The sequence below is a fragment of the Bradyrhizobium sp. i1.15.2 genome (assembly GCF_040548425.1).
Lineage (GTDB): Bacteria > Pseudomonadota > Alphaproteobacteria > Rhizobiales > Xanthobacteraceae > Bradyrhizobium > Bradyrhizobium canariense.
In genome coordinates, this window is record NZ_JBEPRQ010000013.1 from 56295 (window position 1) to 167973 (window position 111679).

The window sequence follows — 111679 nt, forward strand, 5'->3', positions numbered from 1 at the left end:
GATGGCTGGGTTAATTTTGGAGCAGGTCGATGTGCTGGTAGCAACAGCAAAGTCGAATAGCCGAGGCGAAGTTGGCCGCCTTTCGATCGGCTTTTGCACCTCCATTTCAGCAGGCAATCTGCGAGCAACACTTAGCGAATTCAAGAACCGGCATCCTCGGGTCGAACTCGCGACGGTCGAGCGGTCGCGAACGCATCTCGAGACGGCGCTGCGAAATGGCACAGCGGACGTTCTCATCGTGGCTGGGGGCGCGCGACTGCCGGACAATAGCGTTCACCCACTTTGGAGTGAGCGTATCCTGGTTTCTTTGCCGGACAATCACGCATTGGCAACAGAAACTGTAGTCCATTGGACCGATCTCCGAAATGAGACCGTCGTGCTGAGCCAGCACGATCCCGGACGCGAGCTAGAGGATCTCTTGATATCAAAGCTTGTTTCTCCTGCGGATCGACCGAAGATCGAACGCCACGACGTCAGCCGCGGTATCATCAAGAGTCTCGTCAGCATGAAGCTCGGGATCAGCCTGGTCCTGGAATCAGATGTTGGCGCGAGCCTAGCTGGTTTGGTCTATCGCGAGTTACGAGATGGGACGGGGCCGACCCGGGTTGACTTTTCGGCACATTGGCGAGCCGATAACGACAATCCAGCCTTAGATATTTTTCTCAACCTCCTCGCTGAACGTTACCCTTTGCTGTCCTCCGGCGAGTGAACCGCGCGTCGAAATTTTGCAAAGCCGCGATCCGTAGCCATGAACCGCGCCAGCATCGGTGCGATAAGCTTACCCGGTTCGCTGATGGGTTGACCGGATTCGCTTGCAACGGCTTTCGCATAGGCGAGCAGATCCCGATGTACAGAAGCCGGCAACTCAACGCTGACCCTAACGGGCTTGTCGTCAGGTAGCGCTCCAATCTTAAGCTTAGCCATAGGTGCCTTTACTCTCTGTATCGCTCGAGAACGAGATCGCGATTGACAAGGACGCGGATCGGAAAGCCCGGGCGGATGGTCAACGTTGGTTGAATATTGAGGCTGCGCCGAACCACCTGCTGTCCAGTTTGGTTTAGCGAGTCCGAGGCACCATGCCGCAGCGCCTGGATGATGGCGCTGTCGTTGCTATTGGTGTCGGACCCCGCACCTAGCTCTGTCCCTACAGCCAAGAACGTCGACAGCGCAGCCGCCTTGAACAACTCACCCCAGTGATTGTCGACCTGGTCTTCGAGGCCTGCATAGCCGGCGCTGTCGGCACCGGGCTGCCGCTCCAGAACGATCGAGCGGCCGTTCGGCATGATAAGCCGGGTCCAGACCAGCAGCACTCGCGACTGGCCGAACGCTACCTGGCTGTCATAACTGCCGATCAGCTTCGCTCCTTGGGGCACGAGCAAAGAGCGGCCGGTCGGAGTGTCGTATAAATTTTCTGTCACCTGCGCCGTGACTTGCCCGGGAAGGTCTGACCTGATCCCCGTGATCAGCGCTCCTGGAATCACCGTCCCGGCCTGCACAATGTATGGTGAAGCGGGCTTGGCGACGCGGTCAGGGCTTACCGTGCGGCGATCCACAGAACCGTTCACAAAGGCAAGTTTTCGGTCCTGCGCGTTTTGCGCAGATCCATCCTCGCTGGTGCTCGTTGCATTCGGCGGCACGAAGCGCTCGCCTCCAGCAGGCGCAGCCGCGGGACGGACTTCTCTCCCATTGGTCGAAGCGAACAGATGGCTGATGCGGGCCGCCTCGCTCTCTTGATCCCGGCGTTGCTGTTCCGGATCTCCGCCAGTCGTCGGCAACTGGCCTTGAGCGGCCAGGATCGGTCGACCGAGGTCGCCTGGGAGCGGCGGACCAAGCTGCGGCACGGTTTGGCGTGAAACCCCTGTGTAGTCCTTCGGCAGCGCCTCAATACCATCAGCAAGATTGTGATGATCGGTGCTATAGAGCTCGTCGGCCGTCTGGTTGCGTGGACGATTGCTTTGCAATGACCACAATACGGCTCCGCCGATAACCAGCAGGGCAACCGCACTCCCTCCTGCCAGTACCTTGCGAGACAATCGGGTGACCCGCGGAGGTTCGGCTCGCAGGCGGAAGCTCCTGGAATGCTCCTCCGGTGTTTGCGGCGGAATGACCCCGTCAGGACTGTTTTCGTTCTGCGCGTTCATGACGACGGCCTCCCGTCGGTCCTGACAATTCTGACCTTCTGCTGGTGCTCACCGCCCAGCCGCAGTTCTGCGGCTGCAAACAGCCGGTCCACAATCAGCAAATTGCCGTAAGCGCGATAATTGACGAGCTCGGTCTTGCCGTCGGGGCCGATGACGAACAGCGGTGGCATTTCACCCTGGACGATCCCTTGCGGGAATTCGATATAGACCTTTCGGCCGTCGTCATAGGCCGCGAGCGGCCGCCACGGTGGACTGTCGCCCTCGATCGCGTAACGAAAGACACGCTGCGCCGGGTCTGGAATGACCGGTCTGAGGGCGACTAAGTGCGATCGTTCGCGAACGGTTTCCGGATAGTACCAAGCAACGGACGGCATGTACGGCCGTTCCCGGGAGCGGAGCTCGATCAGGTAAGTACGCCGGTCGGTATTGACGACAAGATTGGTTTCGATCGACGCCCGGGTCGGCTTGACCAGGATGTGGACGCGACGCGTATCCCCGCTCCCGCTCTCGGTATCTCCGACGACCCAGCGCACGGTATCTCCGGCCGCGATCGGCCCGGATCCCGTCAGTTGCTCTCCCTCTTCCAGCGCAATGTCCGTGATCTGTCCCGGAGAGGCGTAGACCTGGTAGAGCGCCCCGGGGCTGAAGGCGTAAATCTGCGCCGCATTAAAGTATCCTTTTTTGCGCGGCTCGACTCGCGCGGCGCTGTTCGCGCTCTCAACCCGGGTTACGGGTTCAGCGTCTTCCTTCGCTCCCGACTTGCCGCCGAGAACCGGCTTCCAGAGCGGTGGAACGTGAAGCGGCTTAGCTCGGTCATCGAGTGCCGCTGGAAGCGCTGGCAACGGCGGGACCTCGGCGTCATAGCTGATTTCCGGCGGAATGTAGGTCGCGCATCCAGCGAGAGCTGATGTGCTAAGCAGCAGAGCCGGTAAAAGGGCTCGCCTCAAAGCGGCGAGTTTGCACCTGCTCGAGCTGAACCTGCGGTCTTGGATCCGACCTTTTGAACACATATCACGCGTCGTCTTGATCACTGACCCAACTCCTTCGACCAGTTGATGGCGCGGACGTAGACGCCAAGGGGATTCTTACGCAGGCGTTCGGCATCGCGCGGCGTCTCGATTGCCACCGTCAGAATCGCGGTCCAGCGCTCGGTCGCACTCAGCGAGCCGTTCTCGTAGATGCGTTGGGTCCAGGCGACCCGGAAGCTCTCTGAAGACGCACGGATCACGCTCGATACATCGACGGAGATCTGCGCCTTACCCAGCTTGGCAAAGGGGTCATTGTTGCGCGCAAAGTCGTTGAGCGCAGCTGCTCCGCGATCAGTCGTAAAGTCATACGCTCTAAGCCAGTTCTGGCGCAGAACGATGCCGTCAGCCGGCAAGCCTCTGACGTCCTCGATAAAGCGCGCCAGGTGATAGGCGATCTGAGCATCTGTAGGCTGATAATCGATGTTGGCTGGCGCAACCCGCTGGGCCTGACCCAGGCGATCGACCTCGACCACCCATGGCGTTATCGATCCTTGCGTCGACTGCCAGACGAGTCCCGCAGCGAGACCGGCAGAGAGCATGAGGCAACCAAAGGCCATCAAGCGCCAATTCTTGGCCTGCACGCGCGCAGATCCAATGCGCTCGTCCCAGACTTGCGCTGCTTTTTGGTAGGGCGTGACAGGTTCTGGCTTGCGCCCGTAGTGAACGGAAGGTCGTCTGAACATGGATAGTTGCCCGTGAGATCGAGTGATTGGTTTTCAGTGGTGCCCTGTGCGATTCAGAGCCGGCGAACTGGCGGGTTGGCTGCGTGTCAGCGCTCTCCTTCCGAGAGATCGACAGAAGAGCCGCTGCCGCCATGATCGCCAGAGCGAACAGCATGACCGGCCGCCGACGCACCGTGCCGAATGGTCTGGGCTCGCTTCATGCGCCGCGCCCAATCGGGCTGCCCCTCTGTGGACGTGCTCGCAGCCGGCTCGCTCGCTTGCCCGCTGCCGGCGAATGCAGCCGCGGCTCGACGTAACGGGCTCATCGCAACCGACCCACCCGCCTCCGCGACACCAGCAAGACCGCCGCTTCGATACGCCGCGGATGTGCCACTCACGATGGCAGCCCCACCGCGTCCCGCACCTGCGAGCGCACCACCTGCGAGACCAGCGCCACCGGCGGCAAGGCCGGCACCGGCCGCAACGACGCCGCCGGCAGCAAGACCCGTCCCAATTGCGGCGCCGGCGCCGAGCTGCGGTCCGCCCGATACCAGGCCGTTTGCGATTCCGGGACCGAAGATACCGAGACCCAGCAAGGACAGGGCCGCCAGCACCAGCGTCATCGCATCTTCGATTGTGGGCTGCGCGCCGCCAAAACCGGCCGTGAACTGTGAGAACAGGGTTGAGCCAATGCCGACGATGACGGCCAGGACCAAGACCTTGATCCCGGAGGATATGACGTTGCCCAGAACCCGCTCCGCCGCGAAGGCCGTCTTGCCAAACAAGCCAAAGGGAATGAGCACGAAGCCGGCCAACGTCGTGAGCTTGAACTCGATCAGCGTGACGAAGAGCTGAATCGCCAGAATGAAGAAGGCGAGCAGCACCACGATCCAGGCGAACAGGAGAACGACGATCTGGACGAAATTCTCGAAGAAGCTGATGTAGCCCATCAGGTTCGAGATCGAATCGAGCATCGGTCTCCCGGCATCGAGGCCAACTTGGGCGATCTTTCCCGGCCGCAGGAAGTCTGACGCTGAAATACTTGATCCAGATGCCTTCAGGCCGAGACCGGCAAAGCTCTCGAAGACGATCCGTGCCAGGTTATTCCAATTGCCGATCAGATACGCGAAGACTCCTACGAACAGCGTTTTCTTGACGAGACGCGCGATGATGTCCTCGTCTGTGCCCCAACTCCAGAATAACGCGGCAAGCGTGATGTCGATGGCGGCCAGCGTAGTTGCGAGATACCCGACCTCACCACCCAAAAGCCCGAAGCCGTTGTCGATGTAGCGGGTGAATGTCTCAAGGAACTGGTCGATAGTGCCGGTGCCTGTCATGGCTTATCTTCTCCGGGCACGCCGGCGGCCGGATATCCTTGCGGCATCCGGCTCTGATCTTTTGGCACGGCTGTCACGCCGGCTTGTGCAGCGGCAGCACCGTCCCGCTTGCCGAAAAAATGACGGCGGTTTTCGGCCCAGACCTTCTGGCAATGCTGATAGTCCGCTGCATCTTGCGAAGAGACGGTGCGGCAGCGCACAAGCTCGGACCGGTCAACGTCTCTGGTCTGCTCTGCCGTTGGTGACGCAGAGGTTTCTTCCCCGCCACGGAGGTGAATCGCGCAGCCTGCGACGACCAGCACTCCGACTGAGATGAGTAGCGACAGCGCTTTGAATGGGCCTGTATCGGTCATCAGTGGAACATCCGCACGTCCTGGGATTGATAGCCCTGCCCCGGCGTCAGAAACCGCCGGAGCTGTTCTCGCCCCTGGTCCTGGGCGGCCGCGCGCTGCGCCGCTTCAAGGCTCTGCGCCCGACCCTGTGCCGCGACAGCGGCGGTGAGATCGGCAAGCTGCTGCGCCTGAAGTGCGAGGATCTGGTTGCCGGCCTGGGTGGCCTGCAGGGCGCCGCTGGCACCCTGGCTCGATGTTACGAGCGCCGATGTCTGGATGCGGTTGGTATCGAGGTTGCCCACGACACCGGCCTGAACTCGGAGGGAGTCCTGCAACGCGGCGACTGAGTTTTGCCAGCGCGATTGAGCGTTGTTGATCAGCAACTGGCTGGACTGGCTGCCGCTCGCCGGCGCATAGCTGGTCGAGAAGGCGCGATCGATCTGCTGGACGTCGTAGGCGATCCGCTGGGCCTGGGCCAGCAATTGCTGGGTTCGCTGGATCGAAGATTGCAGTTGCTGGAGCGAGGAATACGGCAGGCTTGCCAGATTCCTGGCCTGATTGATCAGCATCTGCGCTTCGTTCTGCAACGAAGTAATCTGGTTGCTGATCTGCTGCAGCTCGCGCGCGGCGGTCAGCACGTTCTGGACGTAGTTGTTGGGATCGAAGACGATCCACTGCGCTCGTGCGGCCGCCGTCACCCAAAACGTCACGGCGATCGTGCCAGCGGCGGCAAATAGACCAAGGCTCCTCATTGCGACTTCTCCAGGTTGACGAGACTGGGAATCAGGTCCGTGACCCAGGCGACGCCGCGATGCAGCAACCAGGCCGGCACGAAGCCGTCAGGTCCATGTTCGGCGAGGAGCTGAGCAATCGCAGCTTGGTCTGTCTTGGAAGACGCTGCGGTGAAGGCGAGCGCAACTTCACCAAGTCCAAGTTCGAACATCCGATTGCCGCGACGGGACTGGCAGTAATAGTCACGCTTGGGCGTTGCCCGGCTCAGAAGCTCGATCTGACGGTCATTGAGACCGAAGCGGCGATAGATGGCCGTAATCTGAGGTTCGATGGCCCGCTCGTTCGGCAGCAACAAGCGTGTTGGGCAGCTCTCGATAATCGCCGGGGCGATCGCCGAACCATCGATGTCCGAAAGCGATTGGGTAGCGAAGATGACGGACGCATTCTTTTTGCGAAGCGTCTTCAGCCACTCGCGAAGCTGGCCAGCAAAATCATCATCGTCGAGGGCGAGCCAGCCTTCATCGATGATGAGAAGCGTGGGACGCCCGTCGAGACGGTCTCCGATGCGATGAAACAGGTAGGCCAGCACGGCCGGGGCCGCGCTCGTCCCGATCAACCCTTCGGTCTCGAACGCCTGGACGGATGATTCCCCAAGGCGCTCGAACTCGGCATCAAGCAGGCGCCCGGACGAACCGCCGAGGCAATAGGGTTGCAAGGCGCGTTTCAGGGCGTTCGATTGCAGAAGGACTGACAGGCCCGTCAGGGTGCGTTCCTGCATCGGCGCGGAAGCGAGAGACGTCAGTGCCGACCACAGATGGTCCTTGACCTCCGGGGTGATCTCAACCTTTTCCCGTGCCAGGATTGCACCGACCCATTCCGTGGCCCATCCACGCTCCGAGGGGTCGTCGATCCAGGCCAGCGGCTGCAACGCGACAGGTCGGTCGCCTCCGTCAGACAAGGCACCGCCGAGATCATGCCAGTCGCCGCCCATGGCGAGCGCGGCCGCGCGGATCGAACCACCGAAGTCGAACGCAAACACTTGGGAGTTCGGGTAACGGCGGAACTGCATTGCCATCAGCGCCAGCAGGACCGACTTGCCAGCACCTGTTGGTCCGACCACCAGGGTATGGCCGACGTCACCGACGTGAAGCGAAAACCGGAATGGGGTTGATCCCTCGGTCTTGCCGAACAGGAGCGGCGGACCGCCAAAATGCAGATCGCGCGCCTCGCCCGCCCACACCGCCGACATCGAAATCATGTGGGCGAGGTTGAGGGTCGAGACCGGCGGCTGCCGCACATTGGCATAGACATGCCCGGGCAGACTGCCGAGCCAGGCTTCCACGGCGTTCACTGTCTCGATCATGCAGGTGAAATCGCGGCCCTGAACGGCCTTCTCAACGAGGCGGAGCTTTTCGTCGGCCGCGCCGGGATCGACGTCCCACACCGTAATGGTCGCGGTGACAAAGGCCTGTCCGATCTGGTCCGAGCCCAGTTCCTGCAGGGCGGCGTCGGCGTCGAGCGCCTTGTTGTGAGCGTCGGTATCGAGCAGCGTCGATGCCTCGTTGGTCATGACCTCCTTGAGGATGGCGCCAACCGACTTGCGCTTGGCGAACCACTGGCGACGGATCTTGGTCAAAAGCTTCGTGGCATCGGTCTTGTCGAGCATGATCGCGCGCGTCGACCACCGGTACGAGAATGGCAGGCGATTGAGGTCATCCAGAATTCCAGGCGTCGTCGCGCCCGGGAAGCCGACGATGGTCAGAACCCGCAGATTGGCTGAGCCCAGCATCGGCTCGAGCCCGCCGGTTAGCGGCTGGTCGGCCAACAACGCATCGATGTACATGGGAATTTCGGGCACGCGAACGCGATGCCGCTTGGTCGAAATCGTCGAGTGCAGATAGGTCAGCGTGGCCTGATCATCGAGCCATGCGCATTCTGGCATGAACCCTTCGAGAAGCCCGAGCACGCGGCTGGTTTGATCTACAAAGCCGCGAAGTACCTCGCGAACATCGGCTCCAACGGTCCGATCGCGCCCTTCATAGAGCAGTCGTTCTGCCTTGGCTGCCCCCTCCTCCGGTGGAAGATAGAGGAAGGTCAGGAAGTAGCTGGACTCGTAGTGGGCGCCGGCCTCCTCGAACTGAGCCCTGCGCTCGGCGTCAACCAATGCAGATGCGACGTCCGGAAACGTGCTCGGAGGATAGCTACCGGCAAAATGGCGCTGCGCCTCAACGAACACGGCCCAGCCAGATCCCAGGCGGCGCAGGGCGTTGTTCAGACGACCGGCCACGCCAACAAGTTCGGCTGGCACCGCACTGTCGAGGTCGGGTCCGCGGAACTTCGCTGTCCGCTGGAACGAGCCGTCCTTGTTGAGGATGATCCCCTCGTCGACGAGGGCTGCCCAGGGCAGGAAATCGCCAAGACGCGCATTGGAATGGCGATATTCGGCAAGGTTCATCATGACCGATAACTCAGAGGTTGAGATGGCCGGGAATGCGCAGATGTCGGCGCACCACGTCGACGAAGGCGGGATCGCGCTTGGCGGCCCAGACGGCGGCCATGTGGCCGATGAACCAGAGGACCAGACCCGCGATCCACAGTCGCAGTCCGAGCCCAAGCGCGGCCGCAAGCGTGCCGTTGACAATCGCGACCGATCGCGGCGCACCGCCCATCAGGATGGGCTCGGTAAGCGCGCGGTGGACGGGCACGACAAAACCTGCGACCGGCTCATCCATCAGATCACCACGCCCCCGCCGAAGGAGAAGAACGACAGGAAGAAGCTCGAAGCCGCGAACGCGATCGACAGACCAAACACGATCTGGATCAGCCTGCGGAAACCACCCGAGGAATCTCCGAACGCGAGCGTGAGGCCGGTGACGACGATGATGATGACGGCGGTGATCTTGGCGACCGGCCCCTCGACCGACTGCAGGATCTGATTGAGCGGTTGCTCCCACGGCATGTTCGAGCCGGCGGCCCATGCCGGCGGTCCTGCCAAGAGCACCGCGCCGAAAGCCGCCAACGATGCCCCACGAAAAAAGCGAAATTGCAGACGCATGTCAGTCTCCTGCTGATGAAAGGCTGTAGTCACCGGCGGCTCCAAGCCCCGAGACGATGGCGAGCTCGGAGAGACGACGGTCGGCGCCGCGCCCCGCAAGGACGGCGACGAGGTTGATGGTCTCGGCGATCAGGGCACGCGGAACCGTAATGACGGCCTCCTGGATGAGCTGCTCAAGCCGCCGCAAGGCACCGAGCGCGGTGCCCGCGTGAATCGTGCCGATGCCGCCAGGATGACCGGTGCCCCAAGCTTTGAGCAGATCGAGTGCCTCCGCACCGCGGACCTCGCCAACCGGGATACGATCAGGACGCAGTCGCAGCGAGGACCGAACGAGATCCGATAGCGTCGCCACGCCATCTTTGGTCCGCAATGCTACAAGGTTTGGCGCCTTGCACTGAAGTTCGCGCGTGTCTTCGATCAGAACGACCCGATCGGAGCTCTTTGCCACCTCGGCCAGGAGCGCATTCGTCAACGTTGTCTTGCCGGTCGATGTCCCACCGGCGACAAGGATATTCTTACGAGCGGCGACCGCACCCTTCAGGATTGTGGCCTGCTTCGAGGACATGATCTCTCTGGCGACGTAGTCGTCGAGCGTAAAGACGGCGACAGCGGGCTTGCGGATCGCGAACGCCGGAGCTGCCACGACGGGAGGCAAGAGACCTTCGAAGCGCTCCCCGGTTCCGGGCAATTCGGCCGAGACCCGAGGCGCGCCGGCATGCACCTCGGCGCCGACGTGATGCGCCACCAGGCGAACAATGCGCTCGCCATCTGCTGCGGACAAAGTTTCGCCTGTATCGATCAAGCCGCTCGACAACCGATCGATCCACAACCGCCCATCCGGGTTGAGCATCACCTCGATGATCGTTTCATCCTCGAGGTAGCTGGCAATCGCCGCGCCAAGCGCGCTACGCAGCATTCGCGCACCGCGCGAATTCGCTTCCGATTGGATGGAATGGATTGCCACCGACGTCCCCACCGAATGAGGACCTCCACAGCGGGCCCTCAGGTGGGGATGATTAGAAAAGGCACCAATGGGCTTGGCGCAACGAGCGCTTTCGGTGATCGTAGACTGGCGTAGAAAAAGAAAGACCGAGAACCGATGTTTGAGGCTTACTCAATCGCATCGGGTCGCTTGCGAGTTGCTGCTCACCACTCGGCCTCATCATACGCGCTCATAGTATGACCGTGGCGCCGGCGCTATTCATTCAATCACTGCAACATCCGCCTGCGGTGTGATCGGGCCAAAGCGCTATACGCGATTGCGTATATTGATGTTCCATACGCGAGTTCGTATATTTTCTCTATATACGCATCCACGTATATTGACATTTTATACGCGTTCGCGTATCAAGCTCCAATGGATACGATCGCTCGCACCCCTCAGCAGCTTGGCGCCGCCATTAAGCGGCACCGCCGGCAAAAAAAACTCACCCAGAGCGGCCTAGGCGACAAGATGCACGCGCGCCAAGCGACAGTCTCGAAGCTGGAGGCCGGCGAACCAGCGACGCAACTGCGCATCCTCATGGATGCGCTGGCCGCGCTCGACCTGGAACTGGTCCTCCGACCACGCACGAAGGTGTCGGCCAAAGCCATCGAGGATCTGTTCTGATGGGACGCCGTCCTATCCGAGCGCCTCTCAACGTCTACCTGAACGCTCGTCTGGTCGGGCGGCTGCGGCGGGAGAGCAGCGGCGCCATCGATTTCCAATACGACGAAGCCTGGCTGGGATGGGAGAACGCCATCCCGGTCTCGGTATCGATACCTCTACGCGAAGACCGCTATATCGGTGACCCCGTCATTGCAGTCTTCGATAACCTGCTTCCCGATAGCGACGACATCCGCCGGCGTGTCGCCGAACGCGCGCATGCCGGCGGAGCCGATGCTTACAGCCTGCTTTCCGCGATCGGCCGCGACTGTGTCGGCGCCCTGCAATTCCTTCCGGATGGAACGGCACCCGGAGCGGCGGGCGCGATTGACGCTCGCGTCGCGAGCGACCAGGACATCGCGGCGATCCTTGCCAATCTAGCCAACAATCCGCTCGGCATCGGTCCCGATCAGGAGTTTCGTATCTCTCTGGCTGGAGCCCAGGAAAAAACCGCGCTTCTCTACTGGAAGGACAAGTGGCATGTGCCGCACGGTACGACCGCCACCACGCACATCATCAAACCGCAGATCGGCAGGTTACCGAACGGCGTCGACCTGACCCACAGCGTTGAAAACGAGCATCTCTGCCTGAAGCTCGTCGCCGCGCTCGACTTGCCCGTCGCCAAGTCGCGCATCGTTGATTTCGCGGGCCGGCGCGTGCTCGCCATCGAGCGATTCGACCGCACATGGGCGCACGACGGACGGCTTCTGCGCCTGCCACAGGAAGATTGCTGTCAGGCGCTTTCCGTCCCGCCCGGGCGCAAATACGAATCGGACGGCGGCCCGGGCATCCGAAATATCTCTGATCTCCTCAAAGGCAGCGATACACCGACGACCGACCAGGCGACCTTCTTCAAGGCACAAATCGTTTTCTGGCTTCTGGCGGCTACTGACGGCCACGCCAAGAATTTCAGCATCCACCTCTCGCCCGGCGGACGATTCGTCCTCGCCCCGCTGTACGACATCATCTCAACGCAACCGAGCCTCGATGCCAAGCAGATCACGCAAAACCAGATGAAGCTCGCCATGGCGATCGGCAATAGTCGCCACTACGTAGTACACACGATTCTCGGCCGACATTTCGTGCAAACTGCAAAGACTTGCGGCCTGCCCGACAGCGTGGTTCGCGGTATCATCGAAGAGCTCGCGGATACGGCTGGCACGAAGATCGACGCAACGATTGCGAAGCTGCCGAAGGATTTCCCGCAGGCGATGGCAGAATCCATCGCGACCGGCGCGAAGCGACGCCTCGACAGCCTCATCACGACGGAGAGTGGCGCTTAGGTCGCGCGGGTCACCACTCCACCTCGCCGTCCGATTGCTCGCAGAAAATGCTTGCTTCGACCACGTCGAAAGCACTGACCGGCATGGTGGAAGGGACTGACTTCATCCAGCAAGCGAAGGATTGGATCCAAGGTAGCCCGAACCAAACCAACGCCGCGATCTGCAGCGCTACGTTGAGACTGAACGCGACTTGATAAGCCAAGATCGACCTATGACCATCGTTCGTGGACCATTGCTCCAGGATCAGTCCGGTCGCATATTGTGCCAGAAATGCCCAACCAAAGTGCAAGACGTTCAAAACGCCATTGGCACGGCCGGCAAGCTCCGACGGAAAGTAATCAGCTATCACGGCAAAGCTGACCACAGTTGCCGTTCCGATGATTGCGACAACCGACCAGGGCAAGATGGACGGCAGAGGTACTCGCAGGATCAAGGCTAGCTCGGCTGCGATAAATAGCACGGCCACCATCGCGAATATCGTCTCAGCCGTGAGACCTGTTCGTTTGACGTGATGGATCGTCATGCCGAACAACCAGGCACCCCCGCTGAGTACGATCGACATGATGAACAGCTGTCTGACGAGGCCTGCGCGATCGAGGCCCTCCACGTCTGCAAGCCACGGTGATGCCCACAATCCCTGCAGCGACCAAGCTGAACCAACGCAAGTCGCCGACAACGGGGCTATCCGCCAGAAGCGCCTGTCGCTGAAAACGGATCCCAGGGTGGCGGAGGCTGGCGCTTTCGATGGGATAACGCGTTGCTCCGGAACTACGACATAGATGAGGATCGCTGTGGCACCGGTCGCAGCCGCCAGGACCTCAAAGAGCTGCCGCCAGCCCATCCAAGCGAGCAGGTGTTCGACGGGAACTGTGGCGGTCACCGCTCCTAGTGATCCCAGCATGATCATGTAGCCGTTGAGCAAGGCAACTCGCTCCCTGGGGAACCAAAGGATGATGGACTTAAGTCCTGCCGTCAGCGCCCCCGCGACGCCAAGCCCGATCATCGCACGCGCGATCAAAAACGACAGGAAGCCGGTCGATACGGCGAACAGTCCGGCGCCCAGTGCTGCGAACCAGAGCAGCGCGCTCTGGACCCGACGCGGACCAAAGCGGTCCAACAATATACCGACCGGGATCTGAGCCGCCGCAAAGACCAGGAAATAGACTGACGTAAGCAGTCCGAGGTTGGCTGACCCAAGCCCGGCATCCGAGCTGAGATCACTCACGATCAAAGCGTTGATCGTCCGAAACAGATACGAAAGATAGTAGCCAGCAGCAAACGGTAGAAATACGCGCACGGTGAGACGCCACGTCCTTGTAACTTGCATGCCGGCCTTCTTGCTCATCAACTCATTCGAGCCGATAGCGCGTTCGGCTTTTTAAAGGCTCGGCTAAATTGCTGCGGTCGTAGGCTGGCGTAGAAAAAGAAGGGTTCGCGCGATGGCGCATAGAGAGCGATCAGTCAGGTCCGCCGGCGGGCTCCTGACGGACGATATCTTCCGGTATCTCACGCAGAAAGCTCTGCCCCTTTTGCAAACGACGCCCGAGCGCCTCGACAAATCCTTCAAACCGCTCCCGGCCTTTTGCCTGCGCAGCCGCCTGCGCGCCGTTCGGTAGCGGTGGCGTAACCGTCAGCCAGAAACGGACGAAGAGAGCCAGCGTCTCGGCCGTTAAACCGACGTCTCGCTCCAGTCTCTGCAGCTGACGCGACAGTCGATCCAGGCGACGGGTAAACGCCGCCTCCCGCCTGTCCGATCCATCCGGCGACAGAAACGAAGCAACGGCCGCCTCCACGATCGCAGACCGGGAGAGCTTCTGGCGATCGGCCAGATCCGAGATCTGCTTCAGAAGCTCTGGCGGGAAATACACGTTCATCCGGTCGCGCATATTGCCTCAGAGCTCCATGCCGTCATTCGGGTCCATGGCGGCTTGACGGGCGACGCCGCGCATTTGCTGACGGAGAAGCCGGGACTGGCGAACCGCGTCCTCGTCGTCGTCAAGAACGACGGCAAATTCCTCGGCTGGCGTCGGTTCGGCCGTCTCCTTGGCGATCGCGACGTGATCGGGGAGTTCGGGCTCGCGACGAAGGCCGCTATTCGCCGAATCTTCCTCCGCTCGCCCCCTTTCGGTTGGAAGCGACGCCGGCTTGGGCGCTCCCAATGCAGACCATCCGTCCGTTCGCGGTGACCGGCCGGATGCGGCTGAATCGGGCGGCGGCAAGACCCGCTCGGTAAACCGCCGATCTTCATAGTAGCGAGCCTTCCGAGCTCGAATCGGCGGCGTACCCGCCACCATGACGATCTCGTCCGACGGCGGAAGCTGCATGACCTCGCCTGGGGTCAAGAGCGGCCTTGCAGTCTCCTGACGGGAGACCATGAGATGCCCCAGCCAGGGATTCAATCGGTGCCCGGCATAGTTCTTCATCGCCCGCATTTCGGTCGCCGTACCGAGCGCATCGGACACGCGCTTCGCGGTCCGCTCGTCATTGGTCGCGAAGCTGACCCGGACGTGGCAGTTATCGAGGATGGCGTTGTTGGGCCCGTAGGCCTTCTCGATCTGATTGAGCGATTGCGCGATCAGGAAACTCTTGATGCCGTACCCCGCCATGAAAGCGAGGGCGGACTCGAAGAAATCGAGCCGCCCAAGCGCCGGGAACTCATCTAACATCATCAGGACACGATGCCGGCGGTCGCGGGCGTGCAAGTCCTCGGTCAGGCGTCGGCCGATCTGATTCAGCACTAGGCGGATCAATGGTTTGGTTCGTGAGATATCCGAGGGAGGCACCACCAGGTACAGCGTGGTAGGGCGGTTATCTGCGATCAGATCGGCGATCCGCCAGTCGCACCGGCAGGTCACCTGGGCCACCACGGGATCGCGGTACAGCCCGAGGAACGACATCGCGGTGGACAGCACGCCTGAACGTTCGTTCTCGGACTTGTTGAGGAGTTCGCGGGCGGTCGAGGCGACCACGGGATGAGCACCCTGCTCCCCAAGATGCGCGGTGGTCATCATCGCCTTCAGCGTCGCTTCGATCGGCTGCTTCGGGTCGGACAGGAAGGCGGCGACACCGGCCAGGGTCTTGTCGGCCTCGGCATAGAGGACATGGAGTATGGCTCCGACCAGGAGCGAATGGCTGGTCTTTTCCCAATGGTTCCGCTTATCGAGGGAGCCTTCGGGGTCGACCAGGACGTCGGCGACGTTCTGGACGTCGCGAACCTCCCATTCTCCGCGCCGGACCTCGAGCAGCGGATTATAGGCTGAGGACTTCGGGTTGGTCGGGTCGAACAGGAGGACGCGGCCATGCCGCGCGCGGAAGCCGGCGGTCAGCTGCCAGTTCTCACCCTTGATGTCGTGGACGATGGCCGAACCCGGCCAGGCCAGCAGCGAGGGAACGACCAGCCCGACACCTTTGCCCGACCGCGTGGGCGCAAAGCACAATACGTGCTCGGGTCCGTCATGGCGGAGGTAGTCGCGGTCAAGCTTACCGAGCACCACGCCATCTGGACCAAGGAGCCCTGCCGCTCGAACCTCTTCCGCATCAGCCCAGCGCGCCGAGCCATAGGTCTCGACATTCTTGGCTTCGCGCGCCCGCCAGACCGACATGCCAATCGCCATGGCGATCGAAATGAATGTCCCCGACGCCGCGATGAAGGCGCCCTCAACAAAGACGTGCGACGCATAGGCGTCGTAGACGAACCACCACCAGAAGAAGACCGGCGGGTAATAGATCTTGAAGCCCGCCAGTTCGAACCAGGGCCGCCCGAGTTCGGGCTGCCAGGCGAGCCGCCAAGCCGTCCACTCGGTTGCTCCCCAGATGGCGAGCAAAACGATCAGGCCGACAACGATCACCTGACCCCAGAGAATCTTGGTTCCGGACATCGACCAACCTTCCATACTGGTGAGATAGCTAGAGCCCGAGGTCGCGCTTGCGGCCAAAGCCCCATTCGATTCCGCCGCCGTCTTTCACGACGCCGGTGACGTGCTGGCCGAGCCTCTTCTCGAGCTCGCGCGACCAGGGCACGAGCTGGAAGCCCAGCCCGTTATCGATCATGGCGAAGCGCCCCGAGGAGAGCGTCAGACGACGGCGATACGTACCTGCCACATGTTCCTCGGAGGCTGCCTTCACGTGAGGCAGCCTCGTGTCGGCCGAGACTTTTGCGGCCACCTCGTCCAGTTCACGTCGGCGCAAGGTGTCCAGAAGGCCGCGCTGGAAGATGATGCGTTGGCCCTGCCGCCGCGCCAGACCTTCCTGAACCAGATGCTCGCAACGGGCTTCCATGGCGTCGCGGGTCTCACCGCCAAATCCGCCCATGGCAAGCGGCATGGGGTCGCGTTCGACGAGCCTGTGGTCGAGCCAGGTCGCGCCTTTTGCGGTGATCTGTCCCCTGAGATCGAGATCGGAACGGGTCGCGAGGACTAAGGTGGGGTGCACGTCACCGGCTTGACCGAAGCGTCGCACTTCGACGATTCCGCCGATCGGCGGTGCATGTTCGAAGGCCTCGATCCCACGCAAGCGGACGTGGTGCGCGCGTCCGTCAGTCCCGTCGATCAGGGCGTAAGCCTCGCGGGTGAGTTCGTCATGCAATCCCCGATCGACAAGTCGTCCGACGATCCCGGACGTCGGCTGTCCGCTTTCGATGACAAAGTCGGCAATGCCGCGCGCTTCGCCGCGCTCGGTAAAGGCGCGGTGCATGGTCTTGATGGTGTCGCCCCGCATGCCGAGGTCGCGCAAGCTGCGCTCGGCCTCGAGCCCGACCATCCATTCCCCAGGTAGCTCGGATGCGGCAAGGCCCATCTTCTCCAGGTGTTGAAGGCGGCCGACCATCAGGCGCCGGATCTCGGGGTCGGATTTGCCGGGATTCTCCGGGCGAAGATCGATGTAGCCGGTCTCATCCGCCGCCAACCGGATCTCCCGATCGAGCCGGGTCCATCGCTCCACCGTTACTTCGCTCTCTAGCGAACTTCGGATCTCGTGCTCCGGTTTTGGGCCCAGTTCGATGGCGACCAGTTGCTCGGCGCGTGAGCGCAGGCCCTGGCCGATGTAGTCGCGGGAGATCACGAGATCCGCCCCCTCCTGATCTACTCCCCGAACGAGCAGATGGACGTGAGGGTTGTCGGTATTCCAATGATCGACCGCCACCCAATCAAGCCGCGTGCCGAGATCGGTCTCCATCTGTTTGACGAGATCGCGGGTGAAGGCCCTTAGGTCGGTCATGTCGCCGGCATCCTCTGGCGAGACGATGAACCTGAAATGGTGCCGGTCGTCCTTGCACCGCTCGGCAAAGGCCGCGCTCTCGGCACGGTCGCAGCCCTCATCGAACATCTCGGCTCTCTCGCCGCTTCGAGTCACGCCGTCGCGCTTCAGGTATGACAGGTGAGCGGTCAGTGGGGCTGAGCGGAAGGCTCGCCCTTTGTGCCGAACCACGCGCGCCTTCACTACGACGCGCCGCGCCGGGCTGAACAACCGGTTGCGACTAAAGGCGAGCCGGCCGCGGCCAAACGTCGAGCGCCCATGGGCCGCAAAACGCCTGCCACCCGCGGCCTGACTCGACGTGTGTCCTGCTTTCTTCGCCGCGCGTAGCACCTGGTTGATGAAGCTCTTGGGCTTCTGCGCGCGGGTGCTACGGATTCGCCCGGGCCGAATACGCAGGTCGCTGTCGCCCACGCTCACGGCAAGACCTCCCAACGATCAAAAGCGCACACGGTGCCGAAAACGCCTTTGATTGCATTCGTCAAAATGCAACGCGCGGCACGCGCCCCGACCGACCGGCACGCCCGAACCCAAGCCATGTCAATGGCTTGCCGTTCGACCGGTGAGCCCCTTTTATCTCGCCTTCCTAATCGCGCGGGCAAAGTCAACTCATTCCTACGCTTTTCTTCGACTCTTCGAACTTCAGCCATCACCGACTCCTTGCATCAACAACGCGCAAGCGTCACCACAACCGCGCTTGCGATCGGCATTCACCAGGCGGGGTCCATGCGTTCCTTCGCGTTCAGCACTTCGGCCGTCGCATGCTCTTCATCAGGTTCGTAAACAGGGCTGTCCAAGCAGTCCGGCGCTCTCGTCGCCGAAGGGCGGCAGCAGGCAAGAGATAGCGGACATTCCCCGTTTCGCGGCCCCGCCAGGGGACGCTCACCGCGCGCGCGGATCTCTAATTTCGCTCCTCCTCAACATGCCGGGCGCAAACCCAGTGCTAATCCGTCGTCACCTGCACCGCAGCTATCGTGCCGGTTTTAACCGCAGGCGCTGCGTAACTTTGGCGCCGAACCCGACGTGGAAGTCGGTCTCGCTGACCCACATCCGGTGCAGAATGCTCGCTAGCTTGCGCGCGACCGCGGTGATCGCGCACAGCATGCTCGAGCGTTTGGCGATCCGCAGGCCCCAAGCGCGCAGTGCTGACCATTTCCTGACCCGCAGCAGCAGGCTTGCGGCCGCCTCGCAAAGCGCTTCGCGCACGGCGACATCGCCTTGTTTGCTAATCCGCCCCTCGTAATCGATCGACGTGCCGGACTGGTGCCGTTTCGGCGCCAAGCCAAAATGAGCGCCTACCGTTCGTGATCGCGCAAAGCGATGAGGGTCATCAACGCCGACCTTGAATGACAGGGCCGCAACAGGGCCGACGCCTGGAACCGTCATCAGACGCCGGCAGACAGCATCATGCTGAACCACCTGCAGCAGCACACGATGCAGGCGATCGTACCCCTCAAGAATGGCGCGGCGCACATCCAACATCGCTTCGATGGTCATTACGAAGATCGGATCGCTGCGCTCGATCAGCTCGCGCACGCGAGCTTCGTAAGCACTGCGGGCGATGGCTTCAACGAGCAACCCATAGGCCCGCAGCGCACCACGAATGTGGTTTTCGAGGTCGATCAGTTTGCGCTTGAGCAACTTCCGGCTGGTCAGCAGCGTGCGCATTTTCTGCATGTCGATGTTCTTGACATGGACGGCGCGGTACCAACCCAACCGCATCATCTGCGCGATGCCACGCGCATCATTCCGGTCGGTCTTGTTCCGCATTGTCGACAGGGACACGCGCATGTGGCGCGCTTCGACAACAATGATCGGGAGCCCCGCTGGCTGTAGTTCGCGATACAGCCAGATGCCAAGCGATGATGCCTCGACCCCCACTCTCTCGAGGCGATCCGCGTAGCCCTCTACTGCGGAGCGGATCGCCGCTGGCTCGGTGCTCACCTTGAGCTCACGGACGGTGAGACCCTCGCCATCGACGATGCAAAGACTGGTTTCTTCAAGACCGACATCCAACCCAACGTAAAGCTTCATCGGAGCTCTCCTGTGTTGCAACGAACGCCTAAGTCGTTGCACCAGGCTCCGGATTCGGCCACACGGCGGCTATCGTCGTGCACCGGTTTCTCGAAGCCCGATTTGAAGAGCCGTCCTGCTGTCGTGTTTGCCCACCGCTCTCCCCATTCCGCCCATTCTTCTCCAGAGCACGCCAACGCATGCGAGCTTGCGCGTTCCATTATTGCGCGCCTCCCGCATCAGATCTCGCGACAAACAACCCTGTTGCTTGTGGCACAATGGCCGAGACGTCGTGGACGGAGGCAATCGTCGGAGCCCGTTTCAGTGGACGCCTGGCAGCGCTCATTGGGCTTTCAGGCCGCACAACGAAGAGCGCTCCCGCGGATGACCGCAGACGAGCGACTGCGCTGGAAGTAGTAAGGTCGCTGCCGATGACTGGCGCGAGCTTCCGCAAATAGGCTTCGGTCTCTACTGGCAATGGGCGGCCGGCGAGACGCTCATCGTAACGAGCAGGCCCCGCGTTGTAGGCTGCAAACAAGCCCGGCGCACCGTAACGGTCGCGCAGTTCGCGCAGGTACGCCGTACCTGCAAGTATGTTGTCACGAGGATCATAGGGATCGTTGCCGAGTTCGTACCGCAGACGCAGCTCCGCCCAGGTTTCCGGCATGATCTGCATCAACCCCATGGCGCCCCTGGGTGACTTGGCGCGCACCTCTCCGGCGCTTTCGACGTCTATGACTGCCAGTATCCAGCGCACCGGGATGCCGAAACGACGCGAGGCGGCCTCAACGAAATCCGCAAATGAATTGCCAGTTCGATAACTCGCTGTAGGGTCTGCCGGTCGCGTCTCGGCGAGAGCAGCAGCGTTAGTCTCGGTCAGTGCCACGAACAGCAGTACGGCAGCGCACAGGCTCATCTCGGACAAATGCAAGCGTGCCGGCGCGCTCGCGCCCGTCCCGCGAAAAGCAGCTTCGCGCCGGCCTTTCGGTCGCCCTGGACCGCCGCTGCGCGCGTCGGCTTTGCAAGCTTTGGTCGGGACGGAGGAATGGTCCCGCAATCGATCGAACAGAGGAATGGCGGGGCAGAAACGCACAATACGCACCATCATTCCTCCCACGTCCACAACGGGAGCGCACGGCCCATGACGGCCGACGACGGCATGAATCCAAAGTATCGGCCGTCCAGCGAGTCGCTTGACTGCCAGTTCATAAGAAAGAGCTCGCCGTCGCCGACCACGCGGCAGCCCTGCCATTTCGGCAACGGCCGCCCGCGAGCGTCGCGATCCCGCGCCTCGCCCATTACAATGTCATCGACCGAAATAGTGAGACCGCTTCTGCAGACCGTCTGCCCCGACAGCGCCAAGACCCGCTTGAGCATGGGGACGCCGACCGGCAGATAGCCGTTCAGGTCTAGAAAGGTCGCAAGTGGTTCCGGCGGCTGAATGGCGACCAGCTCTGTGACATGAAAGAGTTTTGCCGATCGCAAGCGATAGAGACCGATAGGTACGCTCGTCGATGCATTCCAGATGTAGAGCGGAAGCGGCTCCAGAAAGATTGTCGTGACAAGGGCGGCAGCAACCACGAACGTCTTTATCAGCATGATGAAACGGCACGTCATCGCATCACCTTTTGACGATTAAACCAGGCCTGATGGCGCGCTTTCGTATACGGACGCGGATTTTCGTTCACGGACAGACGGTTATGAACGTGATGCCAATGATCAGGAGCGACATCGGCGGGATCGATGCCGAGCGCTTCGACCGCATCGACCATCTGCAGCACTCGTTCGACCTTCGGCCAACCGGAGAGCCGCAGCAAAATCTCTCCGCCCGGCTTCACATACGGCACGGTCGAGCAGCGCTGTCCTGGCGCGACCGCGCGCAAGATGTCAATCCGCGAGATGATCGTGCCAAAGTCGCTGGAGGTCCAACGGACGAAGGCAAAGATGCTGCCAGGCGCGAATGACAATACACGCCGGTGACCATCAAGCTTCCGTACATTGACGACGCGACCGAACCGAATGCGGTTTTCGATGCGCTTCTCGAGCCACAACACTTCCACTTCCGTGAGATCGCTCATGCGGCGGCTCCCTGACGCTGGAGCTGGTACCCGTGGGCTTGAGGCTCGATGGAGAGTGTGCGTGGCCTGCAAAGGCAGGCTGAACTGTCGGACTGCCGTTGCCGAGCGCCGCCAACGTGGCTTTCGGCCTGCTCCGTTAGAAGAAATGCGAAGGATTTCTGGTTAGTGAAGTTAGACCAGCGGGAAGGCGCGGAAAAACAAGCTCTTAAGCTCGATTTCGGTTCCCGATAGCACCAGGATCGCGTCCCCGATAGCAGGAGGGTTGCGGTCCTCGATATCACGAGCTGATTCACAGGTTGTCCTCCGAATTTGGAATGAGACCGCGGCGGCGCAAGCGTGCCGTTAAGGGATCAACAGGCGTAGGTGCGAAGTTCAGTCGCTCCGTACCGTTCGGATCGCGCGTGAGCGCGAGCTGATAGCCGCGCAATGTCTGGCGCTGGACGATCTGGCGGACGTCGTAAGCAAAGAGCTTGAGCGGCGAGATGATGCCGGACTTGGCATCGAGGTGCACAAGATCAAAGCTCCAGCCGCCATCTTGGCGTCCACCGTGCTTGCGCACGAGCCGGTAGAGCCACCGCTCAAGCCTGCCCGTGAGATCGAAATAGGCGCGGTCGATCGTCAACACGAGTGCGTCACCGATGACGCCGCACCAATCCGGCAGGATCAGCTCGAGCCCAAATGGACGACCATTTGCATCGGCCGTCTCCTTCCACTCGTTGATCCAGGAGAAGCGATGCCGCCGGCGCTCTGCCGGCTGACGGATCGAGGTCAGCACAGTCGTTGACTGAAGCCTGTCGAGACCGGCCTTGAGGCGATCATAATCTCGGGCGCTGGTGCCGCGGCCGACAAACGTCAGAATCTCGTAAGGCGTTGCAGCCATCAGGCGCGACGTCTTCAAGCCGGCGTCACGCGCCTCGACGATCTGCGACGCGGCCCAGATCAGAACATCGGCATCCCAGATGGTTGCCATGCCGTGTTCCGCCACGGTCTCGACCGGAATTGCGATCGCGCCGGCACGGAAGTGGATCGGAACAATCCGCTTCGTTTTTGCAAGCGAGAAGAACGGATAAGCCATCAGATCCTGGGCATCACCGGGCGCAAGGTCGCCGGGAAGCGCCCGAAAGAGCTCCAGCTGGTCGCGCTCGGAATGGTGTTTGCGCCGCATTGTCACTGCTCTCATGTGGCAATCAGCGACGTTCCTGGCCCGCATACGGGCGCAGCACCGGCTGCTTCTTGGCCGGCAGCACGGTCCCCTTCCCGGGGTCAGACGTCGACGTTTTGGTGCCGAGGTCAGCCCAGGCTTTCAGATCGTCCACGGCGTAGACGACACGTCCGCCGATCTTGCGATAGGTCGGCCCGGTACCGTACGTGCGGTGCTTCTCGAGCGTGCGTCCCGAGAGACCAAGATACCGCGCGGCCTCCGGTGTACGCAGGAAGCGCGGGGGCAGTCCGGTCATCGCATCGGGCATTTGAGCACTCCAAGGTGACGACGCACCGCGCATGGCGGCGTCGGCGTATGTGCGGTCATCATGGAGAAGCAAGTTCTCGGAGGGGGATGCCGAATATCGAGGGGTCGATTTTCGGCACCCCAGCAAGGGCGCTACTCGTCCCTGCGCCTGGGCCGAAGCAGCTTGCGATAGCCTCCGCGCACAAATGCGAGGCCGCTTTGTACAAGGCGACGGATTCGGCTGCGTAGATCGTGTGTTTTCCAGGCACGATCCGATATGCGAGCGTTGCCAAACAGAGCTTCTGCGATGCTGCGATAAGTCGCGCCGGCGAGATACGCGGAGACCGCGCGAAGGGCTGCGCGCAGTCGTTCGCGCCGCTGTTTGGGCACGCGATGAAACGGAGGTCCTGGCGCGCGTCCATTCATCGCGCGCCACAGCCGCGTGGCTGCATGCGCGCGCGCCTCGAAATCGCGGTCAAACGGCAACTCGGCCGCATAGCGAGCGCCCGCGGTCAGCGGCTGTTTCGACCAGATGCGATGCTCCACCGGACCGATTTGCAGCACGGCATGCCAGCCGTCAGCGGCACGGCGCACCTGACCAGATGCAAGATCCAGCGGCGGCTGAGGCGTTGGGCTTTGACCGGGCGTTGAAGCGGTTACAGTGACCGGGACGACGGTCGGGAGAACCTCAGGCGCCCAAAAGATCGTCTGCTCGTGGAACGACCTCTGCGGGTCATGGGCGAAAGCAGAGGCCCCACCTCCTCCTGAATTCCTCAGTCACCGCGCCATCTGAGTTGTTAGCGATAATCGCATCGTAGTCACGTTGGTAGTCCACGTTCATACGAAGACCTACCCAGGCGATTTCAGTTATCTCAGCGTTCTCTAGGCTCTTAAACGAATCCGGCGACCGCCAGTCGAACTCAGGCATTGCTTCCGCCCCATTGCATGCAGCTAACAAGGATTGCGGCGCAATAAATATAAACGATGCGGTTGTAGGAAGCCCCTAGTTTGGCACCACGTGGTGCACTGGAATGACCACCGGATAACGGAAGAAAATAGTTCTGCCTGCAAGTCGCCAGTCGGCGGTTTTCTTCTATGTTGAGTCGGTGCCGCGTAAGAGACGCCCCCGCTCAGTCACCCATTTGGCGCGCGCAAGATGACTCTGATATGCGCTCCGCGCACGGTCTGGCTCTCGCGCTGAGTCCATATGCAAGACCACTCGAGCCACTTCGCGCCAGTCCGCCCCCTCGCCCTCCGCCTGCAGAAGGCGAATGTACGTGACGACATGCTGTTCGTCGTACGCCGTCAGGATCTGGTCTGTGGGCGCGGCGTCAGCGACATCGGGATCAAGCGGCGGATTCTTCATAAATTCCGTGCCTTAGATTGGACGACTTCTAACACGCAGGCCGGAAGAGGTCGAAGCGTTAATATCCAGTTGCACGACCAGGCTTGCGCATTTTGTCGAGAATACTCCGTGGTGAAATACTCTTCAAGGACGTGCCCTCTCGCGTATGGACATACGCGAGGTACTTGCAATCAATTTGCGGAAGCTCCGACAGGCGCGCGGTTTGTCCCAGGAGGAATTGGCCCACAGGGCGGATATTGACCGCACCTATATCAGCGCGCTCGAACGAAGCGTATATGCGGCGGGTATCGACGTTGTCGATCGGTTGGCGCGTAGCCTGGGTGTAGAGGCTGCCGACCTGCTGACTCGTCCCAAGCGAAAGACACGGGACCAAGTCGAATAGCTCATGCGAGCCGCTCGGTCCATTGGCAGGTGCCGGCTGATGCGCACTGGAATGAGAAGCCCCGCCCGGCGGACCGGACGGGGTTTGGCGGAGGGTCTACTCGCCGCTCTTGCGGGGCCGCGACCAGAGCAAGGTGTAGCCCTCGCCGCCTTCATCATCGAACAGGTTGGCGTAGATCGGCGCGTTGAACGAGGGGTCATCGAGCTTGAGCGAGAGGTAATCGCGGCCCTCTTCGGAGCGCTTCGACCAAGCTGCGCCGATCTCCGCTCGGCCCACGTAGATGCGGTGGCTGGGAGCGTTGTCGTTGGAGCGGTTGGTCTCGGCGACGATACGGACGCCCCTGGCTTGCAGGCTCAGGGTGACGATCTCGCCCTGGAAATCGTTGCCGACCTTCTTGAAGGAACCGATGTTAGCCATGTCACTTCTCCTGTTGTGTTTCGAGCCCGCGACCACCGCGGCCTCGATGGCGATCTAAAGGCCGAGGACGATCGGCGACGCACCCGCTTCAGGGCCGGAGCGCAGCGGAGGACGCCGTTGTGGCGACTTTCTTGTCTCGCGAGGAATGGGCGAAGCGCAGGGGAAGAAAGTCGCAGCAACGGCGTTGCGGCTCAGACGATCGAGGCGCAGCCGGTCTTCGGCCAGATCAAGCCATCAAAGAGGCCACGTGCGTCCGCGTGCTGAACCGCAATCTTCGGAGAAGATTTGGCGAATCTCGGTTCTGCTGAACAAGGGGTTGGTACGGTTCGGCGGAGAAAGAGAAACAATCTGCCGCAAAGGGCGGCATCGTCCCGGAACGAATGATCGAACGGAGCGCGCCGCTCCACCGCAGCTATGTGGGCCAGACAGAGACCGGTACGGCTTGCTTAAGCGCCCGAGGAGGGAACGCGGTTACTTCTCGCTCAAGCTCGACGATCCCTCATTCAACGTGACGCCCTGTGCCGTCTTGCTCGGCCGATGACCGCGACGAAGCCTCACCGCTCGTGCGCGGCGGCTGTGAGAACTGGTTCAGGCGCATTCACCACCGCCCCGGCCGACCCCGACGGGAGGGTCCCCGCAAAAACGGCCAAGCGTGTCCATGCTGTGCCGCCGATGCAAACCGCTCCTAGGCATGCGAACGCCTCGCGCCAAGCCAATGAAGGCACCCCGATCTGCGATAGGGCAAAAATCACCTGATAGCCGGCGATCGCTGCGGGGACCGTGAATACGGTTGCGATCGCGACGCGCAAGGTCAAAGACCGACTAACGGCGACGGCGACCTGACCAGCGGCAAGCGTCAGCGCGCCAGAAGAAATTCCGATAAGCAGTGCGCCGAAGACGCCCGTACCATCACGAAATGCCAACATCCCGACACTGAGTGCGACGAAGAACGGTAGCGCATACACCGCGAGCGCAAAGATGGCCCAGCAGAACAAGCCAATGCCGAGTCTGTTGAGAACAAGCCCAAGCGCGAGCATGGTGGTGGCTCCATGTGCATGGATCTATCAATCGCGCCTTCCACCACCACCACGGCGCAGTTTGGATGTAAAAATGAAACGAGGCGGAGTTGCGGCGAGCAACTCCACCTTGGCGTCTTCGAGGCGACACGGCGCTCATGCGCCGCCGAACTTCCAGACGGGAATGCCGAGCCGCTTCGCCTTATCGGCGAGATTGTCCTGAATTCCCGTGCCCGGGAAATGCATGACGCCGATCGGCAGGAGTTCGAGCATCGCATCGTTGCGCTTGAACGGCGCCGCCTTGGCGTGTTTCGTCCAATCGGGCTTGAAGGCGATCTGCGGTACTTTGCGGTTGGTCGCCCATTTGGAGGCGATCATTTCGGCGCCTTTCGGCGACCCGCCATGGAGGAGGACCAGGTCGGGGTGCTTGGCGTGAACCTTGTCGAGGCGGCCCCAGATGAGGTTGTGGTCGTTGAAGTCGAGCCCACCGGTGAGTGCGATTTTCGGTCCAGCTGGCAACATGACCTCGGTCTCGGAACGACGCTTGGCGGCGATGAAGTCGCGGGAGTCGATCATTGCTGCGGTGAGCGTTCGGTGATTGACCAATGATCCCGATCGTGGGCGCCAGGCCGAACCGGTGTGGACCTCAAATTGTTCGATGGCCTGGTCGCGGAAGAGCTCCAGGCAGTTGCGGCGCTCGATCAGCGTGATGCCTTCGGCCGTTAGGCGCTCGAGTTCGACCGATCGGACTTCCGAGCCGTTCTGCTCGCGCTGGCTCTTGTGCTGCGCCTGCTCGTTGTCATCGAGTTGCCGTTCGATGCGTTCGACGGCCCTATGGAACAGGTTGACCGTCGACCAGAGCAGATCGTCAAGGTCCGGCTCAAGCCGCGTGTCGTTCAAGGTCGCAACAAGGGCGTCAAAGATATCCGCGACGGCGACGGCGATCATCTTGCCTTCCGGTAGCGGTCTCGGATCGGGCTGGTCGTCGAAGGGACGATAGCCGAAGAGCTGTAATTGGGTGAGCATGTGGTCGGTCGGAGACGAGGCGTGCTGCGGTTCGATGCCGTCATGGTCGGTCATGGGAAGAGGTCCTTTGCCGGATCGGCCGCGACCATCGCGGCCTTCGTGGCGATCCTCTGACGGCGGGCGGGCCGGGCCAGAACCCGACAGGGCCGAAGCGGCAGCGGAGGATGGCAGAGGCCGGCTATTTTGCTTCGCGATGCAAAGCGCGCGGCCAACTGCATGATGTGTCTTCAAATCGCTGGCGCGCGGCGGAAAATAGCCGGACGTTAGCCATTGCCGGCCCGGGCCGGCTGCCGTCCGATCGCCGCCTAGAAGGCCGAGGTCGCGTCCTCTTCCGGTATTGGCCTCGCCTATGACCGGCCCATCAACGTCGATCAAAGACCGGGAGCTATTCCGCGGCCACCGTCGACGAATGCAGGAAGCGAACGACATCCTCTGGCACAAGCTGAAACCGCAGCGCTGCTCGGAGGGCTTCGAGACCGAAGACATGCAGATCTTCGTTGAAGTCGCCCAGCTGGGGCGACAGCACGACCACTTCAATGCCGGCGTTTGCTGCCCGCTGGCTGAGAATTGCCAGCACCGCATCACCGGCGGCATCGGCATCGCGCGCAATGTAGAACCGGCGCAGGCTAGACGGCAGCGTCATGGCGGAGAGGTGATTAGCCGAAAGCGCTGCCGCCATCGGCATAGTCGGCAGCACGTAGCGCAGCGACAGCATAGTTTCGATACCCTCGCCGGCAGCGAGCACGTCATCCACCACGCCGAACCGAACGGCGTTGCCGAGCAGATCGCCCATCGCGCGTCGTGGGGTATCGATCGGAGCCTTGCCGAGCCGAACGCGATCAAAGCCGTCCGGATCGAGCCAGGTCCGGTGCACGCCGGTGATCCGACCATCGAGATCCGTGACGCCGGCAATCATTGCCGGCCAGGTTTCGGTCGGCAGATGGTCGTCCGGCCGATAGTAGCAGCGTGGATGGAAGCGCAGACTGCCGCCATGGTGGATGCGGGTTATGCCGCGGCGCTGCAAGTACGTTTCAGCCAGTGTCCCCTCGATCGGGCTGGATATCGCAAAGAGCCGACGGGCAGCTTGCCGCGATCTGGGCGGTACGACCGAGGGAATAGGTCTTGGGGCGGGTTTCTGCTCAGAACGAGGCAGGTTCAAAAAGCGCCTCGCCTCCTCGGCGACCTCACGAAAGTCTCGCAAAGCCAGAGTTTCGCGGATGATGTCGAGCAGATCACCATGCGCGCCGGTTGCGGCATCGGCCCACTTGCCCGCCGCTCCCTTCGGCGATTCCTGGAGCCGTACAAATAGTGAGCGGCCCGGGTTGTTGTGGACGTCGCCGACCACCCAATACCGCCCCGCCCGCTTGCCATTGGAGAGATAGTGTCGGCATACCGCCTCCGCCTCGCGCGCGAGGCTGCGTGCCAGTTCGCAAGGTTGGCGGGACATCAGGCCGCCTCCTGCCAGCTGGCACCTTCGACTGGATACCGGTCGAGTATCTTCGACAGCATCTCTATGCCGCTTGCGTCCATCCGCACGAGCATCCGGAGTTTACAAAAGGTGATCTCTCCAAAGAGGCCGTGGCCTCGCAAGCTCTTGCGCATCTTGGAATTGGATCCCGACACTTCGATGCGCTTTCCACGGGGCACTCCGACATCGGCCGACGTGATTTTTTGGACAGCTTTTGGCATGCGATGCTCCACGACGGGCAGCCGGGAGCCTCTCTCTCGGCCTCCCACCCGTCACGGAAACAACCCTGCCCCCTCTTACTCTTGTGCCGGTGCCCACCGAGCAGAACCTCACGCCGCCTGCTGGTCCTCCGTCGGCATGTCGCCGACGGGTTCTGGGAGAAAGCCAAGCAGATAATCGGCAACCTTGCTGGCCTTGGAAGCAGCCCGGATAATTGCACGATTGTCCTCGCGCAAGACTTCAAGCCAAGAGCCGATATAGTCGGCATGCCGCACCGTCGGCACGATGCCGAGCGAGGCGCAACTGAACGCAGACGAGATTTCCGCAACCAGCTCCTCGAAGGCATACTTCCTAGTACCGTAGTTGCCTGACAGGTCACGGTTCAGACGCGACGGATGACCGCTGGCATGCGCCAGCTCGTGGAGGGCCGTTCGATGCCAATTGATTGGTTCAAAATAGGCCTGCGGAGGCGGCACCTGCACGTAATCTTCCGTCGGCATATAGAAGGCACGGTTGCCGCCGATGCGGAAGTCGATGCCGGTCGCCTTGATCAGGTATTCGACCTGCGGCTCGATCAGGGCCGGCGGCGGGGGCGGCGCCGTTGTCGCGATCTCTGGAGGCAAGCCGCCGCATTGATCACAGTTGAAGACCGTAAAGTGCTTGAGGAACGGTATGGCCTGCGCTTCCTCGCCGGTCTCATGTGCGCGGCGTTTTTCGCCGGCTGGCACGAAGCGGTCGGCATAGACGACGGTCGTGCCGCGCTCGCCCTTGCGGACGTGACCACCGAGCGACAGCGCCTGGCGGAAGGTAAGCCAGCTCTGGCTTTTAAATCCGTGTTCGGTCGCGGCACCCCATAGAACTAGAATGTTTATGCCGCTGTATTGGCGGCCGGACGCCGCACTCTTCGGCAAAGCCAAAGCCGCCTTCGCCGCCGCGGTGCCCCAAGGCTGCACCCACGGCACTCGGCCAGCCTCCAACTCGGCAATGATCTTGTTGGTGATGTCGTCATAAAGGTTGGCCCGGTCCTGACCGATGCGCGCGTTAGGATAATGTCTGGACATCGCGGGTCTCCGCGACGGGGACCGCGAGCCTCTCTCGCAGCCTGTAACCCGTCATGGCAAAACCCGGCCGATACTCTGACTCTCTCCTCCTACTTGAAGGAATGCGAAATCTGTAGCGCAGCCCGCCTTCCATCGGATCTTCATGGGAATTGAGTGGAGCTACCGGGGCCGCAGGCCCCACGAGGCGTGCGCCAGGGCGTATCGCCCTATGGAAAATGGCACCCGGAGAGCGTGAGCATAGCGACCCGAAGGGGCACGCGGGTCCGAGTGCAGCGACGAGACCGGTTCAATAGCGGCACCCGGGAACGGGGCAGTGATAGCGGGCGCCGCAAGGCGAGCCCCTTTTCCGAGTGCCCCCGGCGAGGAGCTCCGCTATTCCTGCGCGAGGGATCGAAGCCGGATGGCCGAGACGCAGCGCGGCTCGGTTCACAAGAGCCCGTTGCGGCGCAGCCGCACGCGCGCAAGCGGGAGAACTCGCCAGGGCTTGACCAGAGGACCTCGTTTCGTCGCTTGAATTCGTCCGCGCGCAGAAAAGTCTCTTAGTCCCTATTTACCGATCCCGGCGCAGTTCGGGTTGCATTCCGCCTTGCATCGTCCATCCGGCTCAAGCGCATCACGAGAGGCCTGCAGCTCACGGATATCTGCAACTATTCAGTCCCTATACATGAGCAATAATTGAACCACTCGAGCAATGGACGGCCAACAGTACTCAGCCCCCCGCGATCATAGCCTGCTGTGTTCAACCCGCACGTTCAAATTCCGACGCTCGAAAGCGATCCGAAGGCTTCGATACAAGCCTCCCATCGGACCTGTCGGATAGACTATTGATCCATCATCCAAAGCAGTTGCCTGCCTGCTACCGGCCCCTGCCAACGGAGCGCCGCAACTGTTCCCCTTTTCTTTCGCGAGCGACATTGGCGTTCTTGGAGAACTACACACCGAAGGCTTCCTTTTCGCGCGCCAATCCAACCTTTTCCCGCCCGGCCGCGCTTCGCAGTAGAGGTGCAAACTCTTTGGCGGTAACACTCCGCTTAATCCGCGATCCGAACTCTCGCTCCCCGACCAGGGGCGAAGAGCAATCTGGATCGAGCAGATCGCGCCCCGTTCGTCAGTGAAATCAGCACATGTTACACCACGGGCATTCAGCAGTGAGATCAAACCGCTTAGTCTCGCCGCGCACCGCACTACCTGCCCGCTACCCTCTCGCCGGAACCTGGCCCACGATGATGAGAGCGGACATGGCCGCCGCCTACCTTGACTTTGGAGACACAAGCGAACTCATGCGCGCGATCAGCCGAGGAGACGCCCCCCCGCCAATCGGCTTTCGCGTAACAGGGCGCCTGCGCCAGCCAGTTTGGTCGAAGGCGACTATGGATCACTTCGCAGCGTCGATCGGAAAAAGCGATCTTAAGCAGGCGGAGGATCTTTTATGCCTGGTGTGATATCGCTTGAAAAGGCACCGCATCTGCCCCGTTATTGTCGCCGCAAAATATTGGCGAAGAATAGAATAGCCTACTATTTTGAACCCCCAACCTGGGCTCGTCGACAGGGCTGCGATTTAAACCCTGAAGCTCTCGGCTGCGATTACGCAAGTGCCGTCGAGCGGGTAGAGAAGGTCCTCCTGCCGGCGTTCGACAGTTGGCACTCACGGGGTCTAAGCGACATCATGCCGGCGACTATCGAACCCGGCACGTTCGATTGGCTCGTCGGCGTCTTTCAAGCTCACCAGAAGTGGACAGAAATCGAAAGCGCTACACAGCGGCACTACACAAAAAGCCTCGCACTGTTCGCCAATCACGAGCTGAAAGATGGAAGTCGCGTTGGGTCTAAACAGTTGTCCGATTTCACCAAAGCGTTCGTCGACGCAGTTTATCGAAAATTATTGTTTGTGACGAAAATCAATAACAGTGGAGAGGTCGTCGTTCGCGAGCGCCGTCGCTATGTAAATATGGCTATGGCGTCCTGCCGCCGGGCTTGGTTCGTTGGTCAGCGTGCTCAAGAAAGGATTGTACCGGCGACCAATCCGTTTTCCCGGATGGGATTAAAATCTCATCCGCCCGGGCGGCCGATAGAGCCCACACCGACCGCAACTTGGGATGAACTCGTCGCCTTCAGAGCTGCCGCGAGAAGACTTGATTACCGCTCGATCGCAACAGCTGCTCTACTATCGTGGGAGTGGCTGCAACGAGAGCAGCACGTCTTTGGCGCCTTCGACATTTCGCACTATCGCCCCAGCGAGCGGCCAAACAGCGTCAGAATCGTGCATCCGAAGAATGGAGAGGAGGCCTGGTGGCCCCTAACGGACGAAACTGGCGCCCCTCTCTTCCCTGAACTTATGGAGGAACTTGACGAGATCAAAAGGACCGGCCTCTCCGGCCTGGTATTCCGGCGCGACCATGCGCATCGTCAGTCGGCAATCCCGCTACCATGGATTACCCCGCGCAAGGATCTTCGCTATCTACGTAGTGTGGTAAAAACCATTATCACAGAGGCTGGCCTACGTCAGGAGCTTTCTTTTCGGTCCTTCCGACACGGAGGATTTACTGAAGGCGCCGACAGCGATCTCACGGATGCAGAGTTGCGCGCCGCTGGCCGTCATAGATCAAGTCGCCAACTGCCAACCTACGCCAAGCGTACTGGCAGGCAGTTGATCATTGCCACAAAAAAGCGTCGCGAGGAGCGGACAAGATCTCTGCTTATTCGGCTAAACGCCAATCTCTCCTCGGAATAAAGGCGCGTCGATCGACGGCAGCGCCCACGAATGCGCTGAAAGGATCGCCTATTTTCCCGTCCACACCGGCTTGCGCTTCTCGCTGAACGCTTTCAGCCCTTCCTTGGCGTCCTCGGTCATCGCGAGCAGCGCGATCTGGCTTTCGGTGTAGGCGATGCTCTCGTCGAACGACATCGAGGCGATGGCACGCATCGCGTATTTGCCGCGCCGGATCGCGGTCGGGGATTTATCGACGATTCGACCGATCAGCCAGTCGACCTTGGCATCCAGTTCGGCCGCGGGCACGATGTAATTGAGCAAGCCCGCTGCCAGCGCCGCTTTCGCGTCGAACGGCTCGCCGGTCAGCGCCCATTCGTTGACGAGGCGCGGCGGGGCGATGGACTGCAACAGGCTCAACACCTGCATCGGGAACACGCCGACCTTGACTTCCGGCAGACCGAAGATGACGTGATCGGCGGCGACGGCCATGTCGGTCATGCAGAGCAGGCCCATGCCGCCGGCCATGCAAACCCCGCCAACGCGCGCAATCGCGGGCTTGGTCGCGTTCTGCGACAAGCGCAACAGATCGGCATAGTCGACATTCGGCTTCGAATGATCCATCGCGAAAGCCGCGCCGGAGTTCTGCAGGTCCGCACCGGCGCAGAACGCCTTGTCGCTCGCGCCCGTCAGCACGATGACACGGACGTCCTTGTCGTCATGCGCGTCGCGATAGCCGCGCGCGATGCCGGCGATGACCTCGCCATTCAGCGCGTTTCGTTTCTCGGGACGGTTGATGGTGATCCAGAGCGCCTGGCCGCGCTTCTCGGTGATCACGGCTGTGGTGTCGGTCATGGTACGCTCGCTTCCTTGGGCTCCCGTTTAGCGGCCCATTTGCGGCAGCTCGGGCCGAAGGTGCAAGGGCAATCTGCGGTACGGCGCCGCTTTAGCGCCTCGACACAAACTTGAAAGGCGATCGAAGCGCAGGCTCAGGCCGCGACCGCTTTCCTGATCCAGACCTTGTTGTCGTGGAATGCGGCGCCGCCAATCGGCGCAATGGTGTCCGCGCCCGTCAGCATGTTGATGCCGCGGTCACCGATATGGTTCTTGTTGGGATGAACGGACTCCGCGATCAGCACGCCGCGGCGCACGCCCTCGAACAGCGTGGCGATCAGCGTGGTCTCGCCGCGGGTGTTGCCGAGCGTCACGGCATCGCCATGGGCGATGTCGAGCGCGGCCGCATCCAGGGGATGGATCATCACGCTCGCCTTGCCCTCACGCGCTTGGGAGGACGGCGTCTCGTTGAACGTGGTGTTGAGGAAGCTGCGCGACGGGCTCGTGGCAAGCCGGAACGGATGGGCCTGGTCGGAATGCTCGATCACCGCCCAATGGTCGGGTAGCGACGGCATCTTGTCGAAGTCACCCATCGTCTGGCCGAACGGCGGATGCGCCCAATCGGCCTTGAAATGGAATTTCCTGTCGGCATGGGCGAAGCCGTCGAGATAATGCGACGTGCGGAAGTCCGGCTGCAGGTCGCGCCAGAGGTCGGCTTCGAGACCGGCAATGTCGCCGTGGTCGCTGAGCTTCAGCGTCGCGTCGATCAATTCACGCGGCGTCAGCTCAAATCCCGGATGCCTGGCGCCAAGCCGCGGCGCCAGCGCCTGCAGGACCTCGTGGTTGGAGCGGCATTCGCCGGGCGGGTCGATCAGCTTCGGCCCGACCGAGATGTGCTGGTGGCCGCCGCCGTAATAGAGATCGTCATGTTCCATGAACATCGTCGCCGGCAGCACGATGTCGGCCATCTCGGCGGTCTCGGTCATGAACTGCTCGTGCACCGCGACGAACAGATCCTCGCGCGCAAAACCCTGCGCTACCAGCGCCTGCTCCGGCGCCACCGTCATCGGGTTGGTATTCTGGATCAGCAGCGCCTTGACCGGGCCTTTGCCGTGCAGGGCTTTCGAATCGCCGGTGAGGATGCGGCCGATCTGCGACTGGTCGAGCGCGCGGATAGTTGGGTCGATGGCGTCGTGGCCTTCGATGATGGATTCGTCGAAGTGCCACAGCGCGTAATTGTTGAAGAAGGCGCCGCCGCCTTCATATTGCCAGGCGCCGGTCACGGCGGGAATGCAGTTCGCGGCATGCATCTGCGCCGCGCCGTTGCGCGAGCGGGTGAAGCCGTAGCCGAGCCGGAAGAAGGTCCGCTTGGTCTCGCCGACCAATCTGGCAAAAGCCTCGATCTCCGCCACCGGCACGCCTGAGATCGCGGATGCCCATTCGGGCGTGCGCGTCTTCAGATGCGCCTCGAGCTCGCCAGGGCAATCGGTGTACTTGTCCATATAGGCGCGGTCGGCATAGCCGTCGCGGAACAGGACGTGCATGACGCCGCAGGCGAACGCGCCGTCGGTGCCGGGCCGCAGGATGATCTTGATATCCGCCTGCTTCATGGTCTCGTTGTTGTAGATGTCGACGGCCGCGATCTTGGCGCCGCGCTCCTTGCGCGCACGGGCGGCGTGCGTCATCACGTTGACCTGGGTGTTGACGGGGTTGGTGCCCCAGATCACCACGAGATCGGACAGCGCCATCTCGCGCGGATCGACGCCGGCGATCTTGCCGGTGCCGATCGCGAACCCGATGCGCCCGACATTGGCGCAGATGGTCTGATAGAACCGCGAATATTTCTTCACATGCGTGAGGCGGTTGAGGCCGTCGCGCATCACCAGCCCCATCGTGCCGGCGTAATAATAGGGCCAGATTGACTCCGCGCCGAATTCGCGCTCGGCTTGGTTGAAGCGATCCGCAATCTCGTCCAGCGCCTCGTCCCAGCTGATCCGCGCGAATTGGCCGGAGCCCTTCGCACCCGTGCGGCGCAGCGGATACATCAGCCTTTCAGGATGATGGATGCGCTCGGCATAACGGGCGACCTTGGCGCAAACCACGCCGGCCGTATAGGTCTGCTTTTTCGAACCGCGGACACGGCCGATGCTGCGTCCCTCGACCACCTCGATATCGAGCGCACAGGCCGACGGGCAATCATGCGGACAGGTCGAATGGCGGATTTCGATCTTGGCGTGCTGGTTCATGTCCAATTTGGTAACACCAAAATACCTGTCAGCCGAGGGTATTTATCCGGCAAGGCCCATGCGATTTGCTCAAACCATGCGCCGCCGGTTCCTGCCGCGACCGCGAAAAGCCGCGCCGCCACACCGAAAACTGCGGGATATTCCAGGCACGATCGGCTTTGTGAGGCGTCGACAGTCCGCCTCCCCTGCCGCTACAGTGCCGGCCAACAAGAACGACATCAGGGAGGTGGGTGTGACGGCCCGACAATTCATGCTGGCGCTGGCCGCCGGCCTGCTCAGCGCATGCTCCGCAGCCCCGTCCCTGGCGCAAGACTATCCCAACCATGCGGTCCGGATCGTCGTGCCCTTCGGCGCCGGTGGGCCGGCCGATGTCGCGGCCCGGCAGATCGGCAATGCGCTCCAGGAGAGTTTTGGCCAGCCCTTCGTGATCGAGAACCGCACCGGGGCGGGTGGCGTCATCGGCACGGTCGAAGCGGCGAAGTCGCCCGCCGACGGCTACACGCTGTTGATGATGTCCAACACCCAGACCGCGAACGAATCCCTGCTGACGCCGGATAAGCGCAAATACGAGTTGATGCGCGACCTCGCGCCGATCGCACCGGTCAACTCTTCCGATCTCGTCATCGTGGTGAACCCGCAAGTCGCAGCGAAGACGCTGCAGGAGTTCGTCGCGCTCGCCAAGTCGCAGCCGGGCAGATTGAACTACGCCTCCTCCGGCCAGGGCACGCCCTATCACATGGCCGGCGAGCTGTTCAAAGCCATGGCCGGCATCGACCTCGTCCACGTGCCCTATCGCAACAGTGGCGAGGCACGCAGCGGCGTGATCGGCGGGCAGGTGCAGATGATGATCGACGCCGTGCCGGCGATGGCGCCGAACATCGGCGAGAACCAGGTCCGCGCGCTCGCGACCACCGGCAAGCAACGCTCAGCGGTGCTACAGAGCGTGCCGACCGCGATCGAGGCGGGGGTCGCAGGCTACGAAGCCACGATCTGGCTCGGCCTGATGGCGCCGGCCGGCACGCCGAAACCTGTGATCGACAAGCTCAATGCCGCCGTGAACGCAATGGTGAAGCGGCCCGATATCGTCAAGCTCTGGACTGCGCAGGGCGCGGTGCCCATGTCCATGACGCCGGAGGAATTCGACAAGTTCCTGCGCGGCGACATCGAGAAATGGGCCGACGTGGTCAAGAAGTTCGACAAATCGTGAGGCCGTAGAGCGACAATGCCGACCATTCAATTCCAGCTCAACGGCACGGCGGCGGGCGTGGATACCGATCCGGATCAATCGCTGCTCGATGTGCTGCGCGGCCGGCTCGGCATCACAAGTCCGCATTTCGGCTGCGGCGCCGGAGAGTGCGGCGCCTGCTATGTCATAGTCGACGACCACGCGATGGCGTCCTGCGACATGCCGATGTGGTCGGTCGCGGACAAGGAGGTCGTCACGGTGGAAGGCCTCGGCACGGCGGAGCAACCGCATCCGCTGCAACGCGCCTTTATCTCCGAGCAGGCGATGCAATGCGGCTATTGCGTCTCGGGAATCCTGATCAGCGCGGCGGCGCTGCTGAAGCGCAATCCGTTGCCGACGGAGGCGGAGGTGAAAACCGCGCTTGATCGCAATCTGTGCCGCTGCGGATCGCACAACCGCATGGTCCGGGCCGTGTTGCGGGCGGCCGCGGAGATGGCGGGATCATGAGTGCGCCGTCCCCTGCCCCGACACTGCCGGTCAGCCTTGCGGCCAATCCCAAGCTGTCATCCTGGGTGAAGCTCATCGGCGAAGGCCGTGTGGCGATCTCGCCCGGCAAGGTCGAGATCGGCCAGGGCATCGTCACGGCCCTGGCGCAGATCGCAGCCGACGAGCTCGACGTCGATATTGACCGCATCGAGATGATCCGCGCCTCCACGGCGGCAAGCCCGAACGAAGGCGTCACCTCGGGGAGCCTTTCGGTCCAGCAATCCGGCCGCGCGCTGCGCCACGCCTGTGCCGAGGTGCGCCAGCGCTTCCTCACCGCGGCATCGGAACGTCTCGGCGTCGATGCATCGCTGCTCGAGATCGATGACGGCACGATCTCGGGCCCCGGCAATGTCAGGACCAGCTATTGGGAGTTGGCTGGTGACGTCTCGCTCGACCACGGCGCCAATGCGGGCGCGACGGCGAAGATGGTCGCCAAGCGCACTGTGGCTGGACATTCGGTCCAGCGGGTCGACATTCCCGACAAGGTGTTCGCACGGCCGCGCTTTATCCATGACTGTCCGCTGCCGGACTTGCTGCACGGACGCGTGCTGCGGCCGGACATCTCGAGCGCCAGGCTGATCGCGCTCGACGAGACCGCTACGCGAGCCGTTCCCGGCCTCGTCGCGATCGTCCGCGATGGCGGCTTTTCCGGCGTGGTTGCCGACAGCGAGGTAGCGGCGGAAACCGCGCTGAAAGCCTTGCGCAAGGGGGCGACATGGTCGGCCGGTGAGCCCCTACCGGATGAAGCTGATCTCGCCGGATTCCTGAAGAGCCAGCCGGTCGAGACTGATGTCATCGACACCAGGACCACGGCGGCAACGATAAAGAAGGCTGCTCGCACCCTCCGCCGGCAATACATCCGTCCCTACATCGCGCATGCCTCGATCGCGCCATCGTGTGCGATGGCCCGATGGAACGGCGATCGCGTTCACGTGTGGACGCACAGCCAGGGCGTCTACCTGCTGCGCACCGATCTGGCGATCGTGCTCAAGCTGCCAGCCGAGAACATCGTCGTCGAGCATATGGAAGGCGCGGGCTGCTACGGACACAATGCCGCCGACGACGTCGCGCTCGATGCCGTGCTGCTGGCGAAAGGGGCCGGCGGCCGTCCGGTGCGGGTGCAATGGTCGCGCCACGACGAGATGTCTCACGCGCCGTTCGGCGCGGCGATGGCGATCGAGATCGAGGCCGATCTCGATGTGGACAACGAGATCGTCGGTTGGCGCCATGCGATCTGGAGCAACGGCCACGCGGCGCGGCCGGGGCGCGCGGCGCAGCCCGCGCTGCTTGCCGCAACCGAGATTACGAACCCCTACCCGCGCATGGTCTCGACCAATCCGCCCGCAGCCAATGGCGGCGGCGGCGACCGCAACTCCGTTCCGCTCTACGACCTCAAGGCCTGGACGATCACGAGCCACCGGCTGCTGACCATGCCGGTGCGGACCTCGGCGCTGCGAACGCTCGGTGGACAAGGCAATGTGTTCGCCATCGAGTCCTTGCTCGACGAGATCGCAGCCCTTCGCGGCGAAGACCCGATCGCGTTCCGCCTGCGTCATCTGCGCGACGAGCGCGCAAAGGACGTCATCCGGGCCGCGGCACGACGCGCGCAGTGGAAACAGCAAAAGAAGTCCGGCATCGGTCATGGCGTCGGTTTCGCCCGCTACAAGAACACGGGGGCCTATTGCGCCGCGATTGCGGAGATCGAAGGCACTGACGACATCCGCGTCAAGCGGCTGACGCTGGCGGTCGACGTCGGCGAGGCCATCAACCCGGACGGGGTCATTAACCAGATCGAGGGCGGCGCGATCCAGGCGACGAGCTGGGTGCTGAAGGAACGTGTCCGCTTCGACCGCACGCGCATCACATCGACGTCCTGGACCGACTATCCGATCCTCACCTTCATCGAGGTGCCAATGGTGGATGTCGAGATCGTCCAGCGGGCGGAGATCGAGCCGGTCGGCGCCGGCGAGGCCGCCCACGGCCCGGTGACGGCAGCGATCGCCAACGCCGTCTACGATTGCCTCGGCGTGCGCGTGCGCGACCTGCCGATCACCCGCGACAAGATCATTGCAGCCATGGAGCTGGCATCGTGACGACAGTGAGCATTTTGAGCGGAGGCGCGGCGCAAGGCCTGGTGCGCGGCCTCAGCGATCCCTTCAAGACGCAGACCGGCTTCGGCATTGACGGTGAGTTCGGCGCCGTCGGCATCATGGCGGACAAGCTGCGCGCGGGGACGGCGGCCGATCTGGTGATCCTGACGCAGGCGCTGCTTGCAAGGCTTGCCGAAGAGACGCTCGTCATCCCCTCCTCGATCTCTGATGTCGGGCGGGTCGAGACCGCGCTGGCGGTCCGGAGCCGCGATCCCAAGGTGACCGTGAAGACTGAGGCTGATTTGCGCGAGGTGCTGCGCAGTGCCGACGCGATCTACGTCCCGGACACGAAAGCCTCGACGGCGGGACAGCACGTTGCAAAGGTGCTGGATCAGCTCGGCATCGCCTATGAGGTCGCTTCGCGCCTCAAGATCTTCCCCAATGGCGCGACGGCGATGCGGGAGCTTGCTGCGTCCACCGCCGCGCATCCGATCGGCTGCACGCAGGCGACTGAGATCATCGCGACGGAGGGCATCGCGCTGTCAGGAGCGCTGCCGCCGGGCTGCGAGCTCGTGACGATGTATACGGCCGGCGTGACCACGCGGGCCGCACATCCGCAAGAAGCGGCCGCGCTGATCGCCCTGCTGACCGGCGCAGACCGCAGGGATCTGCGCCAGCGCGCCGGCTTTACCGGCTAGATAGCCGCTTTATTTGTGCAACTGGGTGAGACCCGTCGGCGGACCGTCGACGGCGGTCCAGCCGCCATCGACGAACAGCGTACTGCCGCTGACATAGCTCGCGGCGTCCGAGGCGAGATAAGCGACGGCTGTCGCGACCTCGTCGGCGCTGCTCCAGCGGTTGAACACGGTGTGGCCAGCGTAGAGATTGTAGATGTCGGGACGCTGCTTGAACGGGCCGGTCAGCGCGGTCTCGGCGATGCTCGGCGCGATCGCGTTGACGCGCACGCCGGCGCGTCCGACCTCGGACGCAAAGCCCTTCACCAGCAGGCCGATCGCCGCCTTGGTCGAGCCGTAGACGCCGAGGCCCGGCTCGATGGTCACCGCCCGCACCGAAGAGCAGGCGATGATGCTGCCGCCCTTCTGCTCGACCATGATGCGGCCGAAGGCCTGGAAGAACCAGACCGTGCCCTTGATGTTGAGGTTGAGGACGCGGTCGAGATCCTCCTCGGTGTAGTCGAGGATGGTCTTGCGGATGTTGAGCCCGGGCGTCGTCACCGCGATGTCGAGCCGCGAAAATTTCTGCATCACGGTCTTGGCCAGCGCATTGACATCCGCAGCGCTCGCGGCGTCGCACCCAGCCGCCTCGGCCCAGCCGCCCTTGTCACGAATCCCGGCGGCGGTCGCTTCGGCGGCGTCAAGCGCACGATCGGCGCAGATGACCCGGGCGCCGAGCCCGGCCAGCGCCTCGGCCGACGACTTGCCGATGCCCGAGGCAGCGCCCAGCACCACGGCGGTCTTGCCGGTGAGATCGAAGAGCTTGCGATAGTCCGTCACGGATAGATTCTCCCTGTGTTGCGGCTAGCCCTTGTAGCCCATCAGCAAGCGGGGCAGCCACAGCGAGAAGGCGGGGACGTAGGTCACGAACATCAGAGCTGCGATCAGCGCGGCGTAGAACGGCAGAATCGTGCGCATCACCGCGCCCACCGAGATGCCGCCGATGGCGCAGCCTACGAACTGCGTCGTTCCGACCGGCGGGGTGTTCAGCCCGAGCGCGCAGTTGATCAGCATCAGCATGCCGAACTGCACCGGGTCCATGCCCGCCTTCATCGCGATCGGCAGGAAGATGGGCGTGCAGATCAGGATGGTCGCTGCCATGTCCATGAACGTGCCGAGCACGAACAGGATGACGTTGATGAGCAGGAAGATGACCCAGGGCTGGGTCGAGACCCTGCTCATCATCTCGCCGGCGAAGTCGGCGACCTCGTAAAGTCCCATCAGATACTGGAACATGGTAGAGACGCCGATCAGCAGCAGCACCACGCCCGTGGTCTTCACCGCCTTGGCCGCCGCGCGCAGGAAGTTCGGCAAGGTCATGGTGCGATAGATGAAGAACGTCAGCAGGATCGTATAGGTGACCGCGACGGCCGCGGATTCGGTTGCCGTGAACACGCCGGACAGGATGCCCGCCAGGATGATGCCGACGATCAGAAGGCCGGGCAGAGCAGCGGCGAACGAACGAAAAACCGCGGGCCAGCCCGGGAACTTGCCGGCCGGATAGCCGCGCTTCACCGCGACCGCGTAAGCGGCGACCAGCATGCACACCATCAGCACCAGCGCCGGTAGCAGACCGGCGGCGATCAGCGCGCCGATCGAGACCTTGCCGCCGGCGGCGAGCGCATAGATGATCATGTTGTGACTGGTCGGCATCAGTGCTCCGACCAGCGACGCATGGGTGGTGACGTTAACGGCGTAGTCGGTGTCGAAACCTTCCTTCTTCATCATGGGGATCATCACGGCCCCCATCGCCGACACGTCGGCAACAGGCGAGCCGGACACGCCGCCGAACAGCGTGCAGGCGACCACGTTCGACATACCGAGCCCGCCGCGGATGTGTCCGACGAGATTCTTGGCGAGCTGCACGATCTTGTCGGCGACGCCGCCATGCAGCATCAGCTCACCGCTGAAGACGAAAAACGGAATGGCGAGGAAGGAGAAGATGTTCATCCCCGACATCATCTGCTGGAAGATGACCGCGACCGGCAGGCCTTCGTAGAGGATCGTGCAAATCGCCGAGAGGCCGATCGCGAAGGCGACCGGGACGCCGAGGACCAGGAAACCGAAAAAAGTGGCGCCGAGGATGATCAGTTCCATGAGGGGACGACCTCTTCGCCGCGCAGGAGAGCGATAATGTGCTCGATTGAAAAGGAAACGATCAGGACGCCGGAGGCGATCAGCGGCACGTAGCGGATGACTTCGGGTAGCCCGAGATTGGGGATCTTCACGGTTCCGACCGACGCTCCGAGGATCCAGCCGTTATAGGCCATCGCGACGCCGAAGCCGGCGACCAGGATGTGGATGACAAGCTCGATCTTCTCCCGCGCGCGATCCGGCAGCATCACCAGCAAACTATCCATGCCGATATGTCCGGCATCGCGTACGCCGACGGCAGCGCCGATCAACGTGACATACAGGATCAGAACCAACGCAAGGTTCTCCGTCCAGGTCGGGCTGGAATTGAGCACGTAGCGTCCGAACACCTGGTAGAAGACGATGGTGACGATGACGAGCAGCCCAGTCACCGACAGATACATACCCGCCCGAGCGACGGGAGCATTGATCCGGGACAGCAAGCCGTTGGACGGGCGTCCGGCTACGTCCAGTTCGTGGTCTGCGACGTGAGGGTCTGTCATCCAAGTCTCCTTGCAAGTCTCCTTGCGCGCCTCCACTGCGTCGGTCCGGCGTCGCCGGTCGGCAACGCCGGGCCGACGCTATGGCCTTACTTCGTGTCCTGGATACGCTTGACGAGGCTCTTCAGCTTCTCGTCACCCGCGAACTTGTCGTACACGGGCTTCATCGCGTCGACGAATTCCGCCTTGTTGGCGATCGTCACGACTTGAACGCCGGCCGCTTCGACGGTCTTGCGGGACGCCTGCTCACGCTCGTCCCAGAGCTTGCGCATGACGGGAACCGATTCCTTGGCCGCCTTGCGGACCATCGCCTGGTCTTCCTTGCTCAGCGTGTCCCAGACCGTCTTGGACATCACGAGAACTTCGGGCGCCAGGGAGTGCTCGGTGACGTTATAGAACTTGGCGGCCTCGAAATGGCGCGAGGACTCGTAAGACGGCCAGTTGTTCTCGGCGGCGTCCACCAGACCGGTCTTGAGAGCGGTATAGACCTCGCCATACGGCATCGGCGTCGGATTGGCCCCGAGGCTCTGGATCATGCCAACCCAAAGGTCGGATTGCTGGACGCGAATTTTCAGACCCTTGACGTCCGCGAGCGACTTGATCGGTGCCTTGACGGTGTAAATGGACCGGGCGCCGCTGTCGTAATAGGCGAGGCCGATCAGGCCTGCGGGCGCCATGGCCGCCAGGATCTCGTCGCCGATCGGCCCGTCAAGGACGGTACGCATGTGCTGCGTGTCCCGGAAGATGAAGGGCAGGCACAACGCGATGGTTTCCGGCACGAAGTTGTTCAAGGGCGATGCGTTGATCCGCATCATGTCGAGTGCGCCGATCTTGAGCTGCTCGATGGTGTCCTTCTCGGAGCCGAGCGCACCGTTGGGGAACACCTTCACGCCGAGCTTGCCGCCGCTCGCCGCAGCGAGCTGCTTGCCCATGAACTTGACGGCCTCGACGGTCGGATAATCGGCGGGATGGATGTCGGCGGAACGGAAATCGCGTGCGGTCGCCAAGGGGGCTGAGACCGCCAGCAGAGCGGCTGCGATGACGCCGGTAAGTATCTTCATCTGGGCTTCCTCCTGAGTTGATTATGTCGTTGGGCAGATGCTGCGGGCCGCCTTGGGTCGCTCCACTTCCGGGATGAAGTCAAGCGCCATTGTCGTCCCTAGGGCGCGCGGCATTCTCTGTCCAAGCCAAATCCGGCATCGATCAATGCTAGAGTTGCATCGATGGATCAGACCGGCTTTGGGCGGACAACCGGCCCACCGTCCTGTTTTTCCGAAATCATCTGTCCGTCGGGCGCGGGAAGCGTTGATAGGCGTTGCTTGACGCCGCCGGTGCGGCCCCCTCAAGATGCTGCGAAACAAAACGGACCATCCCGAGGAATGCCCATGCCGCGGAAGCTGATCGACATCTCCGTGCCGCTCAGAAACGACGTGACGGCGGATCCGCCGGGCAATCACCCGACGATCCAGTACATCGATCACCAGCAGGGCCTGCCGCGGATGCTTCAGTTCTTCGACGGCCTGACGGCACAGGACCTGCCGGACGGCCAGGGCTGGGCCGTCGAGCAGGTCTCGCTGTCGACCCATAACGGCACGCATCTCGATGCGCCCTGGCACTTCCATCCAACCATGAATCGCGGCGAGCGGTCATGGACGATCGACGAGGTGCCGCTGGAATGGTGCTTTCAGCCCGGCGTGAAGCTCGACTTCCGACATCTGCCCGACGGCTACGTGGCGAGCGCCGACGACGTCGAGAAGGAGTTGAGGCGGATCCGGCATGCGCTGTCGCCGCTGGAGATCGTCGTCGTCAACACCGGCGCCGGCGCCAAGTTCGGCCAAGCCGACTATGTCAGCTCAGGCTGTGGCATGGGCTATGAGGCCACCATGTATCTGCTCGAACGCGGCGTGCGGCTGACCGGCACCGACGGCTGGAGCTGGGACGCGCCGTTCGTCCACACCGCGAAGAGATACGCCGAAACGAAAGATGCCGGCCTGATCTGGGAGGGCCACAAGGCGGGGCGGCACATCGGCTATTGCCATCTCGAGAAGCTGCACAATCTCGACCAGCTGCCTTCGACCGGGTTCACGGTCTCGTGCTTTCCGGTGAAGATCGAGCGGGCCTCCGCAGGCTGGACCCGCGCGGTCGCGATCATCGACAGCTAGCTGTCGAGCCCGCTTTCGGCGAGCTCGCGCAAGGCATCCATGTCGAGCACGACGATGGCGCCGTGCTCAAGGCGAACCCAGTTGCGACCCGCCCAGGCGCGCAATTGCTTGTTGATGCTCTCGCGCGTCATCCCCACCATCTCGCTGATCTCCTGCTGCGTGATGGCGAGCGTGCCGCTGCCGGAGTCAAAGTTGCGCTCTTCGGTGAGGCCGAGCAGCGCGCTCGCAAGCCGGCCCGGCAGATTTTGCAGGATCACCTGCTCGACCTGCTGGCTGGTCCAGCGCAGGCGCGCGCAGAGCAGCTCGATGAACTTCATTGCGAGCGCCGGCTGGCTCTTCACGAACGGCAGGAAGTCCCGGCGATCGATAATGTAGAGCTCGCAATTGGTGTTGGCGGTCGCATCGGCCGACCTGGGGGCGCCGTCGAGCACCGCGATTTCACCGAAGATCTCTCCGGGACCGATCAGATTGAGAATGGCGTTACGGCCGTCGGGCGACGAAGAGGAAATCTTCACCGTCCCCGTGATCACCGCGAACAGATTGTTGCCGGGATCGCCCTTGGCAGCAATCGTCGCGCCGCGCTTCACCGTGGTGTGCTTGGCGTAACGGCAGAGCTGATCCAGCGCCTCCGGCTCCAGATCCGCAAAGATCGGGTGCTTGCGCAGGACCGATAATTTATTCCCCGCCGCTTGTCGGGGGTCGTCGCCGGTCTTGTCCTGAGGCACGCCACTGGGCTCCTAAGACTGCGAGGCACTGGGTCCCTGCGTAGTCAGTGTAGCCCAGTTTTTCAACCGGAAAGCATGCTCTCGATTTGAGGCAAACGCGGCGAAAATGCCGCGGTCAGGCACAAAGCCGGCAGCCAAAGGATGAGCCAATGCGTCCCGGTCGATGCAGAGTTGCAAGCGCCGCTCGCCGCCTTGCGTTGAGGCGCTGCCAATCGTCCCGAGTTCGCGCGGCATAGCCCGCGCGGCGGGCGCCACAAAATGCGACCGTGATCTCAGGCGCTTCGACGCTTGACGTCTGACTTGAGCGCGCCTGCACTGGTTTGCCGGTCTGCCCAGGCCAGTGCCCCGGCGAATGTGACAAAGATTGCCACGACAAAGATGCTCATAAGCAACGCGTCAGCCGGCATGATGCCCTCCCCTGTGGTTTCGGGCATTATTCGGGGGCACGCGGCCGAATGCATTGATCCCGATCAAAATCGAGCCGCGCTGCGTCGGAATCAGGCTGCGGCCAAGGACTCGACCTTCGCCGGATCGAGCAGGCTGATCCCGCCATGAATGATCTCGATCACGCCGTGGCGCTCCAGCTTGGTGAAGGTGCGGCTGACGGTCTCGATGGTCAGGCCGAGGTAGTCGGCGATGTCCTGGCGGCTCATCGGAAGCGGAACCGTGTCCGATGCCCCCTTCAGCGAGACCAGCCGCTCGCGCCAGCCGAGCAGAAAGGCCGCCACCTTTTCGTCCGCCGAACGGCGGCCGAGCAGAACCATGTGATCCCGGGCCTGGTTCAGCTCGCGAATTGCCAGCTCGTTGATCCGCCTGAGGAGGTGCAGCCGGTCCTCGATGAAACGGCCGAAGGGTGCCTTCGCGAACTGGCATACCGTCACCGCGCCGATGGCATCGGCCGAAAAATTGTGCCTGCCCGAAATATTCATCCCCAGGAAATCGCCGGGCAAGGCAAAGCCCACGATCTGCCGGCGGCCGTCGGGCAGCAGCTTGTACAGCCGCATGACGCCCTCGAGGAGATTGTAGAACGAGGTCGTGATGTCCTCCTCGGAGAACACAGTCTCGCCTGAGGCAAAATGCACGCGCCGACCGAGATGCTCGAATTCCCGAAGCTCGACCGCATCCAGCGACGAACAAACCGCTGATGCGCGGACGGCGCAATCGCTGCAGAGCTGCCAGTTCGGCTCAATCGTGACTACGGGCTTCATCGACCGCTCCAAGCGCCGGGTGCCCATCAGGCCCATTCCGTCGCGCGGCTGCATTTTACTGCACTGCGCCAAAGCCGGTTGACCCAGATCAATTTTGGAGGGAATCCCCGCCCTATTCTTCTCCCGGACTTAACCGGGGCCACTTTACATGCTGCAAGGAACGCTGCGTCGCGGGTTGATTGGGTTGCTTCTGATGACGCCTGCCCTGGCAGCCCCGACCGCCGAACAACGCGGCAAAGTCTTTGCGCGAGCCAATTGCGCGCGCTGCCACGCGATCGACCGTGCGTCGAACAGTCCGCTCAAGATCGCACCGCCGCTGCGCGCCCTGCACCAACGCTATCCCGTCGAGAGCCTTGGGGAGGCGCTGGCCGAGGGCATCAACACCGGCCACGCCGACATGCCGGCCTTCGAGCTCAGTCCGGACCAGATCCACGATCTCCTGTCCTACCTCAAGACCCTGGAATAGCCGGCGTCACACCGCCTGCACCGTCCAGCCGATCAGCTCCTTCGCGATGCGCGTGAAGGCCGTATCGAACGCTGCGACCGCCGCGGCCGGCTCGACCTTGTCGAGCTTTTCGCTGGTGTCGAGGAGACGCGAGGCGATCACCTTGCCGTTCTTGTCGACGATCCGCGCCGACAGTCCGATCTCGACCCGTGCCTCCCCCTCCGTGGCAATGCGGAAGCGCCTGATGTCGATCAGCAGCTGATAGTCCGCCTGCCCGAGATCGGCCGTGCGCAACGGCGCGTGGGCGATGTCGTAGTTCTCGAAACTGTCGATCAGCCGCGCCTGCACCAGCTTGGGAATGCTGTCGGCCCAGAGGAAGTCCGCAAAGCCCGGATTGTCGCCGCCAGGGGCGAACAGCATGCGCTGGGTCTGGAGCATGGCGACCGCCGTCGGCTCGGGAATGGCCAGTGACGTCGAGAGCGTCTTGCCGGCCGGCCCGAGGTTCTGCGGCGTGCGCAGGTCATAGGTGACTTTCTGCGCCGGCGTTCCGCCGCCGGTCATCTTCTCCAGGCCCGCCAAAATGCCGTCGATCTTGCCTGTGTTGCGCGCAAGGCCGTCGGAGAAGGTCTTGAGATTGGCGATGGTGTCCTTCAGCGGGCCCGAATTGTCCTCCAGCACGGTGTCGACCCGCCGCAGTGCATCCCGCGCGGCCTGCGTCATGCTCTGGCCCGCACCGGCCTCGGCAATCAAGGTCGGGGGCTCGCCGGATTTGGTGACGATGACGCCTCCCTCCAGCGTCACCACCGGCACGCCGGTCAGCCCCTGAAAATCGAGCCCGACCCTACTGTCGGCGCGCACCGGCGTGGTTGAAGCAACCGATATCGTCGCATTGACAAAGCGTGGATTGTCCGGCGCAAGCCCGAGCTGGGTGACCTCGCCGACGCGGATGCCGTTGAACAGCACGCCGGCGCCGACCAGAAGACCGGGCACCGGGCCCTGGAATTGCACGTGATAGCTCGTGCGCGGCCCGATGCCGCCGGTGTTGTTCAGCCAATAGACGAAGCCGAACACCGCGAGGATCGCGGCCAGGACGAAACTGCCGATCAGCACGTAGGGAGCGCGGGTTTCCATGTCTCATCTCATCTCGTGTTGCAGCATCTGCGAGCGCTTGCCATGGAAATAGGCGCGCACCCAGGGATGCTCGGATTGCAGCAGGTCGCGCATCGGACCGATCGCCACGATCTTGCCGTCGGCAAGAGCAGCGACCCGATCGCAGACCGTTGTCAGGCTCGCCAGATCATGGGTAACCATGAAGACGGTGAAGCCGAGGGTCTTTTGCAGGGTCGCGATCAGCGCGTCGAAATCACCCGCCGCGATCGGATCGAGGCCCGAGGTCGGCTCGTCCAGGAAGAGGATCGGCGGATCGAGCGCGAGCGCGCGCGCCAGCGCGACGCGCTTGGTCATGCCGCCGGATAGCTCCGCCGGATATTTATCGGCATCCTGCGCCCGCAGCCCGACCATTTCGAGCTTGGCGATCGCGATCTCGTCCATCAGCTCCTGCGACAGGACGAGATTTTCACGAAGCGGAAATTGGATGTTCTGCCGGACCGTCAGCGAGGAGAACAGCGCGCCCTGCTGGAACAGAATCCCCCATGTCGTGGCCGCGCCTTCGGTGCGGCCGCCGATTGGCCGTCCCGTAACCTCGATGGTCCCGCCTTGGCGCGGGATGAGGCCGATGATGGTCCGCATCAGCACCGACTTGCCGCCACCGGACGCCCCCACGAGTCCGAGGATCTCACCCCGGCGCACGTCGAGCGACAGATGATCGAGCACGGTCTGCCGGCCGAAGCCGACCACGAGGTCGCGGACGCGGATCGCGAACTGCTCTTGCGATTCGCCCATGATCACATTCCGATCGAGGCGAAGAAGATCGCGAACAGGCCGTCGAGCACGATCACCAGGAAGATCGACTTGACCACCGACGTCGTGGTCTGTCGTCCCAGCGACTCGGCGCTGCCCTTCACGCGCAAGCCCTCGCTGCAGGCGACGATTCCGATCACCAGCGCCATGAACGGCGCCTTCAGGATGCCCACCTCGAAATGGGTGACCGAGATCGCCTCGTGCAGCCTCGCGATGTAGATCGCCGGCGCCATGCCGCCGTAGAACTGCGCGACCAGGCCGCCGCCATAGAGTGCGGCAATCGATCCGATGAAAGCAAGGATCGGCAGCGCAATCACCAGGGCCGCAACCCGCGGCAGGATCAGGACGTGGACGGGATCGAGGCCCATGGTCGAGAGCGCATCAATCTCCTCGCGCATCTTCATCGAGCCGAGCTCGGCGGTGTAGGCGCTTCCCGAGCGGCCGGCGACCATGATGGCAACGATCAGCACCCCGAGCTCGCGCAGCACCAGGATGCCGACCATGTCGACGGTGTAGGACTCCGCGCCGAACCTGCGGAAATGGAAAAATCCCTGCTGGGCGATGATGGCGCCGATCAGGAAGGTGATCAGCACGACGATGGGGATGGCCTGCCAGCCGATGCGATAGAGCTGATAGATCAGCGATGTCAGTCGCAGCGAGCGCGGCCGGCGCAGCACGCCGATCACGGCCATGCACAACGCGCCCAGCATTTGAAGAAAGATCGTGATGTCTTCACGCGCGCCGACCGTGGACTTGCCGAGATCGTTCAGTCTGAGCAGAACCGGGTTAGGTGCAGGCGTCGGCAGCGGCGTGTGGCGGTTGACCTGACGCACCTCGTCCATCAGGCCACTGAAATGGTCGGCGACCCCGATAAATTCGGTCGATCGACCGGACGATGAAGCCCTGCGCGACAGCTTTTCCAGGACCCAGGCGCCGAGCGTGTCGAGCGCGCTGACGCCCGACATGTCCAAGGTCACGGCTCTGGATTGATCGACGTCCGCCCCGACCGACCGGGACAATGTCTCCAGCATCGACACGTTCGCGGCAATCCACGGCCCTTCCGGGCACAATTTCAGCTCTTCGCCGGAGGGCGTTGCCAGCAACAGCGGTTCGGAGTTCACGCTTCCACCTCATCGGGACAACCCGGTCCCCATTCAGCCGGTCATTCTAGGCCAGCATGTGGCAGCCGGTTTGACCTGTCTCAAGACCACGACGCGTCTGCCTCCTTGACGCAAATCAAGCGCGGTCGGACCAGTGGGTCCTAGGTTTGTTTCCATTAACGGGGAAATCAGATCCATGTTCGACAGCGACAGGATGAGCGAAGAACTGCGCACGCTGAAGATTGACGTCACACGCTTGCTGAGCACGGCCGGCGAGGAGATGTTCGACAGTTCGAACGACCGCGCGGAGGCGCTTGCCGATCAGATCAGGGCCGCGCTCGCCGAGCTCGGTGAGACCGTCGACGAGGAGCAGCAGCAGCTGCAGGGCCTCATTGCGGACCGCCCGATCACATCACTTGCCTCGGCCTTCGCTCGGCGTGGTCGTCGGCTTCATGCTGCGGAGGCACTAGGTGAACACCGAAAATGTCGTCAAACATCTGCGGGTGCTCTGGCGTACCGACAGGATCATCGCGGACATCCGACTGCGCCACCTGCTGATCGGCCTCGGCCTGCGCGCCTTTGCGGCGCTGATCGCCGCCTTCGGCCTCCTGATGCTGGAGCTGTCCGCCTATTTCGCACTGGTGCAGATCTGGAGTGCCATTGGCGCGGCCGCCATCCTCGGCGCCGTCAATTTTGTCATCGCCGCAATTCTCTTTGTGATTGCCGGCCGGCCTCCTGCAGGCCGCGACATCGAACTCGCCAACGAGATTCACGGCGCATCCATCGAAGCTCTTCAGCTCGAGGCACGCACATTCCAGGCCCAAATGTCGGGCGCCGTGCATCATCCGCTCAGCACGATCTTGCCGGTGCTGGTGCCGCTGATTGCGGTCCTGATCAAGACTTTGCGGAGAACGGCCAAGGAGTCCCCCGCGGCAAATTCGGCCGAAGCGCGCGCCTAACGGACGCGCTCAGAGTTTCAGCCTGACGTCGCAAATGTCCGGTTCAGTGGGATCCGGCTTCACCTCGAAGCCGAGCTGCCGGCACATCTCCAGCATGGTGGTGTTCTCCCTGAGAACATCACCCGAGATCGCCTTGAGCCCCTCCGATCTCGCGTAGTCGATGATCAGCTGCATCAGGGCCCATCCCAGCCCCTTGCCCTTGAGATCGGACCGCAGCAGGATCGCATATTCGCCGCTCTCGTAGATCGAGTCCGAATGGAGTCGGACCACGCCGACCATCTCACCGCTCGCCTCGTCGAATGCGATAAAGGCCATCGCGCGCGCATAGTCGAGCTGGGTCAGGCGCGCGATGAACTCGTGGGTGAACTCCTTCATCGGCGCGAAGAAACGCAGACGAAGATCGTGCGCCGTGACATGACGCAGGAATGCGTGGATGGTCGGCTCGTCCTCCGGACGCAGGGGCCGCGCGAAGATCCGCCAGCCCTCCTTGAGCTTGAGGCGGCGCTCCCATTGGGACGGATAGGCCCGAACGGCGAAGTTGGCGGCGCCGGAGCCGGCAAACTTCGGTTGCGGCGGCCCGACCGCGACGCGAGCGTCGACCGCGGTCACGCCGGTTTCATCCGCCAGCAGCGGATTGATGTCGAATTCGCGGATCTCGGGAATGTCGGCGGCCATCTGCGCCAGCTTGACCAGGACCATGGCGACGGCGTCGGGCTTCACCGCCGGCACGTCCCGGTAAGCGCGAAGCAGCCGTGACACGCGCGTGCGGTCGATCAGGTCGCGGGCCAGTTGCAGATCGAGCGGCGGCAGGGCAAGCGCCTTGTCGTTGATGATCTCGACCGCGGTCCCGCCGCGGCCGAATACCACGACGGTCCCGAAGGTCGGATCGTCGGCGAGGCCCAGGATCAGCTCGCGCGCCTTCGCCTTGACGACCATCGCCTGCACGATGACGCCCTCGATGCGAGCTTGCGGACGCAGCTTTCTTGCCCGAGCGAGAATGTCGGTGGCGGCAGCGCGCACCGCCTCGACCGTCGTCAGATTGAGCACGACACCGCCGACATCGGATTTGTGGACGATGTCGCGCGACATGATCTTCAGCACGACGGTGGCGCCCTGCGCAAAGATGTCTTTCGCGTAGGTCACCGCCTGCTCGACATCGGCCGCGGCGTATGTGGGCACCATCGCGATATCGTAGGCTTCAAGCAGGTGCTTGATCTCGACGGGTTCGAGCCATTGGCGGCCGTCCGCGATGGCAGCAGCTACGATCTGCTTCGCAGCACGTGCGTCCGGCACGAAAGTCTCGGGCATTGCGGGTGGAACCTGGCTCAACTCCTCCACGACTTCGCGATGCCTCACGAGGTACATGAAGCCGCGCACGGCGTCATCCTCGGTCGGATAGTTCGGGATGCCCGCGCCGGACAGTGTTTCGATGATATTCTGGTCTGCTCCGATCCACGAGGCGAGCACGGGCTTGGCCCAACTGCGGTGCTTCTCGCGATATGCCTTGACGCGTTCGGTCACCATCGTTGCGATATCGGCAGCCGAGGCAATCGCGGTCTGCACGTTGAGGACGAGGACCGCGTCGTTGTCGGGATCGCCGAGCAGCACGTCGAGCGCCGCCGCATAGCGCGACGCATCGGCGTCGCCCACGATGTCGACGGGATTTGCGCCGGACCAGTTCGGCGGCAGTGCGTCATCGAGTTTCTTGCGGGCGTCCGCCGAGATGGTCGCCGGAATGCCGCCGAGCTCGACCAACCGGTCGATAGCGAGGACACCGATGCCGCCGCCATTGGTCAGGATGGCGAGGCGCTTTCCCGCCGGCGACTCGACGCGCCCGAGCGTCTCGGCGCAATCGAACAGCTCGCGCAGATCGGAGACCCGCAGGACGCCCGCGCGACGGAACGCCGCGTCATAGACGGCGTCGGCGCCCGCGAGTGCACCGGTATGGGTGGCGGCCGCCTTCGCGCCCTGCGCCATTCGGCCGGACTTCACCACGACAACGGGCTTCACACGCGCCGCGGCACGCGCGGCCGACATGAACTTGCGCGCGTCCTTGATGGCTTCGATGTAGAGCAGAATCGCCCGGGTCTTGTGATCCATCGCGAAATAGTCGAGCAGATCGGCAATATCGACGTCGATCTGATCGCCGATCGAGACGATGCCGGAGAAGCCGACGCCGCGCTGCGCGGCCCAATCGACCATGCCGGCCGCGATCGCGCCTGATTGCGAGATCAGCGCGAGATTCCCCGGCCCCGGCATGTGCGCAGCAAAACTGGCATTGAGGCTCACGCCGGGCATCATGATGCCCAAGCAGTTCGGCCCGATCAGCCGCATGCCGTATTTGCGGGCCGCAGTGATGGCGGCCTCGTGGAGGGACCCCGGTCCATGGCCGAGCCCGGCCGAGACGATCAGGGCGCCCGCCGAGCCGCGCCGCCCGGCTTGATCGACAATGCCCGGAACCGCGCGCGCCGGCGCGGTGATAACCACAAGCTCGGGCACGAACGGCAATTGATCGAGGCTGTCCACGGCCGCGACGCCGCCGATCTCGGCATGGCGCGGATTGACGAGGCCGAACTGTCCCGTGAATCCAGCCTTACGGATGTTCTCCAGAACGGCGCGTCCAACGGAGACCGGGCGGGCGCTCGCACCGACGAGCGCGACCGAACGCGGCGACAGCAGGTTCTTCAGACGATAGGTTGACATGAAAGCAAATGCGCCCGGTCGGTGGCGGTTCCGATGGTTGACGATCAGGCCGATAAACTGGCCACCCGCCTAGTACGAGAGCATAACCCAGCACGGTGGCTCGCCAATGACGGTCTTTGTCACACCGCCCCAAACGATCTCGTTCAGGCGCGAATGATGGTAGGCGCCCATCACGATTGCATCGATGGCATGTGAATTCGCCCAGCTTCCGAGCACCTTCCCAATCGAGCTGCCGCCGCCCGCCACGGTTTCGAACGAAGCGTAGACCCCGTGTTCCCTCAAATGGTCGACCAGAGCCGTCCCGGATTGTACGATTGCGTCGGACTTGTCGTCCGCCACAGTCACCACGCGGACCAGGGCTGCTGCCTGAAGGATAGGCAGCGCGTCGCCGACCGCGCGCGCCGCACGCGCAGAGTGGTCCCAGGCGATCATGACGTTCTCGAATTCCGGGCGCAGTTCGTCCACATGCTGCTCCGGGCAGAGCAGCACTGGCCGTCCGGATTCGAACAGGAGCGTCTCGATGATGTGCTCGGTTCGGCTGTCGTGCGGCTTCATGGGGAGCAGCGTGAGATCGCTGAAGCGTCCGTGCTCGGCCAGGACTGACGCGATCTGGTCTGCCGGCACCTTGGCCAACCGGCTTTGAGCGCGAATGCCGGTCCGGGAGGTTGCGCGGGTGAACGCATCCAGGAGATGCTGACTGTCGCCCAGCCCAAGCGAGCCGTTTGCCTCGGCCGCATCGGGGAGCATTACCTTCGGCCGCACGAAGACGTCCTCCTCGAGTGCAAGCGCGGTGATCCTGGCGCCGAGGTCGGCGGCAACGGCCACGCATTTCTCGATCGCAGCAAGGGCCGGGCCGCGTGGCTGGCCGACGAGCGGCAGAAAGACGTCCTTGATGGGCATCGGGATTCTCCTCAGGCGCCAGAATAGGCCGGCTTTGGTTGGGACGCTTGATCCTCGTCAAGCCCGGGAACTCCGACCGGTCGGAAAGGAGACAGGCTTTGACTGAAGTCAAGGACTGGCCGCGATCTGCTTCTATGGATTACCCTGATCGCGGGGCGAGCCGCCTTCCGACGCATCTGGACGTACCAGTTGGAATGACAGACGATTCTGCGACCCAGGACCGGATCTTTGCGGCGCTCACCAATTCCGCGGATCATCCGAACGTGAGGCGGATCGATACGCACGCAGCTTCGGTCTTTCTCGAAGGCAAGCGTGCTCTGAAAATCAAGCGCGCCGTGCAATTTCCGTTCCTCGATTATTCGACGCTCGAGAAGCGCAAGGCGGCCTGTGACGAGGAGATCAGGATCAACCGGCCGCTGGCGCCGCAGATCTATCACCGCGTCGTGGCGATCACGGAAGCGCCCGATGGATCGGTGAAGGTCGACGGAAGCGGCCGGCCGATCGAGTATGCGGTCGAGATGTCGCGCTTCGACGAAAGCCGGACGCTGGATCATCTGGCAAAGGCCGGAGCGCTGGATGACACTTTTGCCTCGGCTGTCGCGGACGCGATCGTGGCTTCGCATGCGCGGGCTGTTCGCGCCGACGGCGAGGCGTGGGTTTCCGCCATCCCCGGCCTGATCGATGGCAACAGCAATGGCCTGCGGACCGGCAATCATTTCGAAGCCGAAGAGATCGCAGAACTCGGCAGAGACTCGCACGCAACGTTCCTCCACCTTCGGCCTTTGCTCGAAGAGCGCGGCCGTCAAGGCTTCGTGCGCCGCTGCCATGGCGACCTGCATCTTGCGAACATCGTGGCGATCGACGAACAGCCGGTGCTGTTCGACGCCATCGAGTTCGATGCGCAGATGGCAACCACCGACGTGCTCTACGATCTCGCATTCGGATTGATGGACCTGTTGCACCACGATCAACCACGCGCGGCCAACATCGTGCTGAACCGTTATCTCGCCGCGACTCCGGTCGAAAATCTCGACGCGCTCTCCGCACTGCCGCTGTTCATGTCCATCCGGGCGGCGATCCGCGCCCAGGTCGCGCTGGCACGGCTGAAGCCGCCACATTCCGGTGATCCCAGCATTCTCGACGGGGCACGGCGCTATTTTGGTCTTGCGCGCGCGTTGATCCAGCCGCCCGCCCCCCGGCTGATTGCAATCGGCGGACTGTCAGGCACCGGAAAGACGATCTTGGCACGCACGCTCGCGCCGGACGTTACGCCGCAACCGGGCGCCGTCGTGCTGCGTAGCGACCTGGTCCGCAAGCAGATGTTCGGGGTCGAGGACACGGACCGGCTGCCGGCATCCGCATACACGCCGGAGGTCACGGCCCGCGTTTACGATATATTGGCTCGGCACGCCGGGCGGGTGCTGGCGCAAGGCCATTCAGCGATCATCGACGGCGTGTTCGCTCGCGAGGGCGAACGAGACACAGTCGCCGCACTGGCGCGCGAGCGCAACGTGCCGCTGAGCGGCCTATTTCTGGTTGCGGATCTCGCGACCCGGCAGGCGCGGATCGGCGGCCGCCGGGGCGACGCATCCGATGCCACGCAAGAGGTTGCCGCGCTGCAAGAGCACTATAATATCGGCCATGTCGGTTGGGCGACCATCGATGCATCCGGGACGCAAGAGCAGACGCTCCAGAACTGCCGGGACGCGATCGCCGAGAGCAAGTAAGGCAATCTGCAAATGGCGCGACCCAGCACGAATTCGACGGCCGCGCGCGTCAAGCCTGCGGCGAGGCGCAATGCCCTGCCCGGCCGCCTCAGCCCCGGCATGGTCTGCGACACCGCGTTCCGGATCGTCGCCCGCCGTCACCTCGCCGCCGTTCTCGCGCAGCATGACGGCAGCTGCCGCGGCGATCCGGAGGCACTGCACCAGATCCGGATTGCACTGACGCATCTGCGCACCGCCATCCGCTTCTTCTCGCCGATGGTCGATGATGCCCTTCGGCCGGAGGTCTGGACCGAACTGAAATGGCTGAACAGCCAGCTCGGCATGGTACGGGATCTGGACGTGGCGATCGAGCGGGTCATCGCCGAGAGTGGAGGCGAGTTGACCGTGATTGCCGAGCTCCAGCACTGGGACGAGAAGCGTGCCGAGAGCCACCGCCTGCTGGCGCGCGCGCTGCAATCCGCGCGATATCGCCGTCTCGTCGAGCAGACGTCAGCCTGGATCGAGAGCGGCCCCTGGTCGACCCGGCGCAGCAGGGAAGCTATCAGGCTACGCCGCTGCACGCTCGCCGACCACGCAACAGAGAAACTCACGGAATGGGAAAAAACGCTGCTCAAGAAAGCACGCAAGCTCCGCAAGCTCGACGTCGAGAAACGGCACAAGCTGCGGCTTCTCAACAAACGACTGACCTATTCGATCGAGTCCCTGGACGACCTGTTCGCCGACGAATCGCTGACGAAGCAGAAGTCGATCCTCAAGCAGTTGCGCAAGGCGCAAAAATCCCTCGGGCGATTGAACGACGATGCGCGGGGGCAAACCTTGGCGGCGTCATTGAACGGGGCCGTCCCCGAGGCGGGCATTCGCTTCCTCAACCGCAAGCGCGAAAAGAAACTGTTGCGGACCGCCTCGCGCGCCTACCGGAAACTCGACAAGTCCAAGCCGTTCCGCTCCGCCGACCTTGCGCCGAATGCGGAGCCTGAGGACTAGGTGTGGACGTAGTCTCCTGGCGCGTCCGGCAGACCGTCAAGGTCTCCGCCTCCGATCTGCGGCGGATCGCAGGGCGACCCGGAGCGTGCGGCCAGCCATTCGGCCCATTCCGGCCACCACGATCCCTCGACTCGCGGCGCCAGCTTCAACCATTCGTCCGGGCCAACATAGGGCGCATCGGCGGCCTTGATCAGCACATGATAGCTGTGGCCGGGCTCGTCCGGCGGCGCGACGACGCCGGCATTGTGGCCGCCGCTGGTCAACACAAAGGTCACGTCGGCATCGACCTGGTAGTGGATCTTGTAGACCGATCGCCACGGCGCCACGTGATCGGCGAGCGTGCCGACCACGAACATCGGCGCATGGATGTCGGAAAGCGAAACACTCTTGTCCTCGACACGATAGCGGCCCTCGGCCAGATCGTTGCCCAGGAATAGCTTTCGCAGATACTCCGAGTGCATGCGAAAGGGCAGCCGCGTGGCGTCGGCGTTCCAGGCCATCAGGTCGCTCGGTGGCGCACCCTCGCCCATCAGATAGTCATGCGACAGCCGCGACCAGATCAGTTCATTGGAGCGCAACAGCTGGAACGCGCCGGCCATCTGCGTCGTGTCCAGATAGCCCCGCTGCCACATCACGTCCTCGAGAAAGGCGACCTGGCTCTCGTTGATGAAGAGCGTCAGCTCGCCGGCCTCGGTGAAATCCGTCTGTGCGGCAAGCAGGGTGATCGTGCACAGTCGCTTGTCGCCATCGCGTGCCATCGCGGCCGCGGCGATCGACAGCAATGTGCCGCCCAGGCAGTAGCCGAGTGCATGGGTGTTCCGGCCCGGCAGGATCCGGCCGATCATGTCCAGCGCTGCCATGACACCCAGCTTGCGATAGTCGTCGAAAGCAACATGCCGATCTTTGGCATCCGGATTTCGCCAGGAAATCGCGAATACGGTGAAACCCTGACTGGTCAGATACTTCACCAGAGAATTCTGCGGCGACAGATCGAGGATGTAGTACTTCATAATCCAGGCGGGCACGATCAGGATCGGCTCGGGTCGCACTTGCGCAGTCGTGGGTTGGTACTGGATCAGCTCGATCAACGCGTTGCGATAAACGACCTTGCCCGGCGAAGCCGCGACCGTCTTGCCGACGATGAACTGTTCGTCACCGGCTGGCGTTGCGGCGGAGAGCAGGCGCATCAGGTCGCTGCACCAGTTCTGCCAGCCGAACACGAAATTCTCCCCGCCGCTCCGGAACGCCTTCTCCAGCACTTGCGGATTGGTCGCCGCGAAATTCGACGGCGCCAGCATGTCAAGCATCTGGCGCATCGAAAATTCGACGATGGCCTCATTTGCGTGCGACACGCCGCGTACGCCGGTCGTGGCATCGTGCCACCAGCGCTCTCCGAGCAGGAATGCCTGCGCAAGCAGATTGAACGGTGCGGCCTCCCACTGTGGCCCCCTGAAGCGACGATCCCGCCCCTGCGGCGCAATCACGGACCACGGCTTTTGCGAGGTCGCATGCGCGGCGGCTTCCACAAACTGGCCCATGTCGCGAAGCACGTTGCGCGACATCTCCACCTGACGCTGGGGCGCCGCAGCCAGATGAGAGCTCCAATCGAGCCAGGCGAGCGACAAGGCCAGCGGCGAAATCCCGCCCGTCAACCGCGCCAGCATCGCATGAAACGCGCGGTCAAGAGGGTATGGCTCCGATACAGGCAGGGGATCGGCAGCGACGGGCATTCCGGCCAGCGCTTCGGGGGCCGTCGTAGAGGCTTCGGGCTCAACAACAGGACTGACTGAGAGAGCCTGCGCGGACGGCTCTTCGGGTCTTGGAAATATCTGCACGACGCTCATGGCTGAATGTTCCTGCCGGCTTCCTGTCCAGTCGGCAGCAGAATAGGGCGAGGCTTCGAATGCGCGTTGAGCTGCATCAAGTCCGGGGCACCCATCGCAATTGCTCAACCGGGAAGAGCCCGCTTCATCCTTTGACCTGCGTCAAGCCGCAGCACGAGGCCAGAGCTAGGCTCCGCGCATCGACATTCGACAAGCCAGCGGAGTCCGGCATGCGCGCCCATCAGATCATGACCCGGTCGGTCATCTCGGTTACCCCCGACACCACCATCGTCGAGGCGGCAAACATCATGCTGAAGCGGCATGTCAGCGGTCTCACCGTCGTCGACGATGCCGGCAAGCTGGTCGGCGTGGTCTCGGAAGGCGACTTCATCCGCCGCAGCGAAATCGGCACCGGACGCAAGCGCGGGCGCTGGCTGCGGTTCATTCTCGGATCCGGCAAATCGGCCAGCGATTTCGTCCACGAGCACGGCCGCAAGGTCTCGGAGGTGATGACCCCTTCACCGGTGACCATCACCGAGGATACGGCACTTGCCGAGATCGTCGATCTCATGGAACGAAACAATGTGAAGCGTCTGCCGGTGATCCGTGGCGACAAGATCGTCGGCATTGTGTCGCGCGCGAACCTGCTCCAGGCGGTGGCGGACCTCGCCCGAGACGTACCCGACCCGACCGCGGACGACGATCACATTCGCAGCCGCATCATCGATACCATGGAGAAGAACGACTGGTGCCCGTTCGGGCTGAACGTCATCGTCCGCGACGGCATCGTTCATCTCAGCGGCGTCATCACCGAGGAGCGCGTGCGACAGGCCGCGGTCGTCGCAGCGGAGAACGTCAACGGCGTGAAGAAGGTGCATGACCATCTCTGCTGGGTCGACACCATGTCGGGAATATATCTGAACTCGCCCGAGGACGATGACCTCGCCAAGGCAAGCTGACCAAGGCAAGCTGAGCGCGCGCCGATCGCAGTTCAGCGCGGAATGACGGCGGTGGCTTCGATTTCGACGCGCGCCGCCTTCTCGACGAGGCGGACGACCTGAACCAGCGCCATCGCCGGGTAGTGCGCACCGAAGATAGCGCGGTAGGCCTTGCCGAGCTCTTTCAGGTTCGTCAGGTACTCCTCCATGTCGACGACGTACCAGGTCAGGCGCACCAGATGCTCGGGCTGCGCACCGGCCTCCGCGAGGATCGCGGCGATGTTGCTCAAGGTCTGGCGCACTTGCGCGACAAAACCGTCCGCGAGATGCTCCTCGGCATCCCAGCCGATGACGCCGCCGGTGACGACGATACGTCCCTCGGCGGCCATGCCGTTGGCATAGCCTTTCGGCACCGGCCAACCGGACGGCTGGAGCACCTGCGCCCTGGAGCGGGCTTCGTCGTCGGCTGCTGTCGGCAGCACCGCGAGGTGCGGGCCTTTCGGCGTCGTCACTGACAATTCTCTATCCTTCTCTCATCCCGCCGCGACGCCGGAGGATGTCACCGCGGTCTGCGCCAGTTGCCGCAGGGCAAAGCGCTTTAGTTTGCCGGTCTCGGTCTTCGGTAGTTGCGTCACGAACTCGATCGCGCGCGGATATTTGTAGGGCGCGATCTCCCGTTTGACATGCTCCTGCAACGCAGCCACGAGCTCGCCGTCCGGCGTTACGCCCGGCGCGGCAATGACATAGGCCTTCACGATCATGCCGCGCGCCTCGTCCGGCGCGCCGACGACCCCGCACTCGACGACCGAGGGATGCGTGAGCAGCGCCGCCTCGACGTCCGTGCCTGCGATGTTGTAGCCGGCCGACACGATCATGTCGTCCGAGCGTGACTGATACCAGAAATAGCCTTCGCTATCCATCAGATAGGTGTCGCCGGTAATGTTCCAGCCGTTCTGGACGTATTTGCGCTGCCGCTCGTCGGCGAGATAGCGGCATCCGGTCGGCCCGCGTACCGCGAGCCGTCCCATCGTGCCCGGCGGAACGTCATTGCCAGAATCATCGACGATCTTCGCCTCATACCCCGGCACCGGTTTGCCCGTCGCACCCGGGCGGATCTCGTCCTCGGTCGCGCTGATGAAGATGTGCAGCAGCTCGGTCGAGCCGATGCCGTCCATCAGCTTGATGCGCGTCGCCTTCAGCCACGCATCGAATGTCGCCTTGGGCAGCGTCTCGCCGGCGGACACGCATTTGCGAAGCGAAGAAATATCGCGGCCCGGAAGCTTGCCGATCATCGCCCGGTACGCGGTCGGCGCGGTGAAACAGACCGTGGTCTTGTACTGCTCGATCGCATTCAGAATGTCGTCGGGCGCCGTCTTCTCCAGAACGACGAACGAGGCGCCGATGTGCATCGGAAACAGCACGCCGCCGAAGCCAAACGTGAAGGCGAGCGGTGCCGAGCCGACGAAGCGATCCCTCTGCTCCGCGCGCAGGATGTTGCGCGCATAGCCATCGCACACCGCCAGCATGTCACGGTGGAAATGCATGGTGCCCTTGGGGTCGCCGGTCGTGCCCGACGTGAAAGCGATCAGGCAGACGTCGTCGGAGGCGGTATCGACAGCTTTGAACTCCGGACTTGCATCCCCCATCAGGGCCTCGAGCGAGTCGCCGGCGCCGTTGCCCCAATAGACCACGCGCTTGAGGCCGGGGGCTGCGGCTTTCGCTTTCTCCATTTCGTCGGCGAGCTTGCCATCGCAGAGCGCGAGTGTGATCTCCGCCTTCTGGATCGGATAGGACAGCTCCTTGGCGCGCAAGAGCGGCATCGTCGCCACGACAATGCCTCCGGCCTTGATCACCGCCAGATAATTCGCGACCATCATCGGATTGTTGGCCGAGCGTAGCAGCACGCGTCCGCCGGTGACGAGACCAAGCTTGCCGACCAGCACATTGGCGATGCGGTTCACGACCGTTTGCAGCTCACGATAGGTGTAGCTGACCGCCGGGCTGATCACGCAGGGAGCGTCGCCATGTCCCTGCTCGACCCAGCGGTCGAGGAAATAGCTGACGCAGTTGAGGCGGGGCGGATATTGCAGTTCCGGTCGCGTGAAGATGAATTCCGGCCAGAGCTCGGGTGGCGGAAGATGCTGCCGCGCGAACGTATCGACATGGGCTGTCGCGGCGTTGTCGTCACGCGAGCCCGAGACTTGAACCTTGGCGGCGTTGGCCATCGCACGCTCCTTTCAGCATGGAAAGCACCCGGCAGCACTAACTCGGAAACATTTTAGGCTTAAAGCAATTTCGCGCAATAGCGGATTTTGGGCATCCCGTGCTTTTTCCGGCGGCAAACGGGATGGGCGGGTGCCTCAGCCGCGGACTAGGCCCGGCGGCGAGCGGCCGATTTCTGCGCCGATGCCTTGGTCTTGGCGAGCAGCCGCATCAATTCGCGCACATCCTTCGGCGTCAGATCGGCGAAGAGATCGGCGATCCAGGTTTCGTGTTCCGCGGCCATTCTGCGAAACTCGGCGCGACCGAGTTTAGTCAGCCGGATCACCTGGACGCGGCGGTCCGTCTCCGACGTGCGGCGGTCGAGATGACCGGATTCCACGAGGCGCTCGACGAGGCCGGTGACATTGCCGTTCGACACCATCATGCGCTTGGAGACGTCGGACAGCGTCATGCCGTCGGGTGCCTTGTCGAGCTGCGCCATCAGGTCGAAACGGGGCAATGTGACGTCGAAGCGCTGCCGCAACCGGCCACGGACCTCGCCCTCGATCAGGGTCGTGCAAGTCAGGAGGCGCAGCCACAGCCGAAGCTCTTCGGCGTGATCCTCCGGAGTTTCGACGGCCTTGGTCTCGGAATCGAGCATATTGATGCAGTCACTCTCGGCCGGCATTGGCGTCCGGCACGGAATCCCAACGTTTTGAGCTTCAAATAAATCGAAGCCGGCTGCAAGCCTAAAGCCGCAACAATCGACCGCATGTCGATTTCTTTAGGCTTCAAATAATTGGCGCGCCGCTTGCATGCACCGCTGCCCGCAGGATGACGAGTTGAGCTTAGCTTGCCGCGGCAGCAATCATCGGCATAAACTTGGATTGGAGCAGCGGCTTGCAACGCAAGTCCTGTTATCACGGGGGACAGATCATGAAGACGCAAATGACGTTGGCCGCAGCCGCCTTGCTGCTTGGCACCGCGGTGAGCCCTTCCCTCGCCCAGGAAAAAATCAAGCTGGGTGTGATCGTGACCCTCTCGGGACCCGCCGCCGCGCTCGGCCAACAGGTTCGCGACGGCTTTGCGCTCGGGGTCAAGGATCTCGGTGGCAAGATGGGCGGCCGCGATGTCGAGGTCGTCGTGGTCGACGACGAGTTGAAGCCGGACGCAGCGGTCACCAAGGTCAAGGGCCTTCTGGAGCGCGACAAGGTCGACTTCGTGGTCGGTCCGATCTTCTCCAACATCCTCCAGGCGATCCACCGGCCGGTGACGGAATCGAAAACCTTCCTGATCAGCCCCAATGCCGGCCCATCGACGTTTGCCGGCAAGGACTGCAATCCGTTCTTCTATGTGACCTCGTATCAGAACGATCAGGTGCACGAGATCCTCGGCAAGGTCGCGCAGGATCGCGGCTACAAACGCATGTATCTGATGGTGCCGAACTATCAGGCCGGCAAGGACTCGGTCGCGGGCTTTAAGCTCGACTACAAGGGTGAGATCGTCGAAGAATCCTACATGCCGCTCAACACGCTGGACTTCCAGCCGGAGCTTTCCAAGATTTCGTCGCAGAAGCCCGATGCTCTCTTCACGTTCATGCCCGGCGGCCTCGGCGTCAATCTCGTCAAGCAATACAAGCAGGCCGGCCTCGCCGACAGCATTCCGGTGCTCTCGGCTTTCACGGTAGATGAATCGACCTTGCCGGCGCAGCAGGACGCCGCAGTCGGCATGTTCGGCGGCGCGAACTGGGCGCCCAATCTCGACAATCCCCAAAACAAGAAGTTCGTCGCTGCCTACGAGGCCGCCTATAATATCGTGCCGGGCACCTACGCCTTCCAGGCGTATGATGCCGCGATGCTGATCGACAGCGCCGTCAAGGCCGTGAAGGGCGATCTCTCGAACAAGGATGCGGTCGCGGCCGCTCTGAAAAAGGCGGACTTCACCTCGCTGCGCGGCGCCTTCAAGTTCAACACCAACGGTTATCCGATCCAGGATTTCTACCTGACCAAGGTCGCCAAGCGCGCGGACGGCAAGTTCCAGACCGAGATCGTCCAGAAAGTCTTTGAGAATTACGGCGACCGCTACGCCAAGGACTGCAAGGCGGCGAACTAAGCCGCACGTCGCGTCGAGGGAGGATCACAATGAAGAGCGAAATCACCGGCATCACGCGCGCCAATGAGGGGATCCAGGGCATCTCCTGGAACATCCTCGGCCAGACCTATGTGCCGAAGAGCAACACGGAGCACAGCTTTTCCTGGCATGCAACGCTGCCGCCGGGCACGTTCGTGCCGCCGCACATTCATCCCGACCAGGATGAGTATCTCTACATGCTGGAGGGCAAGCTCGATTTCATGCTCGGCAATTCCGAGTCGCAGGCGACCGCGGGCGACCTGATCCGGCTCGGCATGGGCGTACCGCACGGCATCTTCAACAAATCGGAGCAGACCGCGAAGGTGCTGTTCTGGGTGTCACCGACCCGCAAGCTGTTCGACCTATTCTGGGGCCTTCACAACATGAAGGAACAGAAGCCCGAGGACGTGGTGGCGATGGCCGCCGAGTTCAACATCCACTTCCTGCCGCCGCCTCCCGGCGGCTAGCAGCGCATCTTAAGCCCGCACCGCCGCAAGTCCCGGCACTGCGGCGAAGCCGGCCTTGGTGGCATAGCCGCGCACGATCGCCTCGCGCTGGGAATAGCTCAGCACGTTGTCGACATTGTCAAAACCATCAGGCGCGAGCTGCTCGACGGCGTCGATGACGCCCTCGGGACCGCCACGCCGGTTGGAGCGAACGATGTCCGCGGTCATGGGCAGCCGCTTCTTCTCGTATTCAAGCAGCGCCTGGCGCGGATGCTCGGCGCGCACCAGCGCGTCGGCGAGGCAGCGCGCGTCGAGGATGGCCTGCGAAGCGCCATTGGAGCCAACCGGATACATCGGATGCGCGGCATCGCCGAGCAGCGTGACTCTGCCCGACGACCAATAGGGCAAGGGATCGCGGTCGCAGGTCGGATATTCGTAGAACTCGGGCGTGGCCGAGATCAGGCTCTTCACGTCGACGTAAGGCACCGAAAAGCGCGCCACATGCGGCATCAGCTCCTCGCGACGGCCCGGCCGCGACCAGTCTTCCTTGCGCGGCGGCGGGGCATTGCCCTCGCCGACCTTCACCAGCACCGCCCAGTTGGTGAGACGGCTCGCCGGGCTCGATCCCTCCGCGATCGGATAGATCACCACCTTGGCGTTGAGGCCGCCGGCGACGATCATCGACTTGCCGGTGAGGAACAGCGGCCAATCCCGCGCACCGCGCCACAGCATCAGGCCGTTCCAGCATGGCGGCCCCTCGCTCGGGAACAGCGTGTCACGGACCCGCGAATGGATGCCGTCGGCACCAATCAGAATATCGCCGCGCGCGGTGTGGATGTGTGCGCCTGAGCGGTCGAAGAAGTAAGCGGTGACGCCGGCCTCGTCCTGGGTGAAGGCACCGAGGCGGCAGCCGGTGTGGATGGCCTCCCGCCCGAGCCGCTCCTCGACGGCGCGATGGATGACGCCCTGAAGGCGGCCGCGGTGGATCGAGAATTGCGGTACGTCGTGGCCGGCGTCGATGCCGCGGGCCTCGCGCCAGACTTCCTGGCCGTGACGGTTGAGGTAATAGAGCTGGTCGGTGCGGATCGCAACATCGTCAAGCTGCTGGAGCAGACCGAGGCCTGCCAGCTCGCGCATGGCATGGGGCAGCGTGTTGATGCCGACGCCAAGCTCGCGGATGGTGTCGGACTGCTCGAAAATCTCGCAAGCGAGGCCCCGCGAGCGCAGCATCAATGCGGTGGTGAGACCACCGATACCGCCACCGACGATAATCGCCTTCATCGCCCTCACTCCACTCGGTACACACCAGGCAATGCGGCCAAAGTCGCACGGGCGGTCACTCCGCCGCAAGCGGCTTTGTCGCCTCCGCCTTGAGCTCGGCTCGGGTCTTGGGCTTAGCCTTAATTCTCAGCTCCTCGAGATCCTGCCGGTCGCGCACGCTGTTGCGGAAAATCTGATCTTTTCCGGGAAGATATTGCGGCGGGCAGAACGCGTCGTCCGCCCCGTACCAGGCCGCCGCCCTCATGGTGAAGGAGGGGTCGACCAGATGCGGCCGCCCGAGCGCGACGAGGTCCGCCCGGCCGGCAGCCAGGATAGTGTTGGCCTGGTCGGCGGTCGTGATGTTGCCGACGCACATCGTGGCCACGCGCGCCTCGTTGCGGACCTGGTCGGAGAACGGCGTCTGGAACATGCGGCCGTAGATCGGCTGCGCATCGCGCACGGTCTGCCCGGTTGAGACGTCGACGAGATCGACACCGGCTTCGGCAAAGGCGCGCGCGATCGCCACCGCGTCGTCGCCGCCGATGCCGCCCTCGGCCCAGTCGGTCGCGGAAATGCGCACAGACATCGGCTTGTGCGACGGCCATACGGCCCGCAGCGCCTCGAAGATCTCGAGCGGAAAGCGCAGGCGGTTTTCGAGCGAGCCGCCATACTCATCCGTGCGGGTGTTTGTCAGCGGCGAGATGAAGCTCGCAAGCAGATAGCCGTGGGCGCAGTGCAGTTCGAGCATGTCGAAGCCACAGCGTTCGCCGCGCTCAGCCGCCGCGACGAAAGCATCTCTCGCGGCGTTCATGCCGGCCCGATCGAGCTCGCGCGGAACCTGGCTGTCGGGGAAATAGGGCAGTGGAGACGCCGAAAACACCTCCCAGCCGCCCTCCTCGAGCGGACGATCCATGCCGTCCCACATCAGCTTGGTCGCACCCTTGCGCCCGGCGTGCCCCAGTTGCAGGCAAATTTTCGCGGCTGAATTGGCATGGACGAAATCAACGATGCGCCGCCAGGACGCCTCCTGCTCGTCATTCCACAGTCCTGTGCAGCCGGGCGTGATGCGGGCGTCGCGGGCAACGCAGGTCATCTCCGTGAAGATCAGGCCGGCACCGCCGATCGCGCGCGATCCATAATGCACCAGGTGGAAATCCGTAGGCACGCCCTCCTTCGCCGAATACATGCACATCGGCGACACCACGGCGCGATTGGCGATCTCCATCTCGCGCAGCCGGAAGGGCTGGAACAGCGGCACCATCGGCTTCTCGGTGTCGACGTCGAAGCCGCTGTCACGAACACGCTTGGCAAACGATCTTTCGACCTCCGCCACGAAGTCAGGGGCGCGAAGCTTCAGATTGTCATAGGTGATCGCCTTCGAGCGCGTCATCACTCCGAAGGCGAACTGCACCGGATCGAAATCCCAGAATCGGTCGACATGCTCGAACCAGACCAGCGAGACGTCGGCGGCGTGCTGCGTCTTCTCGACCTCCTCACGCCGGCCGTGCTCATAGACGTCCAGCGCCGCCTTGATGCTGGGCGCCTTCTCCATGGCGTCAGCCAGCGCGATCGCGTCTTCCATTGCGAGCTTGGTGCCCGAGCCGATCGAGAAATGCGCGCTCGCCTTGGCGTCGCCGAGCAGAACCATGTTGTCCTTGACCCAGCGCTTGCTGCGGATCATCGGGAAGTTGCGCCACGTCGAGCGGTTGGTGAGCAATTGATGCCCGTCGAGAAACCAGCCGAAGATCTCGGCCATTCGCGCAGCAGACTGGGTCTCGTTCAGCCCTGTCAGCCCGGCGCGTTCGAACGTCTCCGGATCGGTCTCGAAAATCCAGGTCGAATGTCCGGCTTCATACTGATAGGCATGGGCGATGAACGGGCCCCACTCTGTCTCCTGGAAGATGAAGGTGAAGGCATCCAGCGGCCTGGTCGAGCCCATCCAGGCGAACTTGTTGGTACGGAGGTCGACTTCCGGCGCGAAATGATCGACGTATTTGTCGCGGAAGCGGCTGTTGATGCCGTCCGCGACCAGGATGAGATCGGCGTCGGCGAAGCGGGATTCGTCCTCGACGTCCGCCTCGAAATTCAGGATGACGCCCAGTTCTCGCGCGCGCGCCTGCAGGATCAGGAGCAGCTTCTGCCGCGAGCAGCCACAAAAGCCGTTGCCGCCGACCCGATGGACCGTTCCGCGGAAGTGGACGGCGATGTCGTCCCAGTAGGCGAATTCCTGGGTGATGCGACGATAGCTCGGAAGGTCGTGCTTCTCGAAATTATCGAGCGTGGCGTCCGAGAAAACCACGCCGAAGCCGAAGGTGTCGTCGGCGCGGTTGCGCTCGTAGACCGCGATCTCGGCGCTCGGTCGCTGCTTCTTCAGCAGGATTGCAGCGTAGAGACCCGCAGGTCCGCCACCGATGATCGCGACTTTCATGGGAGCCTCGCCAATTCAACCCGCCGAAACTATTTTAAGCCTAAAATAATTTCGCGCAAGTCCCCATTGCGGCATGCTGCCGGCAAAGCCCGGCTTAATCGCCCCTGAAGACCGGCTTGACCTTGTTGGCAAAGGCCTCGAAGGCCCGCTCGAAATCGGCCGTCGTCATGCACAGGGCTTGAGCAACCGCTTCCGCCTCGATCGCCTCCTCCACCGACATCGCCCATTCCATGGCCAGCATCCGCTTGGTCATGGTGTTGGCGAAGGTCGGTCCTTCCGCGATTTGCTTGGCGAGCATTTGTGCCTGGGGCAGCACCTGCTCCGACGTGAGGATACGGCTGAAGAAGCCCCAGCGCTCACCCTCCTCCGCGGTCATGAACCGGCCGGTGTAGAGCAACTCGGAAGCGCGGGACTGTCCGATGATCCGCGGCAGGATCGCGCACGCGCCCATGTCACAACCGGCAAGGCCCACCTTGTTGAAGAGGAATGCAACCTTGGCCCCGCTCGCCGCAAGCCGCATGTCCGACGCCATGGCAATGATCGCGCCGGCGCCGGCACAGATGCCTTCAACCGCAGCAACGATCGGCTGCGGACAGGCCCGCATCGCCTTGACGAGGTCGCCGGTCATCCGCGTAAACGCCGTCAGCCCCTTGGTGTCCATCTTCACGAGCGGACCGATGATCTCGAACACATCGCCGCCGGACGAGAAATTGGCACCGGCGCCGGTCACGACGATGGACTTGACGGCATCGTCGAAGGCGCAGGCACGAAAGAAATCGGTGAGTTCGCGATAGCTCTCGAAGGTCAACGGATTCTTCCGTTCCGGACGATTGAGCGTCACGGTTGCAACACCCTCGACGACGGCCAGCAGGAAGTGCTGCGGCGAATAGTCCGCAAGCGGTAAGGTCACGGGATTGGCTGGTCTGCTCATACGATCTCCTTGGCTTCCTTGCTCCGCGCCTTTGCCATGCGCGCTAAATCTCACCACCGGCAACAGCGATTGCCTGCCCGGTGATTGCGCCGGCGCCCTCGCCGCAGAGCCAGAGCACGGCATCCGCGACCTGCTGTGGAGAGATCAATCGTCCTTGCGGATTATGTTTCGCGAGCTCGTCAATCGCCTGCTCGCGGCTGCGTCCCGTCTTCTTCATGATGTTTTCGATGCTGCCGGCGACCAGATCGGTGTCGGTGAAACCGGGACACACTGCGTTGACGGTCACGTTGCTGCCAGCCATCTCGAGCGCAAGGGACCGCACGAGACCGACCACAGCGTGCTTGGCCGCGGTGTAGGCGCTGACATAGGCATATCCCTTGAGCCCCGCCGTCGACGCGATCGCGACGATACGACCATAGGGACGATCCTTCATCCCGGGCAGCACAGCGCTGACAGCATGGACCACGCCCATGAAATTGACGTCCATCATGCGCGCAAACAGGGCACTGTCGGATTTCGAGAACGGCGCGGACTCGGCGCTTCCCGCATTGGCGATCAAAATATCGATCGGCTGCCGCGTACTCGCTTCAGCGATGGCGACTTTCATTGAGGTTTCGTCCGAGACGTCGGCGACGGCCGCAAAATGCGCTGCCCCTGCGCTGACAGCCTCTTCAAGCGTCGCAGCGTTCCGCCCGAGGACGGTCACCGTCGCGCCGGCCTCGACGAGCGCTGCTGCGATGGCGCGACCAATACCGCGACCGCCACCGGTCACCAGCGCGTGCGGCGAATGCGGTAATCCGGACATGCGCTGGCTCCTTGCATTCTGCTGATCGCTCTCTCGATATATTTTAACCTTCAACCTTTTGCAAACAAACCTCGACTTCGACCCGCAGCGCCGCACGCAGAAGACGGCCTGAAAATTGCTTTAAGTATAAAATTATCTCTTCCCATCCCTCACAGGCCTGTTAGCATCGAAGAGCCAAGCAAAAGGATGTCGCGTGTCGCAGCCTGCGCCAATGATAACAAAGGACGGCCGCTTCGCCTATGAAGCAGCGGGCGATCCGGGCGGGACACCTCTGATTTTCCTGCATGGCATCGGCGGTGCGGCACGGGCCTGGCGGCAGCAGCTTGCCACATTCGGCGACCGCTTCCACGCGATTGCATGGGACATGCCTGGCTATGGCGGCTCGGCGCCGCTCGCCAGCGTCAGCATCGCTGCCCTGGCGGATGCGCTCCAGCAATTCATCGAGCAGCTTGGTGCGAGTAGGCCGATTCTGGTCGGCCATTCCATCGGCGGCATGATCGTCCAGAAATGGCTGGTGCAATCCCCAAAACTGGCGCGCGCGGTCGTGCTGGCGCAGACCAGCCCGGCCTTCGGCAAGGCCGACGGCGATTGGCAGAAATCGTTTATCGCCGCACGGCTCGGGCCGCTCGATCGCGGCGAAACGATGAAGTCGCTGGCGCCCTCTCTGGTGAAGGAACTGGTGGGCGACGATCCTGATCCCAGGGGAATGGAGCTTGCGCGCGAGTGCATGGCAAGCGTGCCCGAGGCGAGCTATCGCGCCATGATGCTGGCCTTGATCGGCTTCGACCAGCGCAGCACCCTCAAGGACATTTCCATCCCGACGCTGCTGCTGTCCGGCTCCAAGGACAACAACGCGCCAGCGCCAATGATGGCGAAGACGGCGAGCTACATTCCCTCGGCGGAATATGTCGAGCTCGGGGCTGTGGGCCATCTCGCCAACCTGGAACGCCCCGATGCCTTTAACGAGGCCCTCGGCCTCTTCCTGAATTCCGTCGCGATCAAAACTTAAGGTGACTGCGCAATGACCATGCAAGTCAGCAAGACCATCGGCGCAACTGACAAGGTCGCGTTGGATGCGCCGATCTTCGATCCCGTCGCGTTCCGCTTGAGCGACGAGCAGGCCGGCATCATTGCGCGGGCGCGAGAGATCGGCCAGAGCGTGTTCGCCGGCCGCGCCGCGACTTACGATCGGGATGCGATCTTCCCGTCTGAGAATTATCGCGACCTGCATCGCGTCGGCCTGCTCGGCATTGCCATCCCCAAGAAGCATGGCGGGCTCGGGGCGAATTATCAAACCTACGCACTGGCGGCAGCCGAAATCGGCCGCTATTGCGGCGCGACTGCGCTCACCTGGAACATGCATGTCTGCTCGACGCTGTGGTCGGGCCCGCTCGCCGACGATCTCGACATGGATGCAGAGACCCGCGCTGAGCACGAGGGGCGACGTGCAGTCCACTACAAGCGCATCGTCGAGGACGGCGCGATTTATTCGCAGCCCTTCTCTGAGGGCGGTGCGGCAGCCGCAGGCGGCGTCGCTTTCGGCACGGAAGCAAGGCCGGTCGAGGGCGGCTGGATCGTCAACGGCAAGAAGATCTTTGCATCACTCTCCGGCCATGCCGATTATTACGGGGTTCTCTGCACCGAGATCGAGGAAGGCGAGAAGGCTTCGCGCCGCAATACGCTTTACCTCGCCATCCCCTCTAAATCGGAAGGCGTTTCGGTCGTCGGCGACTGGGACCCGCTCGGCATGCGCGGAACCGTCTCGCGCACGCTGCTGTTCAAGGACGTGTTCGTGCCGGCAGATTCGGCGCTGATGCCGCGGGGCGTCTATTTCCAGGCCGCGATGCGCTGGCCGCACATGTTCCTGACGTTGTCGCCGACCTATATGGGCCTTGCGCAAGCCGCCTATGACTTCACCGTGCGTTATCTGCGCGGCGAAGTGCCGGGCATGCCGCCAGTGAAGCGCAGGATGTATCCGACGAAGCAGATTGCGGTCGCGCAGATGCAGATCAAGCTCGAGCAGATCAAGGCGATCTGGTTCCAGGCAGTCACCGAAGCGCGCGCCAATCCGAGCAAGGAGCAGGTGCTTCGCGCTTATGCCGCGCAATATTCGGTAATGGAGGGTGCCAATGAGCTCGCCGCGCTCGGGATCCGTACCTGCGGCGGTCAGGCCATGCTGCGCTCGCTGCCGCTCGAGCGGATCTATCGCGACAGCCGCTGCGGCTCGCTGATGTTGCCCTGGACAGCCGAGCTCTGCCTCGACCGGATCGGGCGCGAGGCGCTGTACGAGGCCGGCGAAACGGACGACTGAGGTGGACCTCTGCAGTCTGATCGATCGCAACGCGGCGTTCGCGCCAGACAAGACGGCCATTGCCTTCGAGGGCGAACGGTTGAGCTATGCGGCATTCGCTGCACGCATCGAGCGGACGGCGGCGACGTTGAAGCAGGAGCTCGGCGTAGGCCGGGGCGACCGCGTTGCGATCCTCAGCCTGAACCGGCCGGACTATCTGGTTCTGCTTTATGCCTGCGCGCGGCTCGGCGCGATGCTGGTGCCCCTGAACTGGCGGCTCGCTGTCGCCGAGCAGCTTTTCATCCTCAACGATGCCGGCGCCAAGGTCCTGATGCTCGAGCAAGCATTTGAGGGGGTACTTGCCGAGCTTGAGGGAACCGCAATCGTCGGGCTCGATTTCGAGCCGCCCCGCGGCACGACGTTCGAAAACCTGTTGGCTCGAAGCCGGGGCACCGGCCGCAACCCGCACACCGATCTCTCCTGTCCGCTTCTCATTGTCTACACATCAGGAACGACCGGACGGCCCAAAGGCGCGGTGCTGCGCCAGGAGGCATTGTTCTGGAACGGCGTCATGAGCCAGCACATGCACAACATGACGTCCGATGACCACGTGCTGACGCTGCTGCCGTTCTTCCACGTCGGCGGCCTCAACATCCAGACTACGGCGGCGCTCCAGCTGGGCGCGACGGTCACGGTTCACGCACGCTTCACGCCGGACACCGCGCTTGCGGCCATCGAACGGGAGCGGCCGACCTTAACCGTGATGGTGCCGGCGATCATCCAGGCCGTAAGCGAGCATCCCGCCTGGACCACGACCGACCTTTCGTCACTCAAAGCCGTCGCGACCGGCTCGACCATCGTGCCGCCGCATCTGATCGACCGCTTCGTGGCGCGCGGCGTCCCGGTGCTTCAGGTCTACGGCTCGACGGAAACTTGCCCGATTGCTGTCTACACCCGGCTTGGTGGCGATCTCTCGCGCGCGGGATCGACCGGACTTGCCGGCCTGTGCTGCGAAGCGAAAGTGATTGATCAGGCCGGCAACGAAGTGCCGGCGGGCGCGCCGGGCGAGATCGCGGTGCGCGGCCCCAACGTGTTCTTCGAATATTGGGGCAATGCGGACGCCACGCGCGATGCGCTGCATGACGGCTGGTATCGTACCGGCGATATCGGCCTGTGCGACGCGGACGGCTATTTCTGGGTGCGTGACCGCAAGAAGAACATGATCATTTCCGGCGGCGAGAACGTCTATCCGGCGGAGGTCGAACGCGTCCTGCTCGAACATCCCGATGTCAGCGAATGCGCCGTGATCGGCCGGCCCGATCCACGCTGGGACGAGGTGCCTATCGCCTACGTGATCCCCCGATCCGGCCGTCGACTGGAAGCAGACGCGTTGAAAGTGCATCTCCAGGCCCAACTCGCCCGCTACAAGGTTCCGCGCGACATCATTTTCGTCACCGACCTGCCGCGCACGGCGCTGGGCAAGGTCCAGCATTTCCTGCTGAAGCAGCTTGATGCGCAATCGCGCACCCAAGGAGAAGCATCTTGAAGATTGCGGTTCTGGGTGGGGGAAACGGCTCTTTCGCGGCCGCGGGCGATTTCGCGCTGTCGGGACATGAGGTCCGGCTCTGGCGCCGCGACGCGGATCAGGTCGCGGCACATCGCGCCGCCGGCTCGCGTATCCTGGTGAAGGATCATAACGGCGGTCACGACGTCAAGCTCGCGCTGGTCACGGCCGGCATTGCCGAAGCGGTCAATGGCGCAGAGCTGATCCTCTGTCCCGCCCCCGCCTTCGCGCAGCCTGATATTGCGCGCCTGCTTGCTCCACATCTGCGGGATGGCCAGGTCGTGTTTCTGCCGCCGGCCACGTTCGGCTCGATGATCTTCGCCCAGGCTGCGCGGGATGCCGGCAACCACGCCAAGGCGTGCTTTGCCGAGACCGGGACCTTGCCCTGGCTGACCCGCAAGCACGGGCCGTTCGAGGTCGCGATCACCATCCGCGCCAAGCGACTGCCGGCCGGCGTTTTCCCGCTCGATCAGGCGCCGCGCGCACTTGAAGTGATTGGACAGGCTTTCCCCGGCGCGATCGAGCCGTGCGGCGATGCTCTCTCCGGTGCGCTGATGAACGCAGGCCCGATTATCCATCCGCCGCTGATCGTGATGAATGCAGGGCCGATCGAGCATTTCGAGAAGTGGGACATTCACAAGGAAGGAACGCAAGCCGCGATTCGCCGGGTCACCGACGCGCTCGACGGCGAACGGATTGCCGTGCGTGAAGCGTTCGGATATGGCGCACCGCATTTTCCGCTCGCCCATCACTACGCCAGGGAGGGCGAGATCTGGATGTACGGCCGCGGCTCGCATGACAGGCTGACCGATTCCGGCGACTGGCGCGAGCGGATCGTGCTGACCGAGCACCGCTACATGAGAGAAGATTTACGGCTTGGGCTATCGCTGCTGGTCTCCGTCGCCGGCCTGGCGGGCGTGGCCACGCCATTGGCCAAGGCATTCCTCGCCATTGGCGGCGCAATCTGCGGTGAGGATTTTGCGCAAGGCGGCCGAACCCTCGAGACGCTGGGGCTTGGCCATCTCGACAAAGCCGCTTTGCAGACGCTTCTTCGCAGGGGATTTTGACCGATGACCAGCCGAGCCATCATCGCCTGTCTCGGGGCCGGCCGCATGGGCCGCGGCATCGCCGTCGCGTTTGCCTATGCCGGGCATACGGTCACGATGATCGACATCAAGGATCGCTCGGCGGAAGATTTCGCCAGGCTGGAGGCAGATGCTCTCGGCGAAATCAGGAAGACCTTTGCCAGCCTGTCGAAGCTGGGGCTACTGACCGAGGCGGATGTCGACCCGCTCATTGCGCGGGTCTCGGTGGTGCCGGCCAGCCAGAGCGATGTGGCACTGTCCGATGCGGGAATAATCTTCGAAGGAGTCCCCGAAGTCGTCGAGCTCAAGCGGGATGTGCTGGGGGCGGCCTCAAAACAAGTCGGCCCCGATACGATCATCGCATCGACGACGTCGACCATCCTCGTCGACGACCTCTCAGGCGCGATCGTGAATCCCCGCCGTTTCCTCAATGTGCACTGGCTCAATCCGGCCTATCTGATTCCGCTGGTGGAGGTTTCGCCCGGCAAAGCCACAGATCCCGCTGTCATCGACGAGGTCAAGGCGCTACTCGAAGGCATCGGCAAGGTGCCGGTGGTCTGCGCTGCGACACCAGGCTTCATCGTCCCGCGCATCCAGGCGCTGGCGATGAACGAGGCCGCGCGCATGGTCGAGGAAGGCGTTGCCAGCGCAGAAGACATCGACAAGGCGATCCGCTACGGCTTCGGCTTCCGCTACGCCGTGCTCGGGCTGCTCGAATTCATCGACTGGGGTGGCGGTGATATCCTCTACTACGCCAGTCGCTATCTCGAAGGCGCACTCGGCAGCGACCGCTATCGTGCACCGGAGGTCATTTCGCGGAACATGCAGGAGGGCCGGATCGGCCTGCGCACAGGTGCAGGCTTTCTCGACTATTCAGGCATGGACATCGACGCCTATCGGGCAAAACGGCTTCAGGCCATGGTCGACCTGCTTCGGCACTTTGACCTGGCGCGGCCACCGGTGCTCGATCGCGGTTAGCCGAAGACGTCCTGCAGCACCCCGTCACGCACCACCGCGACGCCATCGAGCTCGATCGTCGTCCCCATCATCGGCAGATCGAAATGGCCCGCCGTGTAGCGGCCGGCGAATTCGTTGGCACCGGTCGAGAACAGGAAGTTGCCGGAGACGGCACGAATTTCCGTGCCGTTGGTGTCGCGCTGGTCATACATCGACAGCGCCTCGTAGCGCGCGCCGGGATTCATGCCGAAGCCGACATGCGACACCGCATAGGCTTCCCTATCGCCCCAGGCGGCAAGATAGGCACGCATCATTGCGGCATCCGTGCCCTCGCCCTCCAGCTCGACGACATAATCGTCCTTCAGCGTCATCTTCACCGGCGACGTCAGGTAACGCTTGAAGGTCAGGTTGATGTCACCGGGCGCCATCACCAGCGTGCCGTTGATCGTTCCGCTCTTGGGGAAGCTGACGACGATGCCGCCGGGCCAATGCGCCAGCGTCCCGGGCTTGTCCGTCCAGCCCCACACGCCGACCGTGGAAGCGCCGACCATATCGACGTCGAGCGCCGTGCCGGCTTTTGACGTCACCCGCATCCGCTTGGTCCCACGCAGCATCTTCGCCGCCGCGCGAACGCGCTTCTCGAGCGCGGGATCCGGCACCATCCGCTCCAGCGCCTCGGGATGCTCGTTAGAAATCACCAGGATGCGCGCGCCGGCCTTGAGGATCTCGGGTGTCTCCACCGCATGCATCAGGCCCTCTATGGTGCAATCCACCACAAAGCCGGCTTGTTGAAGCGCGGTGATGACCGGGCCGAGCCGCTGGATCGCCTCGCTCGCCCCTGTCGAGCGAACCGGAACGATATTCCGGTTACGCGGGGTCGGCATGACCACGTGAAACGGTCGCGCGCCCATCCGCAGCAGCGCGAGTTCCGCCAGGTGAACATTCAACGCACGTGACTGGGTTTCCGAGAGGATCGCCGCGGTATCGCCGGCCTTGACGGCGCATCGCTCAAAAATCTCGCAAAATGCGTCGATCCATTTTGCCTCGATGCGATCAGCCAGCATGGTCTACTCCCGGTCTTCCTGTTTCTTCTTCGTCAGTTCATGCTTCGGGGAAACCCCGCAGCAGATACGCGCGCACTGCCCCCAGCAGGCCATTGAGGATCAGGCCCAGCAGCGAGATCGTGATCAGCGGCACGAACATATCGACGGCCTGAAAGGTCCGAGCCGCCGTGACGAGCATATGTCCGAGCCCGTCGCTCGACGTGATCATCTCCGCCAGAAACACCACGATGCAGGAAATGACGAGGCCGATCCGGCAACCGGTCAGGATCGACGGCATCGCGGCAGGCAGCACCACCTTGAACAGGATCTCATAGCGCGGCGTTCCCGCCGCCATGGCCGACCAGATCAGCTTCTGCTCCACCGTCGACGCGCCGTAATAGGTAGACAAGAGAATGGGAAAGAGTGCATCCGCCGCGACCAGCGTGATCTTCGATCCGTGACCGAAGCCGAGCAGCAGCAGCAATGCTGGATAGAGCGCGACCTTTGGCAAGGGCGCGAGCACGCGCACAATCGGCCGAACCACGGCGTTGATAGCCGGACTGGCAGCGGCGGCGATGCCGATGCTGACACCGAGCACGACCGCGATCGCGAAGCCGGCAAACAGCCGGATCAGGGTCGCCGCGATCTCCTGCTGGAACGTCCACGTGACGAGTTGCTGAAGTAGCCTGCTGAAGACGTATCCCGGCGGCGGCAGCAACACCGCAGGCGCAAAGCCAAATGACACGAGGCCTTGCCACAGCGCGATCACCAGCACGATCGGCGCGAGCCCAAGAATAATGCTGGTGGAGCGAAGCTGCGGGATCATGAGAAGCTCAGGGGCATGTCGAACTGAGGCTCAGACCAGCGCACCAGCCTTGCGCGGACCCGCTCGAAGATCGCATCCAGGCATATTCCCATCGCGCCGACGATGATGATCATCGCAAAGACGGTGTCGTATTGGCCCATGTCGAGGGCGTTGAACAAGATGTTGCCGGCGCCGGACTGACGGGCGATCATCTCGCTGGTGATCATCGTGATCAGCGCCAGTACGAGTCCGGTGCGGCAACCGGTCAGAATTTCTGGAAGCGCCGCCGGCAGTACGATCCGGACCAGCCGTTGCGCAGGCGAAAGCCCCATCGCGGCACCCGACCACAGCATCTTCTCTTCCACCGCCTTGGCGCCCTCGAAGCTGTGATAGATCACGGGCAAGCTGACACCGAGGAAGATCACCAGCGTCTTCGTGATGTCGCCGACGCCGAGCCACAGCATGATGATCGGCATCAAGGCGGCCTTCGGCACCGGGTAGATCACCATCAGGAGTGGATTGAAGAACGCCGCGACGGCCCGGCTGCGGCCCATCAACAGGCCGAGTGGGATCGAAACCGATACCGCTATGCCAAACCCGACCGCCATGCGGCGGAGCGAGGCCAGGATGTTGATCAGAGCTTCCTTGTCTCCGAGGATGTCCGGGATTGCACGGATCGCCTCGATCGCCGTCGGGAAGCTGTCGTTCTCGAGCGCGAGTGACGCAACCTGCCATGCCGCCAGAAGCCCGATACAGGCAAACACCGGAGCGGCACGCTTGCCCAAGGCCGCCAGCGACGTCACGACCGCGATCCCGTCTCGTCGACCTCGTCGAACATGCGCTCGATATCGACAACGTATTTCTGGTACCGTGGATCGAGCAGCAGCTCGCTGCGGCGGCGCGGCCGCGGCAGATCGATGTCGATGACCTCGCGGATGCGGCCGGGCGATTTCGACATCATCACGACCTTGTCCGAGAGGAAAACCGCTTCGTCGACCGAATGCGTGACGAACAGCACCGTTTTGCGATCACGCTCCCAGATGTTCAACAGATCGTTCTGCAGCCGCGTTCGCGTGTGAGCATCGAGCGCGCCAAACGGCTCGTCCATCAACAGAACCTCAGGATGGTAAGCCAGCGTTCGAGCCAATGCCACGCGCTGCTTCATGCCGCCGGACAGCTCCTTGGGATAGAAGTCCTCATAGCCCTTGAGCCCGACCATTTCGATCAGGGCCCGGCTCTGTGCTTCCGCCTCGGTGGTGCGCACGCCCTGCTGGCGAGGGCCGTACATCACATTGCCCAGCACGGTCTTCCACGGAAACAACGCGAATTCCTGGAATACCGGACCGCGATCCGGCCCTGGTCCCGTGATCGTCCGTCCCCTGATCTTCGCTGAGCCGCTGGTCGGGCTGACGAAGCCGCCGACGACGTAAAGCAATGTCGACTTGCCGCAGCCCGACGGACCAAGGATGGAGACGAAGGCTCCCTCCTCGATCGCCAGAGAGATGTCCGATAGCGCCACATGGTCCTTGCGCGCTGAGGTCTGAAATACCTGCGAGACGCTCTCGATCTCGATGATTGCAGAAGCCGGTTTTTGCGGCGTCACCGGTCTCACCCATCCAGTCGATCTCGAAGGCACTACCTTCATCCCGTCTCACTTCGTTCGCGCGCGAACCCTGCGCAACAGACACGCTGAATGTCCTCCGTCAGCGGCACCAGCTTAGCAAGAAACTTGCCAGACCACGCGCTGTTTTCGGGCAAGTGCGCCGCGTCATCCGAACCAGGGCCATTCTGCGGGCCCCTCATGCGTCACGGCCCCGCCCGGTGCCTGGCCAACCAATCGGGCATATTTCGCCAGCGCACCGGCACGGTGACGAGGCGGACGCGGCTTCCAATCGTGTCGGCGAGCCGTGAGTTCCTGCTCGTCGACCAGCATATCCATCCGCCGGTTCGCGGCATCAATCCGGATCCTGTCGCCATCGCGAACCAATGCCAGCGGACCGCCGACGAAGGCCTCGGGAGACACATAGCCGATGCACATTCCGCGGGTGGCGCCGGAGAAGCGTCCATCCGTGATCAGGGCCACCTTCTCGCCCATGCCCTGGCCGTAGATCAGCGCGGTGACGCCGAGCATCTCGCGCATGCCGGGGCCGCCCACCGGCCCTTCATTGCGGATCACAAGCACATCGCCCGCCCTGTAGCTGCGGTCGCGAACCGCTGCGACACAAGCTTCTTCGTCTTCGAAGATGCGCGCCACGCCTTCGAACAACTGGCTCTTCAGCCCGGCGACCTTGATCACCGCACCATCAGGGCAGAGGTTTCCCTTCAGCACTGCCACACCGCCGTCTGGCATGATCGGCGCGCGAGCCGCGTAAACGACCTCTCCGTCAGGAGCATTGGCGGCGCTATATTCTTCGGCAAGTGTGCGGCCCGTGATCGACAGGCAACTGCCATCAATATGCCCGCTCTGGATCAGCTCCCGGATCACCACGGCAGCGCCGCCGATATCGTAGACATCCTTTGCCGTATATTTGCCTCCAGGCCGCAGGTTTCCGATCAGCGGCGTCCTGGCGAAAACCTCGCCGACATCATCGATCGTGAATGCGATCCCGGCCTCGTTCGCGATCGCCGGCAGATGCAGCGCAGCATTGGTCGAACCGCCCGTAGCAGCCACGATCGCCGCACCATTTTCCAGGGATTTCCGCGTCACGACGTCGCGCGGCAACGGCCCGCCGCGCTCCAGCATCTCCATGATGAGGCGCCCGGCCCGCCTGGATATCTGCGCGCGCTCGGCATAGACACCTGGCACCATCGACACGTTGGGAATGGTGAGGCCCATCGCCTCCGACACCATGCCCATGGTGTTGGCAGTGAATTGGCCGGCGCACGCGCCGATGGTCGGCAGGCAGGCCCGCTCAATCCGCTCGAGCGTGGCACCGTCGATCTCTCCGGTCATGAAGCTGCCGACAGCTTCGTAGGAGTCGAGCACGGTGAGGGTCCGCCCGTCTACGCGGCCCGGCAGCGCGCTGCCGCCATAGATGAAAATGGACGGGACGTTGCACCGGACCATGCCCATCATCACGCCGGGCAGCGTTTTGTCGCATCCGCCGTAACCGATCAATGCGTCGTAGGCCAGACCATGGACGACGGCTTCGATCGAATCGGCAATCAGCTCCCGCGAAAACAGGGAGAACTTCATCCCCTCGTGATTCATGCTGATACCGTCGGAAACCGATACGGTCGAAAACTCGCGCGGCGTACCGCCGGCCTCCTCGATTCCCGTCTTGGCCGCCGCGACCTGAAAGTCGTGCGTCATGTTGCAGGGTGTCTGTTCGCCCTTCATGCTGACGACGCCGACCATCGGCTTGGCAATCGCTGCGTCGTCGAGCCCCATGGCGCGCATGAACGCGCGGTGCGGAGCCCGGTCGAGACCATCCGTCGTGATCCGAGATCGGAGCTTCTTCATACGTGCTTCTTCTTCATGCAACGTCCCGGATCATCCTGGACGCCGCGACCTTCTCGCTCGGTTCATTCGCCCGATCGCCTATTGCAGCGGAGCGACAATCGTCGAATGCTTGAATTGCGCGACATCCAATTTTGGTAGCATCCCTGTCTCCGCGTAGATGTCCAGCATCTTCTGGATCGCGGGGAAATTCGGTGCCGCACCCGGATCGCGGCCGAAATCATTGTCCTTGAGCAGATAGGTCTCGAGAACCGGAATAGGTGCCTTCAGGACTTCGTTGACAACCTTCAACGTCTCTTCGCGGTTGGCCAGTGCTTTCTTCATGCCAGACGTAATGTCACGCACGTAAGCCTTGACCAATTCCGGATTCTTGTCGACGAAATCGGCACGGCAGGCTTCCAGGATGTGCACGATGTTCGGCATCGCCTGCGACAGCGAGAACAGTTTGCGCGTGCCGCCCTTCGCCTCCGCGCGCGCGGCAAACGGCTGGTTCATGTTGACCGCATCGACGCGGCCCTGCCGCAACGCATCTTCGGAGACGGCAAAGCCGACCTCGACCAGCTTGATGTCCTTGGCCGGATCGATGCCGTTCTGCTTCAGCAACAGATTGAACGGGCCTTGGGTGCCGCCGCCGATCACGGAAATTCCGACCGTCTTGCCTTTGAGATCGGCGATCGTCTTGATCGGGGAGTCGTCCATGACAGCCCAGTAGACCGAGAAACCACCGGCCTTCTCGAAGACATGCTGCGCCACGATGTAGGCCTTGAGGTTGCCGCCAACCACGCCGTTGGCGAGCGACAGCGGCGCCTGGGTCGCGCAATCCAGCGCGCCGGCCGCCAAGGCCTGCGTCATCGGAGCGGTGCCCTGAAACTGGGTCCATTCGATGTTGTAGGCCTTGCCGATGTTGGGAAACTCAGCCGGACGGCGCATCATCCAGTATTTGGATTCTTCGGCCGGAATCGTCCAGCCGACGCGAATTGTCTGCTGCGCCCATGACGGGCCCGCGCTCGCGCTCACGGCCGCTGCCGCCCCCAAAGCCAGGATCCACTTCGAAACGGTTCGCATCGTGCCCACTCCGCTGCCCAGGCGCCGACCGGCGCCATCCAACCCGACCGCGGCAAATGTTTCATGGTTCAAACAATCAAGCAAGCCATGCAGGCCGCGCGGTTTCGTCGTGGGATACACCATGTATGGTAATGCAACGTCGCGCGGCGTCGCGGAGCGACAGATGGAGGCAACCTATGGCTGAAGGGAGCAAGACAAACCCGCAAGGCGTCGAGCGGCTCGGCTATCTCGGCCTTGGACTGATGGGGACACCTATGAGCCGGCGCCTGCTCAACGCCGGCCATCAGGTCACTGTCTGGAACCGTTCGGAAGGGAAGATGGCCGCACTCGTCGAGGCCGGTGCCACGCGCGCAGCCACCCCCCGTGACTTGATGGAGAGCTCGGACATCGTCTTCATGTGCGTGACGGATGCGGCTGCCGTGGAAGAGGTGATCTTCGGGCCCGCGAGCATCTCAACAGCGCCCGGCGCCGGCAAACTCGTGGTCGACTTCTCGTCGATCCATCCTGATGCCGCACGGGACCTTGCAACGCGATTGTTAGCTGCGAACGGCGCGGGCTGGATCGATGCGCCCGTGTCCGGTGGTACCAAGGGCGCCGAGGAAGGCACGCTTGCCATCATGGCCGGCGGAAAAGCCGGCGACATCGAGCGGGTCCGCCCCTACGCGCTGGCCATGGCACGCAGGTTCACCCATATGGGCCCGACCGGCGCGGGGCAGACGACAAAGCTGTGCAACCAGGTGATCGTCGGATGCGCGATGGCTGTTCTTGCGGAGGCAACACGCCTTGCCGTGAACGCCGGAATCGATGCCAACCGGTTGCCCGAAGCACTCGCCGGGGGCTTCGCGGACTCCATTCCGTTGCAGCTGTTCGTGCCGCGGATGGCCCAGGGCATTCACTCACCGCCGCTTGGTCACATTGCGACAATGCTCAAGGACCTCGATACCGTCGCCGACGTCGCTCAGACGACGTCGACGCCGGTGCCCATGGCCTCGCTCGCCGGACAACTTTTCAGGCTCGCCAAGGCCGCGCGAGGCGCGGACGCGGATGCGCTCGAAATCTACAAGCTTTCGGCAGGGCGCGCCGAACCGTCCAGCGCGAACTGAAGCACGCTTGCTGTGACTGCTTGCGCTAGCCGTCGGCGAGAAATCGGCCGAACGCGCCGCGCGCGAAGAGCAGCGGCTCCTTCGTATTGTACGTATAGGCCTCGACTGCACCGAGAAAGATCACGTGGTCGCCGCCGTAATAGCGATTGACTGAGCGGCATTGAAAATTGGCCACGCTCTCGGCGAGCACCGGCGCGTTGCCGAGGCCCGGCGTCCACTCGACACCGGTGAACTTGTCATCAGACGATTTGGCGAATTTGCTCGCAAGCGCCTGTTGCGAAACGCCAAGAACGTTGACCGTGAAATGACTGGCGTTCTGGAAGATGGTCAGACTAGAGGAATAGACGACCAGGCTCCAAAGAACCAACGGCGGATTCAGCGAGACCGAGGCAAACGAATTGCAGGTCAGGCCATAGGGCTTGCCGTCAGGCGCCGCGGCCGTGATGATCGTCACCCCCGTGGCGTAGGTGCCGAGCGCGCTGCGAAAATCGCGGGGATCGATCGGCGAGCTGTCGCTCGCGAGTTCGTTGGCCGGATCGGGAACGGCCGGCTGCTTCGGCAGATCATTCATCGGCCGGCCTCACAGCGTGAGATTCTCGGACGGCAGCCCCAGCGCCACGCGTCCATAATTGGTCCCGGCTGCATCGAAATTGAACGCGAGATGCGAATTGATCGCGTGCGCATCGCGGAACTGCCGCTGCAACGCGCCCGTCGTAAACAGGCCCCGTGCTCCGCTCGCGGCAAACAGCATCGACACCGCATCCGTGCAGAAGTTTACTGAAAAAGCGCCGTCGCGCCGATATCTGGTCTTGGTCGCCATATCGGGGATATGACCCCGCCTTGCATCCGCCATGGCATTCAGACAGGCCGAGCGCATGATCAGGCGTGCGGCGTCGATCTTCGCCGAGGCCTCGGCGATCTTGATCTGGGTGCTTTGAAAGTCGCTCAGCCTGGCGTGGTTGTAGGTGGAAATGCGATGACGGACGACCTCCGCATAATCGTCGAGGCATGCCTGCGCGTTTCCCAGCGCGACGCCGGACAGGACGTAGGGAAACAGCGAGAATACCGGGAGCGCATACAGCGGGTTGGGATTGAGCTTGCTTCCCGGAGTCGGCCCACCGTCAAGATCGCCGACCGCGACCGTCATATCGTCGGGCACGTAAGCGTCCCTGACCTCCACGTCGCAAGACCCTGTCCCGCGCAGTCCCGCGACATTCCAGGTGTCGAGGACCTTGTAGTCGGCTTTCGGCAGCAGAAATATCCGATACTCGATGCCGTCCGCCTCATCGTCGGAGTAGACCACGCTTGCAAGCATGTTCCATGCACAGGAGGCAACGCCCGAGGAGAACGGCCAGCTGCCATGGAGCCGGTATCCGCCCTCGACTCTCGTGGCACGTCCGGCCGGAAAAATGAACGAGGACGCGATCAGCGCGTCCGGATCACGGGCCCAGACCAGATCCTGCGCCGTCGGCTCGAACATGCCGAGCATCCAGTGATGGCTCGCCAGATTGGCCAGATTCCAGGCCACCGAGGCGTCTGCTTGTCCGAGCAGGTCCGCGCAATCGATCAAGGCGACATAATCGAGTTCTGCGCCGCCAATGCGCTTCGGCTGAAGCATCCGGAACAGGCCGGCCTCGTGCAGATCCTGCTCAGTTTCCGGCGGCAAATGCCGCAACTCCTCCGTCCGCGCCGCCCGCTCTCGCAGCCGTGGGACGAGCGCCCGGGCCTTCGCGATCATTGCCGCATGGGCAGGTTCATCGGATTGCACCGCCGCGGGCCGGCCCACGCTCGGCTCTTGACCAGGCGCCATTCGTATCCCTCGCTTTCATGCATTTATGCGGCTGGAACATCGCCAAATCAAGCAGATGCAGCGCTAGGGCGCGATTTGCACGTTCCAAGGGAACGCCCTGCTTGGGTTCAAACCTGCTCCGATGGCTTGCCCGATCCAAAAGCCCCCTTTTGATTGAACTCCGAGATCCGAAGATTGTCGTATCCGAGCGTATCACGCAGGACGTCGTTAGTATGTTCGCCCAACAAGGGGGCAGCCACGGGATCGATCGCTCCCGTCAAGCTCATACTGATCGGCGGCTCGATGTTCGGGATCCACTCTGCCGTACGATGTGGAATCCGGTTCAAGCGATGGCGCTCTCGCGCCTCCGGTGCATTGAACCCCTCCTCGACCGTCCGCAGATAGCCGACCGGTATATTGGCCAGCTTCATCTTGGTCATCCAGTTTTCGAGAGTATCGCTCGCGAAGACCTCCGCGATGGCTGCCCGCAGAAGCTCCTTGTTCTCGGAACGCGCCTTGCGCGAGGCAAACTGCGGATCGGTGATCAGATCCGGCCGGTTCAGCACCTCAACAACCAGCCGACGATAGAGCCGGTCGTTCGCGCAGGCCATGTAAAGCGGTCCATCGGAGGCCTCGTACACGCCGACGGTAGGAGAGCCACTCGGCGAATTGCCAAACCGGCCGGGATTTTCGCCGTTGATCAGATAGGCCATGCCATAGAAGCCGGTCATGCCCATAGCGACGTCGAACAGGGCGACCTCGACATGCTGGCCGCGACCGAGCCGATCCCGCGCCAACAGCGCCATCAGGATGGCGTTGCAGGCAGACATCCCCGTCGCCATATCTACGATCGGCGGGCCGGTGCGAACCGCCGGGCCATCAGCAAATCCGTTGAGCGACATGAAGCCGCTTTCCGCCTGCGTGATCGGATCAAAGCCGGGACGCGAGGCAAACGGTCCGGTGCGCCCGTAGGCGGAGATCGAGCAATAGACTAGCCGCGGATTGAGTGGCGCAACACTTTCATAGTCCAGCCCAAATTTCTTCATGATCCCGCTGGAGAAGTTCTCGACGACCACGTCGGCCTTGCGAATCAAATCCAGCGCGATCTCACGAGCCTCCGGCACGGTAAGGTCAAGCGCGATGCCACGCTTGTTGCGATTGAGGCTCAGATAGGCAGCACTCTCCCCACCGATCTCGGCGTGTTCATACGCACGCGTGTCATCGCCCCCGTCTGGATTCTCGATCTTGATGACGTGCGCGCCGAAATCAGCAAGCGTCTGCGTACAAGCCGGGCCGGCAACCACACGCGTGAAATCGACGACCAGCAGACCATCGAGCGCGGTAGGCGCGCCCGTCGCCCGCGACGAACGTTCCGGCAATTGAGGCTTGGTGGGCATCGACGGCGCTCCCTTACATCGGCTTATGGTTGCCGAATTTCCCGCAGGAGCAAACTTAAAGCCCGGCACCGCCGACTTCGCAAGTCCTTCGCCCGCATCGCTTCAATACGCAATAAGGGCCCGGCAGCTGTCAAGCTGCCGGGCCCTTGAACGTTCCGTGTTGCGCTTCATCTCGCGCGAACCATTTTTACGTTGCGTGAATCTCGTTCCGCACCACGGGAAACCTGGCTCCATTCGTTCAGCGAAGCCGCTTTCGCCAGTAAAGCGTATGCGGCCAAGCCCAGGGCACATGGGGTTCGAAGAGCCGATAGCCCCCCGGATGAAGTTATTGGCAGACACCGGATTGTCCGTCGTATCCGAGACGATGCTGTCCCATCCAATACGCCGTGCCCTTGCCTCGATCACCCGCATCAGCCTGCATTGGAGGTCACGTCCCCCGGTGCCGCTGCAACACACCGACCCTGGAGAAATAACCGCCATTTCGGATGTGCGTTGACGGCACGACACCGGCGAAGGCTACCGGCTCATCGCCGTGATAGGCAAGCCACCACGCCCCTAACTTGAATTGTGGCAAGGGAGCCGCATCGAAGAACGTCAACCGATGAAGGTCGGCCAATGTATCGGCGATGTCGTCGTCGGATGCATCGACAATGCGAATTTTGTACATGAGACGGTCCGTTGGCGAAGGATGACGCGAGTGGAATGCAGCAATGTCGTCGCGGCTGAAGCTCACTTGCCGAGCACGAACTTGACGCTTAGCCCAACCACGCCCATCAGGCCGGTGGCGATCACCGTAATCACGGCCTTGAGCGTGTAGCTCTGCGCCTGCTCCACGCTCCTTCGCCATCGGCGAAGGTGCTGAAAATCCGCCCTTAGCTCTTTTCGATCGTCATCGTCTATTCCGAAAGACGCCAGCACCGATGCTACTGTCCGCAATACGATGGCATCGATGTTCGCTTGCTGAAGCCTGTGTTGCTCGGCCAGCGTCTCGGCAACGATCGCCCTGACTTCGTCATCTGCCATCTTCACCGCTTGATGATCCTCTCAATGTTCTCGAAGCCGCGCTTGGCGAAGTAGGAGACAACCAGATTGGCCGTGATCGCCGCAAAGCCCGCGAGGCGTCCGTGGAACCAAAGCCGAGGACCTTGTCCCAGACCAGGAGTTTCGCGAACTAAAGCGCGACGCAATAGCCCATCAATTTGTCCGGCTCCCACCAATGCCCGATCTCCGCTCCCGGAGACCGCAGGGGCGCGAGCACTGGCCCAGCGCCGCGGGCCGGCACGTTCGCGCGTGCACGGCCAGCAATGGTACGGACGGCGGCACGCCGATCGGCGCTCCCTCAACGCGTTTCAAGCGATGCGTGGCCGTGATGCGTGGGCCGCCGTCCGATTCCAAAAAATGGGATACGAAAAAACCCGCGGCGGATTTTGTCCCGCGCGGGCGTTGCGAACTTTTCGACGATGCCACTATGCCAGTGTTTTGCCCGACGGGTCAAGCTCCATTTCGATTTTTACGAATTAAACCCGACGGAGACCTTCGGGAAGCCAATTCCAGTCAGGCTGCCGGCGTTTCGCCCGACGTGTCAACGAACGAACCGTCCCTGCCCGCGTTAGCCGGTCAGGAGGATCGACCAATGACGCTGAACATGACACCGAAAACCTCGCGAGACTTGCCCGGCCAGAAGCCGCGCATCGACGGGGAGCTCGACACGCAAGAGGCTCTCATCTCGGACGCTGACGAAACCGAGGACCGGGATCGCGATCTCGTTCACGGCGAGGGCGGAACCATTGATTGTCCCACCAGGCCTGGCGATCTCTCGAAGGACGATTAGGCCGGCGAGCCCGAATGACGAGGCTCTTCCTCTCATTCTGATATGTGGTGCGCAACGGGCTTGCTTCAAGTCCCCGGTGATCGCGTAGAACCCTCGGCCCAACCAACAAGTCGAGGGGTCACGACATGTCCGTATTGCTTCCGACGTCCCGGTCGCGCAGCCGGGAACAACGGGCCACCGCGAACAATCCGGCGATGACAGACCATGCCGTCGTCATCGCCGGTGGCGGACCGACCGGCCTGATGCTGGCCGCCGAGCTCGCCCTGGCGGATGTCGACGTCGCCGTGGTCGAACGACGCGCCGATCAGGAACTGGTCGGCACGCGCGCCGGCGGATTGCACGCCCGCAGCATCGAGATCCTCGATCAGCGCGGCGTCGCGGATCGTTTCCTGCGCGAAGGACAGATCACCCAGCTCGCGGGCTTCGCCTGGACCAGGCTCGACATCAGCGACCTCCCCACCCGGCACGCTTACGGGCTCGCACTGCGGCAGAGCCACATCGAGCGCATCCTGGCAGACTGGGTCAGCGAGCTCGCGGTGCCGATCTATCGAAACCGCGAGGTGACGGGCTTTGCGCAGGACGAGACCGGCATCGACGTGACGCTCTCCGGCGGCGAGGCCTTGCGCGCGAATTATCTGGTCGGCTGCGACGGCGGCCGCAGCCTGGTGCGCAAGGACGCCGGCATCGACTTCGCGGGCTCCGATCCGACGCTGAGCAACCTCATGGCCGAAGTCGAGATGCGAGACGAGCCGGCATGGGGCCTGCGCCACGACGCGCTCGGATTCCACGGCCTCAGCAAGACCGAGAGCGGACGCGTGCTGGTGGTCGTGACGGAAGCGACGCTCGATCGCACCGGCGCGCCCGGTCCCCGCGATCTCAGCGACGCTCTCGTCGCCGTCTACGGCACCGATTTCGGCCTGCACAATCCCGCCTGGATCTCCCGTTTCACCGATGCGGCACGGCAGGCCGTGTCCTACCGCAAAGGCCGCGTGCTGCTCGCCGGCGATGCCGCGCATATCCATCACTCCGTCGGCGGCCAGGGCCTCAACACCGGCCTGCAGGACGCCGTCAATCTCGGCTGGAAGCTCGCGCAAATGGTTAAGGGCCTGTCGCCCGACAGCCTGCTCGACACCTACCACGCCGAGCGCCATCCCGTCGGCGCGCGGACCTTGCGCAACACCATGGCGCAAATCGCCTTGCTCCGCCGCAGCGAGGACGGCCTCAAGGCCGCGCGCGAGGTCGTGTCCGAGCTGCTCGCGATGGACGCGCCGCGCCAGCGTTTTGGCGCGATGATGAGCGGGCTCGACGTGCACTATGATCTCGGCCAAGGACACGCGCTGCTTGGGCGGCGCATGCCCGACCTCGATCTGACGGTCGACGGGCTGCCGCTGCGATTGTTCACGCTGCTGCACGGCGCGCGCGGCTTGCTGCTCGATTTCGGCGAGGCAGGCGGCCTCGACATCGCGCCCTGGGCAGATCGCGTCGATCGCATCGAGGCCGAGTGCGAGGGACCGTGGCAGCTTCCGGCGATCGGACAATTCGCAGCACCCGGCGCCGTGCTGGTGCGGCCCGACGGGCACGTGGCCTGGGTGGGAGATGAGAGCCAACATGGATTTGCGGACGCGATCACGAGATGGTTCGGACCGGCTGCAGACTAGTTCAGGTCGGGCGCGAAGGAACGCGGCTCAAGATTCGAATATTCGCGCGTTCACCGTGCGCAGGCTCATCGACGCTGCCGGCTTGCTGCGGTGGCGTCGGGGCCGGCTGATGAGATAGCGCGTCGCGCATCCATCGGGGTAAACCGATCAGAGCCGCGTTCTCTTGCTGTGGATGCATATTTCTGGACTCCGGTGGAGTCGATGGCGACCGTGTTTCCATTGCAATTTCCTCGCCTGGAGACAAGACGATGCGAAGCCTACGAAGCCTCGGGTTCGCTGGTCTCATCGTTGACTATCGATGAATGATCCGGATGTACGATGATGCGTTCGATCCGTTGCCGCAATTCGCGCGGCCGTGCGTCCGTAGCCAAGGGCTGCACCGGCTTGCCCCACCCACGATCGGGAATAGCGTTTGCGGCGGCCACCCGCGCAAAAGCATTCGCTGTCTCTCTAAACATGATGGCAGCAAGCACGTTGAGTGCGGCTTCGGTCTTGGCGCGTGCCAGGGTTTCGATATCGGCCAGCGTTGGTGCCCCGAAACCTTCACTGGGCACATGCTGAGCAACAGGAAGATGCGGCTCGGTCCTTCTCCTAAATTTGGGCATTTGAAATCCGTTTGTTAAATAACGAGTCTCCGCAAATACAAAGCCCGCGGCGGATTGCTCCGCGCGGGCTGATCTTCAATGATGCTATTCTGCCAGTGTTTTGCCCGACGATTCAGGCGCGGCAGCCGCACTCCTTCAAGGCAGCTAGCTACAGCAGCACCTGCCGGTCTCTTGAACCGGCGGACAGCGAACGGTGCCGAAGGAGCAGAACACGCAGCAGTCGCCAGAGAGCGGCTTCAGGCGCTCGCCGCAGCCTTTGCAGTCATAGAAGAACTGGCAGGCGTCGGTCGGCATGACCTCGGTAGCAGCGTGACCGCACTTCGGGCACGTGATGGTAGAGTTTAAGATCATCCGAGATGTTACCGTGCGCGGTGCTCTGGACCGAGGAACGTCCGCTCCCTCCAACTTGTGGCGCAGCTTCCTGATCAATTCGCGGAGGTCCGCGGCATAATCTTCGATGATGCGCCACCGGGCCTCGTCGCTCTCGCGGGGCATCACTTCTGGCTTTTCCGGCGGCTTATCACTCACGGCATCATACGAACCGCCCCCGCGCCATGCGACTTTGACCTAGATCAAAAATCTTCGGTCCTTGGAGCCTCATCCACCTCCTTCAAGCGCGCGGGGGGCACCGAGAAGGAGCTGCCGGCGAGCCTTCTTCAGATCGGTCGCCAGTTTTATCTTCTCTCTCAAAACGAGAATTTCGGAATATTCCTTTTGGATCTCTGGGTGGATGCGAAGTGCTTCGAGCTGCTGGGTCGCTAGTTTGAAGATTGCGGCAATATGCGTACCTTGGATGGAGTGCATGGTGATCAAATCCGCTGTGGGAAAAACGGGACGGGACCATACAGCGAACTGCGTTGCGGTGTCGCTCGAAATAAACAGCCAACCATACTGTCGTTTTTTGCAGCGCGTCATTGCCGATGTCGGTGCTTGGCCGAACAGGCGTTCCACTGGCGCGGTCTCAATGAACAGCGGCGTGCACAATCTCAAAGCGGAGCACCACCCTAAGCACAGGTCCGCAGCCGTCCCGCACCTCGATTGAGAGGGTACGAACTACCGAGCCCGGCAGCACGTCCTTGGCGAAGTCTGCCATTGCCTCGGAGGCCGCACACTTCACATTCGCTAAGGTGGCGATTTCGACCCCGATCTCGTCAGGAACGAACCTGTCGTTGTCGCGCGTGTCGAAGTAGTAGTGGGGCATGGTGGTCAAGGCGCGGTCGCGCTTGATGTTCCTACCAAAATTAGAACACCCCCAAGAAAACGACTATGACGGCCCAGCTACGGCTCGGGATGGATCGAGACGGTTCTCGCGCTGGTCGTCGGCGTATTCTTGTGCCACCCGGGGAGCTTGCTGACGGTGGCGCTGGTCCCTCTCGGTGGCAGTGAGAATTTGCTGCGCTCGCCTGGCTATCGCTTCATAGTTCTTGGCAACCTGGCGAAGCGTGGCTCTCGCCTCCACGTGTTCGCAGTTGTCGGCCTTGGTGTGAAACTCCTCAGCCCGTATGAGCCAATACTTCGGGGAGTGCATTCGCTCGATGCCCATGGCCAAATCCCCTAAATCGGACCATCCAGGTTATTAATGGACGTTCAGGCCAGCTGGTTCCCGGCTGCACTCAAATAGCGAAGAGCAAAACACGGAGCGCAAGAAAGCCGGCCGCTCACGCGACCGGCTCGCCACAAACCTGTGGGCTAACGCAAAACTATCAGCGCCCCAGCTTACGCTCCACCTTCTTCCGGCTGCTACCCACCTTCTTGACCGCCTTCTTGACGGCAGAAGCCGAGCGGCCGGTCTTCTTTGCCTCGTAGCCAACTTCGTATTTCTGCCCACCCGCAACGGGCGCGCGGTCCTGCTTGCGACCGCGAGTTGGCTGCTTCTTCGCTTTAGCCATGTTGCTCTCCTTGCATCTCTGAAACGCAAGAGGATTCAATGGGTTCCCAACGCCCTTCAAGGTCGCGCCCGTCGTCGGAACGAATCCGGCCAGAAAGATTCGAAACAACGTGTTCGTTGCGTGGAGTTTGTCAGTGGCGTTGCAGCGTCAGCGTAAGCCGGGGGCGCTCGGGGTGAAAGCGCCCTTCCCCGGCTTCATCGAACCGGCCTTGGCATCGACGGTGGACCGCGTACCAACCGGAGAGAGGTGGATTCACGAAATCAAATTCGACGGCTATCGGGTGCAGCTTCATTTGGCCAACGAGGCCGTCACCGTCTACACCCGTCGCGGTCACGACTGGACCAAACGCTTCAAGAAAGTCGCCGACGACGCCTGGCACATCAAGGCGGGATCGGCGGTCATCGACGGCGAGGTCGTCGTCCCTGCTGCCGATGGCAGCACCGATTTTTCCGTCCTTCAAAACGAGCTGAAGGGCACATCGTCCAAGATCGTGCTCGTCGCATTCGACCTGCTTTATCTGAATTCGCGAGACCTTCGCGGTCTGCCGCTGTTTCAGCGCAAGGCCGAGCTGAAGAAGATCATCGCCGGCACCGACGTGCAGTTCAGCGAGAGCTTCGAGATCGAAGGACGCGAGATGTTCGCGCACGCCTGCAAGGTCGGGCTAGAGGGCGTGGTCTCAAAGGTTCGCGACAGCATCTACAACAGCGGCCGCGGCAACAACTGGGTCAAGACAACTTGCGCGCAGCGAGAGACGCTAACCATCGCCGGCTTCGCACTCGACGAAGGCAAATGGGACGGCATCTATCTCGGGCGCCATAGGGGAGATGATCTTGTTTATGCGGGCAAGGTCGACCACGGATTCGACAAGACATCTGCCGCAGAACTGCAAAGACTATTGAAGCCGCTCATTCGCAAGACGCAGCCTTACGCCAAGCGGATCGCGCACAAGGGCATCTGGGTCGAGCCGAAGCTGCTTGCGGAAATCGAGTATCGCGCCAAGTCGGCGGAGGGGAAGGTCCGGCATCCCTTCTTTAAGGGCTTGAGAGAGGATCTGTGATGGATGCGTTCGATCGATGGTGGATATGGGCCGAGAAATCCCTTGATGATCCGCAAACCATTCCGGTCTGGCTGCATGAGGCAGTGCTGCAGCTTTCGCCGGATGAACGGCGAGATCGCTCTAAGGTGAATGCCGCAGCAAAAGAAGCGGAGGCGCACTATGAGATTTAAATTCCGCACAGAGGGTTGGCAGCCCAGGAGCGAGGAAGAACACTTCATGATTTGTCCGACCTGCGGCGAACGCTTCGACTGCCGCGATCTCGGAGAAGCGCTCGAGCACCAACACGGCGAACCGGTCGAGGAAGAGCCGACGCAGCACTGATGCCGCCGGAGGTTTTCCACAGCCACGACAGGCAGTGGTTCGTCCAACTTTTCGCCTACTACCCATCGATAATTTGCCAGCTTAGCCGGCACGTGGCTTTGATCGCCCATGACCACCAAGTCCCGCCAACATCTCTACGGCACTCAAATCAAGATTTCGGCCGAGCGCGCCAAGGAGGCGCGCAAGGAGGCCGACAAACTGGCTTGCGCGGCCTGGAACTATCGGATGCTTGGCTATAAGGGCCCGGCGCAGCCATCGCCGACGATCGGAGACGCCATCAACGCGGGCTTCCTCTACCTCGAAGTGCGATGCCTTGGATGCGACACCAACCAAACCGTGGCGCTCGATATCGTCCGGCGTGTGAAGACAACGCCGGTGCATGAACTCGAACGCTACATGCGCTGCAAGGACTGTTCGCAAGTGCGAGGTTATCCTTACAAGAAGAGCGCTCTCGTGGCGCTGCGGCCAACGAAAATCTCTGCTACTAATCCTGCGTCGTATTGGTGGCCCGGCGAGCGCTAAGGACAATCTCTCGCGTGTGCAATCTCTATTCGATCACCACCAATCAGGCGGCGATCGCCGACCTCTTCCGCGTCGTGCGTCGTGAGAGCAATCTGCCGCCGATGCCGGGTGTGTTTCCGGATTACCCCGCACCCGTCATTCGCGATGCAGCCGGCGAGCGAGAGATGGTGCTGATGCGCTGGGGCATGCCCCCGCCACCGCGCACCGGCGGCCCGCCCGCGACGAACATTCGCAACACCTCGTCCCCGCATTGGCGTGCGTGGCTCAAGCCGGAGCACCGCTGCCTCGTGCCAGTCAACAGCTTTGCCGAATACGCGCCGGAGACCAACCCGAAGACGAAGAAGAAAGACATCGTGTGGTTCGCGCTTGCCGACGCTCGGCCGCTGTTCGCGTTCGCCGGGATCTGGACGACTTTCAATGGTGATCGCGGCACCAAGTCGAAGCCCGTTCCAGGGCCGCATCAGGTCTACGGTTTTCTCACCACGACACCGAATGCGGTGGTTGAGCCGATCCATCCGAAGGCCATGCCGGTGATCCTGACTACAGCGGAGGAGCGAGAGGTTTGGCTGAGGGCGCCGTGGGACGAAGCCCAGGCACTGCAACGGCCGCTGCCGGATGAGAGCTTGAAGATCGTGGCGCGCGGCATCGAGAAGGAAGACGCATTAGCCGCTGCTACAGTTGATTCCTAATATCGGGGCCTTGTTCGGCATGCGCTTCCGTTCAAAAGTGAACATTGCCTCAAGTTGAGTAACCCGCTCAAACCACTGAACCCGCTCACACAATTTAATCCGGCGACATATCATATGATATGTCTCTGCCTCAGACGACGGGCGTAAGCTTTATCCCATCACCGCAAGGCAATTGGCATCTGCCGGTGATGAGAACGCCCAACCAGCGCTCCCGCCCTGGACGAACGAGGGAGACGTGCATGCCGACACGCCGACGCTTCAAGCAGACGACGACACTCACCGAACGGCTCGCCGAGGAGGCCGCGCGGCTTCGCGAGGAGGCGCGTACGATCGCGCCGGGGCGCCGCCGCGAGATGCTACTGCGCAGGGCGCGGCAGGACGAGACCGCCATGCACATCGACGCCTGGCTGCAATCGCCAGGGCTGAGGGCACCGACATGACCCAGCAATATCGCGCTTATCTCGTCGGCGACAACGGCGTCTTCCGCTCCGCCGAAGCGTTCGAGGCCGCGTCGGATGCGATCGCCCTCACCTTCGCGCAGCAGTTCACGCGGCACGGCAAGGTCGAGGTCTGGCAGCTCGGCCGCAAGATCGCCGTGCTCGAGCCCGAGTCATCCGCGCCGGAATTTCTCACGCGTCAATGATCGCCTGATGTCGAGGGCGTCCTGAAGGTCTCGATCGCGAACGAGAAATTGACCTGCATCACGGGACCCCTGGCATCGCGAACGTCGATCGCCATCGACTGCCTAGCGCCCGCGGCAGGCGCGGAAACGATGGCGTCGCGCGCCATGTCCGCGACCGACTTGGCGGCCTCTGCCTGAACGGCGCGCGAGCTGGCCAGCTCAAGCCCTTCCTCGTCGAGCGCTACACCGGTGTCGTCGCGCAGGTCGAAATAATATCGGGGCATTGCAGCATCCTTTGCCCGTAATAGGTCCGAAGCGGACAAAGGGTTTCCGGGGCAGCGAAAAAATCTGTTGGAATCAATAGGTTCCGGGAACTCCGCCGTCCCTCTGCCAGCGCGGCGCGGGAGCAGCTTGCCGCGCTCGCGCCCGGTTTTTCGTCAGGGAGCGAAGCGACAGGGCGAAACGACGCGGCCCCCTCACTCCTCCGCAAGCTTCCCGACGATATAGGCATCCACCGTTTCGGCGAACGAGCGCTGCACGCCGACCGCAGTGCCATGCTGGTCGAGCGCGTCGCGCTGGAGCACGCGCAGGCCGCGGCCGCGCATGCAGACCGGCGCCGTGTTCAGGTATTGGTCGATCGCGCCTGTCGCGAGCGGGATGGCCTTCGGGTCGCCCCTTGCGATCAGAAGCCGCAAGAGGCTCTGGCATTCGGCCAAACCTGGCATGGGATCAGCGCCTCACGCCTGCCGCGATTTCGCCGGCCGCTTCACCGGCTGGGTGTGGGTGCCGAACAGCGCCAGTAAAAACGCGACTTCTTCCTTCGAACCGACCTGGATACCGGCGGGGCTTCCGACTTGGATCATGATGATCTCCTTTTCGCTTGGTTGGTCGGGCGCAACGGGCGGGGCGTTCGAGACAATCTGGTTTCAGCACTGTTTCAGGCGTGTTTCGTCGCGGCGCGCCATGTCCATGGTCGCCTGAATAGGAACAGCTTTTGGGATCAAAAAGTTATTCGCGCGTCGGTCCGGATGCACGACCGGCGCCCCCCACGGCCTCAGCTCGCCCCCCGGGCTGGGGCCGTTTCTTTTCGACGCCTCAGTTTTGGTTTTGGTTTTGGTTTTGGTTTCGCCTGGGCGTCTCCCAGGACAGCTTGTTGCACCGGGAGCACCGGAAGATGGCGATCGCGCCATCCGGTGAAGCCACCGCGTCGATGAATGTCATGGGTCTGTTGCACGCAGCACAAATCGGCCGCTGCCTGGTGTCTTGATCCGTCATGCGCGCAAACGCGGGACAGAGCAGGAGGTTTCTATCGCTCTGGAGGTTCAGGGTGCCAGATCTTCGGAACGTTTTGCTGAAGCAGTGAGATCGATGCCGCAATCTGCTCCCGCGAACGGCGCAGCAATTGTCGTGTCGTTTGCCTTGCATCGAGCTGGTGCAATTTCTGCCGGTCGAGATCCGCCTCGAATTCCTCGCGGGTGAGCATGACAAGCTCCCGTGTTGCTGCCCATTCGCAGAGTACGTCGAGATACGATTGAGGACCGCTCAGAAGTGAACACACGGCGGGATGCCCGCCTGCGGGCTTTCGACCCAGCCGGTCTTCAGGGTCCGCGCTTCTGCGTGGCGAGGCGCAACGCGATGCCGTGCTGCCAGGCGCGCACTCTCACGGCGGCTTCGCTGCGACCGAGTTCGCCGGCGATCTCGTCCGGCCGCGAGCCGGCGTCGGCCAACGCCTTCAGCCGCTCGTGCTCTTCCGCTGTCCACTCTTCAACAACGGGTAGCGTGATTGCATGGTCGTAAGCTGTCTCGCCTGCGTGGTCGATGCAGGCGACAAGCGAGCGAAACAGGCGAAGTTCCTATGCGACCTTGCTCTGAGATCTGCGACGGGGCGTCCCGCAGATGGACCGACGACGGCGCTCGCTCAGATCCAGACGTCCTCGCGGCACGAATCGCACCGATAGATCAGGATCGAGCAATCGCGCCTCACATCGAAGATCGAAGTCAGGCAGCGCGTATCCCTCTCGCATTTGGGGCAAGCCGGCCTCGGCTTGTAATGATCCGGCCTCGTTGCCGGGCCTGCTTGCTGTTCACTGCTCATCTCATTCCTCGGTGGAGGACTGAGTTCCTAAGTACCAAAGTGGACATTCGTTCCAATCACGCGGGCGGCGCTTCTCATGGAAGCGAGGGCCTAGACGCCCCATGATCGCGCGCGCTGATCATCGGCTTCGTCCTGAACCATCAAGCGGGTTTGTCCTGAACGATCAAACCGGCTTGGTGTTGGCGGGTCCCCCCCCCCCCCGCAGTTCGTCCAGGCTCTCGAGCGTGCAGATGCGCGCGGCGCGGCGCGCCAGCTCGTCGTAATTTTGCGCCACCTTGCGCAGCACGTCCCGCGTCTCGGGATATTCGCAATTGTCCGCCTTGGTGCGGAATTCTTCCGCCCGCATCCGCCAGTACCGCGGAGGGTGCATCCGCTCGGCTCCCATGGGCCACTCCCCTCAGTTGGTCCAACTGTTCCTGCTCATTAATCAAGAGCGCGTCCAGGAGTTCCCGCGCAGATGTTCCGGTTCCGATCACACGTCCCGCTTGCGCAGGGATCGCAGCTGACGACAGCATCTCGCGGGAAAGATCGACTTTAGTTCAAATGCGGCAGGGCGGATTCGGCAGGACGCAACGGGTTGGCGCCATGGTGGGACACGTCCCTTGCGACAAACGCAACGGGGATAGCTCGGAGAGATCGTCGATGTATGTCGTCGCCGCCGCGTTGCTGGTGCTGTCGGGACTGTTCTACTCCGCGAGCCATCACGAGATCGGCTCGTTCGGCGTCACCATGTGCACGTATGGCGGCGCGTTCTGCGACAATCCGCTGATCGTCTTTTCCGGCGCCGCGCTGGCCGGCGCCTGGGGCATGTTCGTCAGCGTCAAATAGTCCCGACCGCACGCGCTCAGGGGACAAACGTCTCGCCGGTGTCCGTGCGCGGACTGCGCGACGGCCGGCCATGGCGGGCCGGCGCGCGCCCGGGACGCGCGCAAAGGCTGCACTGGGTATTCTTCGATGATGCACTTATACAGGTGTTTTGCCCGACGAGTCAAATGGAGATTCGCTTTATCAGAAATTGGCGAGGAGCCCGCTACGCGAAGCCCGGGAACCTTGTTCCCTCCTTGGCATTTGTGAAGGACGCGCCCCGACCGAGACCCCTCCTGCCATGACCGACAATGCTCTCGCCCCCACGAAATCCGCGCCGTCGCTGTTGCAGAGGTTGGGGCCGGGTCTCGTCACCGGGGCGGCGGACGACGATCCGTCCGGCATCGCCACCTATTCGCAGGCCGGCGCGCAATTCGGTTACGGACTGCTCTGGACGGTATTTCTGACCACGCCGTTCATGATCGCCATCCAGCTCGTCAGCGCCCGGATCGGCCGCGTCACCGGCAAGGGGCTGGCCGCCAACGTCATGCAGATCGCGCCGCGCTGGGCGGTGCTGTCGCTCGTCGCCATGCTCGTCGCCGCCAACACCTTCAACATCGCCGCCGACATCGCCGCGATGGCGGAGGCGCTCTCGCTCGTGATCGGCGGCCTCAACCACGAGCACGCGCTGATCTTCGCGGCGGGCTCGACCCTGCTGCAGGTGTTCCTGCCCTATCGGCGCTATTCGCCGGTGCTGAAATTTCTCACCTTGGCGCTGTTCGCCTATGTCGCGACCGCCTTCACGGTCGAGATCCCGTGGAGCACGGCGCTGCTCGCGGCGGTGTGGCCGAAGACGAATGTCAGCGCCGATTATTTCATGATGGTCGTCGCCGTGCTCGGCACCACGATCAGCCCGTATCTGTTCTTCTGGCAGGCCTCGCAGGAGATCGAGGAGATGAACCAGGGCAGGCGCGACAAGCCGCTGCGCGAGCTGAAGCACGGCGGCAGTCCGGAGCTGGCGCGCATCCGAGCCGACACCATCTCCGGCATGCTGCTCTCCAACGGCATCGCCTTCTTCATCATCCTCACCACCGCGTCGGTGCTGCACGCGAATGGCGTCACCAACATCAATTCGGCGACGGAGGCCGCCGAAGCGCTGCGGCCGCTCGCCGGCGACTTCACCTTCGCCCTGTTCGCGATCGGCATCATCGGCACCGGCCTGCTCGCAATTCCGGTGCTGGCGGGCTCGGCCGCTTACGGCGTGGCGGAGATCTTCGGCTGGCGCGCGACGCTGGAGGCGAAGCCCGACGAGGCGGTCGGCTTCTACACCATCATCGCCGCCGCCACCATCATCGGCTTCGGTCTAGGGTTCACCGGCATCGACTCGATCCACATGCTGGTCTGGAGCGCCGTGCTCAACGGCGTCGTCGCCGTTCCGATCATGGCCATGATGATGCTGATCGTCTCGAGCAAGACGATCATGGGTCGCTTCAAGGGCCGGTCATGGCTCGTCGCGCTGGGCTGGCTCGGCACCGCGCTGATGGCGCTGGCGGTGCTCGCGCTGCTCGGCTCGTCATTGATCGGCTGACTAGCTACCCGTGCGACAAGGCTGCCGATATCTGCGAGGCGATGATGAAGGCCGCGAAGAGGGCCGGCACGCTGATGAAGCGCAGGAATTGGTCGATCGAAAGCATCGCTGTCTCCCCCAAGACAAAAAGCCTCTCTGCCCGCCGCGCTATTCCACCCCGTGCGCAGCGTGCTGATCGGCTGTCAGAAACTGATCGGAAATGGCGGCTCCACTCATCGTGAGCAGCGCCAGGATCGAAATCACAGCCAGAAATTTCATGGCCGGAGGGTCGATCCCGATTGTGGCCAAAAACGTCAAAGCATGGTCCCTTTTCAGGACAACCCCGGGAAAGATCATGGCTGTCCCCACCGGATTTTCCCTTAGAATGGCGGGAAGGGCCTTCCAGGCGCCCCTCGCCGGGCTTCACTGCGCAGGACCGTTAGCCTAACAATTGTGGCTGGAGCCGGGCTTGCGAGCCGGCCAAAGAAAAAAAGCGCCGCCGGGCGACAGGGAGCGACATGACCAGACCGTCGAAAGCAACAAGCGTCGAAATCCTCGCCTGCGATGCCGGCTGGAGAAACTACCATTTCGTCAAGCTGACGACCGAAGACGGCGTCGTCGGCTGGAGCGAGTTCGACGAGGGTTTTGGCTCACCCGGCGTCGGTGCTGCGATCCAGCGCCTGTCCGCCCGCGTCGTCGGGCAGAACGTTTTCCGGCACGAGCGCATCTACGCCGAGCTGTTCGCGGCCACACGTCCCGCCGCCGGCGGCGTGGTGGCGCAGGCGCTCGGCGCGATCGAGAATGCGCTGCTCGATGCCAAGGCGAAATGTCTCGGCGTGCCCTGCTACGAACTGCTCGGTGGCAAGATCCGCGACCGTGTCAGGGTCTATTGGTCGCATTGCGCAACGTGGCGGATCAATCACCCGTCCTGGTACAAGCCGCCGATCGAGAACCTCGACGGCGTCAAGGCAATGGGACGCGAGGTGCTCGAGAAGAAGTTCACCGCGCTCAAGACCAACATCTTCTCCTACGACGACGGCAAGCCAACCGGTTGGCGACCGGGTTTCGGCTCGCCCTTCGCCCCCGAGATCAACGTCGATCGCAAAATCCTGCGCGACCTGCGCATGCATCTGGAGGCGATCCGCGACGGGGCAGGCCCCGACGTCGACATCCTGCTTGATTGCAACTTCAACGCCAAGACCGAGGGCTATCTGGAGATCCTGCGCACCATCGCCGACCTCGACATGTTCTGGATCGAGATCGACAGTTTCAATCCGGAAGCGCTCGGTTACATCCGCAGGCAAAGCCCGCATCCGATCTCGTCCTGCGAGACGCTATTGGGCTTGCGCGAATTCCTGCCCTATTTCCGCGAGCAGGCCATGGACGTCGCGATCATCGACACGCCCTGGAACGGCGTCTGGCAGTCGATGAAGATTGCAGCCGCTGCGGACGCGTTCGAAATCAACGTTGCCCCGCATAATTTCTACGGCCATCTCTGTTCGATGATGAACGCGCATTTCTGCGCCACCGTGCCGAACCTGCGCATCATGGAGATCGACATCGATCGCCTGGCGTGGGACCGCGAGCTGTTCACGCATGAGCCGGATATTCAGAACGGCCATCTGGTCATTCCGGACCGACCCGGCTGGGGCACCGATCCGAACGAGGAAGCCCTTCGCGCGCATCCGCCGAAGACCAGCGGCGGATTGCTCAACTACGGTCGCAAGAACTAGACGTCTTACGGCGTCACTGGATTGACGGTCGGGGACGTCTTTGGCCCCGGCCGCGCCGGCTCGATCGGTGATTTCGGTTCGGTCGGGAGAATTTTGGCACCTGCGGCGCGTACGGCCTCGCCAGTGGTCGCATACATCGCGACGTGAGCAGGCTGCGTCTTGGCCCGATTCCATGGTCCGTGATCGACGATGAGCATCGCAGCAATCGTCACCGCGGCCACAATCAACGCGATCACGCCGGGATGGCGAAGCGCCGAGGACATGGAATTTGCGAAGCGATCCGTTGCCATCGTGGAATCCATAGGTTTTTCCTCTCGCAGGTTAATGCAATTGCGTCCTGCGAGTTCCGCCCTTGCCGAGCCAAGTTCCAAGCCAATGCGGGAACCTGACGCCACAAGGCGCTCAGTGTTTCACATCCGGCCGCGCATCGCCGACGAACCGGTCGCGATTCGGCATCTTGACCGCCGCGAGCGATTTGGCATCGAGCGTCGCGTCCGCTCCGACCAGTCCATTCAGGTTCAGGATGTACGCGGACACCGCATAAACCTCCTCATCGCTCAGCGATTGCGGTGCGTTCTGCGGCATCGCACGGCGGATGTAGTCGAACAGCGTCGGCGCATACGGCCAATAGCTGCCGACCGTGCGGATCGGCTTTGGTGTTGCGATCGTGCCCTGCCCACCGACGAGCCGGTCACCCAGCCCGCCCTCGCCCTTGTCGCCATGGCATGATGCACATTGCTGGGCGAACACCTCGCGACCACGACTGACCGAGCCACTTCCCTTCGGCAGATTGCTGCCGTCGCGTCCGACGTCGATATTCCAGCCAGCAATCTCCGCAGCCGTCGCGGGACGTCCGAGGCCGTACAGAGTCTGTGCCTGCGCCCCGCTCGCGAACGCACACAGCACGATGACAACAGCAATGCCGCAAGTCTCACGCCAGCGCATTGGTCACCTCGCCGTCGGCCGCGATGCGCCAGGGCCAGATCGCGTTGTTGTGGTAGAAATAGTTCTCGCCGCGCACCGCGAGCAACTCGGCCAGAGTCGGCTGCACATAGCCGGTTTCGTCGATGGCACGGCTCTGGATCACGGCAGGCTTGCCGTCCCACTGCCAGGGCAGGCGAAAGCGTGTCAACGCACGCGTCAGCACCGGCTCCTGCAATTGCGCGCTTTGCCAACTCTTTCCCTCGTCGACGGACAGTTCGACGCGCGCGATCTTGCCATGCCCGCTCCACGCGATGCCGGTGATCTCGTGGAAGCCGGGCGCGCCCAGGCGTTGGCCGCCGGAGGGCCTCGTGATGATCGACTTCGCCTCCATGTAGAACGAAAATTCACGCGCGGTGCCGTCTGGCAGCAGGTCGGTGTATTTCGAGGTCTCCTCGCGCGAATAAACCGGCTCAGCCGTCACATGCAGGCGGCGGAGCCACTTAACGCTCATATTGCCCTCGAAGCCCGGCAGGAACAGCCGCAGCGGATAGCCCTGCTGCGGGCGCAGCCGCTCCCCGTTCTGGCTGTAGACCAGCATGGCGTCCTCGAGGCATTTCTCGATCGGGATGCTGCGGGTCAGCGCAGCCGCGTCGGCACCTTCGGCGACGATCCATTTGGCATCCGGCTTCAATCCGGCCTCCTGGAGCACCAGCTTGAGGCTGACGCCGGTCCATTCTGCACAACTCACCAGACCTACAAGGTCCGACGCGGTCTTGCCGTAAGGCTTGCTGTAGCCGGGATTGCCGGAGCATTCGAGAAAGTGGACGCGCGATTCCGACGGGAAACGCCTGAGATCGTCCATTGTGAAGATCAGCGGACGCTCGACCAGCCCGTGCAGCATCAACCGGTGCTGGGCCGGATCGATGGTCGGAACGCCGCCATGATGACGCTCGTAAAACAGTCCGTTCGGCGTGATGATGCCATCGAGCTCCTGCAATGGCGTCCGGCTGGAGGCCGAGATGTACTGCTTGAGCGTCTTCGAGATGTTCTTGACGACGCCCTTCTCGAACGGCGATGGCGCGCCATAGAGCTGGCCTCCCGTCGGCTCGCCCGGCGCCTTCATCCATTCGGGAATGTTGGGTGGAAGGTTGTCGGTCGCGGCGGCAACCGATGCGCCGGCGCCCAGGACAGTGCCACCCGCAGCCGCCGCGCCGGCGCGCAGAAAGCGACGGCGAGTCGTCCCCGCAGGTTTGTCGTCGGCGTCGCTCGTGCTGCTCATTTGCGGATCCTCGGCTGAAGCGCGACCCGCATGAAACATTCTGCGACGAGCATTTGCAATTCGCACCTGTTTCAAAAACAGGCGATTTCGACCTCGACTGATCTAAATCTGGCGGGCGCGACGGCAATTCTCTTCTTCGCAATGCACAAACGGCTCATCCATCACTCGCCCGGCGCGATCGCATTGCTGGGGGTTGGCCGGTCGGCGATCTGCTGGCCGAACAGGCTGCCGATCAGTTCGACCGCGGTGCGCGCGGTGCGGCCACGCTCGTCGAGGAACGGATTGAGCTCGACGATGTCGACTGAACCGACTACGCCGGAATCGTGCAGGAGCTCCATGATCAGATGCGCCTCACGATAGGTCGCTCCGCCCGGCACCGTCGTGCCCACGCCGGGTGCGACGCAGGGGTCGAGAAAATCGACGTCGAAGCTGACATGCAGCACGCCGTTGCTGGCCCTGACGCGCTCGATGACGCGACGGATCAGCACGGCGACGCCGAATTCGTCGATCTGGCGCATATCGACAACCCTGATCCGGCGCGTGCGCATCAACTCCTTTTCGAGCTTGTCGATTGAGCGCGCGCCGAACAGGTCGAGCCTGTCGGGATCGATCGGGGCGCGCGGATCATCGCCGAGCAAGCCGTCGAGGCCGGGTTCGCCGCAAAGGAATGCCGCCGACATGCCGTGCATGTTGGCGGTGATCGTCGTCTCAGGCGTGTTGTAATCGGCATGCGCATCGAGCCAGAGCACGAACAGCTCGCGTCCGCGCTCCTGCCAGTGACGGGCCATGGCATTCACCGATCCCATCGACAATGTGTGATCGCCACCGAGGAAAATCGGCAGCGCGCCGGTTTTCGCGATCTCGTAGCCTCTGCGGCTCAGCACGCGCGTCCAGCGCTGGATTTCGCGGTAGTGATTGGCTTTGTCGGGGGGCCTGTCTGCGAGGTCCCGGAGCTCGCCCACGGAGAGATCGCCGTAATCGACGACCTCGAAATCCAGGCTCTCTAGCAGTGTCGCAAGGCCGGCGGTGCGGAGCGCCGCAGGGCCCATCAGAGTACCGCGCTGCGAAGCCCCCATGTCGATGGGAGCGCCGAGCAGGGCGATGCGCCGGGCTCGATCCGTCGTGGTCCGGTCAGTCACAGCTGTCTCCTGAGATCAGCAAGATTGAGCCAGCCTAACAGAGATTCGCACCCGTCGTTTCACGGGGAAGGTCCACGCAGGGGCGCATCGTCCCGGAACAAAAGCCCGCGCGCCGAATTGCTCATCCAAGGCCGGTACCCGCCGTAAAAACCACGGCGCCTGTCGCGGATAGCCAAAGGTCATGCGACCCGCTGTTCAGAACGAGCGCTCGCGCGGATAGCCAAAGGTACCGGCCTCCGCCGCACATGATCAGCCTGGAGGTTGCGCACTTGAGCACGGAGATCCCGCAGTCCACTTCACATCCCGGCATGGCCGAGCGCGCCATCGATGCCGCGACGGACGTATCCCGCACCATCGGTGAAGTCGCAGGTGGCCTGCATGCAGCTGTCGACCGCATGACTTCCGCAATCGACGATGCGCGAAAGCCGGGCCGGCCCCTCGCGACCGTCGCTGCGATCACGCGCGAAGCGCCGCTTGCCAGCCTGTTCGTTGCTTTCCTGTTCGGCGTCGCGGTCGCGCGTCGGCGCTAAATCGTAACAGGTGTTCAGGCGGCGCTGACGGCCGCGCACTCGGACGCGAGGAATTGTCGCTCGAATGCCTCCGCCGGCATCGGACGGCCAAAGAAATAGCCCTGGCCTTCCTCGCATCCCATGCTCACCAGGAAGTCGGCCGTCGCGCGATTCTCGATGCCTTCGGCCACGACCGTGAGACCGAGCTGCTTGCTGAGACCGATGGTCGACCCGACAATCGCGGCATCGTCGGAGTTCGCGAGCAGACCGAGCACGAACGACCGGTCGATCTTGAGCCCATCGAGCGGGAACTTCTTCAAATAGCTCAGGCTCGCATAGCCAGTGCCGAAATCGTCGAACAGGACGCGGACGCCGAGCTGCTGGATGCGTTTGAACATATCGAGCACCCGGGCTTCGTCGTGTAGCAGGATGTCCTCGGTGACCTCGAGTTCGAGCAGCGACGGCGTGAGCCCCGTCGCTTCGAGCATCCCCGCAACCGAATGCGCGAGGTCGCCGGAGTGGATCTGCGAGGGCGACAAATTGATCGCGACGCGCACACTGTCGCCGGACAATTCCCAGGCGCGTGCCTGCCGGCAGGCAGTTTCCATCACCCAGTTTCCGATCCGCTCGGACAGGGCTGAGCTATTGACCACCGGCATGAACTCTCCTGGCGAAACGTAGCCGCGCACGGGATGCCGCCAGCGGATCAGCGCTTCGGCCCCGACCAGGCTGGCGTCGATCAGGCGAACCTGAGGCTGGTAGAACAGCTCGAACTCGCCGCGATCGGCGGCAAGCGCCAATTCACTCTCCAGCGTCAGCCGGTTCTCCAGCTCCTGCCGGATCGCGCTCTCGAAGACCACATAACCGCCGCGCCGCGTCAGTTTTGCCTTGGTCAACGCAAGATGGCCGTTGCTCAGGAGATCGTCGGCGTTGTGTCCGCCTTCTGGATGGACGGCGACGCCGATGCTGATCCTGACGCGATGCTGCCGCGTGCCGGTCGCAAGCGGCGCTTCGAACGCGCGCGCGATGCGCTCGGCGAACTCTGCGATCGGCTCGTCGCCATCTGCGCCTTTGCGCGCAATGGCGAATTCGTCTCCGCTGAGCCGGGCAACGACAGCGTCGTCGCCCGCTTCAGCTTTCAGGCGACCAGCGACCGCCTGCAGCACGAGATCTCCGGCGGAATGACCCAGCATGTCATTGATGCTCTGGAAGCCGTCGAGCCCGATCACGAGCAGCGCGACCTTGCAGGGGCGCTGCCCCGCATCCCCGATCATGCCGACCAGTCCGGCATGCAGCGTGTTGCGGTTGACCAGACCGGTCAGCGCGTCGTACTCGGCGAGATATCTGACGCGTTCGGCCTCGCGCCTGCGGACCGAAATGTCGCGCAGGATGGCTCCGTATTGGAAGCCGTCCGTTCCCTGCCAGCCCGAGAAGCTCGCCTCGACCGGGAAAGTTTCACCGTTCTTGCGCCGCCCTTCGAACTCGACGACGACCGCCCCACCGGGGACCAGGAGTGCCTGGCGCGCGGCGTCGCGCATGGACGGCCTCGCGTCACCGTCCACTGATACGGCGCACAGCGTTTCGAACGGGCGGCCGATGATCTCGGCGGGCATATAGCCGAAGATCGCACTGGCGCCGGGATTCCACACGGCGATCAGCTGACCTTCGTCGGTGCAGACGAGGCCATCGCCGAGCGACATCGCGATACGATGAAAGCGGCTTTCGGCGATGCGCCCCAGGAGACCGCGGAAATCGATTTCGTCGAGTGCGATCGCCGTCAGATAAGCGACAATCGCGATGTGGAACAGCGATGTGTCGATGATGAAGGGCCATCTTGCCTGCACGAGGACCGCAACCAGCTCGAAGACCGCCCCGGCCGAGATCAGGATTGCAACGCGAATTCCCGGTCCGAAGCGGCGCCACGAATACATCATCAGCAGGCAGATCACCGCGAGACCAAGGATCATGCCGATATCGGAGGTCCAGCGCAGCATCCGGTTCTGGAGGATCGATTCAGCTGCCAGCGCCTGGAGGATGGGTCCGGAGATGATGCGGCCATTTGGAACACTGAAGCGGTCGCCGAGTTCGAGCGCCGTCGCGCCAATGATGACCTTCTTGTCTCTTAGCTTGTCGAGAGTGGCCGTGTTGCCGCGGAGCACGTCGACATAGGAGACACTCGGAACGGAGCCCGCCCGAATGCTGAAATCGATCAGGAATGGCGGCCGCCGATTGGCGTCCTGCCCGGCCAGCACGACGGCCATCGACGGCATCAAGGCATCGCCGAGCTTCTCGCCGAACGGATAGCGACGAACGAGCCCGTCGGATTCGATCGCGACATTGACCAGCGCCGGCCACGACTGGTTGCTGAACGGCTTTAAGGGGCGATTGATGTGAGCTGCGCCGCCATTCGGCGCCGGTTGCTTGAAGGACGGCAGGATCGTCGAGCCGCCGGCCTCACGCAGTGCGGTGACGAACGCCTCGTCGGAGGCCGGATCGGATGGGGAGCTGAAATCGACGTCGAAAGCAACGTCCTGCGCCCCAGCGGCCTCTAACCTGTGCAACAGTTCCGCGTGCAGCCGGCGCGGCCAGGGCCATACCCCGATCTGGTCGATCGAGGGCGCATCGATGGCCACCACGACGACATTGCCGCTCGCGGCACGCGATTGCCAGGCGAACCGCAGGTCAGTCAGCGCGTTGCGAAGCGCGCCATGCCACCCCGTGGACAGCACGATCGCCAGCGCGGTCACAACTAGAATATGTGGACGATAGCGCTTCACTCCGGTCCTCCCGCGCACCCGCTTCTGCGGTTGCGCCCCCCCTTATCCCCTAAGAAATCGCCTCAGTGCTTGTTGTGGCCAAAGGCATTGCCGTGACCATTGCTGCCGTTGCCGCCGCCATTGCCGTTGCCGTTACCGTTGTTGCCCCTGCCGTTACCGGTGGCACCGTTGTTGCCATCACCGTTGCCGGAATTGCCGTTACCGGAGTTGCCCTTGCCGGGGTTGGACTTGCCATCGGAGTTTCCGCTGCCGGCGCCGGAGCCGTCGCTGGACGCACCGGCCGTGGTCGCGGCTATTGTCGTGCTCGCAGCCGAGGAGCTGGTGCTGCCAGCCGTCACGCCGCTGCTCGTGGTAACCGCAGTCTGGACGGTGCTGTTGGATGCCGTCGTGCTCGCTTTCGAGTCGCTCCAGACCGTTTCGGTGCTGGCGTGCGCGTTGCGCACCTGTCCGGGAGCACCGCCGCCGTGGGCGAGCCCGTGCGTGACCTTGTGGACGTTCAGCTTGACCTCGCCGAGCGGGCTCGAGATGCGCACGACGCCGGCCTTGGCAGCACCGCCCTTGGGCGCGCGACCGCCTGCCGCCTGTTGCGATGGCTTGAGTGCGCCGGCCGCCTTGGTGCCCTTGTCGATCGCACCGAGCGCATGGATCGCATGGCCGTTCGCCGCATTGCGCGGGGCCGACAGGCCCGATTTCGGCACGGGGACGCGCTCGATCGTCGAGGCGCGCGGCTTGCCGTGCTCGATCGGATTGAAGGTGCCGGACCCGCTTAAAGAGAGGCCGGGCTTGCCATGCTCGAAAGCGGTGGCGGCCTGCCCCGGCAGGACCTGGGCGATCTGTCCCGTCTTGAAGTCGGAGACCTCGACCTGGCCGCGAAGCACGCCGACCTTGGTGCTGCCCGCATTCACGGTGACGCTGAACTGTGTGCCCTTGACGACAGCGGCGAGATAGGGCGTCTCGACCTCGAAATGCTTGACGTTGCGCTTCTCGACTTCGAGCAGGATCGAACCTGCCTGCTGGATGATAGTGGTCGAGAGACCCTCCTTGCTCTCGGTGGGCAAGCCGACCACCGAGTTGGGAGAGATCAGGATCGTCTCCTCCCCGCGGACGAGGAGCACGCGGCCATTACGTCCGGTACGAATTGTGTCGCCGGGCTTGAGTGCCTCCTGCTGACTCAAGGACACCTGCTGAGCGCCGCTGGTGGCGACCCAGACCTCGCCGGTGGCCTTGCCGACTGACCAGACGCCGTCGTCCGCGGCGGATGCGCCGGTAGCCGTTCCCAGGATCAGCGCAGCCGCGAAGGTGCACCGCATTCCAATTTTGCTCAGCATGACGATCCTCAGTCCGCGTTACAGCCAGCCTGAGGGGTATCCGAAATCACTCAACATAGGATTAGCGGGAAGCGGCCAGCGGAGCGGTCGCGTTAACGGTTCATTGACCATAAAAAACTATGAAAAATCATGTGGCTAACGAACCCTCACCGCATCAGGGGCACATCTCCGTCGAACTACGGGGACGGGCGCGTCGCGCGCGCCGGGAAGCGGCATCTCATTACCACAATGGCGCTGTTGGCGCCGTTCTTCGCGGGAGTTCCTCAGGCTTTCGCGCAGCAGGCGAGCCAGCCTGGCTTCGATCCGCGCCAACCTGAGAAATATTTTGAAAACCAAACCGAGCGGGAATCGCTGAGCCGTCCTCCGGTCAGGCTACCAACAGTCGACCAGCCCAGCACCGGCGGCGATACCAAGCCTCAGTTCGTGCTGCGCGGCATCCACGTCAGCGGAGCCCGGGCCGTTTCCCCCGATCGCATCGCCGCGGTCTATCAGCCCTATGTCGGCAAGAAGGTTTCGCAGGCGGATCTCGCCGTGATCGCCGGCGCGATCAGCGATCTCTACCGTGCCGATGGTCTTCACTTGAGCCGTGCGATCGTGCCGCCGCAGGATATCGCCGATGGCCTGCTCCGGATCCAGGTGATCGAAGGCGCCATCGTCCAGGCTGAGCTGAAAGGCGATGGCGCCGAACAGTTCGGCGTGAGACCGATGCTTGGGCCGGTTCTGGCCGAGCAACCGTCGCGCCTGACGACGCTGGAACGCCAGCTCTTTCTCATTAACGGCAGACCTGGCGTCCGGATCACCGATACCGCACTGGAGGAGATCGGCGGGGCAACCGGCCGCTTCCGCCTCGTCGTCTATTTGAAGACCTGGCACGTCTTCTCGTCGTTCGGTCTGGACAATCTCGGCTCATCATCAGTCGGTCCGTGGCAGACATACGCGACCGGCGCGTTCAACTCCTATCTCACGCCCGGCGACACGCTGGCGGTCAACCTGTCGACCATCGCCAACGACCCCCGCCAGCTTGGCTTCGCACGGCTGTCCT

Annotated in this window: 116 protein-coding genes and 1 pseudogene (2 of these 117 only partly in view); 37 read left to right on the forward strand and 80 right to left on the reverse strand. The window is 62.9% G+C overall.

What is annotated here, in order from left to right:
- On the forward strand, positions 1–709 hold the 3' portion of the coding sequence (locus ABIB80_RS22825; RefSeq protein WP_502918747.1) for a LysR family transcriptional regulator. The gene continues 419 nt to the left of window position 1, outside the view; the window shows 709 of its 1128 coding nt (coding positions 420–1128); its start codon lies off the left edge, out of view; its stop codon occupies positions 707–709.
- On the opposite strand, the gene ABIB80_RS22830 is transcribed toward ABIB80_RS22825, so the two are convergent.
- From ABIB80_RS22830 to trbB, 11 genes are all read right to left on the reverse strand, one after another.
- Positions 682–924: a DUF2274 domain-containing protein gene (locus ABIB80_RS22830; RefSeq protein WP_148736842.1), complete on the reverse strand. Its 243-nt coding sequence runs from the start codon at positions 922–924 to the stop codon at positions 682–684. The two genes, ABIB80_RS22825 and ABIB80_RS22830, sit on opposite strands and share 28 nt — an antisense overlap.
- 8 nt (positions 925–932) lie before the next feature.
- The gene (locus ABIB80_RS22835) at positions 933–2141 is read right to left on the reverse strand and encodes a TraB/TrbI/VirB10 family type IV secretion system protein (RefSeq protein ID WP_354128435.1); all 1209 of its coding nucleotides are present in this window, start codon (positions 2139–2141) and stop codon (positions 933–935) included.
- On the reverse strand, positions 2138–3172 hold the full coding sequence (gene trbG / locus ABIB80_RS22840) for a P-type conjugative transfer protein TrbG (RefSeq protein WP_502918748.1): 1035 nt from the start codon (positions 3170–3172) through the stop codon (positions 2138–2140). The genes ABIB80_RS22835 and trbG overlap by 4 nt, the downstream gene beginning before the upstream one ends.
- The gene (trbF, locus tag ABIB80_RS22845; protein ID WP_354128436.1) at positions 3169–3852 is read right to left on the reverse strand and encodes a conjugal transfer protein TrbF; all 684 of its coding nucleotides are present in this window, start codon (positions 3850–3852) and stop codon (positions 3169–3171) included. The genes trbG and trbF overlap by 4 nt, the downstream gene beginning before the upstream one ends.
- 86 nt (positions 3853–3938) lie before the next feature.
- Positions 3939–5168, reverse strand: coding sequence for a P-type conjugative transfer protein TrbL (gene trbL, locus ABIB80_RS22850; protein WP_354128437.1), 1230 nt, complete (start codon positions 5166–5168; stop codon positions 3939–3941).
- Positions 5165–5521, reverse strand: coding sequence for a putative entry exclusion protein TrbK-alt (gene trbK-alt / locus ABIB80_RS22855; protein WP_354128438.1), 357 nt, complete (start codon positions 5519–5521; stop codon positions 5165–5167). The genes trbL and trbK-alt overlap by 4 nt, the downstream gene beginning before the upstream one ends.
- Complete coding sequence (gene trbJ / locus ABIB80_RS22860; protein ID WP_354128439.1) at positions 5521–6252, reverse strand: P-type conjugative transfer protein TrbJ; 732 nt, start codon at positions 6250–6252, stop codon at positions 5521–5523. The genes trbK-alt and trbJ overlap by 1 nt, the downstream gene beginning before the upstream one ends.
- Positions 6249–8690: a conjugal transfer protein TrbE gene (trbE, locus tag ABIB80_RS22865; RefSeq protein WP_354128440.1), complete on the reverse strand. Its 2442-nt coding sequence runs from the start codon at positions 8688–8690 to the stop codon at positions 6249–6251. Before trbE ends, trbJ begins: the two co-directional genes overlap by 4 nt.
- Before the next feature lie 10 nt (positions 8691–8700).
- Positions 8701–8964, reverse strand: a complete 264-nt coding sequence (locus ABIB80_RS22870) for a VirB3 family type IV secretion system protein (protein ID WP_219685391.1) — start codon at positions 8962–8964, stop codon at positions 8701–8703.
- The gene (locus ABIB80_RS22875) at positions 8964–9287 is read right to left on the reverse strand and encodes a TrbC/VirB2 family type IV secretion system protein (RefSeq protein WP_354128441.1); all 324 of its coding nucleotides are present in this window, start codon (positions 9285–9287) and stop codon (positions 8964–8966) included. The genes ABIB80_RS22870 and ABIB80_RS22875 overlap by 1 nt, the downstream gene beginning before the upstream one ends.
- 1 nt (position 9288) lies before the next feature.
- On the reverse strand, positions 9289–10203 hold the full coding sequence (gene trbB, locus ABIB80_RS22880; protein ID WP_354128520.1) for a P-type conjugative transfer ATPase TrbB: 915 nt from the start codon (positions 10201–10203) through the stop codon (positions 9289–9291).
- Between the two features lie 441 nt (positions 10204–10644).
- Here trbB and ABIB80_RS22885 point away from each other — a divergent pair, with 441 nt between their 5' ends.
- Together ABIB80_RS22885 and ABIB80_RS22890 are read left to right on the forward strand one after the other, a co-directional pair.
- Positions 10645–10896: a helix-turn-helix domain-containing protein gene (locus ABIB80_RS22885; RefSeq protein WP_354128442.1), complete on the forward strand. Its 252-nt coding sequence runs from the start codon at positions 10645–10647 to the stop codon at positions 10894–10896.
- On the forward strand, positions 10896–12215 hold the full coding sequence (locus ABIB80_RS22890) for a type II toxin-antitoxin system HipA family toxin (protein ID WP_354128443.1): 1320 nt from the start codon (positions 10896–10898) through the stop codon (positions 12213–12215). Before ABIB80_RS22885 ends, ABIB80_RS22890 begins: the two co-directional genes overlap by 1 nt.
- Positions 12216–12225: 10 nt before the next feature.
- On the opposite strand, the gene ABIB80_RS22895 is transcribed toward ABIB80_RS22890, so the two are convergent.
- From ABIB80_RS22895 to ABIB80_RS22955, 13 genes are all read right to left on the reverse strand, one after another.
- Positions 12226–13560, reverse strand: coding sequence for an MFS transporter (locus ABIB80_RS22895; protein ID WP_354128444.1), 1335 nt, complete (start codon positions 13558–13560; stop codon positions 12226–12228).
- A 112-nt stretch (positions 13561–13672) separates the two neighbouring features.
- On the reverse strand, positions 13673–14101 hold the full coding sequence (locus ABIB80_RS22900; RefSeq protein WP_354128445.1) for a CopG family transcriptional regulator: 429 nt from the start codon (positions 14099–14101) through the stop codon (positions 13673–13675).
- Positions 14102–14107: 6 nt separating this feature from the next.
- On the reverse strand, positions 14108–16093 hold the full coding sequence (locus tag ABIB80_RS22905) for a conjugal transfer protein TraG (RefSeq protein ID WP_354128521.1): 1986 nt from the start codon (positions 16091–16093) through the stop codon (positions 14108–14110).
- Positions 16094–16121: 28 nt separating this feature from the next.
- A complete protein-coding gene (locus ABIB80_RS22910) occupies positions 16122–17885 on the reverse strand; it encodes a relaxase/mobilization nuclease domain-containing protein (protein WP_354128446.1) in 1764 nt (587 codons plus the stop codon).
- Positions 17886–18434: 549 nt separating this feature from the next.
- The gene (locus tag ABIB80_RS22915; protein WP_354128447.1) at positions 18435–19499 is read right to left on the reverse strand and encodes an IS110 family RNA-guided transposase; all 1065 of its coding nucleotides are present in this window, start codon (positions 19497–19499) and stop codon (positions 18435–18437) included.
- 199 nt (positions 19500–19698) lie between these two features.
- Entirely contained in the window at positions 19699–20586 is an 888-nt protein-coding gene (locus tag ABIB80_RS22920) for a lytic transglycosylase domain-containing protein (protein ID WP_354128448.1), read from the reverse strand.
- The gene (locus ABIB80_RS22925) at positions 20583–21095 is read right to left on the reverse strand and encodes a S26 family signal peptidase (protein ID WP_354128449.1); all 513 of its coding nucleotides are present in this window, start codon (positions 21093–21095) and stop codon (positions 20583–20585) included. Before ABIB80_RS22925 ends, ABIB80_RS22920 begins: the two co-directional genes overlap by 4 nt.
- A complete protein-coding gene (locus ABIB80_RS22930; protein WP_354128450.1) occupies positions 21092–21556 on the reverse strand; it encodes a DUF2840 domain-containing protein in 465 nt (154 codons plus the stop codon). The genes ABIB80_RS22925 and ABIB80_RS22930 overlap by 4 nt, the downstream gene beginning before the upstream one ends.
- 289 nt (positions 21557–21845) lie before the next feature.
- Positions 21846–22721 (reverse strand): replication initiator protein A, encoded by an 876-nt coding sequence (locus ABIB80_RS22935; protein ID WP_354128451.1) that lies wholly within the window; start codon positions 22719–22721, stop codon positions 21846–21848.
- Between the two features lie 22 nt (positions 22722–22743).
- The gene (locus ABIB80_RS22940) at positions 22744–23025 is read right to left on the reverse strand and encodes a helix-turn-helix transcriptional regulator (protein WP_354128452.1); all 282 of its coding nucleotides are present in this window, start codon (positions 23023–23025) and stop codon (positions 22744–22746) included.
- Between the two features lie 131 nt (positions 23026–23156).
- On the reverse strand, positions 23157–23597 hold the full coding sequence (locus ABIB80_RS22945; protein WP_354128453.1) for a DUF2285 domain-containing protein: 441 nt from the start codon (positions 23595–23597) through the stop codon (positions 23157–23159).
- Positions 23598–23736: 139 nt separating this feature from the next.
- Positions 23737–23931: a transcriptional regulator domain-containing protein gene (locus ABIB80_RS22950; protein WP_231142577.1), complete on the reverse strand. Its 195-nt coding sequence runs from the start codon at positions 23929–23931 to the stop codon at positions 23737–23739.
- A gap of 165 nt (positions 23932–24096) precedes the next feature.
- A complete protein-coding gene (locus ABIB80_RS22955; protein ID WP_354128454.1) occupies positions 24097–24369 on the reverse strand; it encodes a DUF2285 domain-containing protein in 273 nt (90 codons plus the stop codon).
- A 145-nt stretch (positions 24370–24514) separates the two neighbouring features.
- Here ABIB80_RS22955 and ABIB80_RS22960 point away from each other — a divergent pair, with 145 nt between their 5' ends.
- Complete coding sequence (locus ABIB80_RS22960) at positions 24515–24751, forward strand: helix-turn-helix domain-containing protein (RefSeq protein ID WP_354128455.1); 237 nt, start codon at positions 24515–24517, stop codon at positions 24749–24751.
- 96 nt (positions 24752–24847) lie between these two features.
- On the opposite strand, the gene ABIB80_RS22965 is transcribed toward ABIB80_RS22960, so the two are convergent.
- The 6 genes from ABIB80_RS22965 to ABIB80_RS22990 all read right to left on the reverse strand — a co-directional run bounded on the left by ABIB80_RS22965 (position 24848) and on the right by ABIB80_RS22990 (position 29958).
- Positions 24848–25168 (reverse strand): DUF736 domain-containing protein, encoded by a 321-nt coding sequence (locus tag ABIB80_RS22965; RefSeq protein ID WP_007594548.1) that lies wholly within the window; start codon positions 25166–25168, stop codon positions 24848–24850.
- 554 nt (positions 25169–25722) lie between these two features.
- The gene (locus ABIB80_RS22970; protein ID WP_354128456.1) at positions 25723–26205 is read right to left on the reverse strand and encodes a hypothetical protein; all 483 of its coding nucleotides are present in this window, start codon (positions 26203–26205) and stop codon (positions 25723–25725) included.
- A 135-nt stretch (positions 26206–26340) separates the two neighbouring features.
- Positions 26341–27264 (reverse strand): DUF2493 domain-containing protein, encoded by a 924-nt coding sequence (locus tag ABIB80_RS22975; protein ID WP_354128457.1) that lies wholly within the window; start codon positions 27262–27264, stop codon positions 26341–26343.
- 331 nt (positions 27265–27595) lie between these two features.
- Positions 27596–28657 carry a DUF7146 domain-containing protein gene (locus tag ABIB80_RS22980; RefSeq protein ID WP_354128458.1) on the reverse strand — a complete coding sequence of 354 codons (1062 nt, stop codon included), beginning with the start codon at positions 28655–28657 and terminating at the stop codon, positions 27596–27598.
- Positions 28657–28899 carry a hypothetical protein gene (locus tag ABIB80_RS22985; RefSeq protein WP_354128459.1) on the reverse strand — a complete coding sequence of 81 codons (243 nt, stop codon included), beginning with the start codon at positions 28897–28899 and terminating at the stop codon, positions 28657–28659. The genes ABIB80_RS22980 and ABIB80_RS22985 overlap by 1 nt, the downstream gene beginning before the upstream one ends.
- Before the next feature lie 108 nt (positions 28900–29007).
- Positions 29008–29958: an ArdC family protein gene (locus ABIB80_RS22990; RefSeq protein ID WP_354128460.1), complete on the reverse strand. Its 951-nt coding sequence runs from the start codon at positions 29956–29958 to the stop codon at positions 29008–29010.
- A gap of 1238 nt (positions 29959–31196) precedes the next feature.
- On the opposite strand from ABIB80_RS22990, the gene ABIB80_RS22995 reads away from it, so the two are divergent.
- Both ABIB80_RS22995 and ABIB80_RS23000 read left to right on the forward strand, forming a co-directional pair.
- On the forward strand, positions 31197–31400 hold the full coding sequence (locus ABIB80_RS22995) for a hypothetical protein (RefSeq protein ID WP_354128461.1): 204 nt from the start codon (positions 31197–31199) through the stop codon (positions 31398–31400).
- Entirely contained in the window at positions 31388–32689 is a 1302-nt protein-coding gene (locus ABIB80_RS23000; protein WP_354128462.1) for a site-specific integrase, read from the forward strand. The genes ABIB80_RS22995 and ABIB80_RS23000 overlap by 13 nt, the downstream gene beginning before the upstream one ends.
- 48 nt (positions 32690–32737) lie before the next feature.
- Here the strand turns inward: ABIB80_RS23000 and ABIB80_RS23005 are convergent, their stop codons facing one another.
- On the reverse strand, positions 32738–33520 hold the full coding sequence (locus tag ABIB80_RS23005; protein WP_007601618.1) for an enoyl-CoA hydratase/isomerase family protein: 783 nt from the start codon (positions 33518–33520) through the stop codon (positions 32738–32740).
- A 134-nt stretch (positions 33521–33654) separates the two neighbouring features.
- Positions 33655–35745, reverse strand: a complete 2091-nt coding sequence (locus tag ABIB80_RS23010) for a molybdopterin-dependent oxidoreductase (protein ID WP_354128463.1) — start codon at positions 35743–35745, stop codon at positions 33655–33657.
- Between the two features lie 250 nt (positions 35746–35995).
- Between ABIB80_RS23010 and ABIB80_RS23015 the strand changes: the two genes are divergently transcribed.
- Genes ABIB80_RS23015 through ABIB80_RS23030 form a run of 4 tightly spaced genes read left to right on the forward strand, consistent with a single transcriptional unit; the run spans position 35996 to position 40265 of the window.
- A complete protein-coding gene (locus ABIB80_RS23015; RefSeq protein WP_354128522.1) occupies positions 35996–36952 on the forward strand; it encodes a tripartite tricarboxylate transporter substrate binding protein in 957 nt (318 codons plus the stop codon).
- A 15-nt stretch (positions 36953–36967) separates the two neighbouring features.
- A complete protein-coding gene (locus tag ABIB80_RS23020) occupies positions 36968–37438 on the forward strand; it encodes a (2Fe-2S)-binding protein (protein WP_354128464.1) in 471 nt (156 codons plus the stop codon).
- A complete protein-coding gene (locus tag ABIB80_RS23025) occupies positions 37435–39570 on the forward strand; it encodes a xanthine dehydrogenase family protein molybdopterin-binding subunit (RefSeq protein WP_354128465.1) in 2136 nt (711 codons plus the stop codon). Before ABIB80_RS23020 ends, ABIB80_RS23025 begins: the two co-directional genes overlap by 4 nt.
- Entirely contained in the window at positions 39567–40265 is a 699-nt protein-coding gene (locus tag ABIB80_RS23030) for a molybdate ABC transporter substrate-binding protein (protein WP_354128466.1), read from the forward strand. Before ABIB80_RS23025 ends, ABIB80_RS23030 begins: the two co-directional genes overlap by 4 nt.
- Before the next feature lie 9 nt (positions 40266–40274).
- On the opposite strand, the gene ABIB80_RS23035 is transcribed toward ABIB80_RS23030, so the two are convergent.
- From ABIB80_RS23035 to ABIB80_RS23050, 4 genes are all read right to left on the reverse strand, one after another.
- Entirely contained in the window at positions 40275–41081 is an 807-nt protein-coding gene (locus ABIB80_RS23035) for an SDR family NAD(P)-dependent oxidoreductase (RefSeq protein WP_354128467.1), read from the reverse strand.
- Between the two features lie 24 nt (positions 41082–41105).
- Entirely contained in the window at positions 41106–42398 is a 1293-nt protein-coding gene (locus ABIB80_RS23040; RefSeq protein WP_085349490.1) for a TRAP transporter large permease, read from the reverse strand.
- Entirely contained in the window at positions 42389–42937 is a 549-nt protein-coding gene (locus tag ABIB80_RS23045; RefSeq protein WP_354128468.1) for a TRAP transporter small permease, read from the reverse strand. The genes ABIB80_RS23040 and ABIB80_RS23045 overlap by 10 nt, the downstream gene beginning before the upstream one ends.
- An 86-nt stretch (positions 42938–43023) precedes the next feature.
- Positions 43024–43995, reverse strand: a complete 972-nt coding sequence (locus ABIB80_RS23050) for a TRAP transporter substrate-binding protein (RefSeq protein WP_085349491.1) — start codon at positions 43993–43995, stop codon at positions 43024–43026.
- 324 nt (positions 43996–44319) lie between these two features.
- Here ABIB80_RS23050 and ABIB80_RS23055 point away from each other — a divergent pair, with 324 nt between their 5' ends.
- Complete coding sequence (locus tag ABIB80_RS23055; protein WP_354128469.1) at positions 44320–45096, forward strand: cyclase family protein; 777 nt, start codon at positions 44320–44322, stop codon at positions 45094–45096.
- Here the strand turns inward: ABIB80_RS23055 and ABIB80_RS23060 are convergent.
- From ABIB80_RS23060 to ABIB80_RS23070, 3 genes are all read right to left on the reverse strand, one after another.
- Positions 45093–45821 (reverse strand): Crp/Fnr family transcriptional regulator, encoded by a 729-nt coding sequence (locus ABIB80_RS23060; RefSeq protein WP_106946183.1) that lies wholly within the window; start codon positions 45819–45821, stop codon positions 45093–45095. The two genes, ABIB80_RS23055 and ABIB80_RS23060, sit on opposite strands and share 4 nt — an antisense overlap.
- 272 nt (positions 45822–46093) lie before the next feature.
- Positions 46094–46228 carry a hypothetical protein gene (locus ABIB80_RS23065; protein WP_354128470.1) on the reverse strand — a complete coding sequence of 45 codons (135 nt, stop codon included), beginning with the start codon at positions 46226–46228 and terminating at the stop codon, positions 46094–46096.
- A 90-nt stretch (positions 46229–46318) separates the two neighbouring features.
- On the reverse strand, positions 46319–47029 hold the full coding sequence (locus ABIB80_RS23070) for a helix-turn-helix domain-containing protein (protein WP_354128471.1): 711 nt from the start codon (positions 47027–47029) through the stop codon (positions 46319–46321).
- A gap of 148 nt (positions 47030–47177) precedes the next feature.
- Here ABIB80_RS23070 and ABIB80_RS23075 point away from each other — a divergent pair, with 148 nt between their 5' ends.
- Complete coding sequence (locus tag ABIB80_RS23075; RefSeq protein WP_354128472.1) at positions 47178–47495, forward strand: c-type cytochrome; 318 nt, start codon at positions 47178–47180, stop codon at positions 47493–47495.
- A gap of 6 nt (positions 47496–47501) precedes the next feature.
- Here the strand turns inward: ABIB80_RS23075 and ABIB80_RS23080 are convergent, their stop codons facing one another.
- Genes ABIB80_RS23080 through ABIB80_RS23090 form a run of 3 tightly spaced genes read right to left on the reverse strand, consistent with a single transcriptional unit; the run spans position 47502 to position 50515 of the window.
- A complete protein-coding gene (locus ABIB80_RS23080; RefSeq protein ID WP_354128473.1) occupies positions 47502–48605 on the reverse strand; it encodes an ABC-type transport auxiliary lipoprotein family protein in 1104 nt (367 codons plus the stop codon).
- A 3-nt stretch (positions 48606–48608) separates the two neighbouring features.
- Complete coding sequence (locus ABIB80_RS23085) at positions 48609–49376, reverse strand: ABC transporter ATP-binding protein (protein ID WP_219682423.1); 768 nt, start codon at positions 49374–49376, stop codon at positions 48609–48611.
- A 2-nt stretch (positions 49377–49378) separates the two neighbouring features.
- Positions 49379–50515 carry an MlaE family ABC transporter permease gene (locus ABIB80_RS23090; RefSeq protein ID WP_354128474.1) on the reverse strand — a complete coding sequence of 379 codons (1137 nt, stop codon included), beginning with the start codon at positions 50513–50515 and terminating at the stop codon, positions 49379–49381.
- Positions 50516–50964: 449 nt separating this feature from the next.
- Between ABIB80_RS23090 and ABIB80_RS23095 the strand changes: the two genes are divergently transcribed.
- Positions 50965–51453, forward strand: coding sequence for a phage holin family protein (locus ABIB80_RS23095; RefSeq protein WP_354128475.1), 489 nt, complete (start codon positions 50965–50967; stop codon positions 51451–51453).
- 9 nt (positions 51454–51462) lie between these two features.
- Here the strand turns inward: ABIB80_RS23095 and ABIB80_RS23100 are convergent, their stop codons facing one another.
- The gene (locus ABIB80_RS23100; protein ID WP_354128476.1) at positions 51463–54156 is read right to left on the reverse strand and encodes a bifunctional acetate--CoA ligase family protein/GNAT family N-acetyltransferase; all 2694 of its coding nucleotides are present in this window, start codon (positions 54154–54156) and stop codon (positions 51463–51465) included.
- Between the two features lie 69 nt (positions 54157–54225).
- The gene (locus ABIB80_RS23105; protein ID WP_354128477.1) at positions 54226–55056 is read right to left on the reverse strand and encodes a universal stress protein; all 831 of its coding nucleotides are present in this window, start codon (positions 55054–55056) and stop codon (positions 54226–54228) included.
- Between the two features lie 194 nt (positions 55057–55250).
- Here ABIB80_RS23105 and ABIB80_RS23110 point away from each other — a divergent pair, with 194 nt between their 5' ends.
- Both ABIB80_RS23110 and ABIB80_RS23115 read left to right on the forward strand, forming a co-directional pair.
- The gene (locus tag ABIB80_RS23110) at positions 55251–56783 is read left to right on the forward strand and encodes a bifunctional aminoglycoside phosphotransferase/ATP-binding protein (protein WP_354128478.1); all 1533 of its coding nucleotides are present in this window, start codon (positions 55251–55253) and stop codon (positions 56781–56783) included.
- Between the two features lie 12 nt (positions 56784–56795).
- Positions 56796–57767, forward strand: a complete 972-nt coding sequence (locus ABIB80_RS23115; RefSeq protein ID WP_354128479.1) for a CHAD domain-containing protein — start codon at positions 56796–56798, stop codon at positions 57765–57767.
- Here the strand turns inward: ABIB80_RS23115 and ABIB80_RS23120 are convergent.
- The gene (locus tag ABIB80_RS23120) at positions 57764–59611 is read right to left on the reverse strand and encodes a PHA/PHB synthase family protein (RefSeq protein ID WP_354128480.1); all 1848 of its coding nucleotides are present in this window, start codon (positions 59609–59611) and stop codon (positions 57764–57766) included. The genes ABIB80_RS23115 and ABIB80_RS23120 overlap by 4 nt on opposite strands.
- A 209-nt stretch (positions 59612–59820) precedes the next feature.
- On the opposite strand from ABIB80_RS23120, the gene ABIB80_RS23125 reads away from it, so the two are divergent.
- On the forward strand, positions 59821–60549 hold the full coding sequence (locus tag ABIB80_RS23125; protein WP_354128481.1) for a CBS domain-containing protein: 729 nt from the start codon (positions 59821–59823) through the stop codon (positions 60547–60549).
- Positions 60550–60581: 32 nt separating this feature from the next.
- Here ABIB80_RS23125 and ABIB80_RS23130 read toward each other — a convergent pair whose 3' ends face one another.
- From ABIB80_RS23130 to ABIB80_RS23140, 3 genes are all read right to left on the reverse strand, one after another.
- Entirely contained in the window at positions 60582–61040 is a 459-nt protein-coding gene (locus ABIB80_RS23130; RefSeq protein WP_354128482.1) for a RidA family protein, read from the reverse strand.
- 21 nt (positions 61041–61061) lie between these two features.
- Entirely contained in the window at positions 61062–62753 is a 1692-nt protein-coding gene (locus ABIB80_RS23135; protein ID WP_354128483.1) for a benzoate-CoA ligase family protein, read from the reverse strand.
- 146 nt (positions 62754–62899) lie between these two features.
- The gene (locus tag ABIB80_RS23140) at positions 62900–63418 is read right to left on the reverse strand and encodes a MarR family winged helix-turn-helix transcriptional regulator (protein WP_354128484.1); all 519 of its coding nucleotides are present in this window, start codon (positions 63416–63418) and stop codon (positions 62900–62902) included.
- A gap of 248 nt (positions 63419–63666) precedes the next feature.
- Here ABIB80_RS23140 and ABIB80_RS23145 point away from each other — a divergent pair, with 248 nt between their 5' ends.
- Both ABIB80_RS23145 and ABIB80_RS23150 read left to right on the forward strand, forming a co-directional pair.
- Positions 63667–64842, forward strand: a complete 1176-nt coding sequence (locus tag ABIB80_RS23145; RefSeq protein ID WP_219682410.1) for an ABC transporter substrate-binding protein — start codon at positions 63667–63669, stop codon at positions 64840–64842.
- A 29-nt stretch (positions 64843–64871) separates the two neighbouring features.
- A complete protein-coding gene (locus ABIB80_RS23150) occupies positions 64872–65327 on the forward strand; it encodes a cupin domain-containing protein (RefSeq protein ID WP_007601580.1) in 456 nt (151 codons plus the stop codon).
- Between the two features lie 9 nt (positions 65328–65336).
- On the opposite strand, the gene ABIB80_RS23155 is transcribed toward ABIB80_RS23150, so the two are convergent.
- From ABIB80_RS23155 to ABIB80_RS23170, 4 genes are all read right to left on the reverse strand, one after another.
- Complete coding sequence (locus ABIB80_RS23155; protein WP_354128485.1) at positions 65337–66587, reverse strand: flavin-dependent oxidoreductase; 1251 nt, start codon at positions 66585–66587, stop codon at positions 65337–65339.
- Between the two features lie 55 nt (positions 66588–66642).
- Complete coding sequence (locus ABIB80_RS23160; protein ID WP_354128486.1) at positions 66643–68994, reverse strand: bifunctional salicylyl-CoA 5-hydroxylase/oxidoreductase; 2352 nt, start codon at positions 68992–68994, stop codon at positions 66643–66645.
- Positions 68995–69088: 94 nt separating this feature from the next.
- Complete coding sequence (locus ABIB80_RS23165) at positions 69089–69925, reverse strand: enoyl-CoA hydratase family protein (protein ID WP_354128487.1); 837 nt, start codon at positions 69923–69925, stop codon at positions 69089–69091.
- Positions 69926–69968: 43 nt separating this feature from the next.
- Complete coding sequence (locus tag ABIB80_RS23170) at positions 69969–70730, reverse strand: SDR family NAD(P)-dependent oxidoreductase (RefSeq protein WP_354128488.1); 762 nt, start codon at positions 70728–70730, stop codon at positions 69969–69971.
- A 211-nt stretch (positions 70731–70941) separates the two neighbouring features.
- On the opposite strand from ABIB80_RS23170, the gene ABIB80_RS23175 reads away from it, so the two are divergent.
- Genes ABIB80_RS23175 through ABIB80_RS23195 form a run of 5 tightly spaced genes read left to right on the forward strand, consistent with a single transcriptional unit; the run spans position 70942 to position 76647 of the window.
- Complete coding sequence (locus ABIB80_RS23175) at positions 70942–71739, forward strand: alpha/beta fold hydrolase (protein ID WP_354128489.1); 798 nt, start codon at positions 70942–70944, stop codon at positions 71737–71739.
- 12 nt (positions 71740–71751) lie between these two features.
- Positions 71752–73041: an acyl-CoA dehydrogenase family protein gene (locus tag ABIB80_RS23180; protein ID WP_354128490.1), complete on the forward strand. Its 1290-nt coding sequence runs from the start codon at positions 71752–71754 to the stop codon at positions 73039–73041.
- 1 nt (position 73042) lies between these two features.
- Positions 73043–74566 (forward strand): class I adenylate-forming enzyme family protein, encoded by a 1524-nt coding sequence (locus tag ABIB80_RS23185; RefSeq protein WP_354128491.1) that lies wholly within the window; start codon positions 73043–73045, stop codon positions 74564–74566.
- Entirely contained in the window at positions 74563–75651 is a 1089-nt protein-coding gene (locus ABIB80_RS23190) for an NAD/NADP-dependent octopine/nopaline dehydrogenase family protein (RefSeq protein WP_007601572.1), read from the forward strand. Before ABIB80_RS23185 ends, ABIB80_RS23190 begins: the two co-directional genes overlap by 4 nt.
- A gap of 3 nt (positions 75652–75654) precedes the next feature.
- Positions 75655–76647 carry a 3-hydroxybutyryl-CoA dehydrogenase gene (locus tag ABIB80_RS23195; protein WP_354128492.1) on the forward strand — a complete coding sequence of 331 codons (993 nt, stop codon included), beginning with the start codon at positions 75655–75657 and terminating at the stop codon, positions 76645–76647.
- Here the strand turns inward: ABIB80_RS23195 and ABIB80_RS23200 are convergent.
- From ABIB80_RS23200 to ABIB80_RS23225, 6 genes are all read right to left on the reverse strand, one after another.
- Positions 76644–77690 (reverse strand): 2,5-dihydroxypyridine 5,6-dioxygenase NicX family protein, encoded by a 1047-nt coding sequence (locus ABIB80_RS23200; protein ID WP_354128493.1) that lies wholly within the window; start codon positions 77688–77690, stop codon positions 76644–76646. The genes ABIB80_RS23195 and ABIB80_RS23200 overlap by 4 nt on opposite strands.
- Before the next feature lie 37 nt (positions 77691–77727).
- A complete protein-coding gene (locus tag ABIB80_RS23205; RefSeq protein WP_354128494.1) occupies positions 77728–78495 on the reverse strand; it encodes an ABC transporter permease in 768 nt (255 codons plus the stop codon).
- On the reverse strand, positions 78492–79277 hold the full coding sequence (locus ABIB80_RS23210) for an ABC transporter permease (protein ID WP_354128495.1): 786 nt from the start codon (positions 79275–79277) through the stop codon (positions 78492–78494). Before ABIB80_RS23210 ends, ABIB80_RS23205 begins: the two co-directional genes overlap by 4 nt.
- The gene (locus ABIB80_RS23215) at positions 79274–80119 is read right to left on the reverse strand and encodes an ABC transporter ATP-binding protein (protein ID WP_354128496.1); all 846 of its coding nucleotides are present in this window, start codon (positions 80117–80119) and stop codon (positions 79274–79276) included. Before ABIB80_RS23215 ends, ABIB80_RS23210 begins: the two co-directional genes overlap by 4 nt.
- Positions 80120–80242: 123 nt before the next feature.
- Positions 80243–81937: a dihydroxy-acid dehydratase gene (ilvD, locus tag ABIB80_RS23220; protein ID WP_354128497.1), complete on the reverse strand. Its 1695-nt coding sequence runs from the start codon at positions 81935–81937 to the stop codon at positions 80243–80245.
- 78 nt (positions 81938–82015) lie between these two features.
- Complete coding sequence (locus ABIB80_RS23225) at positions 82016–82999, reverse strand: ABC transporter substrate-binding protein (protein ID WP_007601560.1); 984 nt, start codon at positions 82997–82999, stop codon at positions 82016–82018.
- 131 nt (positions 83000–83130) lie between these two features.
- Between ABIB80_RS23225 and ABIB80_RS23230 the strand changes: the two genes are divergently transcribed.
- Entirely contained in the window at positions 83131–84102 is a 972-nt protein-coding gene (locus ABIB80_RS23230; protein ID WP_354128523.1) for an NAD(P)-dependent oxidoreductase, read from the forward strand.
- 25 nt (positions 84103–84127) lie between these two features.
- On the opposite strand, the gene ABIB80_RS23235 is transcribed toward ABIB80_RS23230, so the two are convergent.
- The 5 genes and pseudogenes from ABIB80_RS23235 to ABIB80_RS23255 form a co-directional block, all read right to left on the reverse strand.
- Positions 84128–84673, reverse strand: a complete 546-nt coding sequence (locus ABIB80_RS23235; protein ID WP_085384642.1) for a flavin reductase family protein — start codon at positions 84671–84673, stop codon at positions 84128–84130.
- Positions 84674–84682: 9 nt separating this feature from the next.
- A complete protein-coding gene (locus ABIB80_RS23240; protein ID WP_354128498.1) occupies positions 84683–85912 on the reverse strand; it encodes an acyl-CoA dehydrogenase family protein in 1230 nt (409 codons plus the stop codon).
- A 107-nt stretch (positions 85913–86019) separates the two neighbouring features.
- Positions 86020–87288, reverse strand: coding sequence for a CaiB/BaiF CoA transferase family protein (locus tag ABIB80_RS23245; protein WP_219682432.1), 1269 nt, complete (start codon positions 87286–87288; stop codon positions 86020–86022).
- 238 nt (positions 87289–87526) lie between these two features.
- Positions 87527–87955: pseudogene (locus tag ABIB80_RS23250) on the reverse strand (GNAT family N-acetyltransferase).
- A gap of 62 nt (positions 87956–88017) precedes the next feature.
- Positions 88018–88317, reverse strand: coding sequence for a hypothetical protein (locus tag ABIB80_RS23255; RefSeq protein WP_219682395.1), 300 nt, complete (start codon positions 88315–88317; stop codon positions 88018–88020).
- Positions 88318–88648: 331 nt separating this feature from the next.
- Between ABIB80_RS23255 and ABIB80_RS23260 the strand changes: the two genes are divergently transcribed.
- Together ABIB80_RS23260 and ABIB80_RS23265 are read left to right on the forward strand one after the other, a co-directional pair.
- Positions 88649–89119 (forward strand): hypothetical protein, encoded by a 471-nt coding sequence (locus ABIB80_RS23260; protein WP_246648903.1) that lies wholly within the window; start codon positions 88649–88651, stop codon positions 89117–89119.
- A gap of 125 nt (positions 89120–89244) precedes the next feature.
- Positions 89245–90777: an FAD-dependent monooxygenase gene (locus tag ABIB80_RS23265; RefSeq protein ID WP_354128499.1), complete on the forward strand. Its 1533-nt coding sequence runs from the start codon at positions 89245–89247 to the stop codon at positions 90775–90777.
- A 257-nt stretch (positions 90778–91034) separates the two neighbouring features.
- Here ABIB80_RS23265 and ABIB80_RS23270 read toward each other — a convergent pair whose 3' ends face one another.
- The 5 genes from ABIB80_RS23270 to ABIB80_RS23290 form a co-directional block, all read right to left on the reverse strand.
- Positions 91035–91382 (reverse strand): hypothetical protein, encoded by a 348-nt coding sequence (locus ABIB80_RS23270; RefSeq protein WP_219682393.1) that lies wholly within the window; start codon positions 91380–91382, stop codon positions 91035–91037.
- A 144-nt stretch (positions 91383–91526) separates the two neighbouring features.
- Entirely contained in the window at positions 91527–91733 is a 207-nt protein-coding gene (locus ABIB80_RS23275; protein ID WP_354128500.1) for a GDCCVxC domain-containing (seleno)protein, read from the reverse strand.
- 246 nt (positions 91734–91979) lie between these two features.
- A complete protein-coding gene (locus tag ABIB80_RS23280; RefSeq protein ID WP_245286016.1) occupies positions 91980–92333 on the reverse strand; it encodes a hypothetical protein in 354 nt (117 codons plus the stop codon).
- A gap of 10 nt (positions 92334–92343) precedes the next feature.
- The gene (locus ABIB80_RS23285; RefSeq protein ID WP_219682430.1) at positions 92344–92583 is read right to left on the reverse strand and encodes a DUF6894 family protein; all 240 of its coding nucleotides are present in this window, start codon (positions 92581–92583) and stop codon (positions 92344–92346) included.
- 502 nt (positions 92584–93085) lie between these two features.
- Positions 93086–93271: a DUF3606 domain-containing protein gene (locus tag ABIB80_RS23290; RefSeq protein WP_354128501.1), complete on the reverse strand. Its 186-nt coding sequence runs from the start codon at positions 93269–93271 to the stop codon at positions 93086–93088.
- Positions 93272–93404: 133 nt separating this feature from the next.
- Between ABIB80_RS23290 and ligD the strand changes: the two genes are divergently transcribed.
- The 6 genes from ligD (at position 93405) to ABIB80_RS23320 (ending at position 96503) form a co-directional block, all read left to right on the forward strand.
- Positions 93405–94328 (forward strand): non-homologous end-joining DNA ligase, encoded by a 924-nt coding sequence (gene ligD / locus ABIB80_RS23295; protein WP_354128502.1) that lies wholly within the window; start codon positions 93405–93407, stop codon positions 94326–94328.
- The gene (locus ABIB80_RS23300) at positions 94328–94498 is read left to right on the forward strand and encodes a hypothetical protein (RefSeq protein WP_007601541.1); all 171 of its coding nucleotides are present in this window, start codon (positions 94328–94330) and stop codon (positions 94496–94498) included. The genes ligD and ABIB80_RS23300 overlap by 1 nt, the downstream gene beginning before the upstream one ends.
- Positions 94499–94757: 259 nt before the next feature.
- The gene (locus tag ABIB80_RS23305; RefSeq protein ID WP_354128503.1) at positions 94758–95171 is read left to right on the forward strand and encodes a hypothetical protein; all 414 of its coding nucleotides are present in this window, start codon (positions 94758–94760) and stop codon (positions 95169–95171) included.
- A gap of 14 nt (positions 95172–95185) precedes the next feature.
- Complete coding sequence (locus tag ABIB80_RS23310; protein ID WP_354128504.1) at positions 95186–95860, forward strand: SOS response-associated peptidase; 675 nt, start codon at positions 95186–95188, stop codon at positions 95858–95860.
- Positions 95861–96099: 239 nt separating this feature from the next.
- Complete coding sequence (locus tag ABIB80_RS23315) at positions 96100–96300, forward strand: hypothetical protein (protein WP_219682391.1); 201 nt, start codon at positions 96100–96102, stop codon at positions 96298–96300.
- Positions 96297–96503 (forward strand): hypothetical protein, encoded by a 207-nt coding sequence (locus tag ABIB80_RS23320; RefSeq protein WP_219682390.1) that lies wholly within the window; start codon positions 96297–96299, stop codon positions 96501–96503. The genes ABIB80_RS23315 and ABIB80_RS23320 overlap by 4 nt, the downstream gene beginning before the upstream one ends.
- On the opposite strand, the gene ABIB80_RS23325 is transcribed toward ABIB80_RS23320, so the two are convergent.
- The 5 genes from ABIB80_RS23325 to ABIB80_RS23345 form a co-directional block, all read right to left on the reverse strand.
- Complete coding sequence (locus tag ABIB80_RS23325; protein ID WP_219682389.1) at positions 96497–96766, reverse strand: DUF6894 family protein; 270 nt, start codon at positions 96764–96766, stop codon at positions 96497–96499. The genes ABIB80_RS23320 and ABIB80_RS23325 overlap by 7 nt on opposite strands.
- Positions 96767–96958: 192 nt before the next feature.
- Positions 96959–97207, reverse strand: a complete 249-nt coding sequence (locus ABIB80_RS23330; protein ID WP_085350655.1) for a hypothetical protein — start codon at positions 97205–97207, stop codon at positions 96959–96961.
- A 12-nt stretch (positions 97208–97219) separates the two neighbouring features.
- Positions 97220–97345, reverse strand: a complete 126-nt coding sequence (locus ABIB80_RS23335) for a hypothetical protein (protein ID WP_283843442.1) — start codon at positions 97343–97345, stop codon at positions 97220–97222.
- 443 nt (positions 97346–97788) lie between these two features.
- On the reverse strand, positions 97789–97965 hold the full coding sequence (locus tag ABIB80_RS23340) for a hypothetical protein (RefSeq protein ID WP_007601513.1): 177 nt from the start codon (positions 97963–97965) through the stop codon (positions 97789–97791).
- Between the two features lie 775 nt (positions 97966–98740).
- A complete protein-coding gene (locus tag ABIB80_RS23345; protein WP_354128505.1) occupies positions 98741–98947 on the reverse strand; it encodes a hypothetical protein in 207 nt (68 codons plus the stop codon).
- A gap of 272 nt (positions 98948–99219) precedes the next feature.
- Here ABIB80_RS23345 and ABIB80_RS23350 point away from each other — a divergent pair, with 272 nt between their 5' ends.
- Together ABIB80_RS23350 and ABIB80_RS23355 are read left to right on the forward strand one after the other, a co-directional pair.
- Positions 99220–99405: a hypothetical protein gene (locus tag ABIB80_RS23350; RefSeq protein WP_007601510.1), complete on the forward strand. Its 186-nt coding sequence runs from the start codon at positions 99220–99222 to the stop codon at positions 99403–99405.
- Positions 99406–99682: 277 nt separating this feature from the next.
- Entirely contained in the window at positions 99683–100969 is a 1287-nt protein-coding gene (locus ABIB80_RS23355; protein WP_219682387.1) for an NRAMP family divalent metal transporter, read from the forward strand.
- A gap of 147 nt (positions 100970–101116) precedes the next feature.
- Here the strand turns inward: ABIB80_RS23355 and ABIB80_RS23360 are convergent, their stop codons facing one another.
- Positions 101117–101305, reverse strand: a complete 189-nt coding sequence (locus tag ABIB80_RS23360; protein ID WP_219682386.1) for a hypothetical protein — start codon at positions 101303–101305, stop codon at positions 101117–101119.
- 161 nt (positions 101306–101466) lie between these two features.
- On the opposite strand from ABIB80_RS23360, the gene ABIB80_RS23365 reads away from it, so the two are divergent.
- Positions 101467–102681 carry a mandelate racemase/muconate lactonizing enzyme family protein gene (locus ABIB80_RS23365; RefSeq protein WP_354128506.1) on the forward strand — a complete coding sequence of 405 codons (1215 nt, stop codon included), beginning with the start codon at positions 101467–101469 and terminating at the stop codon, positions 102679–102681.
- A gap of 5 nt (positions 102682–102686) precedes the next feature.
- On the opposite strand, the gene ABIB80_RS23370 is transcribed toward ABIB80_RS23365, so the two are convergent.
- The 4 genes from ABIB80_RS23370 to rocF form a co-directional block, all read right to left on the reverse strand.
- On the reverse strand, positions 102687–102983 hold the full coding sequence (locus tag ABIB80_RS23370) for a hypothetical protein (RefSeq protein WP_354128507.1): 297 nt from the start codon (positions 102981–102983) through the stop codon (positions 102687–102689).
- A 100-nt stretch (positions 102984–103083) separates the two neighbouring features.
- Positions 103084–103626: a c-type cytochrome gene (locus ABIB80_RS23375; protein ID WP_007601504.1), complete on the reverse strand. Its 543-nt coding sequence runs from the start codon at positions 103624–103626 to the stop codon at positions 103084–103086.
- On the reverse strand, positions 103613–104884 hold the full coding sequence (gene soxC, locus ABIB80_RS23380; RefSeq protein ID WP_354128508.1) for a sulfite dehydrogenase: 1272 nt from the start codon (positions 104882–104884) through the stop codon (positions 103613–103615). The genes ABIB80_RS23375 and soxC overlap by 14 nt, the downstream gene beginning before the upstream one ends.
- Before the next feature lie 161 nt (positions 104885–105045).
- Positions 105046–106023, reverse strand: a complete 978-nt coding sequence (gene rocF / locus ABIB80_RS23385; protein WP_219682382.1) for an arginase — start codon at positions 106021–106023, stop codon at positions 105046–105048.
- A 245-nt stretch (positions 106024–106268) separates the two neighbouring features.
- On the opposite strand from rocF, the gene ABIB80_RS23390 reads away from it, so the two are divergent.
- Positions 106269–106553 (forward strand): hypothetical protein, encoded by a 285-nt coding sequence (locus ABIB80_RS23390; protein ID WP_007601501.1) that lies wholly within the window; start codon positions 106269–106271, stop codon positions 106551–106553.
- A gap of 14 nt (positions 106554–106567) precedes the next feature.
- Here ABIB80_RS23390 and ABIB80_RS23395 read toward each other — a convergent pair whose 3' ends face one another.
- Positions 106568–109309 carry an EAL domain-containing protein gene (locus ABIB80_RS23395; RefSeq protein ID WP_354128509.1) on the reverse strand — a complete coding sequence of 914 codons (2742 nt, stop codon included), beginning with the start codon at positions 109307–109309 and terminating at the stop codon, positions 106568–106570.
- A 62-nt stretch (positions 109310–109371) separates the two neighbouring features.
- Positions 109372–110637, reverse strand: coding sequence for a FecR family protein (locus ABIB80_RS23400; RefSeq protein WP_354128510.1), 1266 nt, complete (start codon positions 110635–110637; stop codon positions 109372–109374).
- A 129-nt stretch (positions 110638–110766) separates the two neighbouring features.
- On the opposite strand from ABIB80_RS23400, the gene ABIB80_RS23405 reads away from it, so the two are divergent.
- Positions 110767–111679: the 5' portion of a ShlB/FhaC/HecB family hemolysin secretion/activation protein gene (locus tag ABIB80_RS23405; protein WP_354128511.1), read on the forward strand. It continues 884 nt past the right edge of the window; only the first 913 of its 1797 coding nucleotides appear in the window; the start codon lies at positions 110767–110769; the stop codon falls past the right edge of the window.

What these genes read in the sequence shown, in the direction of transcription:
- ABIB80_RS23170 (WP_354128488.1), bottom strand. Translation starts at nt 70,730, where the DNA reads ATGTCCGGATTACCGCATTCGCCGCACGCGCTGGTGACCGGTGGCGGT.
- ABIB80_RS22890 (WP_354128443.1), top strand. Translation starts at nt 10,896, where the DNA reads ATGGGACGCCGTCCTATCCGAGCGCCTCTCAACGTCTACCTGAACGCT.
- ABIB80_RS23240 (WP_354128498.1), bottom strand. Translation starts at nt 85,912, where the DNA reads ATGGCGCCTGGTCAAGAGCCGAGCGTGGGCCGGCCCGCGGCGGTGCAA.
- ABIB80_RS23140 (WP_354128484.1), bottom strand. Translation starts at nt 63,418, where the DNA reads ATGCCGGCCGAGAGTGACTGCATCAATATGCTCGATTCCGAGACCAAG.
- ilvD (WP_354128497.1), bottom strand. Translation starts at nt 81,937, where the DNA reads ATGAAGAAGCTCCGATCTCGGATCACGACGGATGGTCTCGACCGGGCT.
- ABIB80_RS22885 (WP_354128442.1), top strand. Translation starts at nt 10,645, where the DNA reads ATGGATACGATCGCTCGCACCCCTCAGCAGCTTGGCGCCGCCATTAAG.
- ABIB80_RS23110 (WP_354128478.1), top strand. Translation starts at nt 55,251, where the DNA reads ATGACAGACGATTCTGCGACCCAGGACCGGATCTTTGCGGCGCTCACC.
- ABIB80_RS23365 (WP_354128506.1), top strand. Translation starts at nt 101,467, where the DNA reads ATGACCAGACCGTCGAAAGCAACAAGCGTCGAAATCCTCGCCTGCGAT.
- ABIB80_RS23370 (WP_354128507.1), bottom strand. Translation starts at nt 102,983, where the DNA reads ATGGATTCCACGATGGCAACGGATCGCTTCGCAAATTCCATGTCCTCG.
- ABIB80_RS23320 (WP_219682390.1), top strand. Translation starts at nt 96,297, where the DNA reads ATGACCCAGCAATATCGCGCTTATCTCGTCGGCGACAACGGCGTCTTC.
- ABIB80_RS23040 (WP_085349490.1), bottom strand. Translation starts at nt 42,398, where the DNA reads ATGGAACTGATCATCCTCGGCGCCACTTTTTTCGGTTTCCTGGTCCTC.
- ABIB80_RS23345 (WP_354128505.1), bottom strand. Translation starts at nt 98,947, where the DNA reads ATGCACCCTCCGCGGTACTGGCGGATGCGGGCGGAAGAATTCCGCACC.
- ABIB80_RS23245 (WP_219682432.1), bottom strand. Translation starts at nt 87,288, where the DNA reads ATGCCCACCAAGCCTCAATTGCCGGAACGTTCGTCGCGGGCGACGGGC.
- ABIB80_RS23000 (WP_354128462.1), top strand. Translation starts at nt 31,388, where the DNA reads ATGCCTGGTGTGATATCGCTTGAAAAGGCACCGCATCTGCCCCGTTAT.
- ABIB80_RS23115 (WP_354128479.1), top strand. Translation starts at nt 56,796, where the DNA reads ATGGCGCGACCCAGCACGAATTCGACGGCCGCGCGCGTCAAGCCTGCG.
- trbL (WP_354128437.1), bottom strand. Translation starts at nt 5,168, where the DNA reads ATGACAGGCACCGGCACTATCGACCAGTTCCTTGAGACATTCACCCGC.
- ABIB80_RS23070 (WP_354128471.1), bottom strand. Translation starts at nt 47,029, where the DNA reads ATGAAGCCCGTAGTCACGATTGAGCCGAACTGGCAGCTCTGCAGCGAT.
- ABIB80_RS23135 (WP_354128483.1), bottom strand. Translation starts at nt 62,753, where the DNA reads ATGGCCAACGCCGCCAAGGTTCAAGTCTCGGGCTCGCGTGACGACAAC.
- ABIB80_RS23285 (WP_219682430.1), bottom strand. Translation starts at nt 92,583, where the DNA reads ATGCCCCACTACTACTTCGACACGCGCGACAACGACAGGTTCGTTCCT.
- ABIB80_RS23080 (WP_354128473.1), bottom strand. Translation starts at nt 48,605, where the DNA reads ATGGAAACCCGCGCTCCCTACGTGCTGATCGGCAGTTTCGTCCTGGCC.
- ABIB80_RS22870 (WP_219685391.1), bottom strand. Translation starts at nt 8,964, where the DNA reads ATGGATGAGCCGGTCGCAGGTTTTGTCGTGCCCGTCCACCGCGCGCTT.
- ABIB80_RS22970 (WP_354128456.1), bottom strand. Translation starts at nt 26,205, where the DNA reads ATGCTCGCGCTTGGGCTTGTTCTCAACAGACTCGGCATTGGCTTGTTC.
- ABIB80_RS23120 (WP_354128480.1), bottom strand. Translation starts at nt 59,611, where the DNA reads ATGAGCGTCGTGCAGATATTTCCAAGACCCGAAGAGCCGTCCGCGCAG.
- ABIB80_RS23105 (WP_354128477.1), bottom strand. Translation starts at nt 55,056, where the DNA reads ATGCCCATCAAGGACGTCTTTCTGCCGCTCGTCGGCCAGCCACGCGGC.
- ABIB80_RS23155 (WP_354128485.1), bottom strand. Translation starts at nt 66,587, where the DNA reads ATGAAGGCGATTATCGTCGGTGGCGGTATCGGTGGTCTCACCACCGCA.
- ABIB80_RS23145 (WP_219682410.1), top strand. Translation starts at nt 63,667, where the DNA reads ATGAAGACGCAAATGACGTTGGCCGCAGCCGCCTTGCTGCTTGGCACC.
- ABIB80_RS22935 (WP_354128451.1), bottom strand. Translation starts at nt 22,721, where the DNA reads ATGCGGCGCAAACACCATTCCGAGCGCGACCAGCTGGAGCTCTTTCGG.
- ABIB80_RS23350 (WP_007601510.1), top strand. Translation starts at nt 99,220, where the DNA reads ATGTATGTCGTCGCCGCCGCGTTGCTGGTGCTGTCGGGACTGTTCTAC.
- ABIB80_RS23065 (WP_354128470.1), bottom strand. Translation starts at nt 46,228, where the DNA reads ATGCCGGCTGACGCGTTGCTTATGAGCATCTTTGTCGTGGCAATCTTT.
- ABIB80_RS22990 (WP_354128460.1), bottom strand. Translation starts at nt 29,958, where the DNA reads ATGTCCAGACATTATCCTAACGCGCGCATCGGTCAGGACCGGGCCAAC.
- ABIB80_RS22930 (WP_354128450.1), bottom strand. Translation starts at nt 21,556, where the DNA reads ATGAGCGATCTCACGGAAGTGGAAGTGTTGTGGCTCGAGAAGCGCATC.
- trbE (WP_354128440.1), bottom strand. Translation starts at nt 8,690, where the DNA reads ATGATGAACCTTGCCGAATATCGCCATTCCAATGCGCGTCTTGGCGAT.
- ABIB80_RS22980 (WP_354128458.1), bottom strand. Translation starts at nt 28,657, where the DNA reads ATGTCCCGCCAACCTTGCGAACTGGCACGCAGCCTCGCGCGCGAGGCG.
- ABIB80_RS23315 (WP_219682391.1), top strand. Translation starts at nt 96,100, where the DNA reads ATGCCGACACGCCGACGCTTCAAGCAGACGACGACACTCACCGAACGG.
- ABIB80_RS23150 (WP_007601580.1), top strand. Translation starts at nt 64,872, where the DNA reads ATGAAGAGCGAAATCACCGGCATCACGCGCGCCAATGAGGGGATCCAG.
- ABIB80_RS23215 (WP_354128496.1), bottom strand. Translation starts at nt 80,119, where the DNA reads ATGAAGGTAGTGCCTTCGAGATCGACTGGATGGGTGAGACCGGTGACG.
- ABIB80_RS23160 (WP_354128486.1), bottom strand. Translation starts at nt 68,994, where the DNA reads ATGAAAGTCGCGATCATCGGTGGCGGACCTGCGGGTCTCTACGCTGCA.
- ABIB80_RS22940 (WP_354128452.1), bottom strand. Translation starts at nt 23,025, where the DNA reads ATGCCCGATGCGATGACCGGACTGCCCCCGCGCTTCCTGCGTACACCG.
- ABIB80_RS23330 (WP_085350655.1), bottom strand. Translation starts at nt 97,207, where the DNA reads ATGCCAGGTTTGGCCGAATGCCAGAGCCTCTTGCGGCTTCTGATCGCA.
- ABIB80_RS23305 (WP_354128503.1), top strand. Translation starts at nt 94,758, where the DNA reads ATGACCACCAAGTCCCGCCAACATCTCTACGGCACTCAAATCAAGATT.
- trbF (WP_354128436.1), bottom strand. Translation starts at nt 3,852, where the DNA reads ATGTTCAGACGACCTTCCGTTCACTACGGGCGCAAGCCAGAACCTGTC.
- ABIB80_RS23225 (WP_007601560.1), bottom strand. Translation starts at nt 82,999, where the DNA reads ATGCGAACCGTTTCGAAGTGGATCCTGGCTTTGGGGGCGGCAGCGGCC.
- ABIB80_RS22895 (WP_354128444.1), bottom strand. Translation starts at nt 13,560, where the DNA reads ATGAGCAAGAAGGCCGGCATGCAAGTTACAAGGACGTGGCGTCTCACC.
- ABIB80_RS23335 (WP_283843442.1), bottom strand. Translation starts at nt 97,345, where the DNA reads ATGATCCAAGTCGGAAGCCCCGCCGGTATCCAGGTCGGTTCGAAGGAA.
- ABIB80_RS23375 (WP_007601504.1), bottom strand. Translation starts at nt 103,626, where the DNA reads ATGCGCTGGCGTGAGACTTGCGGCATTGCTGTTGTCATCGTGCTGTGT.
- trbK-alt (WP_354128438.1), bottom strand. Translation starts at nt 5,521, where the DNA reads ATGACCGATACAGGCCCATTCAAAGCGCTGTCGCTACTCATCTCAGTC.
- ABIB80_RS23300 (WP_007601541.1), top strand. Translation starts at nt 94,328, where the DNA reads ATGGATGCGTTCGATCGATGGTGGATATGGGCCGAGAAATCCCTTGAT.
- ABIB80_RS23195 (WP_354128492.1), top strand. Translation starts at nt 75,655, where the DNA reads ATGACCAGCCGAGCCATCATCGCCTGTCTCGGGGCCGGCCGCATGGGC.
- ABIB80_RS23025 (WP_354128465.1), top strand. Translation starts at nt 37,435, where the DNA reads ATGAGTGCGCCGTCCCCTGCCCCGACACTGCCGGTCAGCCTTGCGGCC.
- ABIB80_RS23165 (WP_354128487.1), bottom strand. Translation starts at nt 69,925, where the DNA reads ATGAGCAGACCAGCCAATCCCGTGACCTTACCGCTTGCGGACTATTCG.
- ABIB80_RS23175 (WP_354128489.1), top strand. Translation starts at nt 70,942, where the DNA reads ATGATAACAAAGGACGGCCGCTTCGCCTATGAAGCAGCGGGCGATCCG.
- ABIB80_RS22925 (WP_354128449.1), bottom strand. Translation starts at nt 21,095, where the DNA reads ATGACGTGCCGTTTCATCATGCTGATAAAGACGTTCGTGGTTGCTGCC.
- ABIB80_RS23055 (WP_354128469.1), top strand. Translation starts at nt 44,320, where the DNA reads ATGCCGCGGAAGCTGATCGACATCTCCGTGCCGCTCAGAAACGACGTG.
- ABIB80_RS22830 (WP_148736842.1), bottom strand. Translation starts at nt 924, where the DNA reads ATGGCTAAGCTTAAGATTGGAGCGCTACCTGACGACAAGCCCGTTAGG.
- ABIB80_RS23075 (WP_354128472.1), top strand. Translation starts at nt 47,178, where the DNA reads ATGCTGCAAGGAACGCTGCGTCGCGGGTTGATTGGGTTGCTTCTGATG.
- soxC (WP_354128508.1), bottom strand. Translation starts at nt 104,884, where the DNA reads ATGAGCAGCACGAGCGACGCCGACGACAAACCTGCGGGGACGACTCGC.
- ABIB80_RS23020 (WP_354128464.1), top strand. Translation starts at nt 36,968, where the DNA reads ATGCCGACCATTCAATTCCAGCTCAACGGCACGGCGGCGGGCGTGGAT.
- ABIB80_RS22995 (WP_354128461.1), top strand. Translation starts at nt 31,197, where the DNA reads ATGGCCGCCGCCTACCTTGACTTTGGAGACACAAGCGAACTCATGCGC.
- ABIB80_RS23340 (WP_007601513.1), bottom strand. Translation starts at nt 97,965, where the DNA reads ATGCTCACCCGCGAGGAATTCGAGGCGGATCTCGACCGGCAGAAATTG.
- trbB (WP_354128520.1), bottom strand. Translation starts at nt 10,203, where the DNA reads ATGCTGCGTAGCGCGCTTGGCGCGGCGATTGCCAGCTACCTCGAGGAT.
- ABIB80_RS23045 (WP_354128468.1), bottom strand. Translation starts at nt 42,937, where the DNA reads ATGACAGACCCTCACGTCGCAGACCACGAACTGGACGTAGCCGGACGC.
- ABIB80_RS23085 (WP_219682423.1), bottom strand. Translation starts at nt 49,376, where the DNA reads ATGGGCGAATCGCAAGAGCAGTTCGCGATCCGCGTCCGCGACCTCGTG.
- ABIB80_RS22955 (WP_354128454.1), bottom strand. Translation starts at nt 24,369, where the DNA reads ATGAAGAATCCGCCGCTTGATCCCGATGTCGCTGACGCCGCGCCCACA.
- ABIB80_RS22835 (WP_354128435.1), bottom strand. Translation starts at nt 2,141, where the DNA reads ATGAACGCGCAGAACGAAAACAGTCCTGACGGGGTCATTCCGCCGCAA.
- ABIB80_RS23015 (WP_354128522.1), top strand. Translation starts at nt 35,996, where the DNA reads ATGCTGGCGCTGGCCGCCGGCCTGCTCAGCGCATGCTCCGCAGCCCCG.
- ABIB80_RS23205 (WP_354128494.1), bottom strand. Translation starts at nt 78,495, where the DNA reads ATGATCCCGCAGCTTCGCTCCACCAGCATTATTCTTGGGCTCGCGCCG.
- ABIB80_RS22920 (WP_354128448.1), bottom strand. Translation starts at nt 20,586, where the DNA reads ATGATGGTGCGTATTGTGCGTTTCTGCCCCGCCATTCCTCTGTTCGAT.
- ABIB80_RS23360 (WP_219682386.1), bottom strand. Translation starts at nt 101,305, where the DNA reads ATGATCTTTCCCGGGGTTGTCCTGAAAAGGGACCATGCTTTGACGTTT.
- ABIB80_RS23005 (WP_007601618.1), bottom strand. Translation starts at nt 33,520, where the DNA reads ATGACCGACACCACAGCCGTGATCACCGAGAAGCGCGGCCAGGCGCTC.
- ABIB80_RS22960 (WP_354128455.1), top strand. Translation starts at nt 24,515, where the DNA reads ATGGACATACGCGAGGTACTTGCAATCAATTTGCGGAAGCTCCGACAG.
- ABIB80_RS23100 (WP_354128476.1), bottom strand. Translation starts at nt 54,156, where the DNA reads ATGTCAACCTATCGTCTGAAGAACCTGCTGTCGCCGCGTTCGGTCGCG.
- ABIB80_RS23355 (WP_219682387.1), top strand. Translation starts at nt 99,683, where the DNA reads ATGACCGACAATGCTCTCGCCCCCACGAAATCCGCGCCGTCGCTGTTG.
- ABIB80_RS23180 (WP_354128490.1), top strand. Translation starts at nt 71,752, where the DNA reads ATGACCATGCAAGTCAGCAAGACCATCGGCGCAACTGACAAGGTCGCG.
- ABIB80_RS23235 (WP_085384642.1), bottom strand. Translation starts at nt 84,673, where the DNA reads ATGAATGATCTGCCGAAGCAGCCGGCCGTTCCCGATCCGGCCAACGAA.
- ABIB80_RS23270 (WP_219682393.1), bottom strand. Translation starts at nt 91,382, where the DNA reads ATGCCCAAATTTAGGAGAAGGACCGAGCCGCATCTTCCTGTTGCTCAG.
- ABIB80_RS22965 (WP_007594548.1), bottom strand. Translation starts at nt 25,168, where the DNA reads ATGGCTAACATCGGTTCCTTCAAGAAGGTCGGCAACGATTTCCAGGGC.
- ABIB80_RS23200 (WP_354128493.1), bottom strand. Translation starts at nt 77,690, where the DNA reads ATGCTGGCTGATCGCATCGAGGCAAAATGGATCGACGCATTTTGCGAG.
- ABIB80_RS22875 (WP_354128441.1), bottom strand. Translation starts at nt 9,287, where the DNA reads ATGCGTCTGCAATTTCGCTTTTTTCGTGGGGCATCGTTGGCGGCTTTC.
- ABIB80_RS22985 (WP_354128459.1), bottom strand. Translation starts at nt 28,899, where the DNA reads ATGCCAAAAGCTGTCCAAAAAATCACGTCGGCCGATGTCGGAGTGCCC.
- ABIB80_RS23400 (WP_354128510.1), bottom strand. Translation starts at nt 110,637, where the DNA reads ATGCTGAGCAAAATTGGAATGCGGTGCACCTTCGCGGCTGCGCTGATC.
- ABIB80_RS23325 (WP_219682389.1), bottom strand. Translation starts at nt 96,766, where the DNA reads ATGCCCCGATATTATTTCGACCTGCGCGACGACACCGGTGTAGCGCTC.
- trbJ (WP_354128439.1), bottom strand. Translation starts at nt 6,252, where the DNA reads ATGAGGAGCCTTGGTCTATTTGCCGCCGCTGGCACGATCGCCGTGACG.
- ABIB80_RS23125 (WP_354128481.1), top strand. Translation starts at nt 59,821, where the DNA reads ATGCGCGCCCATCAGATCATGACCCGGTCGGTCATCTCGGTTACCCCC.
- ABIB80_RS22905 (WP_354128521.1), bottom strand. Translation starts at nt 16,093, where the DNA reads ATGTCCGGAACCAAGATTCTCTGGGGTCAGGTGATCGTTGTCGGCCTG.
- ABIB80_RS22950 (WP_231142577.1), bottom strand. Translation starts at nt 23,931, where the DNA reads ATGCCTGAGTTCGACTGGCGGTCGCCGGATTCGTTTAAGAGCCTAGAG.
- ABIB80_RS22975 (WP_354128457.1), bottom strand. Translation starts at nt 27,264, where the DNA reads ATGACCGACCATGACGGCATCGAACCGCAGCACGCCTCGTCTCCGACC.
- ABIB80_RS23230 (WP_354128523.1), top strand. Translation starts at nt 83,131, where the DNA reads ATGCAACGTCGCGCGGCGTCGCGGAGCGACAGATGGAGGCAACCTATG.
- ABIB80_RS22915 (WP_354128447.1), bottom strand. Translation starts at nt 19,499, where the DNA reads ATGAAGCTTTACGTTGGGTTGGATGTCGGTCTTGAAGAAACCAGTCTT.
- ABIB80_RS23265 (WP_354128499.1), top strand. Translation starts at nt 89,245, where the DNA reads ATGTCCGTATTGCTTCCGACGTCCCGGTCGCGCAGCCGGGAACAACGG.
- ABIB80_RS23390 (WP_007601501.1), top strand. Translation starts at nt 106,269, where the DNA reads ATGATCAGCCTGGAGGTTGCGCACTTGAGCACGGAGATCCCGCAGTCC.
- ABIB80_RS23050 (WP_085349491.1), bottom strand. Translation starts at nt 43,995, where the DNA reads ATGAAGATACTTACCGGCGTCATCGCAGCCGCTCTGCTGGCGGTCTCA.
- ABIB80_RS23290 (WP_354128501.1), bottom strand. Translation starts at nt 93,271, where the DNA reads ATGGCTAAAGCGAAGAAGCAGCCAACTCGCGGTCGCAAGCAGGACCGC.
- ABIB80_RS23275 (WP_354128500.1), bottom strand. Translation starts at nt 91,733, where the DNA reads ATGATCTTAAACTCTACCATCACGTGCCCGAAGTGCGGTCACGCTGCT.
- ABIB80_RS23010 (WP_354128463.1), bottom strand. Translation starts at nt 35,745, where the DNA reads ATGAACCAGCACGCCAAGATCGAAATCCGCCATTCGACCTGTCCGCAT.
- ABIB80_RS22900 (WP_354128445.1), bottom strand. Translation starts at nt 14,101, where the DNA reads ATGCGCGACCGGATGAACGTGTATTTCCCGCCAGAGCTTCTGAAGCAG.